The sequence below is a fragment of the Streptomyces sp. AA4 genome, assembly GCF_000158875.1.
Taxonomy (GTDB): Bacteria; Actinomycetota; Actinomycetes; order Mycobacteriales; family Pseudonocardiaceae; genus Amycolatopsis.
The window spans coordinates 434,971-550,313 of record NZ_GG657746.1 but is presented as its reverse complement, the minus strand read 5'-3'; the positions used below and the strand labels follow the sequence as shown (position 1 = coordinate 550,313).

Genomic DNA, 115,343 nt, shown 5'->3' with positions numbered 1-115,343 from the left:
GATCGCCGCCGACGGCGACTTCGTGACGCTCGCCAGGTAAACCGTCGCGACCTGCTGCAAGACCACGAATCCGACCGCGGCGATGAGCGCGCCCTTGACCGCGCTCCGCAGCGCGACGTGCTCCCGCGGCAGCCGGGCGATCACCCACAGGAAGACCAGCGCGTTGGCGATCAGGCTGAGCACGATCGTCGCGACGTGCAGCAGGAACTTCGCCCAGCCCTGGCCTTCCAGCCCGACGAGCTTCAGCAGCAGTTCGCCGAGCCCGCTGCCCGCCGCGGTGATCGCGAACGACACGACCAGCGCCAGCCCGAGCCCGAGCAGCGACAGCAGGTCCTTGATCGTCCTGCTGACGAACGGTTCGGTCTTCTTCTCCTGGCCCCACTGCGCGGTGAGCGCGTCGCGGAGGTTGGCCATCCAGCCGACGCCGGAGTAGGCCGCCAGCAGCAGCCCGAAGATCCCGATGCCGCTGCCGGACTTCAGCGCGGCGTCGGTGATCTGCTTGACCAGGCCGCGCAGCCCCTCCGGCACCGAACTGTCGATCCCGTGCGTGAGCTGATCGATCACCGCGGCGTTGTGCCCGAGCACCATGCCGACGATCGCGAACGCCACCATGAAGATCGGGAACACCGACAGCACGCTGAAGTAGGTGATCGCCGCCGCGTAATGGTTGCCGTAGTTTTCGTTGAAGGAATCGTTGGCGCGGATCAGGTGATCCAGCCACGGGTACTTCCGCCGCAGCCGGGGCAGCAGCTTTTCCTTGTCACCGGTCTCTTTCGCCACCGGAAAACGCTAACCACGCCAACCGGGCCCCGCAACGCGAGCGTGCCCGCGCCGTTACTGCTCGTGGAAGGCGGAGACCATTTTCTGCGCGGCGGGCACCAGCAGCCGGGTCGCGTCCGCGCCGCTGATGCCCTCCGGCGCGGCGTTGTGGTCGGCGAGGTAGAGCTTGAACACGAAGCGGCCCTTGCGGAACAGCACCTCGCCGTGAGTCTGGCCCTTGCTGCGCACCTGTCCCTCGTCCGCGACCTGGGCGGGCGCGGACTGCCCGTCGTTCGGCGCGGATCCGAGATAGCCCTTCGCCGCGTCCTCGCTGAGGAAGCTGATCGCGGCGAGGTGCAGTGCGCGCCGGTCGATGCCGTTGTCGTGGCCGGTGCCGCGCTCGCAGTCGATCTGCACGTAGTTGTGCTTGGTGCTGCTGGTCATGATCATGTCGCCGACCGCGGTGGCAGGGGTTTCGGCGACCATCGGCGAGGCGTCGGTGCCGATCGCCGGGGCCACCGCGTCGGGCGTGAGCATCGGACAGGGCTGCGCGACCGATTTCGGGAAGGCCGCGCTGTCGTACCCGATGACGTTCGCCCCGGCCGGCGCGCTCATCTGCTTCGCGAAGTTCTCCGCGAACTTCTTGCCGAGGTCCTGCAGCTTGCTCGCGTTTTTGTCCGCTTTCAGGTCGAAGTCGAAGTCGACCAGCGCGTCTCCCAGGACCAGCACGGCGTCGCCGGAAGCGTCCGACGGGCTCTCCGTCTTGCGGCGCTTCGAAAAGATCTTCACCGGATGACCGGCTTGCCGCCGATCTGCACCGCTTGCGGGTTCGCCTTTTCCTTGATCGGAGCGGGGTCCGGATACTGCGAGTTCGCATAACCCGGCCGCTGCACGGTCTCGCCGTCGCCGTTCGGGTCTTTCGCCTTCTCGTTGTCCGAGCCGGACATCCCGCCGCACGACGCGACCAGCACCAGCGTCGCGACACCGAGCGGCCACAACCCAGTTTTGAACTTCACGTTATTCCATCCCCCCGGACTGGAATGCCGCTGAAGACACCCGCTCAGCTGGCGGGCAGGAACCCGACCCGCTCGTACACCGACGCGAGCGTCGCCGACGCGACCTCGCGCGCCCGCTGTGCCCCCGCGGCGAGGATCCGGTCCAGCTCGGCCACATCGTCCAAATAGGACTGGACGCTCTCCTGCAGCGGCGTGACCCAGTCGACCAGCACCTCGGCGAGGTCCTTCTTGAGATCGCCGTAACCCTTGCCCTCGTACGCGGTCTCGAGGTCGGCGATCGTGCGGTCGGTCAGCGCGGAGTAGATCGTGAGCAGGTTGGAGACGCCGGCCTTCTCCTCGCGGTCGAACCGGACCTCGCGGCCGGTGTCGGTGACCGCGGAGCGGATCTTCTTCGCCGAGCGCTTCGGGTCTTCCAGCAGTTCGATGAGCCCGTTGCCGGTCGACGCCGACTTGCTCATTTTCGCCGTCGGTTCCTGCAGGTCGTAGATCTTCGCGGTGTCCTTGACGATGAACGGCTCCGGCATGACGAACGTCTTGCCGAACCGGCTGTTGAACCGCTGCGCGAGGTTGCGGGTCAGCTCGAGGTGCTGCCGCTGGTCCTCGCCGACCGGCACCGCGTTCGTCTGGTACAGCAGGATGTCCGCGGCCATCAGCACCGGGTAGGTGAACAGGCCGACGCTCGCGTGGTCGCTGCCCTGTTTGGCGGCCTTGTCCTTGAACTGGGTCATCCGGCCGGCCTCGCCGAAGCCGGTCTGGCATTCGAGCACCCAGCTCAGCTGCGCGTGCTCGGGCACGTGGCTCTGCACGAACAGCGCGCTGCGCGCCGGGTCGACCCCGATGGCGAGCAGCTGCGCGGCCGAACGCCGCGTCCGCTCCAGCAACACCTTGGGGTCCTGCTCGACGGTGATCGCGTGCAGATCGACGACGCAGTAGAAGGTCTCGTGGGTGTCCTGCAGCCGCACCCACTGGCGCAGGGCGCCGAGGTAGTTGCCGAGGTGGAAGGAGTCGGCAGTGGGCTGAATCCCGGAAAGCACCCGCAGGCGACCGTTCTGTTCGTCAGACACGCCCGGGATTCTTTCAGGCTGCGGAGGAGGCGCTGCCGCGGCCCCGGCGGTTCGCGGAACGGAGACGTTTCGGCGGCCTTCGACCGGGTATCTGCTTCCGGAGCGGAGCTGCCGACGAAGCGTTGCCGGAGGTATTCAGGGGTGGAAACGGCCGGTCAGACAGCCGGGGTGCTGCGGGCCTTCGGCACCGAAGCCGGGCTCGCCTGGCGTTCCGGAGCCGCGCAAGTTCCCGGAGAACCGTTGCCGGAGGCATCCGAGGGGTGGAAACGGCCTTTCGGACACCGGGGCCAGGCGTTGCGGACGATTCCCGGTGCCGGATGACTAGGACTGTCGCAGGTTCAGCGCGGCCGGGGCCGGTTCGAGCGGCCGGGTCGGCTCCTCTTCGAGAACCCCGGCGGCCGCCACCGCGTCGAGCGTCTTCGCGCGGGCCTTGCGCCGCTGCCGGACGACGCCCAGCGCCATCCCGATGACGCCGAAGCCCACCGCGACCAGCCCGACCGGTCCGAGCATTCCGAACCCGGTGGACGTCGTTTCCGCCCGGACGACGCTGTCGTCCGCGAACGCCGTCGCACCCGTCCCGACCGCCGTGAGCAGGACCGTCGCCAGCACTGCCAGGATCCGCCCGCCCGCCAGCGCCAGGGAACGGCTTCCATTCCGCGCCGCGTCGCGAACCGGAGCCGGCTCGGCCGCCCTCGTCCCGGACGTCCCCGATGGGGTGACGGACGAGCGAAGCGCTGGACGGCCAAGAGCCAGCGTGGACCGTGTCACGAACCGGCCTGCGTTGCGCACCGGAGTGCCTCCCGCGAGGTGACTGTTCTGCGTGAGCGTCTCACCCGTACGGATGAGTTCTCGACGTGCTACTGGTCAGAAAACTACCGAGCGTGTCAAGTCCTGTCGGATCTGATCAACTCGGCTGCCGAGGCTAGCGCCCACTCGGGGAGTAACCGAGGCCACCCCTGCCGTCTCGGTGTCGTCGGTGGTCAGCGCCGTGCGCCGCTCGCGGAACCACGCACAGTGTCCTCGGCCCACGCCGAACCGGACAGAATCCCCCTGCGGAACAAACCCGAACTACCCTCAGCAGATTTTCATCTGCCAGTCACCAGCGGGACAACCCGGCTCAGCCCGGGAACGGCACGTCGTACGTCGCGGTGACCGGCGCGTGGTCCGACCAGCGCTGGTCGTAGGACTCGGCCCGTTCGACCACCACCGACTTCACCTTCTCCGCCAGGCCGGGCGTCGCCAGCTGGCAGTCGATGCGCCAGCCCGAGTCGTTGTCGAACGCCTTGCCCCGGTACGACCACCACGTGTACGGGCCCGGACCTTCCGGGTCGAGCCGACGCTGGACGTCGGTGTAGCCCGCCTCGTAGACGCGGCCCATCCACTCGCGTTCCTCGGGCAGGAAGCCGGAGTTCTTCTGGTTGCCGCGCCAGTTCTTGAGGTCGACGGTGTCGTAGGCGATGTTCCAGTCGCCCACCACGACGACCTCGCGACCCTCCGCGGCCGACTTCGCGCGCAGCTCGACCAGGTACGGCAGGAACGCGTCCATGAAGCGCTCCTTCTCGTCCTGCCGCTCGGTGCCGACGTCGCCGCTCGGCAGGTACAGGCTCGCCACCACCACACCGGGCAGGTGCATTTCCAGGTACCGCCCGCTGTCCTCGAACTCGGGCTCGCCGAACCCGGTGCGCACCTCGTCCGGCTCGACGCGGCTGTACAGCGAGACGCCGTTGCGCCCCTTCACGACCGAAGGCGCGTGCGCGGCGAACCACCCCTCCGGCGCGACGACGGACGCGGGCAGCTGCGCGGCCTCGGCCCGCACTTCCTGACACGCGACGACATCCGCCTCAGTGGCGGCCAGCCACTCGACGAAGCCCTTCTTGACGGCGGCCCGGAGGCCATTGACGTTGACAGTGGAGACGATTAGCACCCCGCGCACGCTACCCGCCGGGTCCGACAATTTTCCGCGCACCGCAGGTCCGGCGCGGTCCAGAATGACCGCCATGCCTCGCTTGACTGTTCTCGGCAGCTGCGGCGCCTGGCCGGAGGCCGGCCGCGCCTGCGCCGGATTCCTGCTGTCCCACCAGGATTTCCACGTCGTACTCGACCTCGGCTACGGTGCCGCGCCGCAGCTCTTCCGGCACGTCCCCGCCGACCGCCTCGACGCGGTCGTCGTGACCCACGAGCACCCCGACCACCTCGCGGACGTCAGCGCACTCGGCCGCGCCCGCCACTACACGACCGACCGCAAGCTCCCGATGTACTGCACTCCCGGCACCGTGGACCGCCTCGCGGCGATGGAGCCCAGTCCGGCCCCTGAGGAAATTTTCGACCTCCACGACCTCGACCCGGAGACCGACCTCGGCCCGTTCCGCCTCACCACCGCGCTCCTGCCGCACCACGTGCCGAATTACGGAGTCCGGCTCACCACATCCGGTTACACCCTCGCCTACACCGGCGACACCGAACCCGCTCCGCACCTGACGGACCTGGCCCGCGACGCCGACGTCCTTCTCTGCGAAGCGACCTGGCAAGGTGCGCCACCGGACGGTCCGCGCTACCTGATGACCGCCGCGGAAGCAGGTCGACTCGCCGCCGCGGCGAACGTCCGGACGCTGGTGCTCACACATTTCTGGCCGGGTTCCGACCGAGCGGTTTCGGTGGCCGAAGCCCGCGCCGAGTTCGCCGGGGAAGTGCTGGCCGCGGAAGAAGGACTCATGCTGAATCACGCATAATCGCGAGTTCCGCACAGCAAACGCGATCAACGTTCACACTGAACGCATTCACCCCGGCACTATCCGGCACAAAAGAGCAAACCGAACCGGCGCAACTGTCGCAAGGGCATCCGGCAATCGCGAACGCACCGAGCCGAAAAACGTCCGCTTGACGACCGACACCTGCGTAGCGCTCGCGGAGGTGCCCGAGCAGCGTGACGTGCGGCCATTCACAGCCGGACGGACGCATCGACTCAACCAACCGGCGGCATTCCCGGTTGGACAACTGAACTCCGTCCCACCACTCGGGACAACCGCGAACAATCACCGAAGCCGTCCGCCCCCGGCACAGCACGAGCCAGGCAAACCACACGTCGCAGCAAACTCGGCAAGCCAGCGAACCCGAACGCGGCAACAGACTCCGCACGACCGCACCGGCCGCTCAGCACCTCAGCCAAACACCAGCGAACCAGGCTCAGCACGAGCCCAAGCGAACCAGACGTCACAGCAAACCCAGCACCCACGCGAACCCAAGCGCGGCAACAGACTCCGCGCAACCGCACCGCCCGCTCAGCACCTCAACCAAGCACCACCACGAACCAGGCCCAGCACGAGCCCAAGCGAACCAGACGTCACAGCAAACCCAGCACCCACGCGAACCCAAGCGCGGCAACAGACTCCGCTCGACCGCACCGCCCGCTCAGCACCTCAGCCAAGCACCAGCACGAACCAGGCTCAGCACTTCGACCCGGCAACCGGCGTCACGAAGCTGTCCGCGACCCACTTCCCGTCGGCAATCTTCCGGAACCCGTTCTGCACCACGGGTTGCGCGTCGAATTCCGCGCCGCGCAAGTACTTCCCGACGACTTTCCCGTTTCCCGCGGCGGTTTCCCGCGCGTTGAGCACGTCGGCGGTCACCGAGACCTTGCAGCCGGTCGGGGACCCCTGCGCGTCGGCCTGGCCTTTCTGGCCGAACGCGTAGATGACCACGACCGCGGCGACGACTCCGATAATCATCAGTGTCTTCTTGGGCAAACCCAGAATCACGGCCGCTCCTCAGTCGCGAAAAACCCCTCGTCCAGAGTAGGGATTCCGCGCGCGCCCGGACAGGTTCTCGCCGCCATTCCACCCGGAGGTGCCAATCCGGTCACCGGCACAACACGAAGAGTGACAAACAAGAGAAGGGCACCTCGGAAGACTCCTCCGAGGTGCCCTTCTCGATCAGCTAAGAAAAGATCAGCCCTGCGCGATCTTCTTGGCCAGGTTCTCGTCCAGCGTCGCGAGGAACTCCTCGGTCGTCTGCCATTCCTGGTCCTTGCCGACCAGCAGCGCGAGGTCCTTGGTCATCTTGCCGCCCTCGACGGTGTCGACCACGACCTGCTCCAGCTTGTTCGCGAAGCCGATCAGCTCGGAGTTGCCGTCCAGCTTGCCGCGGTGCTCGAGGCCGCGGGTCCACGCGTAGATCGAGGCGATCGGGTTCGTGGAGGTCGGCTTGCCCTGCTGGTGCTGGCGGTAGTGCCGGGTGACCGTGCCGTGCGCGGCCTCGGCCTCGACGGTCTTGCCGTCCGGCGTGCGCAGCACCGAGGTCATCAGGCCGAGCGAACCGAAGCCCTGCGCGACGGTGTCGGACTGGACGTCGCCGTCGTAGTTCTTGCACGCCCAGACGTAGCCGCCCTCCCACTTGAGCGACGCGGCGACCATGTCGTCGATCAGCCGGTGCTCGTAGGTGATGCCCTTGGCGTCGAAGTCGGCCTTGAACTCGGTCTCGAAGATCTCCTGGAACACGTCCTTGAACATGCCGTCGTAGGCCTTGAGGATGGTGTTCTTGGTCGACAGGTAGACCGGGTACTCGCGGTCGAGGCCGTACTGCAGCGACGCGCGCGCGAAGTCCTCGATCGACTTGCGGAAGTTGAACATCCCCATCGCGACGCCGCCGCCCTCGGGGAAGTTCGCGACCTGGAACTCCATCGGCTCGGAGCCGTCTTCGGGGGTGTAGGTCATGGTCAGGGTGCCCGGGCCGGGAACCTTGAAGTTGGTGGCCTTGTACTGGTCGCCGTGCGCGTGCCGGCCGATGATGATCGGCTTGGTCCAGCCGGGTACCAGCCGGGGCACGTTCCGCATGACGATCGGCTCGCGGAAGATCACGCCGCCGAGGATGTTGCGGATGGTGCCGTTCGGGGACACCCACATCTTCTTGAGGCCGAACTCCTCCACGCGCGCCTCGTCGGGCGTGATCGTGGCGCACTTGACGCCGACGCCGTGCTGCTTGATGGCGTTGGCGGCGTCGATCGTGATCTGGTCGTCGGTGCGGTCCCGCTCCTCGATGCCCAGGTCGTAGTAGTCCAGGTTGACGTCCAGGTACGGGTGGATCAGCTTGTCCTTGATGAACTGCCAGATGATGCGGGTCATCTCGTCGCCGTCGAGTTCGACAACGGTGCCCTGGACCTTGATCTTGGCCATGAGCAGCGGTGCTCCTTCCGCGGATCTTCGCGTTCTCTTCTTCGCTCTCCGATAGCGGTACAAGCGTACTGCTTAACAGAGCTGGATGGTTCCAGAAGTGGTCGGAATCAAGTCTCTACCACCCTTGACCGCGCCTTCCGACCGGGCACGATCCGGCCCGCCCCGGTGTGAGGGGAACCGGACGAGTCCGGCGCTCATCCCATCGCGGAACCACAGCCTGGGAGGTCACTGTCATGTCGTACCCCGCGCCCTATTCCGCCCAACCGGCCATGCCCGTTCAGCCGGACAGCCGCGCCGTCGCGCGCGTGCTGGGCGGGCTGTCCGGCCTCGTGCTCACGCCGATCGCGATCGGAGTGCTGGCTTTCGGCGGCTTCCGCCAGCAGTCGAAGGTCGCGGCGACCTTTGCCGAACACGGCGACAGCCTCGGCACGACGCTGCTGGTGATCGGCGCGCTGCTCCTGGTCGGGGTGGCCGCGCTCGGCGCGTGGTCGTCGGCCGGGCCGGTCGTCGGAGGGCTGGTCTGGGGCGTGCTGCCCGGGGTGGTCACGCTCGTGTCGCCGCGGACCGGTTACGACCTGCTGCGCCTGCTGCCGGGCGACGAGGTGGCGGCCGGATTCGGCGGCTGGCTGGTTTCCGGCGCGCTGCTCGGCACCGGATTCCTGCTGGTCGGCACGGGATTGGCGACGACGCTCGCGCGTCGGCGCAGGTAGCGGCGGACCGGCGCGGGCCCGGTGAGAGTATTTGCAGATGGGATTGTTCACCGTAGCCGAGGCCCGAGCCGAACTCGCCCGGTTGCTTCCCGTGCTCGCCGAGCTGATCCGGGTCCGCGCCGACGCCGCCGAACTCGCCGCGTCGCTGCGCCCGGGCGGACGGGACACCAGCCTCGGCGGCCTGCCGGAATGGAAGGCCGCGCAGGCCAGGCTGGACGACCTGATGACCGCGATCCAGGCGACCGGGGCCGAGCTGAAGGGGTTCGCCCCGCTGCTGGTGGACTTCCCGTCCTCGCTCGACGGCGACGACGTGCTGTTGTGCTGGCTCGAAGGCGACCGCGAACTGTCCTGGTACCACCGGGCCGACCTCGGTTTCGCCGGCCGTCGCCGCTTGCCCGGATAATCACTGGTCACCCGCACTACGGTGGCTGGGTGAGCACTCTTTTCGACGCCGACGCGGCGGGATACGACGAGGACACCTTCCACCCGTATGTGGCCGAGCAGCTGATCGGCGGCCTGGCCCCGAAACCCGGCCTGCTGGTCGACGTCGCCGCGGGCACCGGCGCGGCCTCCTTCGCGGCACTGCGCCTGGAACCGGCCGCGGTGTTCGCGATCGACCTCTCCCCCGCGATGATCGAGATCGCCCGCGCGAAAGCCGCCGACCGCGACCCGGACGGCCGGATCACGTGGCAGGTCGGCTCCGCGGTCCCGCTGCCGATCGGCGACGGCGAGGCGGACGCGGTCGTCTGCGCGTCCGCACTGCACTTCCTGGGCCCAGCCGCCTTGGCCGACTGGCGGCGAGTGCTCCGCCCGGGCGGGCAGCTGGCGTTCAGCATCGTGTCGTCGGAACGCTTCAAGCCGACCGGCAAATTCGCCGACGTGATCCCGCGAGACCTGCGCGTCCCGGGCACCCTGGAAGAAGCCGCCGCGCTGGCCACTGACGCGGGCTTCAGCTCAGCGACGGCCCAGCACGTGACCCTCGATCAGGGCGACCGGGTACGGCAGGTGTTCGCGGTTTTCGCGGAGGCTTAAGCCACCCGGTGGTAGTGCGCCTCGCCGCGGGTGGCCGCGGCGGAGGTGCAGTGCAGGACGAAGGTGACGTCGAGGTCGGTCACCGCTCCGTCGGCCGCGCGGACCAGGCGGGAGACGGTGAAGTCGGCGGTCGCTCCCGGGGCCGCGCAGGCGCTCCCGGGCTCTGCGCGGGTCCCGCGGAACGCGATGAAGCTGGGCGTGGCGAGCTGGGGCGAATTCGGCGCTCGGACGGCGGCGTTCGAGTAAGTCCCCGCGTGCAACTGCTGTCCGGCAGGAGCGCTGAGTTCGAGCCGGGCCCAGTCCCAGCCGTCGGGTGTCTCGGCGTTCACCTTCACCGCGTCGCCGTACTCCCAGGCCGTGACCTCGTCGGCAGTCCACGAAGCGCGGCCCTGGAATGGGTACGCGCCTTCGTCCGAGGTGTAGCCGAACCCGACTGTCGGGTCCGCGTGCGCGGTCGAGGCCGTCCCGAACGCCATGCCGGCCGCAGCGACGACCGCCAAGATTCTTCGCATGATTTCCCCTCCCCTGGATTGCTTGCGATCTTGGCAGGGTTCCTTGCGGAGCGGGGAAAATACTCCGTTCAGCCGTGCAGCCGAGCCCCCTTGAGGATCTTGTCCATCGCGTTCTTCGGCCCGTGCACCGCCATCCCCGCCAAGGCCAGTTTCTCCGTCGGCACCGCGCGCACCGCCGCGCGATTGTCGACGTCATTGCCGGTCTGGAACAGGTCGTCGGTGAAGATCGAGAACCGCAGACCCCGCGAGAGAGCGCGGCTGTGCGCCAGCGCGAGCGTCTCCGCGGTGCCCGCGAACACGAGTACCGGCTGGCGGAACATCGGCAGGTACTCGGTGTCGTCGGCGTCGAGGTAGGGCTCGCCGATCAGTTCCGGCGTCGTGTGGGCCACGCCGCTCACCAGGAACGCCGTGACGTTCAGCCGTTGCCACGAGGCCAGGTCGTCCCGCAGCAGCACGGCGATCTTCGTGTCGAATCGGTTCATGCGGGACAGCATCGGCTCGGCGTCGCGAGTGGGTCTTGTACGTTTTGAACATGACGGTGTCGGCCTGGCGCCCTCCGGTGCCTGGGATCGCCGAGGCGTTCCACGCCCGGTTCACCGACCACGCCTACCCCGCGCACACGCACGACACCTGGACGCTGCTGATCGTCGACGACGGTGCGATCAGCTACGACCTCGACCGGCACCACCACGGCGCGCTCGGCACGGCCGTCACGCTGCTGCCGCCGAACGTCGCGCACGACGGGCGCGCCGCGACCAGCCACGGCTTCCGCAAACGCGTGCTGTACCTAGACGCCGACGTCCTCGGCGCCGACCTGATCGGGGCCGCCGTCGATCAGCCGAGCCTGCCGGATCCGTTGCTGCGCACCCGAATCCACCAGCTGCACCAATCGCTCGCCGAACCGCTGGAAGCCGAAAGCCGCCTCGCCCTGGTCGCCCAGCGGCTCCGCCTCCACCTCGGCCGTCCGACCATCACACCACCCGACCGCAACCTGGCCGACGACCTGCGCGACCTCCTGGACGAACGCCTGCCGGATTCCCTGACGCTGGCCGATGCCTCGGAAGTACTCGGCGCGCACCCGGTCCACCTGGTCCGCGCGTTCGGCCGCCGTTTCGGACTGCCGCCGCACCGATACGTCACCGGCCGTCGCGTCGACCACGCCCGCCGCCTCCTGCTCGACGGCACCCCGCCCGCCACCGTCGCCGCGGCCGCCGGGTTCGCCGACCAGGCCCACCTGACCCGGCACTTCCGCCGCTACCTCGGCACCACCCCGGCCCGCTTCGCACGCGGCTGACCGGGCGGTTTGTGCGAAGATGACCCCCATGCTGCGCGAACTGCACCTGACCGGCGACCCGGCGGCCGACAAGCTGCTCAACGACGACCCGTTCGCCCTGCTCACTGGAATGCTCCTGGACCAGCAGTACCCGATGGAGCACGCCTTCGCGGGCCCGCGGAAGATCGCCGACCGGATGGACGGCTTCGACCTGCGCAAGATCGCCGCGACGGACGTCGACAAGTTCGTCGAGATGTGCGTGGTCCCGCCCGCGATCCACCGCTACGGCGGCTCGATGGCGCGCCGGGTGCACGCGCTCGCGCTGCACATCATCGAGAACTACGACGGCCGCACCGAGGGCATCTGGCTCGACGGCCGCCCCAAGCCGGACGGCGAAGAGGTGCTGAAGCGGCTCAAGGCACTGCCCGGTTTCGGCGAGCAGAAGGCGAAGATCTTCCTTGCGCTGCTGGGCAAACAGCGCGGCGTCGCTCCGAAGGGCTGGCGAGAAGCCGCTGGCGCGTACGGCGACCGGGGCTCGCGTCGGTCCATCGCGGACGTGACGGACGCCAAGACACTCGGCGAGGTGCGCGCGTTCAAGAAGGCCGCGAAGGCCGCCGCCAAGGCGAACTGATTCAGCGCGCGAACCAAACCACGTCCGGTTCCCCGCGCGGCACCGGAATCTCCACCGCATCCACCTCGGCGAACCGCTCGCGCAACCGAGCCGTGAACCCCGGTGCCGCGCCCGCACTCCACACCGCCAGCACCCCGCCCGGACGCAGCAGCTGAGACAGCCGCTCCAGGCCAGAAGCCGCGTACAGCGAGGCGTTCCCCTCGGTGACTGTCCACTCTGGACCGTTGTCGATGTCCAGGCACAGCGCGTCGAAAGTCTCGCCAGTCGTCCGCAGCCACTCCAGCAGATCCGCTTCGACCACCGTCACGCGCGGATCGTCCAGCGCCGCACCGTGGACTTCGCGCAGCGGTCCGGTGCGGTTCCAAGCGATCACCGCCGGTTCGCGTTCCACCACGACCACGGAGCCGACCGCCGGGTGATCCAGTGCGGCACGCAGCGAGAAACCGACGCCGAGGCCGCCGATCAGCACTCGCGCGCCGGGGGCGAGCCGGTCGGCCGCTCCGGTCACGAGCAGCCGTTCCGACTCGCCGTTGCGGGTGTCCATCAGGAACACCCCGTTCTCGATCACCTCGAACGCGGCGCCGTCGCGCCGCAGCACCAGTTCGCCGCCGCGCCCGGGCACGGTCTCCAGTACCTCCGCCACGCCCGGCAGCTTCTCAGACCGCGACCTCCTCGCGGGTCTCCACCCGCTTCCGCGCGCCCCAGAAGAACACGACCACGAGCATCGACGCGGCGGCGAGGGCCGCGGCGACCTCCGGCAGCACCGTCGGCCCGGCCGAGGTCAGGACCGCACCGCCGACCACGCCGGACAGCCCGACGCCCAGGTAGATCGCCGACGCGTTGAGCGACAGCGCGAGACCGGCGTGCCCCGGCGACAGCTCGATGAGCCGGTGCTGCAGCGGCGGGCTGAACGACCAGTTCGCCAAGCCCCACACGAACAACGTGATCCCGGCCCCGACGACGGTCGTCGCGGTGAACGGCAGCAGCACCATCACGGCGGTGAACCCGATGAGCACGACCAGCAGCGGTTTCCGCGCGCCCCACCGGTCGGCCGCGCGGCCGCCGGCGAAGTTGCCGACCGCGCCGCCGATGCCGTAGCAGAACAGCAGCACAGTGATCGTCCCGCCGGAAACACCTGCCGTCGCGGACAGGACCGGCGACACCAGCGTGTAGACCATGAAAGCGGCGAGGCACGCGAGCGTGGTGGTGACCAGCAGCGCGACGACCCGCTTGTCCCGCGCGACCGCGAACCGCTCGGCGAGCCCGACCACCGGCGGCGGCGCGACCTTCGGCAATGCGACCCGCACCCCGAGCGCCCCGAGCAGCGACAGCAGGCCGACGAACAGGAATGCGCCCTCGTAGCCGAACTGCTGGGAGATCACGCTGCCCAGCGGAACGCCGAAGATCAACGCGATGGTGAGTCCCCCGAACACCAGCGAAACGGCTCGCCCGCGCCGTTCCGGCGTGGTCAGCTCAGCCGCGACGGCCGTGGCGGCCGGGGTGTAGACGGCAGCCCCGATCGCCGTGACGACCCGCGCGATCAGCAGCGTGGTGTACCCCGGAGCGACAGCCGCGAAGATGTTCCCGACCGCGGCCACCGCGAGCGCGGCGACCAGCAGCGTGCGCCGTTCCCACCGGCCGGTGGCGGCGGCGAACAACGGCGAGCCCACCGCGTACGCGATGGCGAAGGACGTGACGAGCTGCGCCGCCGCGGTCGCGGAGACGTGCAGCTCGGAGGTGAGCGCCGGCAACAGCCCGGCCACGATGTAGCCGCTGGTGCCGACGCCGAAGGCCCCGAACGCGAGCACCGAGTTCCGGGCCGCCGCCGAGGACGAGACGCTGGACATGAATGTTCCCCCAACACAGCCTGAACGGATAGTTCGACGAACGTCGTAGTTCGATGCCGACCGTACACGGACCCCCCGACAATTTCGACCGGCGTCGTACTATGGACGCATGTCCGCTCACGCGTCCTTGCCGCCGCTCGTCTACCCGCACCGCGACGAGATCACGGTCGAAGCAGTGCTGCGCGCACTCGCCGACCCGGTCAGGCTGGCGATGGTCCGACAGCTGGCGAACTCCGAAACGGAGATCTCCTGCAGCGCATTCGAGGTGCCGGTGACCAAGTCCACACTCACCCATCACCTCGCGACCCTGCGCCAGGCCGGGGTGATCGCCGGCCGCCAGGAAGGCACCACCCGGTACAACTCGTTGCGCCGCAACGATCTCGACGTGCTCTTCCCGGGCCTGCTCGACGGCGTGCTGGCCGCGCCGCGCTGAACCGCCGCTTCGCGTGGCGGGCCTCACCCGAATACCGGGATGACAAGGCCGCCCTCCATCGGTTCAACTAGAGCGAGACAGCACGACGACGTCGGGGCTGTCTAGTTTTTTGCCCTCGTTCTAAAGCGCTTCAGATGCCTGTGCCCCAGGCGCTGAGAAAACGATTTCTTCAGGAAGGGAGAGCCGTGCCCGTCGCGTTGCTCGCGCTCGCCGTCGGCGCCTTCGGCATCGGTACCACCGAGTTCGTGATGATGGGTGTGCTGCCTCTGACCGCCGCGGACTTCCACATCGACATCCCGTCCGCGGGCTACTTCATCTCCGCCTACGCGCTCGGTGTGGTGATCGGCGCGCCGCTGCTCACCGCGCTGGCCGTCCGGCTGCCGCGCAAAACCATGCTGCTGGCGATGATGGGCCTGTTCACGGTCGGCAACGGGCTGTTCGCGCTCTCGCCGAACCAGGACTTCGGCATCGCGTTCCGGTTCCTCGCCGGCCTGCCGCACGGTGCGTTCTTCGGCGCGGGCGCGGTGGTCGCGTCCAGCCTCGCGCAGCCGGGCCAGCGCGCGAAGGCCGTGTCGATGATGTTCATGGGCCTGACGCTGGCGAACGTCATCGGCGTCCCGCTCGGCACGCTGCTCGGCCAGCAGGTCGGCTGGCGTGCGACGTTCGGCGTCGTCGCGGTGATCGGCCTGCTCGCCATCGCCGCCATCGCGAAACTGGTGCCGCACCAGGGCCGCCCGGCCGACCCGTCGATCCGCGGCGAACTCGGCGCATTCCGGCGCCCGCAGGTGTGGCTGGCGCTCGCGATCGTGATGTTCGGCCTCGGTGGCGTCTTCGCCTGCATGTCCTACATCGCGCCGATGCTGACCGACGTCGCCGGATACTCGCCCGCCAACGTCACGGTGCTGCTTTCGCTGGCCGGGGTCGGCATGACGATCGGCAACTACCTCGGCGGACGGCTCGCGGACAAGAAGCTGATGCCGAGCCTGTACGTCGCGCTGCTTTCGCTGGCGACCGTGCTCGCGATCTTCACCGTGACGGCGCAGGGCAAGGTCGGCGCGGCGGTCACGATCTTCTTCGTCGGCGTCGCGGGCTTCATGATCGGCCCGATGATGCAGGCGCGGATCATGGAGAAGGCCGGCGGCACGCCGTCGCTGGTCTCGGCCGCGGTGCAGTCCGCGTTCAACATCGCCAACTCGATCGGCGCGTACCTCGGCGGACTGGTCATCGCGGGCGGGCTCGGCCTGCTGGCCCCGAACTGGGTCGGCGCGCTGCTGGCCGTCCTCGGGGTGTCAATCGCCGCGGTGTCCGGACTGCTGGACCGGCGCGAGGCGCGAGTCCAGAAGGAACTCGCGCTCGCGTCCTGACGGTGCTCGCTCAGGAGGGCGCGTCGAACGGGCCGCCGACGATCGTCAGCGAGATGAAGAGCACCGCGGCGCACAACGCGCCGTAGGTGACGATGTCGACGATCTTGCCGCGAATCGCGAGCAGCCCGGCGCGCTCCTCCGGCAGCACCGCGCGCAGCGCACCGGCCACGAACAGGGCCACGCCGACCAGCGCCGCGCCCTCGCGCCAGTGGTACTGCACCGCCCGCACCACGGCCACCGCCAGCAACAGCAGGATCACCGCGAACGGCGCGTGCACCAGCCAGGGACGATCGCCGCGGTGCCGTTGCCCGGTCATCGCCATCAGCGCGCGGCCGCGCGTTCCGCAGCCTCGACGACGTTGGTGACCAGCATCGCCCGGGTCATCGGGCCCACGCCGCCGGGGTTCGGCGACAGCCAGCCGGCCACCTCGGCGACCGCCGGGTCGACGTCGCCGGTGAGCTTGCCCTCGACGTGCGAAACGCCGACGTCCAGCACCGCCGCGCCGGGCTTGACCATGTCCGGCTTGATGATCCCGGGCACGCCCGCCGCGGCGATCACGATGTCCGCGCGGCGCACCTCGGCGGCAAGGTCGCGGGTGCCGGTGTGGCACAGCGTGACGGTCGAGTTTTCGCTGCGCCGGGTGAGCAGCAGGCCGAGCGTGCGGCCGACGGTGATGCCGCGGCCGACCACGGTGACCTGCGCGCCGTTCAGCTCGACGCCGTGCCGCTTGAGCAGCTCGATGATTCCGTAGGGGGTGCACGGCAGCGCGCCCGGTTCGCCGAGCACGAGCCGGCCGAGGCTGATCGGCGCGAGGCCGTCGGCGTCCTTCTCCGGGTCGATGCGCTCCAGGACGCGGTTCGCGTCGAGGTGCTTCGGCAACGGCAGCTGGACGAGGTAGCCGTGGCAGGCCGGGTCGGCGTTCAGCTCGTCGATGACGGCCTCGAGCTTCTCCTGCGAGATGTCCGCGGGCAGGTCGCGGCGGATCGAGTTGACGCCGATCTTCGCGCTGTCCGCGTGCTTCATCTTCACGTAGGAGTGGGAACCGGGGTCGTCGCCGACCAGCACCGTGCCCAGCCCAGGGGTGATCCCCTTCTCCGCGAGCGCGGCCACGCGCGGGCGCAGCTCTGCGAAAATGGCGTTCTTCGTGGCCTTGCCGTCGAGAATCTTCGCCGTCACGGCGGCCATTGTCGCAGAGCCGCCGGAGCTTGCCGGTCAGGAGTGGGTTCTGCACTCTGTGTGTCCGCGACACCACCCGATCGGCCCGCGCGTCTTCCGTCGAATCAGCCGTCCCGGGTCTTAAGCTGGAGAGGCTCCACCGCATCACCCACCCGGGCGTGTGACCCGTGCCATATCGCGTCGACCGAGGTCAGCGGGCACGTCGACCGGCCCGAGGGTGGCAAAAGCCCTATGCGGGGTGCGTTCGTGCGCGCGAACAGTCAAAATGTTCTCTGTGGCACAACCGACGACGCAGCTGAACGCGACGGAGCAGGACACTCTGGTCAAGCAGATCGGACTGGCCCTGCTGCGCGCCGCCCCGCGCGACTGGCGCAAAGTCTCCGCGGAGTACCGAGCCGTCGGCAGGTACCACGAGCTGACCGGCGAGATCGTGCTCGAGGACGGCTCCGCTCAGGAATGGATCGCGACGCACGACATCGCGACGCTGTTCGGGAGACTCCGCGCGGGCATGTACCGCGACGGCCGCGGCACCTGGTTCAACGCGCGCTACCAGCTGGACCACCCCTCCAGCTACAACCTCGAGTACAACCGCGACGAGCCGGCGTGGCACCTCGCCCCGCCGCCCCAGGCGTACTCCGACGAGCTGCGCATGTTCCCGCGCACCGAGGAGAACGTGCCCGAGTGGCTGATCCGCCGGATGTCCGGCCTCGGCCCGGAACAGCCCGGCCCGCACTTCCGCATCGCGCGGATCTTCGACACCATCGGCCCGGCGGGCCGCCCGGTCATCAACCGCCCGGACCTGGACGTCGACGAGCAGGACCGGCTGCTGGACTACCTTGATCACGCCCCGGTCGTGGTCCAGGACCGCGGCTACGACATCGACCGCCTCGCCCAGACCCCCGAAGCGACGGTCCCGGTCGCCTTCCACAGCGACGGCCACTGGATCTGGCCCGCCGCGGTGAACTTCTACCTCCGTACCTACGGCGTCTCGCCGGAAGCGGATCTGATCGAGCACATCCGGGCCAACGGGTTCCAGCTTCCCCAGGTGGACGACCTGACCCTGCAGGGCGCGGCGGCCTATCTGACTCGCGGGAGCCAGACTCCGCAGCAGCGGCCCGCTCCCGGGGCTGGTGGTCCTGGCGCTGGTGGTCCCGGCGCTGGCGGTCCCGGCGCTGGCGGTCCCGGCGCTGGCGGTCCCGGCGCTGGTGGTCCCGGCGCTGGTGGTCCTGGCGCTGGCGGCTCTGGTTCCGGCGGCCCCGGTGCCGGTGGCCCTGGCGGTCCAGGCACGGCTGGCGGACCGGGTGCGGCTGGCGGTCCCGGTGGGCCTGGTGCCGGTAGCCCCGGCGCTGGTGGCCCGAGTTCCGGCGGCCCCGGTGCCGGTGGCCCTGGCGGCGTGGGCGCGGTTGGTGGTCCTGGCGGCGCCGCGGCTCCGAGCGGCCCCGGCGGACCTAACGGACCTGGTGGCGCTGGCGCACCGGGCGGACCTGCCGCTGGCGGCCCCGGTGGACCGAACGGCGTCGGTGCCCCCGGTGACGGATTCGATGCCCACGGACCTGCTTCCACTGGCCCCGGCGCGGACAGCCCCGGTTCCGGCGGCCACGGCGCAGCCGGAGTCGCCGCAGCCGCGGCCGGACTCGGCGCGGCGGGACTCGGAGCAGCCGCCCTCGGCGCGGCAGGCGGATCCGGCCCGGCCGATGGACCGGGCAGCCCCGACAACTTCCACCCGGCAGACAACTTCGCCGGCCCCGATTCCAGCAGGCCCGGCGCAGCCGGTGGACCAGACGGCCCCCGCTCCGAGGGATTCGACTCGGCGGACGAGTTCGGCACCCCCGGTTCCCGCAGGCCTACCAGCCCCGACCGACGCGGCCCGGCCGACGAGTTCGAGAACCGCGACTCCGGCAGGCCCAGCCCGGCTGGCCGTCCGGATGGTCCGGACAGCTTCCACCCCGCCGACGAGTTCGACAGCCGCGACCCCGGCAGGCCCGGTCCGGCTGGCCACCCGGACGGTCCCGACAATTTCCACCCGGCCGACGAATTCGGCGGCCCCGGCGCGACGGATGGCCCCGGTTTCGCCGACCACGGCGGGTCGGACGACCGCTTCGAGCCCACCCGCGGCGGTTCGGACCGGCGGGACAGGCCTGGTCCGCAGGGTGCACAGGGCCCCGCGGGCGGTCCCGGCGCGCAGGGCGGTCCGCAGGGCACGCGGGTGTCCGGTCCGGACGGCCCGGGTGGGTCGCACGGTCTGGGCGTCGCCGCGGCGGCGGCTGGAGCAGCGGGAGTTGCGGGCGCGGCGGGAGCCGCCGCGAGCGGGTCTCACGCCGAATCCGGCCACCCGCACGAAGCTGGCTACGACCAGCATCCCGACGCGTCCGGCTATGACGACCGAACCCACGAAGCCGGTTACGCCGAGTCCGGCCATCAAGCCGACGGCTACGACCAGCACGGTCAGGCAGCCGGTTACGCGGAGGACTACGACCGGCAAGCCCGCGGCGAAGACCAGCGCGACCACGCCGAGCACTACGACCAGCACGACGAGGGTTACGAGCAGCCCGGCCACGACGGCTACCGCGACCCGGCAGCCCACGGCCACTACGACGAATCCGCACCGCACGACGCGCACGGATACGACGCTGAGCCGTACGACGACCAGCACGAGTACCAGGACGCTTCCCACGAGCGCGGCGCTTACACCGAGCAGCACGGATACGACGAAGCCGCCGGTCAGCACGACCACGACGAGGCGGGCTACGACGAACCCGCGCACCACGTCGACGACCGCAACCGCAACGCGGCGGCTGATTACGACGACGCCCACGGGTACGACGACCACCTCGACGCGCGCGGAAGCAAGGTCCCCGGCGCGTTCGAGCAGTCCGCTGTTCCGAGCGCGGAGGACGGACTGGTCGGCGCGGACGGCCTCATCGGTGCCGACGGGCTGATCGGCGCGGACGCCGCCGACGAACCTGCCGCCGGGAACCGGCACAACGCCGAGCCGGAAGCAGGCCGTCGCGCGGCACCGGATGACAGCCGGGACCAGGAGGGCGGCCGTCGGCGAGCCCAGCCGGACGCCGAAGCGGACGACAGCCGGCGCGAAGACGTGCGGCTGAACGCCGACGACAGTGGCCGACGCAGCGCGGAATCCGCGAGCCAGGCCGAACCCGCGGACGAACACGGCAGTCACATCGGCGCAGCTGCGGCCGGGGTCGCCGCGGCAGGGGGGCTGGCCGCGGCCGGGCTCGCCGCCGCGCACGGTCGGGGTCGCGAGAAGGAGGCCGAGGGCCGCCACGGCACAGCGGCACCGGAGCGTCCTGCGGAGCCGCCGTTCGAGCAGGACTTCGACGGCGCGCAGTACGACCACTACGACGACGGCCACTACGACGACGAAGACCACACCGACGTCCACCACGACCTCGTCCCCAGCCGCAACGGCACCGGTCCGGGCCACCCGGGCGACGACGAGGACGACACCGACGTGCACCAGCCGGTCGACGACGGGCGCGAGGAGCCGGTGCTCTTCACCCACGGCAACGAACCGTCCCGCGACGACGACGAGCAGCGTGCCGAACTGTTCACGCACTCCAGCGGCTACGAGGACGACAACCGCCGCGAGGCCGGGTACGACGCGGGCCCGCCCACCGCGATGATCATGCCGGGGTCCGAGATCCCCGGCGGTCTTCCGGTGCCGGAGATGCCGGTGCCCCCGCCGTCCGGCGGGCGGCGCGCGGCACGGGAGCAGGCCGAAGCGGCTCCGGTCGCGCGGCGGGAGCAGCCCGCTCAGCCGGAGCTGGCCGAGTTGCAGGCGAAGCTGGACGAGCTGAACGTGCCCGAGGCCGCGTACCGGCTCGGCGGCCCCACCGAACGCGGGTGGAGCGTCGAGCAGGTGGGCGAAGGCTGGCGCGTCGGCTGGTACGACGGCGAGCTGATCAACCCGGCGGTGTTCGGCGACGCGGAGGACGCCGCGGCGTTCATGCTCGGCAAGGTGCTGCTGCACCCCGACGGATACGTCGCGGCGGAAGCCCCGGCACCGGCTGAGCAGCCAGTCGCGGACGCGCCGAAGCCGCCGGTGGTCGCGACGTTGTCGCCGGAGGTCGCGACGGGCTCGTTCCCCGTCCGGCCGCGCGAGAACGTGCCGCCGCAGGAGCAGACCGCGTTCACTCCTGCCGATCAGCTGCTGGCCGACGACGAACCGCCTGCCCGGCAGACCCCGCCGCCGCCCCCGCCGACACAGGTCGCGGCGCCGGTGAGCCCACCGACCCAGGTGGCTCCCCCGGTCGGTGCCCCGCCGACGCAGATCGCCTCGCCGGTCAGCGCACCGCCCACCCAGGTCGCGCCTCCGGTCGGCCCGCCGCCGCGGCGGGAACCGCCGGTGCGGCGCGAGGAACCGGTGCGCGCCAACGGAACCGGCGGCAGCGGGCAATGGCCGATCGCGCCGCTGTCCGGGGAACCGCCGCTGACCCTGTTCCGCGGCAAGGAATTGCGCGAACTGCCCGCGGGCAGCGAACTGGACCGCTTCGGCGGCCCGAACGGCAACCTGACGTATGCGGCGGGCACCCCGTTCGAGGAGCGTTCGCTGGTGCCGGAGTGGGTGAACCGGCCGTACCACGTGTACCGGGTGCAGCGGCCGCTCGAAACCCTGGCCGGGGTCGCGATCCCGTGGTTCAACCAGCCGGGCGGCGGTTCGGCGTACCTGCTTCCGGCGAGCATCGAAGAGCTGCTCGCCGAGGGCGACCTGATCGAACTCGACCCGGGCGAACCGCCGATCGACTGAGGACACCGAGAACGCGGGAAAGGGGCGGGGCCAGCGGGCTTCGCCCCTTTTCCGTGTCCGGAAGCGCGCTACTTGACGACCAAGCCATTGGCCGCGGCGAACGCCACCGCCAGTTCGACGTCCACGTACGCGCCTCGCAAGTCCGCCTGCACCAGCCCGTTCGCGTCGACCACCGCGCCGCGCAGGTCGGCTCCGGGAAACTTCGTGCCGATCATCCGGGCCCCGGCCAGGTCCGTGCCCCGCAGGTCGGAATCCGTCAGATCCGCCTCGTTGAGGTTCACTTCCCGCATCCGCAGACCCGACAGGTCCAGTTTCCGCAGCCGGCCACGCGCGAACGACGCGAGCGACAGATCGCATTCGGTCAGCGCGATCCCGGTGTATCGACAGTCCACAAAGGACGAACCAAGCAGCGAGCACGACGACCATCGGCTGTCGGCGAGCACCGAGCGGTCGAAGGTGCAGGAGCGGAACGCCGACGCGTCGTGCCGCGAACCGGCGAGGTCGACCTTGGTGAAGTCGCAGTTGTCGAAGGTGCAGCCGCGGGTGCGCAGGTCGCGCAGGTCCGCCTCGGTGAAATCGCAACCCGCGAACTGGCGTTTTTCCCACCACTGGCCGGAAAGTCGTGCTTCGGTGTAGTCCTCGCCGGTCTCCGTCACCCGGACAGGATGACATCCGCCCCGGCGCCGGCTTTGCGACGGGGTGGCTGCGAGCCGCCGGAAGGCGTGTGTCCACGAACTGCCCGCCGGTCATCGGAAGTCCCGCGATTTCGTGGGGATCCGCAGCCTCAGCTGCTCCAGTTTCTGCGCGCGCACGCTCGCGACGCCGTCCGCTTTCTCGACCACTCCGTGCACCAGCAGCGCCGCGCTTCCCCGGGCGATCCGATGGAACCGTTGCCACAGCCCGAGGGTGCAGATCACGTTCACCATGCCGGTCTCGTCCTCGAGGTTCAGGAACGTGACCCCGCCGGCGGTCGCCGGCCGCTGGCGGTGCGTGACCGCGCCCCCGACGAGCACTCGCTCCCCGTCTTCCCGGTCCAGCAGTTTGTCGGCGGTGACGACACCGAGCGCGTCGAGCCGGTCGCGGATGAACTCCGTCGGGTAGCTGTCCGGCGAGATCCCGGTGGCCCAGACATCGGCGGCGGCGAGGTCGAGCCCGTCCATCCCGGGCAGCATCGGCGCGTCCACGCCGACGCCGGTGCCGGGCAGCTTCTCCGGCCGGTCCTGCGCGACCGCGCCCGCGGACCACAACGCCTGCCGCCGATCCGGCCCGAACGCGCTGAACGCGCCCGCGGTGGCCAGTGCTTCCAGTTGCGGCGTGGTGAGCCGGACGCGCCGGCCGAGGTCGGACATGCTCTCGTACCGGCCGTTCGCCTGCCGTTCCGCCACGATCTCCTCGGCCAGCGTTTCGCCGATCATCCGGACGGTGCTGAGCCCGCCGCGTACCGCGTGGAGCTTTCCGTTGTCCGGCAACGCTTCCAGGGTCGCGTGCGGAAGGCTCCGGTTGATGTCCGGGCCGAGCGTGGTGACGCCGTGCCGGCGCGCGTCCGCCACCAGCGACTGCGGCGAGTAGAACCCCATCGGCTGTGCTCGCAGCAGGCCCGCGCAGAACGCGTCCGGGTGGTAGTGCTTGAAGTACGCGCTCGCGAACACCAGATGCGCGAAGCTCAGCGCGTGGCTTTCCGGGAAGCCGAAGTTGGCGAACGCCTTGAGCTTCTGGAAGATTTTCTCCGCCAGCTCCGCGTCCACCCCGTTGGCGACCGCTCCGTCGAGGAACCGCTTGTGCAGCCGCTCCATCTTCCGCTGCGACCGCTTCGACCCCATCGCGTGCCGAAGCTGGTCGGCCTCGGCCGGGGTGAATTTCGCGACGTCCAGGGCGATCTGCATCATCTGCTCCTGGAACAGCGGCACCCCCAGCGTCTTCTTCAGCGCGTTCTTCAGCAGCGGATGGTCGTACTCCCACTTCTCGCGCCCCTGCTTGCGGCGGATGTACGGGTGCACCGAACCGCCCTGGATCGGGCCCGGACGGATCAACGCGACTTCCACGGCCAGGTCGTAGAACTCCTTCGGCCGCAACCGCGGCAACGTCGCCAGCTGCGCCCGGCTTTCCACCTGGAACACGCCGATCGCGTCCGCGTGGCAGAGCATTTCGTAGATGTTCTCGTCGGCGAGGTCCAGTTCGGCGAGGTCGATCTCCTCGTCCTTGTATTCCTTGACCAGGTCGAGCATGTAGTGCAGCGCGGAAAGCATGCCGAGCCCGAGCAAATCGAACTTCACCAGCCCGACCGCGGCGCAATCCTCCTTCTCCCACTGCAGAACGCTGCGATTTTCCATCCGCGCCCATTCGACCGGGCACACCTGGCTCACCGGTTCCCGGCACATCACCATGCCGCCGGAGTGGATGCCCAGGTGCCGGGGGAAGTCTTCGAGGGCGAAGGCGAGCTGCACGACGTCGTTCGGGATGTCGTGGTCGTGGTCTTTCTCCGTGCTGCGCAAGGCGCCCCAGCGGTCGATTTGCTTGCTCCACGCGTCCTGCTGGCCGGGCGAGTAGCCGAGTGCCCGGGCGGCGTCGCGGATCGCGGAACGGGCTCGGTAGGTGATCACGTTCGCGACCTGTGCGGCGTTGAGCCTGCCGTGTTTGCCGTAGACGTACTGGATCGCTTCCTCGCGCCGGTCGGACTCGATGTCGAGGTCGATGTCCGGGTAGCCGTCGCGGTCGGGGGCGAGGAAGCGTTCGAAGAGCAGGTTGTACTTGATGGGATCCACTTTGGTGATGCCCAGCGCGTAGCACACCGCCGAGTTGGCCGCGGAACCTCTTCCCTGGCACAGGATGTCCTGTTCCCGGCAGAACCGTACGATGTCCCAGACGATCAGGAAGTACCCCGGGAATCCCAGGCTTTCGATCACTTCCATCTCGTGCTTGATCTGCTTTTCGGCCTGGGCTTCCTTCGGCTTGCCCCGGTAACGCTCCTTGAAGCCCTCGCGCACCAGGGCGCGCAGGTGCGTGGTCTCGGTCTCGCCCTTCGGCACGTCGAACGGCGGCAGCTTGGGCGCGAGCAGCTTCAGCGGGAAGGCGCATTCCATGCCCAGCAACGCCGACCGCTGCACCGCGCCCGGGTATCGCTGGAAGATTTCCGCCATTTCGTTGCCGGAGCGCAAGAACGCGGCGGCGTCTCCGGGCAGCCAGCCTTCGAGGTCGTCGATGCCGCGCCGGGCGCGGATGGCGGCGAGAGCGTCCGCGAGACGGCCGCGTTCCGGACGGGCGTAGTGCGCGGCGGTGGTGGCGACGGTGGGCAGTTTGAGTTCGTCGGCCATCTCGGCGAGCAGGTCGTTGTGTGTGCTGTCGAGCGGCTGGCCGTGGTCGATCAGTTCGACGTAGACCTGGGTTCGGCCGAAGAGGTCGACCAACCGGCGCAGTTCGGCGAACGCGGCGTCCGGGCCTTCGCGCACTAGCGCCGAACGCACGGATCCCTTGCGGCAGCCGGTAAGCACCGCGCATTTGCCCACGACTTCCTCCGCTACGGCGGACAAGTCGTAGATCGGGCGGCCTTTTTCGGCTCGCTCCGCGTCTTTCTCGTCGTGACCGCGCAACTGTCCGGCGGTGATCGCGCGGCACAGGCTGCGGTAGCCGTCGCTGCCGCGGGCCAGCAGCAGGAGGTGTTCGCCTTCGGGGTCGGCGACGCCGTTTTGCGGCGCGGACAGCCCGAAGCTCAGCTCGGTGCCGAATACCGTGGCGACGCCTAGTTCTTTGGCCGCTTCGGCGAAACGGACCACGCCGTACATGCCGTCGTGATCGGTGAGCGCGATCGCGTCGAGCCGCAATCGCGCGGCTTCCTCCACCAGCTCCTCGGGGTGGCTGGCTCCGTCGAGGAAACTGAAGTTGGAGTGGCAGTGCAGTTCGGCGTACGCCACTCGCGGCCCGGCTTCCAGGTCGCTGCGCGGCGGCGGGATGTCGGCGGGGCGGCGGTAGGCCTCGCGTTTGCGTCCCCACGCGGGACTGTCGCCGTGGTCGCCGGGCGGCATCCCGCCCGACAGCGCCCGCGCGAGGTCCTTCCACGGGACCGGCGGGTTGTTCCAGCCCATCGTCAGTCCATCCGGTTCTCGGGCGATCGGCGGGGTTCCGGGATCAGCAGCGCGACCGGCACCGGGTCGAACGGGCCCGGCGGTTCGACCGGGACGCGGGGCACCGGCAGGTCGTGGTTCGTCATGTGTGCGTTCCTTCCCTTTTCTCCACTAGGTTTTCGGGTTTCTTGGCAGCTCGGTTCAGTCGTAGCTGCCCTCCACTGTCCACATCGGATTTTCCGTTCCGGAGCAGAGGACGAGCACCGCTTCCGGCGCCTCGTTCTCCCCTGCCGCGAGCAGCAGTTGCAGCCGGGCTTGCTGCGGTCCGGTCGAACGACGGCCCGACGTGACCGGCCACGGGCCGGCCCATCCGGTGATCGGCCGGGGCGGCCCGCCCGCGACGCACAGTCCGTGCGGCGGCGCGGTCAGCCGTTTGCGCGCGGTGAGGCCGACTGGCCTCCCTTGCTCGTCGATGACCTGGACTGGCAACGGTTGTTCCAGCACCGTCGCCGGGGACGGGGACGGCAACCGGGCAGGCCACGTGGCGTCCGGCGGTCCGACGGGTTCCCGCGGATCGCCCCACGGAATGAGCCGGACCCGGCTCGCCGGATCGCGTCCGCCGTCGAGCAGCGGCGTGACCACGCCTTCCGGACCGAGCAGACCTTGCACTCGCACGAATGCCCGGCCGGCCCGTTCGGCAGCCAATTCCTCGTCCTCGCCTGGACCGGCGCCGGGATCGCTCCCCCGCCACAGCCCCAGCTGCAGTGACCTCCCTTCGACAGTCTCTTCCGGTTCGAGCCGCAATCGCGCGACCCCGGCCGTGGGCCGTTCGCCGGGCGCGGCCTTGAGCCATCCCTCGAACTGCCACCGGACCCGGTCCGCAACCCCTTGCGGCGTAAGTGGTTCCGCACAACGCCAGACGCGACCGAGCTGCTCGCCGTTCTCAGTGGTCGCGTATATACCCAATCGAGTGCATGCGAGCCCGCGATCAGCGAGCGCGGCATGGAACCGAGCGCCGAGTTTTTTGGCCATGAACGAGGCGACGTCCACCCGAGCGAGCACCGGATCGAACGACTCGGCAAGGGACAGCTCCGGCGGCGGACTGCGGCGCAACGGCGGCCGGTCGGACAGCCCGCGGGCCAGCCGGTGCGCGAGCACGCCGGTGCGCCCGAACCGAGCCGCGACGTCCCGCTCGCCGAGTTCGGCGAAGGCCCCGAGCGTGCGCAATCCGAGCCGGACGAGCAGACCGACCAGATCCGCTCGCTCGGCATCCGGCTGGTCCAGTTCGGTCACCGGCAACGGGGCGAGAAATTCGGCGCTCCGCCCGGGTTCGACCAACGCACCCTGGCGCGCGGCGAGGGTCGCCGCGAAGAGCCCTTCCGCCACGCCGACCTGGCATTCGACTCCGGCCGCCGCGGCCACCTGGTCCACCAGTTTCTCCGCGAGTTGCGGTTCACCGCCGAAGTATCCGGCCGCACCCGCGACGGGAACCGCGAGCAGCCCCGGACGCACCACTTCCAGCCCGACGACCAGTTCTTCCACCGCGGCCGCGACATTCTCGAACAACCGCGCGTCCCGCGCCTCGTCTACGCCGAACACCGCCAGGTCGGGGCATTGGGATTCCGCTTCCCGCCTTCGCATGCCGCGCCGGATGTTCCGCGCTCGCGCGACCGCTGTGCAGGCCACGACCCGGTTCGCGTGGAACACCGCCGCCGGCCGGGTAAGCACGCTCCCCGCCGCGGCGACGGCAGCGACCGCGGGCCAGTCCGGGCACCACAGGACCAGCATCCGCGCGGGGTTGCGACGCGGATCTGGTTGTCCTTTGTGGACGATATGGTTCACCCGACTGCCTCTTCCCGTGCCGCGACCCGCTTCTCGCCGCGGGACACCCGTCCGTCCGGTCCAGGAAGAAGAACCTGCGCCGACCGAGGCCGGGCCGCTGCCCCGCGTCCGCGGGCGTGCACCTCGACCGGGCGGGAACGGAGGTGTCCGGCGCCGTGTTCGAGCACCCCGGTCCAGGTGCCGGGGGTGCAGTGCAACTCGACGTCGGCGGAAGGCCAGTGGCCCAGCGAAAGCAGCACCGCCCCGCGATGCCGAGCCCGCGCCGCGAGCCGCCGCGCGACGTCCGGCCGGACCGACCGAGGTTCGGTGACGACGAGGTCGACGCCGTCGAGCAACGCGGCCATCACCGCCTGGTATTCGGCCCCCGGCTGCGGGACCAACGCGAGCCGCGAAACGGCGACCCCGTGCTCAGCCGCCGCGACGATCCCCAGCGAGGGAGCCCCGACCACTGCGGCCCACGCCCCGGCGGCGGTTGCCTCCGCGAGCAACGCGAACAGCAGCGAGGTGGAGTGGTGGACCGCGACGATGGTCCCGCGCCGCAACCCGGCCCCGGGGAGGAGGTCGGCCAGTGCGGGGGCGACGGGAAGCATCCGCCCCGCGGCCCGGTCCCAGTCGCCGCGAGAAGCCCGCTCGGCAGCGACGGTGCTGGCAGTGCTGACCCCGGGGAGGGCGGTCAGTTTGGCCAGCGGGTGCGCTGGATCCGCCGGATTCGTCGGATCCGTCGGCGAGGTCGCGGGGTGGAGGCGGGTCGGGGGACGGAGGTCCGGAGTTGCCGGGCCGGATGGGGTTGCCGGGCGTAGCGGGGTTGGAGGGGTGAGCGGAGAGTCGGGCGGCTCTTCCGGGTCGGGCTCAGCCCACGAACCGGAAGGAGCTTCCGGACGAAGCGGGACCGGCGGCTCGGAGGGAGTTACCGGAGTCACTGGCTTCGGTTCAGGCTGAGGTGGCGAATCTCGCTCAGCAGAGGAACGGACCCGCGCCGAAGACTGCGGGCGGGCAGCCGAACCACGTTGGCTCGCCGGGTTGAGCGGAGTCGGGGAATCCGAGTGCGAGTCCCCACGACCGGATTGAGCCGAACGGGTCTGCGAACGCAACATAGCTGGCGGGCTGGCTTCTGCCGTCCCACCGGGGTTGGCCGGGATCCAAGGGGCGAATGCCACGTCCAGAGCACTCGGCCGGTTTCGGTGTCCCTTCTCTCCCAACGAAAACCTCGAGGGTCTCGCGGCGACTGGCGTTCGCTCCTTCGCCAATGCTTCGATCGCCGACCACGGGACCAGTACTTCCCACGAGCGTGCCGGCCGCGCCTCCGGCACGCTCGTGGGCGCGGAAGCCTGCGTTTCCGCGTCGAAAAAGGCCTCCCGTGACGACCGGCCAGGTTTCTTCTTCCAGGCCGGAATTCCCGCAATGCCAAGGAGATCGGTCTCGGCGGAGTCCGCAGGCAGGACCGGAGTGCGCAGTTTCCCGGGCGCAGCCGATGAACCGCTCACCGCAGAACTCGCCGACAAAGCCGCCTCGGCAGCTGCCGGAACTCCCCTGGCCCCGGCAGCCCCCGAAGCCGCCCCAGACAAAGCTGCTCCAGACAGAGCCACCCCAGCCAGAACCGGAGCAGCACCATCTCCAGAAAACCCGGCCGAGACCGAACCGTCCGCGGAAGTTCCCCTGGCTTCACAAGCCCCCGAAGCTCCTGAAGTTCCCAGTTCTTCCGCGATCTCCGAAGCGACCCCCGAAGAAGCGACCCCCGAAGAAGCAGCCCCCGAAGCCGCTCCGGTCGTCACCGGTTCCTCCTTCCTCCGTGATCGGCCGGACGGTCCGTCCCGGGCAAGGTCGTCACACCAAGCCCGGGACGGACGCCGGCACACCGCGGGGAAGGCGGTTCCGCATCCTCATCCGTGCGGAAACCGCACGGTCACCCAACAATCACACCCAAAAACACACCACTGCGCCGAACAGGATCGAACATCCGTTCGACACCACCCAGTTTTACCCGCCCCTCCCCACCTGTCAAGCACCCCCGGGGAAAGACATCTCAGGTTGTTAGAAGTCAAGCCGTGTGGGCTGGAGGAGGTGGGAAGGCTTGGTGTTCGTCGTAGAGGCGGTCCGTCTGCAGGCAGTGGTGGAGTTGTCCGAGGAATTTGTTGAACAGGTGGCGTTGGGCTTGGTGGTTCCAGTCTCCGGCGGCGCGGCGGGTGTCGAAGTGGCGTCGTGCGCCGGGGCTGGCTCGCAGCGAGGCGAGCGCCCAGACGGGTCCGACTGCGGCGAGGCGGCGGTTTTTGATGTGGCGGTGCGAGACCACGGTTTTTCGGCCGCTGGCGCGGGTGATCGGTGCGGATCCGGCGTAGGCCTTCAGTCCGCGGGGATCGGTGAAGCGGGTGCGGTCGTCTCCGATTTCGGCGAGCACCCGGGCGCCGGCCAGCAGTCCGAGGCCGGGGAAGCTGGTGATGATCGTGGCGTCCGGGTGCTGTTCAAAATGTGTCCGTGCCGCCTCCGCCAGACTGTCGGAGGCGGCGCAGGCGGCCTCGAATTGGCTCAGCAGAGCCGAAAACTGGATGCCCATCGCGTTCTCCACGATCGGCGGTTGCCGCAGCCGCTCGGACCGGAACACGCCGTGGAGGCGGTCGACGTCGGCATCGACGTTGCGGCGGCGTCCGGCCTTGGTCAGCAGTGTCCGCAGCCGGGCGCGGGTCAGTGTCGCTGCGAGCGCGGGTGTCGGGGCGGCGGCGAGGACGGTGCGGGCGTCGCGGCGGGCCAGGCCGCCCTCGGGCTGTCCGGCGAACGCTTCCAGCGCCGCGGGGTAGAACTCCTTGAGCAGCGACCGGAGCTGGTTGCCCAGCTGCTGGCGGGCCCAGACCGCGTCCTGTTGCGCTCGTGCCAGCACCCGCACCGCTTGGGCCAGTTCGGTGTCGGCCGGCAGCGGTCGGTGCGCGGCCGCGTCGGTGCGCACGATGTTGGCCAGCAGCGCGGCGTCCGCGGCGTCGGACTTCGCGCCCGACACCTGGTGCCGGGCCCGGTAGCGCGATGCCGAGAGGGGGTTGATCGCGTAAATGGTGCGGCCGGTGGAGCGCAGCGCGGCGACGAGCAGCCCGTGGTCGGTTTCGATGCCGACCGGGATCTGCGCGTCGGCGGTGTCTCCGGCCTCGGCGAGCAGGTCGAGCAGCCGGGCGAACCCGGTGGCGTCGTCGCCGATGCGGGCTTTGGCGATCACGGTTGCGGTGTCGTCGATGATGGCGACGTCGTGGTGGGATTCGGCCCAGTCGATGCCGCAGAACAGTGTCAAACCGTCACGTTTCCTTTCCTGTTGCTGCTGCTCACGGGTCCAGGCGGGGTCACGCAGCGCCCTAATCGCGGGACTCGGCGGTCCGTCATCTCAGTAGCCGTTCGTGACTCCAGCACACCGCAGGGTCCTCGTTCTGTCGAAGAGCTCGAAGCTCGGGAACACATCGAGAGGTCACCTCCTGCGGCGGACTCGGGCCACGACATCCCACCACCACGATCACCAGTCCACCGGCGGACGCGCCGTTCTTTCACAAGTCGTCGAACGACGGGAACCCACAGGCGTCGCCCGCCGGCGGACCAGCACCAACCGACCCGGTCACGAGCCGGAAGAACTATCCCTACTACCGATTAGGAACCCGGAAGAGCGGCAGCCCCCAGGAAAACGGCTCTTTACACTGGGAACCCTGATGAAGACAGGACACATCGCCCTGCGGGGTTTCGCCGAAGCTGACCTGCCGGTGCTCGACCGGTTCTCCACGGACCCGGACGGTGCCGGAACCTTTCAGTGGACGAGGTTCACCGGACCGCAGGCCCGGCGCCGGTTCGCCGAGGACGGGTTTCTCAGCCCGGCCTCGAGCGCGGTCGCGGTGACCGTCGACTCGGTCGTCGCCGGGATGGCTACCTGGGAGGCGGCCGACCGGGGCGGGCCCGCCGGCGGGTGTTTCCGGGTCGGCGTCGCGTTGCTGCCCGACTATCGCGGCCACGGCACCGCCGCGAAGGCGTACCAACTGCTCGTCGACCAGCTCTTCCGGCACACCCGCGCGCACCGGCTCGAAGCGTTCGTCGACAGCGAGGACCTCGCCGGGCAGCACACGCTGGAGAAGACCGGCTTCCACCGCGAAGGCCTGCTCTGCCAGGTCACCTGGCGCGACGGCGGCTACCGTGACGAGGCCGTCTACGCGATCCTGCGCGAGAGATGAAAAACCGGCCGGGACCCGAAAAGTCCCGGCCGGTCACCGAAAAATCAGTGCGCGAAGTGGCGCGTTCCGGTCAGGTACAGCGTGATCCCGGCGGCCTCGGCGGCGGCGATCACCTCGGCGTCGCGAATGGACCCGCCGGGCTGCACGACCGCTCGCACGCCCGCTTCGATCAGCACCTCGAGCCCGTCCGGGAACGGGAAGAACGCATCCGACGCGCCGACCGAGCCCTTCGCCCGCTCGCCCGCCCGCGAGACCGCCAGCCGCGACGAGTCGACGCGGTTGACCTGGCCCATGCCGACGCCGACGGTCGCCTGCTCGTGCGCCAGCAGGATCGCGTTGGACTTCACCGCGCGCAGGGCCCGCCACGCGAATTCCAGGTCCGCCAGGGTCTGCTCGTCAGCGGGCGAGCCGGTGGCCAGCTTCCAGTTCGCCGGGTCGTCGCCGGGGGCGTCGATCGCGTCGGCGGTCTGCACGAGCACGCCGCCGGAGATCGGCCGGAACTCCACCGGGGCCGCGTTCTCGATCGCGGGCAGCTTCAGCAGCCGCACGTTCTTCTTGCGCTGCAAGATCTCCAGCGCTTCCGGCTCGAAGTCGGGGGCGAGCACGACCTCAGTGAAGACCTCGGCGATCTGCTCCGCCGCTGCGACGCTCACCGGCCGGTTCGTGGCGATCACGCCGCCGTACGCGGACACCGGGTCGCAGGCGTGCGCCTTGCGGTGCGCTTCGGCGACGTCCGCGCCGACAGCGATCCCACACGGGTTGGCGTGCTTGATGATCGCGACAGCCGGCTCCGAGAAGTCGAAGGCGGCCCGACGCGCGGCGTCAGTGTCGACGTAGTTGTTGTACGACATCGCCTTGCCGTGAAGCTGCTCCGCGTGCGCGAGGCCCGGCTGCGCGCCGCGGTACAGCGCCGCCTTCTGGTGCGGGTTCTCGCCGTAGCGCAGTACGTCCGCACGGTCCCACGTCGCGCCGAGGAAGTCGGGGAAGCCGCTGTCGTCCGCAGGCGCGTACGCGTTGGCGAACCAAGACGCGACAGCCGTGTCGTACGCAGCCGTGTGCGCGTACGCAGCAGCAGCGAGCCGCTTGCGGTCCGAGAGTTCGAAGCCGCCCGCAGAGACCTGCTCGAGCACCCACGCGTACCGTGCCGGGTCCACGACGACAGCCACGCTGCCGTGGTTCTTCGCGGCCGCGCGCACCATCGCGGGACCGCCGATGTCGATGTTCTCGACGCAGTCCTCGGGGCTCGCGCCGGACGCGACAGTCTCCTGGAACGGGTACAGGTTCACCACGAGCAGGTCGAACGCCGCGATGTCGAGCTGCTTGAGCTGGGCGACGTGGTCTTCGTTGCTCTGGTCGGCGAGCAGACCGGCGTGCACGCGCGGGTGCAGCGTCTTGACCCGGCCGTCAAAGGACTCGGGGAACCCGGTGACCTGCTCGACCGGCGTGACCGGAACGCCGGCGTTCGCGATGACCTTCGCCGTGCCGCCGGTCGACACGATCTCCACGCCGGCCGCGTGCAGGCCGGTCGCGAGCTCGAGCAGGCCGGCCTTGTCCGAGACGCCGATCAGCGCGCGCCGGACCGGGCGCCGTCCCTGTGCTGTGCTCACGAAAACCTCACCTTTCGTCCGTCCACGGTGCACCCACCACGGCCGAGTCGCTCGATCGTTTCAACCAGCAGCCTGCGTTCCACGGCTTTGATCCGCTCGTGCAGGACGTCTTCGGTGTCGTCGGTCTCCACCGGCACCGCCTCCTGGGCGATGACCGGGCCAGTGTCCACCCCGGCGTCGACGAAATGCACCGTCGATCCGGTGACGCGCACGCCCGCGGCCAGCGCGTCGGCGACCGCGTGCATCCCGGGGAACGACGGCAGCAGCGCGGGGTGGGTGTTGATCACGCGGCCCGCGAACCGCGCCAGGAACTCCGGTCCGAGGATCTTCATGAAGCCCGCGGACACCACGAGGTCGGGCTGATAGGCCGCGACCGCCTCGGCGAGCGCGCGGTCCCACGCGGCCCGGTCCGGATGGTCGGCGACGCGGACGGTGAACGACGGCACGTCCGCCCGTTCCGCTCGCGCGAGCGCCTCGATGCCGGTGCGGTCCGCGCCGACGGCCACGACGGTCGCCGGGAACCCGGGCTGCCCGGCCGCGTCGAGCACAGCCTGCAGCAGCGTGCCGGAACCGGACGCGAGCACGACGATCTTCACCGGAGTGGGCAGTTCCAAGCGGCTGGCCAGAACGGGCTCCTTGCACGGCGGTGCGCCTCGGGCGCACGGCGCTTCACCAGGTCGCCCCAACCCTAACGGTCGTCCTCGGCGGGCTTCGCGTCGCCGGAGTCCTCGGTGGACTCGGTCACAGCCTCCGGCTGTTCGACGGGGGTTTCCGGCTCGTCCCCGGGTTCGTCGGCCGTCTTGTCCCCGGGTTCGTCGGCCGTCTTGTCCTCGGTCTCGGCGGCCTCGGCTTCCGGCTCGTCCTCCGGCAGGTCGAGGCCCAGTTCGGCGTCGGCCTCGGCGTCGAAGTCCTCGTCGTCCTCAGCCTGGTCCGAGTCTTCCTCCGCAGAGTCTTCCGAGGCTTCTTCGGCCTCGTCGGTATCCGCGACGTCCTCTTCGGACTCGGACTCCTCCGCCTCGGTCTCGGCTTCCGGCTCGACCGCGTCCTCCGCCTCGAGGTCCTCCACCTCGAGCGACCCGACCGGCCGCATCGGAGAGTGTGCCCCCGCGAAGAACGCCACGAACCCGGCCGGGATCACGACCCAGCAGAACGCGACGATCGACGCCACCCCGACCGGGACGCTGACCGGGTCGAACGGACCGTCGCCGAGGCGTCCGCCGGCGAGAGTGCCCAGCAGCACGCAGCCGAACCCGACCACCGCGCCCGCGACGACCACGACCCGCAGCCGCGCCGCCGGATCCTCGTCGACCGCGCGGACCGACCAGCCGACCAGCACCCCGACCGCCAGCGGCAGCACCAGCAGCGCCGGCCACCACGACGCCGCGTGCTCCGGGACGCCCCCGAGCAGCGGCACTCCGGGAACGGAACCGCCGCGGTAGCCGATGAGGTGCACGTTGAGGCTGCCGATGCTGAACCCGGGCCCGCTCACGAACGACATCGCGGCGACCACGGCGTTCGGCAGGTACAGCACGGAAAGCAGGAACAGGCCGAAGCTGCTCCCGAACGACGGCTCGAACAGGCCGGACACCGTGCGCGCGGACAGCGCGGTGGCGGCGGTCAGCGTCAACGCACCGGCGGCCAGCAGCGCGAACAGTCCGAGCAAGCCCGCGCGAAGCCCGCGAAGGGCCAGCGGATCGAGCCGGTCCGCAAGCACCCGCGGCATGCCAAACCAGCGAAGCACCCCGGCGGTGGCCGCGAGTCCGGAGAGCACGGCAGGCACCAGCGCGGCGAGCGCGAAGTTCGCCCGCACCGGCTCGCCGATCGACAGCAGCGAAATCAGCAGACCGAATAGCAGATGCGCGCCGGAAATCGTGGCGAGCAGTGGGACGGCGTGCCGTAGCCGGGCGCAGCGAAGCCGGCGCACCGCCTTGGCCGCTGCCCGCGCGACCAGCAGCACCACGCCGACTGTCGGCAACAGCGGCAGCATGCCGAGCGGATGGCCGCCGATCCCGAGTTCGACCTGGTAAGCCGCCAGCCAGCCAGGTCCCGCCGACAGCAGCACGCCGCCTGCGGAGAAGATCGCGTGCTGGGCGGTCAGCGCGACGAGCGCGAGCAGCGTGGCGACCACCGCGTAGCCGGTGACGAGCGGGCCGAGCGCCGCGGCGAGCAACACCCGCAACCGGGGCGCCTGCGGGACATCCTGGTCAACGGAGTCGCCCACCGGCTCGTCGCCCGCGGGGCGTCCGGGACTGGTGAGCACCTGCATGTCCCCGACCATGACATCCGCACTCGGCCGTCCGGGTGAGGCACGCCGCCGGGCGGACGTGGCGAATCCAACGCCCACCCGGTCGTGGCACCGGGCCCATAAAAACACCCGCTGTGACACGGAGAGTCACAGCGGGTGGGTAATGCGAAGGGGTTTCAGCCTTGCTGTCGGAAACCTCCGGGCGGAGTGCCCGGTTTGTTCTGGTCGGCCGGCGGCTGGAAGAACTGGCCCTGCTGCGGCGCGTACGTCGTGGCCTGCCCGCCCGGCGGCGGCGTGGCGGGCGGCTGCTGGGCCGACGGCGGCTGCTGCCCCGGAGCCTGCTGACCCGGCTGCCCCGGCTGTCCGGGCGCGGCCTGGTACTGCGTCGGCTGGTACTGGCCCTGCTGACCGTACGGCTGCTGATACGCGGGGGCGGACGGCTTCGGCGCCGGCGGCTTGAGCACGCCGTACTCGAACAGCAGCGCGGCGACCGACGCGGCCATCTGCAGGAGACCGAGGATCAGCACCACGATCACGATGGCGGACGAGCGCCCGGAGATGACGGCGTCGAGCGCGCCCAGCCCGCCGAGCACGCTGAACAGCGCGGCGAACGGCAGCGTCTTCGGGCCCTTGGGCAGCAGGTTCAGCGCCGACAGCAGACCGCCGGCGAGCAGGAACAGAATGGGCTGCCCGGCCGTGCCCGCCTCGGAGGCGAAGCCGAGGAAGTACTGCACCAGTCCGAGCCCGGCCACGCCGAGGGACAGCAGCAGCGGAAGGTTCGGCGGCGCTCCGGCACCCGAGGCAGGCGGGCCCTGCTGCGGCTGGGGCTGCTGCGGGAACCCGCCCGACGGGGGCGGTCCCTGGGACGGCTGGCCCTGCTGGGGGTAGCCGGGCCCGCCACTGGGGAAGGTCATCGGAAGCTCTCCTGTCTCATCGACCGGCGGTTCGGGATCCTGAAATGCCCGGGGTGCACCGGCGGCGTCCCCCGCTCACGAGTGACTGCACGCTAGCGCATCCGCACGGGGCGTCCGCGACGTTGGACGCACTGACCGCCGGATCGGTTGCGGGCGGAAACGACGAAGGCCGGGCACCGTGTCGGTGCCCGGCCTCCGCCAGGGGAATCGTTGCTGGTCAGCCGAGGCTGTTGTACAGCTCACGGGCGAGAACAGCGGTCTCGCTCGGGGTCTTGCCGACCTTGACGCCGGCGGCCTCGAGGGCCTCCTTCTTCGCCGCGGCGGTGCCGGACGATCCGGAGACGATCGCGCCCGCGTGGCCCATCGTCTTGCCCTCGGGGGCGGTGAAGCCCGCGACGTAGCCGACGACCGGCTTGGTCACGTTCTCCTTGATGTAGGCCGCGGCGCGCTCCTCGGCGTCGCCGCCGATCTCGCCGATCATCACGATGACCTTGGTGTCGGCGTCCTTCTCGAACGCCTCGAGGGCGTCGATGTGGGTGGTGCCGATGACCGGGTCGCCGCCGATGCCGACCGCGGTGGAGAAGCCGATGTCGCGCAGCTCGTACATCATCTGGTAGGTCAGCGTGCCCGACTTCGACACGAGGCCGATCGGGCCCGCGCCGGTGATGTCGGCCGGGATGATGCCCGCGTTCGACTTGCCGGGGCTGATCACGCCGGGGCAGTTCGGCCCGATGATCCGGGTCTTGTTGCCGGTCGCGACCGCGTGCGCCCAGAAGTAGGCCGAGTCGTGCACCGGGATGCCCTCGGTGATGACGACGGCCAGCGGGATCTCGGCGTCGATCGCCTCGATGACCGCGTCCTTGGCGAACTTCGGCGGCACGAAGATGACCGACACGTCGGCGCCGGTCTCCTTGATGGCCTCCTCGACCGTGCCGAACACGGTGAGGTCCTTGCCCTCGATGGTGACCGTCTGGCCTGCCTTGCGGGCGTTGACGCCGCCCACGATGTTGGTGCCGGACTTCAGCATCTTGGTCGCGTGCTTCATGCCCTCGGAGCCGGTGAGCCCCTGGACGATGACCTTGCTGTTCTCGTTGAGGAAGATCGACATCTCACGCACCTGCCGCGGCGAGCTCGGCAGCCTTGTCGGCCGCGTTGTCCATTGTGTCCACCACGGTGACCAGCGGGTGGTTCGCGTCGGCCAGGATCTGGCGACCCTCGACGACGTTGTTGCCGTCCAGGCGGACGACCAGCGGCTTGGTGGCCTCGTCGCCCAGGATCTTCAGGGCCTCGACGATGCCGTTCGCGACCGCGTCGCAGGCGGTGATGCCGCCGAAGACGTTCACGAACACGCTCTTCACGTCGGTGTCGTTGAGGATGACGTCCAGCCCGGCCGCCATGACCTCGGCCGACGCGCCGCCGCCGATGTCGAGGAAGTTGGCCGGCTTCACGCCGCCGTGCTTCTCGCCCGCGTACGCCACGACGTCCAAAGTGGACATGACCAGGCCCGCGCCGTTGCCGATGATGCCGACCTCGCCGTCGAGCTTGACGTAGTTGAGGTTCTTGGCCTTGGCCTTCGCCTCGAGCGGGTTCTCGGCCTGCTTGTCGACGAGCTCCTCGTGCGCCGGGTGGCGGAACGCGGCGTTCTCGTCGAGCGTGACCTTGCCGTCGAGGGCGATGATCTTGTCCTGCGGGTCGCGGACCAGCGGGTTGACCTCGACCAGGGTGGCGTCCTCGGAGACGAAGGTCTCCCACAGCTTCACCACGACGTCGGCGGCCTCGTCGATGATCTCGGCCGGGAAGTGGCCGGCCTTCAGGATCTCGAGCGCCGTCGCCTTGTCGACGCCCTTAATCGCGTCGACCGGGATCTTGGCGAGCGCGTCCGGGCGCTCGACCGCGAGCTGCTCGATCTCCATGCCGCCCTCGGACGACGCCATCGCGAGGAAGGTGCGGTTGGCGCGGTCGAGCAGGAAGGAGAAGTAGTACTCGGACGCGATGTCCGAGGCTTCCGCCACCAGCACGCGGTGCGTGATGTGGCCCTTGATGTCGAGGCCGAGGATGGCTTCCGCCTTCTCCTTCGCCTCGTCGGGCGTCTGGGCCAGCTTGACGCCGCCCGCCTTGCCCCGGCCGCCGACCTTCACCTGCGCCTTGACGACGACCTGGGTGCCGATCTGCTCCGCGGCGGCCTTGGCTTCTTCCGGGGTGCTTGCCACGGCGCCCGGCAGAACCGGTACTCCGTGGGCGGCGAAGAGATCCCTCGCCTGGTACTCGTAGAGGTCCACTACTCCAGTCTCCTGACGACACGCCACTGTGGTGGTCCGTTTTCCGGACCGCGCTGTCGGACCAGTCGAGGTTAGCGACCAGCGCAGACGCAGGGGACGCCGCACCTGGTGAAGTCGGTCACCGTGCGCGGTCAGAGGGTGTGCCGAGGGTGTGAGACCGCCCACCGACAAGCATTTCGGCGGCCTTTTCGGCGCTTTCCCCGCCCAGTTCGACGACGTTCGTGCCGGAGAGCGCTTCGGCGAGGCCCTCGGGAACCGGGCCGCCAAGCAGGCCCAGAATGTCTGGATCCTCCTGTTCGACGGTGCGCACGATCTTTTCCGCCGTGTCGAGGTGTCCTACGTGGACGACTTCGAAACCGGCGTCGCGCAGCATTCGCGCCAGCGGAATCGCCGCCGTTTCTTCGGCCAGTTCCACGAGGACGACGCGGCGCGGACTCACTTCTTCGCCCCGGCCGCCGCGAGGCCAGCGGTGACCACTGCCGCGACGACCGCCGCGAGCCCGAGCCAGAATCCGATGCCCGGCTTCGCGGCCTGGAAAAGGGAACTGACCAGCGGGATCTCGGTGACGTGCAGGGCGAGGAGCACCGCCGCCCCGGTCAGCCCCGCCGCCGCGGCACCGGGCCGGGAACGAACGCTCAAGCCGAGGGTGCCGAGAACGACGAGCAGCGCGGCGAGCAATCCCCACGACGGGGTGTCGAAATCGGACCAGAGCCCGGGCGGCGCGTAATCCTGCGCGGTGAACACCGGCGTGCCGAACGTCGCGATCGCCAGTACCGCGGTGATTCCGGCCGGAATTACCGCGGTGGATCGCGGCCCTTCGGTACCGGTGTCGTCGCGTTCCACGACTCCGGTGATCACCGCGGCCAATCCGGTAAGCCCGGCGAGCCCGAGCGCGATCGCGGTGAAAACGGCTCCCGCGCCGAGGTGGTAACTGATCGCGCCGCCGAGTCCGCCGAGTCCCGTCGCCTCGGAGGCGGTGATGGCCGTGCTGAGCACTGCGGTTCCCGCGAGCGCGACACCCGCCCACAACACGGCGAGCACCCCGCGCGCGAACGGCGCGGTGCGCTTCGCAAGCAGGAAAGGTGTTGGCAGCACGACAAGAACGGCCGCGACGAGTAGTTGCAGGCGGGCCGGGCTGTCTGTGCTGTTGTTGAGCTGCGGGGCGTACGCGCCGATCGCCGCCGCGATTCCGGTCAGCAACGCGGTGAGCGCAGTGAGCGCGCGCCAGATGGTGAGCCCCGGGACGCGGGCCTCGCCAGCCAGGTCGGTGCGTTCGGTTTGCGTCTGCTGCGGTGTCGCAAGTGGAGTGAGGACGAGGACCAGCACCATCGGCACGACGGCGAGATACGCGCCCGTCGAGACTTCCAGCCCCGACACGGCCAGCCCGGCGACGAACGTCGGCACCGCGACGGCCAGCGTCGCCGCGACGATCCCGCCGAGCGTCCCGCGAGCCACCCCGTCGGATCCGGCGAAAACCCCCAGCACCGCGGCGACCGGCAGCGCACCGGCGAGGAGAAGGTACCCGGCGAGCGCTAGCCCGGGGCCCTCGAATGCTGACCGCGCAAGGAGAAACGGGTCGTCCGAGAGAACCGGGGTCATCAGCAATCCGACCGCGGCGACTACGGCGAGCAGCGGAATGATCAGCCGCCAGCGGCGTTGGTCGTCGCCGCCCGCGATCTCGTTGCGCTCCCGCACGACCCGTGCGGCGACGATCCCGGCGACGAGCGTCAGCAGGTGCCCGGCGATCAGCAGCCAGAACCCGATGCCGACCCCGCTGCGGTCGAGCAGCCGGTCCGGGAGGTACAGCTCGGGGCGGATGGTTTTGGAGCCGTTGACGAGGAACTGAAGATCGAGGACCAGCCGCCCCGGCGCGAGAGCGGCGAGCCCGGTGATGAGACCGGCGGCCAGCCCGTGCCGCCCGCTGCGAGCCGCCGCGACCGCGATCCCGGCCGGGACGACGGCGAGGATCGCGAGGAGCGGCCAGGAGAGGTAGCCAGGCCCGGCGTCGGGCGAGACCGGGGCGATGGCGCCGGCGGCCAGGGCTAGGGAGCCGACGCCGAGGAGCGCGGTGGCGGCTTGGAGTCTTGGGGAGGGGGTTTGATCGGTGAGGTCGAGGAGGAGGTCGCCTTGCCTGCTTTGACGGCTTGGGTCTTGGCGGCTTGGGTCTTGGCGGCTGGGGATGGTCCTGGGTGCGGACCTCGGCTCGGCCGGGATGGCGGCGGGTTTTTGACGGCTGGTTCGAGCTGCTTCGTCAGACTGCCGCTTGGCTGAGGGTGCCGCTTCTCCACGGCTGGCCGGGCTTTCTGCCGCGGCCTCGTCTCGGTTGGACGGATTGGCTGAGCTTTCCGCGGAAGCTGTCCCGGGACGGCTCGACTCGTCAAGGCCGGATGAGCTTGCCCCGGGCGTCGCTTCGCTGCGGCGAGACGAATCGTCGGGGCTTGCCGAATTCGGCTCGCCGCCGGACGAGGATGCCGAACGTCCGGAGGATGCCGTCCCGCGGTGACTGGGCGAGTCGGCGGGGCTGTCGGCTGGATCCGATTTCGCCCGGCTGGCGTCGCGGCGTGCTCGGGCTCGGGCGGCGGCCTTGCGCTCGGCGAGGCTGGGACGCCGTGGTCCGGCGGGACGGCCCGGGGTGTCCGGGGCGTCCGGGGCGGAATCGCCGTCGGAAGGCTCTGGGGTCGGCGGAGTCATCGCTCGCGACGCTAGCAAGTACCGGTGCCGGCGCGGGGACAGCAGGGCCGCCTCGACCAGGCCGGAATGCACTTCCAGGTGAATTCCCCGCCGGATGAACCTCGGGCGGTCCCCACGCGTCTGAGGGGTGCGAAGAAAAAATTCCGCCGATCCGCGTAAGAGGCGCGTGGGCCGGAGGTCTCGACGGCAGAGGGACCGGGGTGCCGGAGGGAGCGTCGCGGAAAACTTCGGGGAAGTCGCGTAAGGGTGTGGCGTTCGGGGCGTCACTCCGGTGCGGGACGAAGCACGGGGACACATCGCGGGGGCGATGGACGAGGTCGGATGCCTGTTCGCAGCAGGCGCCCGGCCAGGCCGCGGAGGGAGCCGCGGCGGGTGCCGGCAGGTCGTGGGGACGACGTGCCGGGACCGAGATGGAGACGGCCGAGACCTGCCGGGGAGGGCAGGTGAACGGCCACCTCGCGGAGGGGAGCCGCGATCTTCGTTCCTGGCAGGCCGGGGAGGACCTGCCAGGAACGAAGAAGGCCAGCGCCTGCCGGGACAGGCGATCGGCCAGGTCGCGGAGGGGAACTGCGACAGGCTTCGGCAGACCGCGGGGACGGTCCGCCGGGGATCGGGGACAGGGACGGCCGGGGCCTGCCGGGGAGGGCAGGTGACCGGCCGCGCCGCCGTGAGCAGCGACGACGAGGACGGACTGCCGGAACGAGCCGCCGGGCATCGCGGGGGACTTGCTGCGAGAGCAGGTGACCGACCGCGCCGCCGTGAGCAGCGACGACCAGGACGGACTGCCGGAACGAGCCCCCGAGCATCGCGGGGGACTTGCTGCGAGAGCAGGTGACCGACCGCGCCGCCGTGAGCAGCGACGACCAGGACGGACTGCCGGAACGAGCCCCCGAGCATCGCGGGGGACTTGCTGCGAGAGCAGGTGACCGGCCGCCCCTCTGCGAGCAGCGACGACAGGCACGACTCCACCGGCAAACGGAGTGCTGGCACCGCTGGGACCCGCCGGAAGAACGAGTGACCGGCCGCACCGCCGTGAGCAGCGACGGCGAGGACGATCTGCCGGAATGAGCCGCCGGGCATCGCGGGTACCTGTCGGGGAGAGCGGGGCAACCGACCGCACCTCTACGAGCAGAGACGGCGGGCACGACCGACCGGCAAACGGAGTGCTGGCAGGACTGGAACCCGCCCGGAAAGCAGGTGATCGGCCACACTGCCGCGAGCAGTGACCGTGATGGGCATCACAAGATTCGGCGTGAAACTGCTTCAACGCACTCGGGTGGCCGGTTATTTCGCCCGCGAGGCCGCCGGGAGGGCACCTGGGAGCACTGGGCCATCCGAACGTATGTGACTCAAGCCACATGCGGCGAAGTAGTTTCCGATTAACTTTGGGTAGTTTCCACAGCTAGACGCTCGATGCGTGCCACTCTTTCGGCCGAAAGCCGGGTCGCGTCTTGCTCATTGAGGCGCCGCTTCGTTACTGTCCTCCGGTCCCCATTACAGTCAGGTCACGAAGCAGAACGCTGAGCGAATCACCCCCGAGGTTCGTTCACGGGATCCCCCGCCCGAGTTCGCTTCGACCCGGCTCCCCGACAATGGAAGGCCCTGTCTTGGCTTCACACCGCTCCCCCGGCGGCCAAGCTCCTTCCCCGGCGCTGAAAGACGCACTGGACGGTGCAGTCATCCGCGTCCGGGGCCAGCACCGCATCTCCCCGCCCTCCTCCGCCCTTCGCGGGCGGGTCGTGGTCGCCGCCGTCGCGGCCGGCGCGTTCGCCGCAGCCGCCGCCGGGCAGACCCTCAAGGCCACCAGCGGTGGAGACTCCGACGCCGCAGTCACCCCGCTCGCCAACGCGCAGAACGCGAGCGCCTCGTTCACCCTCGGCAGCGCGGGCTCCGGGGGAGCTCCCGAACTGCTGCCGACCGGCCACGCCGTCGATGCCTCCGCCGAAGCCGCGAAGATGGCCGACGCCGCCAAGGTCACCAAGGCTCGCGTGCAGGCGGAAACCGAAGCCGCGCGCCAGGCCGCCGAAGAGGCCGCCCGCCCGAAGACCTGCATGCCCGCTCACGGCACGTTCACCTCCGGCTTCGGCGCCCGCTGGGGCACGAGCCACCTCGGCATCGACATCGCCAACTCCATCGGCACCCCGATCTACGCCGCCTCCGACGGCACCGTCATCCAGGCCGGCCCCGCCAGCGGTTTCGGTCTCTGGGTTCGCATCCAGCTCGACGACGGCACCATCCAGGTCTACGGCCACATGAACAGCTTCTCCGTCCGCGAGGGCCAGAAGGTCAAGTGCGGCGAGCAGATCGCCGAGATCGGCAACCGCGGCGAGAGCACCGGCCCGCACCTGCACTTCGAGGTGTGGCAGGACGGGACCAAGAAGATCGACCCGCGTCCGTGGCTCGCTGCCCGCGGCGTGAACGTCGGCTGAGCCGGGTTTCCCGCAGGGCGACTGACACGGGTGGCATTCGCCGCCGCATAGCTCTCGACTGAGCTTGATCCGCATGGATCGCTCTAAGGGCTAGCGGCGGAAACGCCTTCGCACGCAAGGATTCTCGCGGCCATGGACCGCTACTTGCAACAAGAGAGCCAGTCGCTGCTCGACGGAAGCGGCAAGGGCAAGATCCGCATTAGGACGTGCCGCGACGACCAAGGGCTAGCCGCCGGTCAGTCGGTCCAATTCACCGCAGCGCCTTGAGGTCGATTCCCGCCACGCCAGGAGCGAGGGCGTCATGGATCGTTGCCCGGTAGGCGACGGACGAAGTAGGCGACTGCTACCTGCCACACCGTGCACAGGTCAGCGCGTCTTCGCCAGGGCAGCCATCGCGCGACGCCCTCGTCGGCACGCGACGTTCCTCCGCAGACGACACATCTGCCGTCTGGACCCAATGCGTGCTGCCGTAGCAACGCGCACCATGCCGCGGCCAGCCGTGCCACATCCCCTGGCACGTCCCGAGCTGGCCGGGTCGCCGTCCCCACAGCAACCGTCCCCGCGACTCTCCTCAAGTACTCCTGTACCCCGGCGGCAAATACCCCAAACAGCACCGCGTCCATCCCCCTGCGTCCCTTCCGCAGCCTACCGCATTTCATCGAACTTGTGTTCGATGAAGTCAAGTATGCCGGAGGGGACCGACAAGATCGACAGGTTCGCTGGGGAGTTCACTCGGTCCGGCGAAAGATGTCCGGGAGAGGGCGTCGCGGCATCGGGGCGAGAGTTGTTTGGGCAGGCCGCGAGGGTGGCAGAGCCCCGCGCGAGCAGCGTCGTGCGGAGGCCGGAGCTGCGCCATGGCAAACGGCTTCACGCAAAGCCTCGCCGGGGGAAGCGTCACGGCACCGGCACGGGCTCCGCAACGGGCCAGGGGTGCGGATGGCTCGGAGGGGCGGTCGCGCCAAGGCGGAGAGGAGCTGAGAGCGTTGCGGAATCGGCGCAGCCACTCCTCGTCGAGGCGAGTCAGCTTGGGGCGAATCGCCGCTACCGAGCGAAGATATGAAGAATCGGGTCCCAGACAACGGTTCTCGTCGGCACGGCACGGCACGGCACGGCACGGCACGGCACGGCACGGCACGGCACGGCACGGCACGGCACGGCACGGCACGGCACGGCACGGCACGGCACGGCACGGCACGGCACGGCACGGCACGGCACGGCACGGCACGGCACGGCACGGCACGGCACGGCACGGCACGGCACGGCACGGCACGGCACGGCACGGCACGGCACGGCACGGCACGGCACGGCACGGCACGGCACGGAGGATCAAACCCCCAAGGCAGCACCAACCGCAACAGCCGAAGCCGCATCAGCTACAGCCGCAGAAGCAGAAGCAGCCCTAGCCGAAGAAGCAGCAACCCTGACCGAAAAGGCAGCAGCCGTCAGAGTTTCACCATCGGTACGCTGCCGATCAGCATCAGCCGGACCTTTCCCGAAGCTCCGAAGTCGATCGTCGCCGTCGCGCGCGGGCCGATGCCGTCGCAGGAGATGACCGTGCCCAGGCCGTACTTGTCGTGGCTTACCCGGTCTCCGACGTCCAGCTTCAGCGCCACCGTGTCCTTCCACGCCTTGCCGAACGGCGAACTCGAAGACGTCGACGACGAGGACGACCGGCGGCCCCACGTGGTCGCGGCTCGGGGGCCGGACGAGGAACCCGACGAGGAGCCGAAGTTTCCGAAGCCCGGCGAGGACGGTTCCAGGCGACGCCAGTCGACGAGGTCCGGCGGAAGTTCGTCCAGGAAGCGGGAAGCCGGGTTCATCTGCGGCTGTCCCCATGCCGACCGAGTGAGGGCGCGGGACACGTAAAGGCGTTGCCGCGCACGGGTGATCGCCACGTAGGCCAGGCGGCGTTCTTCGGCCAGCTCAGCCGGATCACCCAGGGCGCGCATGTGCGGGAAGACCCCGTCTTCCCAGCCGGTGCAGAAGACGACCGGGTATTCCAGGCCCTTCGCGGTGTGCACGGTCATCAGGGTGACCACGCCCGCGCCGCCGTCGCCTTCCTCGCCGCCGTCTGGGGACGGGATCGAGTCGGCGTCCGCGACCAAGGACACCCGCTCCAGGAAAGCGGGCAGGGAGCCAGGAGCGGGGACGCCGTCGTCCAGGACCAGTTCCGCGTTTTCGTCGTTCGTGACCTCGGCGGTGAACTCGGCGAATTCGCGGGCCACCGTCACCAGTTCAGTGAGATTTTCGACGCGCGACGCGTCCTGTGGGTCGTCGGATTCCTCGAGTTCCGCGCGGTAGCCGGTGCGCTCCAGGACCGCTTCGAGCAGGTCGTGCACCTCGGTGCCGGACGACGCCATTTCCTGCAGTTCGTCCAGCAGCGTCACGAAACCGGTGATCGCCTTGGCCGAGCGCGGGTTCAGCAGCGCCACCTTGTCGTCGACCGCGTCGCGCAAGGCGGCCCAGAACGAGATTCGCTCCCGTTCCGCGTGCGTGGCCACGACTGCCTCGGCTCGATCGCCGATGCCGCGCTTGGGAACGTTGAGAATCCGCCGCAGGCTGACCGTGTCGTCCGGGTTCGCGAGGACGCGCAGGTACGCGATCATGTCCCGCACTTCGCGCCGTTCGTAGAACCGCACGCCGCCGACGACCTTGTACGGCAGGCCGAGCCGGATGAAGATTTCCTCGAACACCCGCGACTGGTTGTTGGTGCGGTAGAACACCGCGACGTCCGAGTAGTCCGCCTCGCCCTTCTCCGCCAGCGAATCGATCTCCCCGGCGACGAACGCGGCCTCGTCGTGGTCGTTGTCCGACACGTAGCCGACGATCTTCTCGCCGTCGCCCGAATCGGTCCACAGCCGCTTCGCGCGCCGGTTGGGGTTGCGGGCGATGACCGCGTTGGCCGCGGACAGGATCGTTTGCGTGGAGCGGTAGTTCTGCTCCAGCAGAATGGTGTGCGCGTTCGGGAAGTCGCGTTCGAATTCCTCGATGTTGCGGATGGTCGCGCCGCGGAAGGCGTAGATGGACTGGTCCGCGTCACCCACCACGCACAGCTCGGCGGGCTCGATCCCGGTGTCCGTGGCCTCGGTACCGGCGAGCGCGCGCACCAGGGTGTACTGCGCGTGGTTGGTGTCCTGGTACTCGTCGACCAGGACGTGCCGGAAGCGCCGCCGGTAGTACTCCGCGACGTCCGGGAACGCTTGCAGCAGCGACACTGTCCGCATGATCAGGTCGTCGAAGTCGAACGCGTTCGCGCTCGACAGCCGGCGCTGGTACTCGGCGTAGACCTCGGCGACCCGGCGCTCCAGGTCGTTGGCCGCCTTCGACGCCGCCTGTTCCGGATCGACCAGCTCGTTCTTCAGGTTCGAGATGTGCACCGCGAGCGTGCGCGCGGCGTACTTCTTCGGGTCGATGTCGAGATCGCGCGCCACGAGCGTGATGAGCCGCTTCGTGTCGTCCGAGTCGTAGATGGAGAAACTCGACGACATGTCGAGCGTTTTCGCCTCGCGGCGGAGGATCCGCACGCACATCGAGTGGAACGTGGACACCCACATCGCGTTCGCGCGCTTGCCGACGAGCGCCGCGACGCGTTCGCGCATTTCGGCGGCGGCCTTGTTGGTGAACGTGATCGCCATGATCTCGCCCGGGTGCACGCCGCGCTCGGCGAGCAGGTAGGCGATCCGGCGCGTGAGCACGCGCGTCTTGCCCGATCCGGCTCCCGCGACGACCAGCAGCGGACCTCCGGCGTGCGTCACCGCCTCGCGCTGGGCGGGGTTGAGGTCCTCGAGCAGGTCTGCGGTTCCCGGCCGGGCAGCGCGGGCGGGCGGGTCTGCGGGGAGATCGAAGAGGGTGTCCATCGTCTGTCAACGCTACCCCGGGGGTACGACAGTCCCGGAACAGCCACGGGGTCGGCCTGCGCTTGTCGACGTACGCCGCAGTGTCGCCTCGCGTCCGACGCGCAGCGAGGCCGCGGCGCGGAGCATCGAACGGTATGGACGACAAGATTCCCGCCCGGCTGAGGGCTTCCGACGGCGACCGCGAGCGCGTCGCCGAGACCATCCAGGCCGCCGGTTCCGACGGACGGCTCACTCTCGAAGAGGTGGAAGAGCGGCTGCGCACGGTCTACGCCACCCGCTACACCGACGAACTCGGCGAACTCACCGCGGACCTCCCCCGCCCGGCCCCGATCCGGCCGAGCGGCGGCGGCTGGCCGCTGACCCGGGCCGCGCTGCGCGAGCATCCGGCCTTGCGCGTGCACCTCGGCATCGTCGCCGTGCTCGCGACCTTGCTGATCGTCCGCTGGGCGATCAGCGGCGCGTTCTTCTTCTGGCCGGCGATGCCGTTGTTCTGGCTGTTCATCAGCCTGGTGCTGCACGCGCGGGTGCGGACGTTCCGGCGGCGGCCGGGCGCGCCTGTGCCATACTGAATCCGTGCGGCACAGCAACGAGCGATTTTTTTACGGGACCCGGACTCCGGCTCCCGTGATCGCGTAGTGCCCCACCCGCCATCACCCGCAGCCCCGGAGTCCACTGGACCCGGGGCTTTCGCCGTCCCTGGGCAACCGGGAGTCCGGACTTCAGAGAGGTCCCGATGAACGCGCAGACGCAGAACGCCGACGGACAGCCCGCCGAACACACCCCGGCGGGCGAGGACATCTCGTCGCTTCGCGAGGAGATCGACTGGCTCGACTCCGAAATCCTCCGGCTCGTGAAGCGCCGGGTCGAGGTGTCGAAGACCATCGGCGCGGCCCGGATGGCCGCGGGCGGCACGAAAATCGTCTACAACCGCGAGATGGACGTGCTGGCGCGCTACCGCGAACTGGGTCCGGAGGGCCGTCAGCTGGCCATGCTGCTGCTGAACCTCGGCCGCGGCAGGCTCGGCCGCTGACGCGGTATCCGGGGCATCCCCGATTCGCGCGGCGGGGAAACCGGGCAGACTGGACACATGATTAACCTCATCGCCGTCATCATCGCGATCGCGAGCGTGCTGGCGGCCCTCGGCCACGTCGGCTACCTGGCGCTGCTGAACAACGCGGCGGGCAAGCGGGCGGGCGGGGCTCCGGTGGCGCAGTACGTGCGCAGCCGCTGGGCGCTGGCCGGCGGCGCCACGGCGGCCTCGTTGTTCGCCTGGCTGCTCACTTCCGGCAACGTCGTGCTGGACATTCTCTCCATCGTCATCGCGGTCGGTAGCGGCGCGACGTCGGTGAAGGCCCTTCAGTCGACGCAGGCGAAGTACCGCAGCGGCGGCTGACGAGGCCCCGAACTGGGCAAACGCCCGGCGGCACGCTGCGCTGCGTGACGTGCCGCCCGTTCGGGCGCGCCCGGTCGAGTGAAACCGGTGCAAGTTGCAGGATGGGTGAAGACATTCGCCTGCCGGTTTCCTACTGTGAAACCCGTGAGGACCCTGGCGGCCGCGCCGGGCTATGCCCGGAGGACGCGCGGGAGCTGCGGCTCCGCGCGCCGTTCTCCGCGTGCGCGTGCATTTGCTCGGGAGTTCGCAAGTGTGGACGCAAGCGTAGTTCTCCTCGTCCCTGCTCCGTTCGGGTTGACGAGCCCCCCGGCGCCGTCACGCCTCTCTCGCGGAGGGGTCGGACCGGCATGACGGGAAACACGATGGGCGGTCCGCGGCACGCCGGCCGTCCTGGCGCGGTGCCGGACGCCGAGGTCACCGTTCCCGGACGGCACCGGGTCCGCGCCGACGGCACCTGGACCCCGGTGGTGCCGCCCCGCGCCGCCGGACATCACCGGCACCGCACCGGTTCCGCGCCCGCCGTCGCCGGCGCTCCCGCGCAGCGGGGCAGCGAGAATCCGCAGCAGCGCGGCGCACCGGCTCCGCGCGCGAACCGCGTGCCCGACGACGGGAACCGCCCGGCCCCCAACCAGCCGGTCTTCCCCAGCGCGAGCGGCACGCTGCCGATCGGCGAACCCCCGTTGCCGCAGCCGCAGCGCCGCCGGGCCGCGCCCGAGCCGCGCGGCCGCCGAACCCCCGCCGAACCCCCGCGCCGCCCAGCCGCCGCCCTGGATCGGCTGGCCGAACCGGACCAGACCGTCGTTTCTCCCCGCCGGGCCCCCGCGCCCCAGACCGCCCCGCCGGCCCGGCGGCCCGAATCCCGCGCCGCCTTCGCTCCCCCGCAGGACCGGATCCCCGAGGAGCACCTCGCTTTCGCCCCGCCGGAAAGCGCACTCCCCCAGCCGACCCGCCGCACCCGGCAGGAACGCGTCGCCACCACCTCCGCCGCGCTGGCCAACCGCACGGAAAGCCCGCGCGAACGCGTCGAGCTGAACCCGGTCGCGGAAGAACCGCCTCGGCGCCAGCGCGTCATCCTCGGCGAACCGTCCGTTTCGGCGCAGGAGAAAGAAGAACAGCAGGACGACGAGGTGCGCGTGTACTCCGCGCCGCTGGTGGACGGCCTCGGCACGTTCGACCTCGGCTCGGTGCCCGCGTCGGTCACCCCGCCGAAGACCTGGCGCAAGGCGGCGTGGTTCGCGACCGGCGCGTCCGGCGCGGTGGTCGTCGGGCTGTTGTTCGCCGGGACGTTCCTGGTCGGCGGCCCCGCCACCACGACGACCGACGCGGTCGGGGGCGGCGGCTGGCCGGGCAGGCAGAACGGCGGCAACCCGAACCTCAGCGCGCTGATCCCGAACGGGCAGCACGGCGGGGTCGGCGGCAACGTCCCGCACAACGGCTCCAGCACCAGCCCCGACGGCGTCACCTCGGACAACGGCGACGGCACGCACCCGCAGCAAGGCACCGGTCCGAGCAGTTCGGCGGGCAGCAGTTCGGCGCAGGTGACCACGTCGGCCGGCCCCGGCACCGGCAGCAGGACCTCCGCGCCGACAACGACCGGCTCCCCCTCGTCCAGCGAGCCGCCGGAGAAGCCGCCGGTCACTCCCGCTCAGCGGGAAACGAAAGAGCCGCCGTTCTACACCACCAACGACGCGAACACGATGGGGAACAACTCGGAGAAGTTCTTCAACACCGTCACCACCGACCCGTCGGAGGCCTCGTCGGTCACGTCCGGCGACCTCAAGCAGCAGGGTCCGCAGGGGCTGCGCAAGCGTTACGCCGACGTCGCGTACTTCGAGGTCAAGAAGGTCACCATCGACCCGCAGCACGGCACCACGGTCAACACGGTCGAGGTCACGCACAAGGACGGGCACAAGAGCACCGAGCAGCAGACGCTCACCTTCGACGACAACGGCAAGATCACCGACGACGGGCGCTGACCTGCAACTGTCTGCAAATGCCGATGCACGTGCGGTGCGGTGAGCGGTTGTTCCCTCGTCCGGTTGGGTGACATAAGCTGCCGTTCGTCGTACGACGGCGGCATTCCGGCGACGGAGGCTGGCGGCCGCCTGTCGGCACAGGGTTACCTGGCGACTACGAGGTCTGGGCCGACCACGAATCGCCCCGGACCGCCCGGGGGCCCCGCCACCGCGCCGGGTCCCGCCCCGAACCCCCAGAGCGAGGACTTTCGTGCTTGAACGGCAGCGAACCCGGCGAGAACCCGACGCCGTGCGCGTCGAGGACGTGATCCCGCCGGAACTGCTCGAGAACGTCGCCGAGGCCGACCGCGAATATCTCGAGCAGGTGGTCCGCGAACCGCAGAAGTACCTGCCGCCGCGCGCCCGCCGGCCGATCGTCCGCGACGAAACGCCCGTCGAGGAGCCCGAAAGCAAGCTCGCCCGCCGCGCGAAGCTGGCCGGGCTCGTCGGGGCGGGCGCGCTCGTCGCCGGCGCCGTCGTCACCGCCTCGCTGCTCACCGGCGGTCCGCGGCCCACCGTGCCGGTCGCCGGCGGAGCCGCGTTGCCCGCGGGGTTCAGCGGCGCGGCCGCGCTCGGCGGCCAGGCCGTGCCGCAGCAGCGCAAGGTCCACTCGTCCGGCGGCACGACGTCGGGGCAGAGCGAAAGCACGACGCAGTCCAAGCACACCGACTCCGCGACCACGACGCCGTTGAATTCGGGCACCACCACGCCGGAAACCACCTCCGGCACCTCGGCTTCCTCGCCGAGCGCCCCGTCGTTGGCGGAATCGCACAAGAAGTCCGCCACCTCGTCGGCGGCCGCGCCGAACCCGGTCAAGCTCGAAGCGGTACGCAAGTTCTACGCCTCGATCGACCACCAGCCGGAGAACGCGCTTTCGCTGCTCACCCCGAACGTCGCGCGCGGCGAAATGGGCGACCTGGTCCGCGCGTGGAGCGGGGCCGACTCGATCGACGTCCAGGAACTGCACGTCCAGGACGACGGTTCGGTCTTCGCCGTGGCGCTCGTCCACCAGGCCGACGGCACGCTGGTGCGCGTGACCCAATTGTTCGACGTCGTCGAGCAGGATGTGATCTCCCAGGCTCGCGTCCTGTCCGCGGTCTACTCCTGACCTGCGCGAACGTGGTGATGCCGGGTCGGGGCACGTGTACCGCGTGCATGTGCGCAGAGTGAGCGCCTAGCCTTGTCACGGGTCGGTCTCGGCAAAACCGGCACACGGTCCACAGCAGGTGCCTACGCTCCGGTGCTGCGGCGGGTTCGAACTCACCCCTTCGGGGTAGACAAGTCCCGCTCTGGGAAGTCGGAGCCCCAAAGGGAGGTCGCGTGAGCGACGAGGGTCGTCTGGTCGCCGGCCGGTACCGGATCGTCGGGAAAATCGGTTCCGGCGCGATGGGGGCTGTCTGGCGCGCCCACGACGAGGTGCTGGGCCGTACGGTCGCCATCAAGCAGCTGCTTCTCCAGCCCGGGCTCGAGAACCACGAGGCGGAGGACGCCCGGCAGCGCACCATGCGCGAGGGCCGGATCGCCGCCCGGCTGCACCATCCGAACGCGATCACCGTGTTCGACGTCGTCACCGACGACAACGGCCAGCCCTGCCTGATCATGGAATACCTGGCTTCCACCAGCCTGGCGCAGGTGCTGCAGGAGAAAGGCACCCTGCCGCCGCTGGAGGTCGCCCGGATCGGCGCGCAGATCGCCGCCGCCCTGCGCGAGGCGCACGCGGTCGGCATCGTGCACCGCGACATCAAGCCGGGCAACATCCTGCTCGCCGGCAACGGCACGGTGAAGATCACCGACTTCGGCATCTCCCGGGCCAAGGACGACGTCACGGTCACCAAGACCGGGATGATCGCCGGCACCCCCGCTTACCTGGCTCCCGAGGTCGCGATCGGCGGCGACCCCGGTCCCGAATCGGACGTCTTTTCGCTCGGCTCCACGCTGTACGCCGCGTGCGAGGGCCAGCCGCCGTTCGGCCTGTCCGAGAACACGCTGAGCCTGCTGCACGCGGTCGCCGCGGGGCAGATCAACCCGCCGCGGCAGTCCGGTCCGCTGGCGAGCGTGCTCGCGGTGCTGCTGCACCCGGAGACCCAGCACCGGCCCACCGCCGAGGAATGCGAGGAGCTGCTGTCCGCGGTCGCGCGCGGCGAGACCCCGCTCGGCGGCCCGGCCGACGAGACGATGATGGCCTCGTCCTCGGGCACTCTCGGCGCGGCCGCGCTCGGTGCGGCGGGCGGCGCGGCTGCCGCAGGTCTGCTGCATCCCGACGACGAGCAGGCCGGCCACTCCGGCACGCTGCTCGACGACCCGGGCGTCACCCAGCAGTACGACCCGAGCGCGCAGCAGTACTACGACGAGGACCCGTACCCGCCGGGCTCCGGCTACCCGGAGAACGACTACGACGACCACGGCTACCAGCAGGACGGCTACCACCAGGAGCCGCCGCTCTACGGCGACCCGAGCCGCAACGGCCTCGCCGCCACGCGCGCGGTCCCCGTCCCGGACCGCTACGAGGACGACCCGTACGAGGAGCCCGCGCCGCGGACCCGCGTGCAGACCGCGCCCGAGGACGAAGAGGACGAGAAACCCGGCGCGTGGAAGAAGCCCGCGATCATCGGTGCCATCGTGGTCATCGGCCTGGTCGCGCTGGGCGTGTGGCTGCTGACCCCGGGCAACCCGCCCGACGCTTCGCAGCCGGCGCCGCCTGCTTCGTCGTCCGCGGTCGCGCCGACGTCCGTCACACAGCCGCCTTCGGAAGCAACCACCACGTCCCCGCCTACGTCTTTCCGGGAAAGCGCGACCCGCGAGACCCAGTCGACGCGACACTCGCGGCGGCCTACTACTGCGGAGGACACTCCGACGCAGGAACAGCCCACGAAGACACGGGACAGCACTGCCGACAAGCCGACCAGCTCGAAGCAAACGGCATCGTCGGCGCCAACGACGGCCAGTTCGGCCAGCGGCGGATGATTCAGGGACAGCATTGAGTTCAGAAGGCAGCATCGTCGGCGAGCGGTACCGGCTCGACCAGCCGATCGGGCGCGGCCGCGCGGGCATCGTGTGGCTCGCGTTCGACACGCGGCTGTTCCGGACCGTCGCCGTCAAACGCATGTACCTGCCCGTCGGCCTGCCGCCGGACCGTGCCGAACAGGCGCGCGCGATGGCGATGGAAGAGGGCAAGGCCGCGGCCCGGATCGACCATCCGTGCGCGATCACGGTGTACGACGTGCTGCCCGACGGCCCGGACGTGTGGCTGGTGATGGAGTACATCCCGTCGCGCGGGATGTCGGTGTTCCTCGCCGAACACGGCCGCCTCACTCCGGAACAGGCCGCGTTCCTCGGCATCCAGCTCGGCGACGCGATGGCGTCGATTCACTCGGCGGGCATCGTCCACCGGACGCTCGAACCGAACACTGTGCTGCTCGCCGACGACGGCAGCGTCAAGCTGACCGACATCGGCATCACCGGCGGCGGTCCGCACGCCGCTTACCGGGCGCCTGAGGTCACCCGCGGCGCGCCTCCGTCTGCAGCTGCAGACGTGTTCTCCCTTGGCGCGACGCTGTACACGGCGGTCGAGGGTGTGCCGCCGTTCGGCGACGACGGCAAGTCCCCCGAGCGGCCGCCCGAGAACGCGGGCCCGCTCGCCGGCGCGTTGCAGAAGATGCTGCGCGCCGACCCGGCTGCCCGGCCGACCATGGACGACACCGTGCACGCGCTGAAGGCGATCACTGTCGGACGCGAGCAGACCGCGTTCATCCCGCCGACCGCGCCCGCGCTGCCGACCCTTCCGGCGTCGCGGCCGATGGCGGCGCAGCAGCCGAACGTTCCGGAGCCAACCCAGCAGATCCAGCCGAACGCCACGCAGCACATCCTCCCGCCGCAGCCGCCGCAGCAACCGGCTCCGTTGATGCAGCTTCCGGTCCAGCAGGTGCCGCAGGCTCCCGCACCGGCGCAGCCGATGCAGCCGATGCAGCAGCCGACCGCCCGGTACACGCCCACTCCGGCGCAGCAGGCCGCGTCCGCGCAGGCGGTCCGGGAGAAGGCGGCGGCGCGACGGCGGATCATCCTCACCGTCGCGGCGATCCTGTGCGCGATCCTGATCGGGATCGGCGTCTCGCAGCTGCTGTTCGTCTGAGCCAGCGTCAGGCGACGTTCTCGATCGCCTCTTGCATGGCTTCGAGGAACGTCTGCACGGCCGGACTGCCCGCCACGCGCGCGGCCACCGCGGCGTGAATGTGCCTGCTCGGCTGCGGATTGCGGATACGCCGCACCACCACGCCCGGATGCGGCGTGCCGAGCCCCAGCTCCGGCACCAGCCCGACGCCGAGCCCGGCGGCGATGAACCCTTGCGCCGACGGATAGTCCTCGGACTCGACCACGACGTTCGGATGGAACCCGGCCGACGCGCAGGCGCCCTCCAGGATCGCGCGGCAGGCGCCGGGGATCGGGTCGACGCCGACCCACGGTTCCTCGGCGAGGTCGGCCAGGTCGAGGACGCGTTTGCGGGCCAGCCGGTGCGCCCGCGGCAGCACCGCGCGGTACGGATCGTCGAGCAGCGGCACCAGCTCGATGCCCCGGCTCGGCTCGGACGGCCGCGGGTAGACGATGATCGCCAGGTCGGCGCGGCCTTCCTCGACCTCGGTGAGCGGGTCGCCCGGGTCGATGAGCTTGAGGTCGAGCCACACGCCGGGATGTTCGCGGCGCAGCGCGGCCACCGCGTACGGCACCATCGTCGCGCCCGCGGTGGCGAAGTAGCGGATGGCGAGCTTGCCGGTGCGGCCTTCCTTCAGCTCGGTGAGCGCGGCCTCGGCTCGGGCCAGCTCCGCGCTGAGCGTCTCGGCGTGTTCGGACAGCAGAGTCCCGGCCGGGGTCGGCTGGACGCCGCGGCCGACGCGTTCGAGCAATGGCGTGCCCGCTTCGCGTTCGAGCACCGCCAGCTGCTGGCTGATCGCCGACGGCGTGTAGCCGAGATTCCTCGCCGCGGCAGTGATCGAACCGCTCGTGATCACCGCGCGCAGCACCTGCATGCGCCGTACATCGAGCATGGCCGCAATCCTACAGCTTTGCTTAAGCGTCCCTGCAGTTATTTTCGCTTGTCCTTACACCTCGGCGCGGCAAAGCTGGCTAGCGAGGCGAAGGAGGAACCTGGGGTGGGCGAGACGAAGACGCTGCTGAGGATCGCGGCGCTCGCGTTGATGTGGGGTTCGAGCTTTTTCTGGATCAAGCTCGGGCTCGAAGCGTTTTCTCCCGTGCAGCTGGTGCTCGCGCGGCTTGTGCTGGGCGCGGCGGTGCTGCTCGCGCTGTGCCTGATCGGCCGCCGGAGCCTGCCCGCGCAACGGAGTACCTGGGGGCATCTGCTCGTCGCGGCGTTCTTTCACAATGCCTTGCCCTTCCTGCTTTTCGCGGTCGGCGAGACCACTGTGGACTCCGGCATCACCGGGGTGCTGAACTCGACCACCCCGTTGTGGGTGCTCGTGGCGGCCCCGTTCCTGGGGGCGGCGAACCGGATGACCGCGACGCGGATCGCCGGTCTGGTGATCGGCCTCGCCGGGATTCTGCTGATTTTCGCGCCGTGGCAGGCGTCCGGGCTGCTCAGCTGGGGCGCGCTGGCCTGCCTCGCCGCCGCGGCGAGCTACGGGTTCGCGTTCGTCTACGAAGGCCGGTACCTGTCGAACACCGGCTCCTCGCCGTACGCGATCGCGGCCGGGCAAATGCTGCTGGCCACCGGATTTCTGGTGCTGGCCATGCCGTTCGGCGGGCTGACGCCGGTGCACCTGAGCCCGGTGGCGATGATCGCGGTGGTCATCCTCGGCCTCGGTTCGACCGGGATCGCGTTCGCGCTCAACTATCAGCTGCTGGCGAGCGAAGGCGCGGTGGCCGCGTCGGTGGTCGGCTATCTGCTGCCGGTCGTGTCCGTGCTGCTGGGCGCGGTGTTCTTGCACGAGCAGCTGAACCTGCGCGTGATCGCGGGCATGGTCGTGGTGCTGCTCGGCGTCGCGTTGACGCGGCTGCAGCGCAAACCGGCGGTGGCCCCGGAAGAGGAACTGACTCCGGCCTAGACGAGACGGCGGTCCGAGGCCCAGCGGGACAGCTCGTAGCGGTTCGACAGCTGGGTCTTGCGCAGGACGCTCGACACGTGCGTCTCCACCGTCTTCACCGAGATGAACAGCTCGGACGCGATTTCCTTGTACGCGTAACCACGGGCGAGCAGGCGCAGGACGTCGCGCTCGCGCGGGGTGAGCAGGTCCAGTTCGGGGTCGTTGATCGGCGCGGAGCCGGGACGGTCGGCGAAGGCGTCGAGGACGAATCCGGCCAGGCGCGGGGAAAACACCGCGTCGCCGTCAGCGACCCGGACGACCGCACGGACGAGTTCCTTCGACGAGATCGTCTTGGTGACGTAGCCGCGCGCGCCGGCGCGGATCACCGCGATGACGTCCTCGGCGGCGTCGGACACCGACAGCGCGAGGAACACGACATCCGGCAGCTCCGGGCGCACGCGGCGCAGCACCTCGGCACCGCCGCCGTCGGGCATGTGGACGTCGAGCAGCACGACCTGCGGGCGGGTGCGCGCGATGCCGGCGACCGCTTCCGCGACTGACCCGGCCTCGCCGACGACCTGCACCTCGTCGGTGATCGAATCGAGTTCCGTGCGCACTCCCGCACGGAACAACGCGTGGTCGTCCACGAGGAAGACCTTGACCGGTTCCCGCTGGCTCTCCGTCACGACTGCCCACTCCCTCGCTTCGCCTGTCCCCGAGCATAGCGAGGTCATGCCACCCCTTTGCCCGCCTTCACCGGCATGGCGAGCTGGACTTCGGTGCCTTCGCCGGGCGCGGTGCGCAGCTTGCAGGTGCCGCCGTGGCGTTCCATCCGGCCGCGGATCGAGTCGGCGAGGCCGTGCCGGTCGGCGGGCACGACGTCCGGGTCGAAGCCCTTGCCCCGGTCGCGCACGAACACGGTGACCTCGGTGGGCTCGACCTCGGCGAACACGCTGACCTCGGCGACCCCGGCGTGCTTGGCCGCGTTGACGATCGCCTCGCGCGCGGCCTGCACCAGGGCGGTGAGCGGCGGGTTCAGCTCGGCGTCGCCGACCACGACCTGGCCGACCGAGATCGCGAACTGGTCCTCGACCTCGCCGCACGCCGCGGCGAGCGCCTCGGACAGCTGCTGGCGGGTGCCCTCTTCCTCTTCTTTGGTGCGCTTGTCGCTGGGCTTGCCGTAGCCGCCGGGGCCGTACAGCCAGCCGCGCAGCTCGCGTTCCTGGCCGCGGGCGAGGCGCGCGACCTCGGCGGGCTGGTCGGCCTGGCGCTGGATCAGCGCGAGGGTCTGCAGCACGGAGTCGTGCAGGTGCGCGGCGATCTCGGCGCGTTCGTCGGTGCGGATGCGGGCCTGGCGTTCCTCGCCGAGGTCGCGTACCAGCCGCAGCCAGAACGGGACGGTGAGGACGGCGACGCCGATCAGCGTCGCGAGCACCGCGATCAGGGCGAACTTGACCTGGTCGAAGTCGCCGCTGGCGAACACGACGAAACCGATGCCGGTGGCCACCAGCGCGACCCCGGCGAGGATCCGGACGAACGCCGCGAGCCTGCCGCCCTCGCCGACCAGCCCGTCGCGGGCCCCGACGCGCCAGCGCCGCCGCTGCGATTCGTCCGCCTCCCGCCAGACGACGGCCGCACCGAGCGCGGCGAGCGCGATCGGCACCGCGACCCAGCCGCGGATGGCGCCGGTGAGCGTGCTGCTGGCGATCGCGAGCCCGATGCCGAGCGCGATCAGCCCGTACGCCTGCTGCCGGTCGCGGGCCTTGGGCGCGGTTTCGCTTTCCTCGGAACTCTGCGGCACGAAAACCCAGAGCAGGCCGTAGGCGAGCAGGCCCGCCCCGTTGAGCGCGGCCAGCAACGCGAACACGACGCGGACCCAGACGACCGGAACCCGGAGGTGGTCGGCGAGCCCGCTCGCGACGCCCGCGACGGCCCGCCCGGAGCGCCGCCGGTACATCTTGGGCCGCGCTTCGGGTTCGGCGACCTCCATCGCCGGGGCGGACATGAGTGCCGAGGGCTCCTCCGCGGTCGAGGAAACCCGCCCTGGGGCACTGATGTCGAGAAAGTCCTGCACGAGTCCCATCGTCACACGCGGGAGCGGCGCGGACATCGGGGAAGGCCCTGATCCATTCCCCCAGATGGCCGCGCGGGCGAAATTCCGCGAACCCTCCTGCCGCCCGCCGGGACTCGGTACGATGCAGGGGGCGAGCGATCACAGTGCGTAAACGGGGCGGGGAGGCCGGATGACCGAGCAGCATCGCGCGGAGCACGTCGAGTCCGCGGGCGATTACTACGCCCGGACGCAGAACGTGCACCAGATTTTCGCGGTCGGCGAGGACTCGCCGGAGACGCGCAGCGCGACTGAGCGGGATGCCTCGCAGTACTCGGTCCAGCAGGGGCAGCAGCTGCTCCAGGGTCAGCAGACCAGGGGCGACGCGCCGGCACCGGACGCGAACTACGCGTCGTACAGCCACGAAGACCTGCACAAAATGGTCAACGAGGGCTTGGACTTCAAGGGCATCAACGAACGCAGCCGCGTGACGAACTTCTACGGCAACTGGCTCGCCGACGTGTCCAACCAGTTCCGCGCCGCGGCCAGTACCGCGGGTGCGGAGTGGCAGGGCACGGCCGCGACGCAAGCGCATTCGTTCTTCCAGAGCACGGCCGATCACACGGAGAAAACCGGCAGCGCGATGCAGCTGGTGTCGAACCGGTACTCCCAGCAATCCGCGGCGGCCGATTACGCGCACAAGAACATGCCGGAGCCGACCGGGTTCGACCAGAAGGCCGAGATGGCCAAGGCGACGGAGCAGTTCCAGAACGGCAACCCGCTGCAGGGCGTGATCGCGATGGGCGACGTGGCGGCCACGCAGCAACAGGCCGACGCGGCGCATCAGCAGGCGGTCCAGGTGATGCATGGGTTGGACACGACGTATCACGAGACGTCGGCTACGCAGCCGGTTTACTCGCCGCCGCCGCAGATGAACAACGACAGCACTCATGCGAGCAGTGCTTCGCCGGTGACTGTGCCCGGCGGGACGTCGAGCGGGCCTTATGCCGGGCCTGGCGGTCCGGTTACCGGCGGGCCAGCGACTGGCTTCAACGGCACGAATCCGCCGTTGGGCGGTCCAGCTATGAACACTTTCGGCCCGCCGGCCGGAGGAACCCCCGGCGTGCCTCCGGCCGGAGTGCCCTACGGCCCCGGGCCGGGCGTAACCAGCGGCACCGGGCCGCTCGGCAACACCGGCCTCACCGGGGGCGGCAACAACCTGCGCACGCCGCCGAACATCGGCGGCCGGCTCTCTCCGGAGGGACTCGCTTTAGGCGGAGGCGGCGGTGGGAACTCCGGCTCCGGTGAGGACACTCCGCGCAGCCGGTCGGGAGGCGGTGCTGGCCGGGGCGGTGCCGGTGGCCGGGTGACTGGCGGGGCTGGTTCGGGTGGTTCCGGAAAGCCCGGCGAGTCCAGTGGCAAGGGTGCCGCCGAACGGCTTGAGCGCGGCGCTACTGCCGCCGCGAACGCTGGAAAGGGCGGGAAACCGGGTGCCGCTGGTGCTGGTGCGGCGGGTGCCGGGAAGAAGAAGGAAGAGGACAAGGAACACAAGAACAAGATCCCGACGCAGATCGATCCGGACGAGGTCTTCGAGGTCAAGCCGGAGCGGGGACCGGACGGGGAGAAGATCACGCCCCCGGTTCTCGGCGGCTGACCCCTTCCTTCGAGCAGACCTAGGAGCAACCGATGGCAGACATCGTTTGGGACCAGAAGCCGGTGGCCGGAAGCTCTCCCGCCGCGGGCACGGCGGGCAACGACTTCCTGGCCGGGCTGACCGAAGGCCCGGGTAGCCATGAGGCCGCGCAGAAGATGAAGACGGCCGGGAACACACTGAAGACGTTGGCGCAGAACGGGTCGTTCGCGGTGAATGAGGAGGGGTTCCGCGCGTACATGGCGGCGTGCGACTTCTTCCTGAGCGGGCACAACCGGATGCTCGACGAGATGTATACACTCACCAAAGCCGCAGAAATGGGCAATTTCGACTACGGGAGATCCGTCGCGAAATTCAATGTCCAAGTAGCAAACGGCGACCACGAGGCAATGATCCCCAACCTCATCCTCATGAGAGAGGCCGTCTACGCCGCCCAAGAAGCTCTCTCCATCGCGCGGAAAAACTATCGCGAAACCGAAAGCGCACATTCGGTGTCCTTTGCTGAACTCAACAAGAAAATTGACAGCCAGTGAAATTTCGGACCCCGAAAGCCGCTCTTCTGCTCGGCTCAGCAGCGTTGGCTCTGACCGCATGCGGCAGCACCGTCGACGGCACCGCCCAGCCCAGCGGGACCGCCCCGGCTACTCCCCATCCCTCCGCCTCGTCCGGAAATCCCTTTTCCGACAGAAATCAATGCGCGCTCCTGGACCAGATCCTCAGCGGTGCAGGATTCCCTAAAGCAGCCCCGTCGATAGCACAAGGCCAAAAAGCCTGCGTAACCCAAAAAGCCAGCGGCGGAATAAATGCCACTTCTATCGGACTCCTCTTGCAAGAAGGACAACGCTACACGGATAACATCAACAATCCCGGAAAGGCGCGCAGCGGAACGCTTAACGGGCGCTCGTTCATCGAAGAACGCGAACCGCTGGGGTCGAGCGGCCAATGCTCGATTTCCATGTCAGTCGAGTCCAGTTCGCGCGCGATCATCATCGTGACCGGCGGCAACGACACCGCCGCGTCCTGCGGTACGGCCGAAGACCTGACCAAGAAATTGGACCCCCTCCTGCCCAAGGGGTGACCCTTCCCTCCCCGCGACCTGGGCGCCAATCCCACGCGGTCTTTGCCTGAGAGCTGACATCGCCGACCCCCGTCCCTCAGCAAGGGACCCATCTCGGGGATAACCTCAGGGACCTTCCCCGATGTGCCGCCCCCGCCAGTCGACCATGCTGTACGGCATGAGTGGTGCGAACGACGTGCGGCCTCCGCGCACGAACCCCCTGAACGGGTTCGAGGAGACCGTCAAGGACTTCTGGGCCAGCAGGCCTCGGCGGCCGCACTCGGGTCGGAAGGTTGCTGGGGTCGCGGCTGGGCTGGGGGATCGCTACGGGATCGATCCGGTGGTGATCCGGGTCGCGTTGGCGGCGGCGACCGTGTTCGGGGGGTTCGGGCTGGTGCTTTACCTGCTCGGGTGGTTGTTCTTCCCCTCCGAGGGCGACGAGGTTTCCGGCTTCGAGGCGTTGCTCGGGCGCGGGCAGTCGAGCATGACGAAGGCCTTCGCGGCCGTGTTGACCGTCGCGTTGATTCCGGTCGTCGGGTGGACCTTCGGCGGCGGCTGGTTCGACGGCGGCGGCCTGATCGGGTTCGCGTTGCTCGCCACGTGCCTTTATCTCCTGCATCGCACCCGCGGGCAGGACAACCGACCGGCGCCGGTCGTCGCGTTCGCGGCGGACGGAACCGCTTCCGGAACCGGAGCTTTCACGATGAACAGCGACACCCCGACTCCCGCGGCGGCGGCACCGGGCTGGGATCCGCTGGCCGCCGACCCGGCGGGCTGGGATCTGCCCGACCCGGCCGCACCGCCGCCTCCGCCGCCGCCGAGCGGGGACTACAACAACTCCGTGCCGAGGACGCCGCGGCGGCGGTCCAAGATCGGCGCCGCCACGCTCGGGGTCGCGGTGATCGTGGCGGGCATCGGCGTCGCGCTCTCGCTGAACGGGTTCGACTGGTTCTCGCTGCGGCACATCATCGGCATGACGCTCGCCGTGCTGGGCGTCGGGCTCGTGGCCGGGGCGTTCGCTCGCGGCGCGCGCGGCCTGATCGGGCTCGCGATCCCGCTGTCGATCGCCGGGATGGTGCTCACGACCAGCACGTTCGACAACCTCGACGTGCGCGGCGGGGTCGGCGACCTGTACGCCACCCCGCGGACGGCGGCCGAACTGCAGCCGGTGTACCGGCACACCGCGGGCAACATGAAGATCGACCTGACCCAGCTGGTCGCGAGCGAACCGGTCACCACGACGGTCTCCAACGGGGCCGGGAACACCGAGGTCATCGTGCCGCGCACCGCGGACGTCACCTTCACCTGCGAGAACAGCGCCGGCGAGGTCGACTGCCTGAACCGCACGTCCAACGGGGTCGGCCAGCCGGCCATCACGGGGACTGACAACGGCGACGACAACGTCGGCGGACAGAAGATCACGCTCCACGTCACCAACGGCGTGGGCCAGGTGGAGGTGCGCCGTGGCTGAGAACCCGTACTCCTACGACGAGCCCGAAGCCCCGGCCTGCCGCCGCCGCGGGGTCGACTGGATCACGCTGATCGTCGGGGTCGCGACGCTGCTGGTGTCCGGCTACGTCCTCACCGACGGCTCCAGCTGGCTGCCGACCTTCGACTTCCGCTGGATCATCGCGGGCGGCGCGGTGTTCTGCGGGATCCTGATGCTCGGCGCGTCGTTCCGCAACCGACGGCCGTAACGAAGCGACAAAAAAGCGGGGCCCGGCAAGTCCGGGCCCCGCTTTTTCATGTCATTCCCATTCGATGGTGCCCGGCGGCTTGCTCGTCACGTCCAGCACCACGCGGTTGACCTCGGACACCTCGTTCGTGATCCGGGTCGAGATCCGCTCCAGCACCTCGTACGGCAGCCGCGTCCAGTCGGCGGTCATCGCGTCCTCCGACGACACCGGGCGCAGCACGATCGGGTGGCCGTAGGTCCGGCCGTCGCCCTGGACGCCGACGCTGCGGACGTCCGCGAGCAGCACCACCGGGCACTGCCAGATCTCCTGGTCCAGCCCGGCCGCCGTCAGCTCCTCGCGGGCGATCGCGTCGGCCTCGCGCAGGGTCTCCAGCCGGTCCGCGGTCACCTCGCCGATGATCCGGATGCCGAGGCCCGGCCCGGGGAACGGCTGGCGCTGCACGATCGTCTCCGGCAGGCCCAGTTCGAGCCCGACCCGGCGGACCTCGTCCTTGAACAGCAGCCGCAGCGGTTCGACCAGCTCGAACTGCAGGTCGTCGGGCAGGCCTCCGACGTTGTGGTGGCTCTTGATGTTCGCGGTGCCCTCGCCGCCGCCGGATTCGACGACGTCCGGGTACAGCGTGCCCTGCACGAGGAAGCGGTAGTCGCCCTGTGCCTTGAGGTCGCGTTCGGCCTGCTCGAACACGCGGATGAACTCGCGGCCGATGATCTTGCGCTTCTGCTCCGGGTCGGTGACGCCGGCCAGCGCGTTCAGGAACCGCTCGCGCGCGTCGACGGTGACCAGGTTGACGCCCGTCGCGGCCACGAAATCGCGCTCCACCTGGGTGCGCTCGCCCGCGCGCAGCAGGCCGTGGTCGACGAACACGCAGGTCAGCCGGTCGCCGATGGCGCGCTGCACGAGCGCGGCCGCGACCGCGGAGTCGACGCCGCCGGACAGGCCGCAGATCGCGCGTCCGTCGCCGATCTGCGCGGCGACCGCGGCGACCTGTTCGTCCACAATGGACGAAGTGGTCCAGCCGGGCCGGACGCCGGCGATCTCGTACAGGAACCGGCGCAGCACCTCCTGGCCGTGCGGCGAATGCGCCACCTCCGGGTGGTACTGCACGCCCGCGAAGCGCCGCTCGACGTCCTCGAACCCGGCGACCTCGGCGCCGTCGGAGCTGGCCGTGACGACCGAGCCCTCGGGAGCCTTGGTGACGCTGTCGTTGTGGCTCATCCACGCCGTCTGGTGGCCGGGCAGCCCGGTGTGCAGGACGCCGCCCTCGCCGACGATCCGCACGTCGGTGCGGCCGAACTCGCGCACGCCGGTCGGCTCGACGACACCGCCGAGCGCGCGGGCGAGCAGCTGGTGGCCGTAGCAGATGCCGAGGATCGGCACGCCGGCTTCGACCAGCTTCGGGTCCATCGCGGGGGCGCCCTCGGCGTACACGCTCGACGGGCCGCCGGACAGGATGATCGCGGACGGGTTCTTGGCCAGCAGTTCCTCGGCGGTCGAGCTCGACGGCACGACCTCGGAGAAAATCTGCGCCTCGCGCACGCGACGGGCGATCAGCTGCGCGTACTGCGCCCCGAAGTCCATGACGAGTACCGGACCGGTGGGAGTGGCCACCCAAGACCTCCAGGTATCAGCGCTTTTGCCACCATCGTCCCAGGTGGGCCCCGTCACGTCGGCAATGCCCCCGGAATGAGGACAGCAGCTGTCCGCGAACCTGCTTACGGTTCCCGCATGACCAATGACTGGACCAACGAACTGACCGAGCAGCTCGACTGGCACTGGCAGCACCACGTGCGCCCGAAGCTGGAGGGGCTCACCGACGACGAGTACCTGTGGCAGCCGGTCGCGGACTGCTGGACGGTGCGTCCCCGCACGAGCGAAAACGATCCCGGCACCGGCGACTTCACGGTCGATTTCTCGTTCCCGGAGCCGACCCCGCCGCCGGTGACCACCATCGCGTGGCGGCTGGCCCACGTCATCGTGGGCGTGCTGGGCATGCGCTCCGCGTCGCACTTCGGCGGGCCGCCGATGACCTATCAGGACTTCCCGTACGCGGGCTCAGCCGACGAAGCGCTGAAGCAGCTCGACGACGGGTACGCGACCTGGATCGCCGGCGTACGCAGCCTCGACGCCGAAGCGTTGGCTCGGCCGTGCGGTCCGGCTGAAGGGCCGTACGCGGAGCTGACGATGGCCGCGCTCGTCCTGCACATCAACCGAGAGATGATCCATCACTGCGCGGAGGTCCTGCTGCTGCGCGACCTTTACCGGAACCGGTGACCAACAGCCCCAGCGCGATGCCGAGCAGCGCGGGCATGCCGTGGTTGTCGTGCAGCACCGTGTCGAGCACAGCCAGCGGCACGATCAGCAGCGCGGCGAGGTACAACCCCTGAGGCGGCTCGGCGGCGCGCGCCCGCCACACCACGACCGCGAGCGCGCCGAGCAGCCCGGCGACGCACATCGAGTTGCCGGCCCCCACCGGGTTCAGCCAGACGTAGCTGAGGAACTGGCCGAACAGTCCGCAACCGAAGTACAGGACGAACCAGGAGACGCGGCCGAGGCACCATTCCGCGAACGTGCCAACCACGGCCAGAGCGACCAGGTTGAAGAGGCCGCCGAGCAGCTTGCCGTCCTGGAAGAACATGCCGGTCAGCAGCCGCCACCACTCCCCTGCGTCGATCGTGGTGGCGTCGCGCTTGAAGCGGTCGAAGAGCGACGGGTCCGCGAGCTGGGCGACGAGCGCGACCGCGGTCACGAGGAACACCGCGCCGGTCAGCACCGGACGGCGCGGTGTTCCGACGCGCGCGAAGAAGATCCGCAGCGGGCTTTCGGACCAGCGAGAGGCCACCGAATTGGTCATGCGCTGAAGATATGCCGGACGAATGCCGGAGACCCCCGACAAATGTCATCCCGGCACCGGGACAGACGCCACAATCGAAGGACCGAGTCCGGCGTGCCGGGCCTGGCGCTCCCTAATACCTTGAGCCCATGGACACGATCACCCCACAGCCGCGGGCCGCGTGGATCGCCGGGCAGGCTGAGCAGGGCGCGAGCACCCTCGTGGTGCACCACCCGTTCGACGGCAGCGAAGTGGCGACGGTCGCGGTGCCCGGCGCTGACCAGGTGGAACGGGCGGTGGCCGCGGCGGCCGCGGTCGCGAAGGAGTTCCGGCGCACCCCCGCGCATCAGCGCGCGGCCGCGCTGGAGCACGTTTCGCGCGGGATCGCGCTGCGGGCCGAGGAACTCGCCGAGGTGATCACGGCCGAGAACGGCAAACCGCTGAAGTGGGCCGAGGCCGAGGTGAAGCGCGCGGTGTCGGTGTTCCGGATCGCGGCCGAGGAGGCGCGCCGGTTCAGCGGCGACGTGCAGCGCCTCGACGCCGACCCGTCCGGCGACGCCCGGCTCGCGCTGACCCGCCGGGTGCCGCGCGGACCGGTGCTCGGGATCGCGCCGTTCAACTTCCCGCTGAACCTGGTGGCGCACAAGGTCGCGCCCGCGCTGGCGGTCGGGGCACCGATCATCGTCAAGCCCGCGCCGCGCACCCCGTTGTCTTCGCTGGTGCTCGGCGAACTGCTCGCCGAGACCGACCTGCCGGAGGGCGCGTTTTCCGTGCTGCCGCTGGGAAACGAAGAGACTCAGGCACTCGTTGCCGACCCGCGGCTGCCGGTCGTGTCGTTCACCGGTTCAGGCCCGGTCGGCTGGTCGATCGCGGACGCGGCGGCGCGCAAGCACGTCGTGCTCGAACTGGGCGGCAACGCCGCGGCGGTCGTGCTGCGGGACTGGCCGGACGTCGAGGGCGCCGCGCAGCGGATCGCGACGTTCGGGAACTACCAGGCGGGCCAGTCGTGCATCGCGGTGCAGCGGGTGATCGTGGACGCGGCGATCGCGGAGGAGTTCGTGCCCGCGCTGACCGAGGCCGTAGAGGCGCAGCAGACCGGCGACCCGTATGACCGCAACACCGACGTAGGCCCGGTCGTCGACGAGGCAGCCGCGGAACGGATCATCGCGTGGGTCGACGAAGCGGTGGCCGGTGGCGCGCGGGTGCTGACCGGCGGAACCCGTTCGGGCGCCACGGTTGCGCCGACCCTGCTGACCGACGTGCCCGCGGAGGCCAAGGCCTGGTCGGAGGAAATCTTCGGACCGGTGCTGGCAGTGTCCATTGTGGACGGCGTGGACGAGGCTTTCGCTTCGGTGAACGCGTCCGCTTATGGGCTGCAGGCCGGGGTGTTCACCAGTGACGTGCAGCTGGCGTTCCACGCGTCGGCGGAATTGGAAGTCGGCGGCGTGATCATCGGCGACGTGCCGTCGTACCGCGCGGACCAAATGCCCTATGGCGGCGTGAAGGGTTCCGGCGTCGGCCGGGAAGGCGTGCTGTCGGCGATGAACGACCTGACCGAGGAACGGGTCACGGTCTTCACCGGAGTCGACCTCTGACCACAGTGGACCTGCGCCGGGCAACGGCCGCTGACGCACGCGACCTCGCCGACGTGTGGCTCCGGTCGTTCTCCGCCGCGCTGCCGACAGTCCGCCGCGCCCATGACGACGAGGCGGTGCGCTGGTGGTTCGCGAATATCGTCGTGCCGCAACAGGAAACCTGGGTCGCGGTCGTCGAGTCCACCGTGGTCGGTCTGCTCGTGCTCGAGGGTGCGGAGCTGTCGCAGCTTTATCTCGACCCTCCGCGGCGCGGGCACGGAATCGGCGACCGACTGGTCGACTTGGCCAAACAGTTGCGCCCCGACGGGTTGACTCTCTGGACGTTCCAGATCAACGAGCCAGCGCAACGGTTTTACCGCCGCCACGGTTTCGCCGCGGTCGAATACACCGACGGGCAGCGAAATGAAGAGGGCGAGCCAGACGTGCGTTACGTCTGGCCCCCACCTCAGGCCGATTGAGCGAACTTGAAAACCCCATTGGGGTCGTATTTCTTCGCCACCTGGTCCAGTCGAGCGGCATTATCGCCGTAGTAGGCCGACTTCCAATCCGGCAGGTCCGGGTCGATGTAGTTCACGTAGCCGCCGCGTGCGCCCGCGTCCGCCAGCCCGGCGACCACAGTGGACACTGACTTGCGCGCACTGTCCTGGCTGCTCGCCGTGGCCGGGGCGTAAACCTGAATGCTCGCCAGTGCTTTCCGGTGCGGGAATGCCGTCGCAGTAGGCGCGATTTGGCCCACCGCGCCGCCGAGGCCGTCGATCAGCAGGTCCATTCCCTTGTGCCCGGAAGCGAGATCGGCGATCTTCCCGCCGTCGACCGGGTCGGTGATGATGCGCGACGACGCCACGAATGTCTGCCGCTCGGAACTGCCGGAGAAGTAGTTCATCGCCGCGCCGTAGCCGAGGGTTTTCATCGTGCGGCTGGACGGCGTCACCGAAAATCCGCTGAGCGCCGACGTCAAACCCGCTGAATTGCCTACGTACGCGCCGCCGACCCGGCAGGACCCGTTCGGACCGCCGGAAACCACGCAGTTCGACCACAATTCGGGTGGAGCGCTCGGCAGCCAGCGCTGCCACGCGTCGACCACGTCGCCCGCCGAACCGGACGGGAATTTCAGCGAGAACACCGTGACGGTCGGCGCTTCCACCGTCGTGAAGGTAAACGATGTGACCACGCCGAAGTTTCCGCCCCCGCCGCCGCGCAGCGCCCAGAACAGGTCGTCGTCCGCTTGCGCGCTCACCGTGCGCAGTTTGCCGTCCGGCGTGACGATCTGCGCGGACTGCAGCCGATCGCAGGTCAGGCCGTATTTGCGGGTCAGTACGCCGATTCCGCCGCCGAGCGCGAGCCCGGCGATGCCGACAGTCGGGCACGAACCCGCGGGCAGGCAGCGACCCGCTTTCGCCAGTTCCGCATAGACGTCGCCGAGTTTCGCACCCGCGCCGATCACCACCTGGTCGCCCTGGACGTCCACGCCGGCCATGCCGCCGACGTCGATGACCAGCCCGCCGTCCGGCGCGGAATACCCGGCATAGCTGTGCCCGCCGCTGCGCGCGGCGAGCGGGACCCGGCCGCCGGCCGCTTCGACGCAGGCCTGCACGTCCTCCGGCTTCACGCATTTCGCTACCGCCGCGGGGTTACGTCCGTCGAAAAGCGGATTGAAAGCCCGCTTCGCGGTGGCGAAACCGCCGTCCCCGGGCAGCACGAGGTCGCCGGAGAGCTTGCCGCGCAACGCGTTCCAGTCCGGCGGCCCGGACGGCTTCGCGCTGGTGCTCGGCGGTACGGACGCTCTCGTCGTCGGGCTGGTCTGCGGCACCGTCGGTCCCGGTTTCGCCGTGCAGGCCGCGGCCACCGCGCCGACCGCCGTCAACCCGGCGGCGCGCAAGAACGTCCTTCTCCCGACTGTCATGTTCATTCAGACGCCTCAGACCACGGGTCGGTTGCGAAAAGCACGGTCGGCAATGCCCCGAAAGGGGGGTGCGCGCCTGGTCTGCGCGCACGGAAAGCCAGCTGAATCAGAGCAGCGGGGCCATGTCCGGCACCGGCCCGGAAAGCGCCGACGCGTCGCCGCGGCCGGTCAGCCAGGCCAGGACCGTGCCCGGCGTACCGGTGACGAGGTCGCCGCCCTCGCCGAGTTTCCAGGTGCGGACGCCATCGGTGAGAAGGAACGAGGGCAGCGGACGCGGGCACATCCGGATCAGCGTCGCGACCACCGCGTCGAGATGGTCTCCGAGCAACGCGGTGGCGCTGTCGAAATCGTGGCCGGCGTCGAGGTCGACGAGGTGGATCGTGGTCTCGGACAGCCGCAGCGTGAGCACGTCCGCGCCGGTCAGCTCACCGCCGTGCCGGTGCCGGATGGGTGCTGCCCAGGCCTCGTCCGACAGCCGTGCGGCGTGGTCGGTCAGCCGCTTCCCGGACGCCGCCAGGTCGGCCACGATCTCCGCCGGAGCACGGCCGGCACCGGCCTCGATCTCGTCGTCGCGGGCGTTGCCGGGGCCGTACATCGGCCGTTCGACCCCAGTTTCGGCCCAGGTCAGCAGGTTGCCGAGGGCGTCGGCGTTGCGCGCGAGATGGGTGAGCAGATGCGCGCGCGTCCAGCCGGGCAGCGCGCTCGGCTCCCCGAACGCCGAGGCCGGCATGGCCTCGGCGATTCGCACCCACTCGTCGTGCAGTTCCCGGATCCGGTCCAGCGCCGCGGTAGTCACCGGACGATCTTAGGTCAGCGACGCAGTGCGGCGGGCGCGTTCGCCGGAACCGCCGGGTTTTTCGGCGCGACCGGCTCCATCCGGGCATATCCGGCGCTCTGGTCCGGCCGCTGGTCGGTCTCGCCCTTGTTGGGCCAGAACGAGAACGCGCGCTCGGCCTGCGCGGCGATGGTGAGCGACGGGTTCACCCCGAGGTTCGCGGTGATCGCCGAACCGTCCACAACGGACAGTCCGGGATAGCCGTAAACCCGGTGGTAGGGGTCGATCACGCCGGTGTCGGCGCTGTCGCCGATCGGCACGCCGCCGATGAAGTGCGCGGTGAGCGGGATGTCGAAGACCTCGCCCCAGGTGCCGCCCGGCATGCCGCCGATCCGTTCCGCGGTAAGGACGTTCGCCTCGTGCCCGGCCGGGATGAAGCTCGGGTTCGGCTCGCCGTGGCCCTGTTTCGACGTGTACTTCCGCCGTCCGAACAGGCCGCGCCGCGTGTAGGTGGTGATGGAATTGTCGAGGCTCTGCATCACCAGCAGAATGACCGTGCGCTCGCTCCACCGGTACGCGTTCAGCAGTTTCGCCGACTGCACCGGGTGTTTGACCAGGAAAGCGAGCGCCTGCCGCCAGCGCGGAACTTTCGAAGACCCGTCGGTGGCCACGGTTTGCAGCAGGCTCATCGCATTGCTGCCCTTGCCGTAACGCACCGGTTCGATGTGCGTGTTCTCGTCCGGATGAATCGACGAGGTGATCGCGACCCCGCGGCTGAAGTCCTGCTGGGGGTCCACCGCGGTCCGGGCCGCGCCGATAATGGCTTCGGAATTCGTCCGCGTCAATTCCCCGAGCCGCTGCGACAACTTCGGCAGCGCGGCCGTGTCCTTCATGCGGTGCAACAGGTTCTGCGTTCCCCAGGTGCCCGCGGCGAACACCACCTGCGACGCGGTGACCGTCGTCCGGAACTGCCGTGAACGGGTGCCGGTCTTTTGCAGAGTGATCTCGTAACCGCCGCCGTGCGGGCGCACCGACGTGACCGTGGTCAGCGGAATGACCTGCGCGCCGTCCTTTTCCGCGAGGTACAGGTAGTTCTTCACCAGCGTGTTCTTCGCGCCGACGCGGCAACCGGTCATGCACGAACCGCATTCGGTGCATCCGACCCGATCCGGTCCGGCCCCGCCGAAATACGGGTCCTTCACCGTCTCGCCCGGTTTGCCGAAATACACCCCGACCGGCGTCGGATGGAACGAATCCTCGACGCCCATCTTCTTCGCGACGTCCCGCATCACCACGTCGGACGGCGTGATCGTCGGGTTCGTGACGACGCCGAGCATGCGGCTGGCCTGGTCGTAATGCGGCGCGAGTTCGCTTTCCCAGTCGGTGATGTGCGCCCACTGCCGGTCCTGGTAGAACGGCTTGAGCGGCCGGTACAGCGTGTTCGCGTAGACCAGCGAACCGCCGCCGACGCCCGCGCCGGCCAGCACCATCACGTCGTTGAGCATGTGGATGCGCTGGATGCCGTAACAGCCGAGCTGCGGCGCCCACAGGTAGCGCTTGAGATCCCAGGACGTCTTGGCGAACTCGTCGTCGGCGAACCTCCGGCCCGCCTCGACCACCGCGACGCGGTAGCCCTTCTCGGTCAGCCGCAACGCCGCGACGCTGCCGCCGAACCCGGAACCGACCACGAGGACGTCGTAGTCGGGTTCTTGCCGCGCGGTGGTGGTGTTACTGGCAGTCACAGATAAGAGGGTAACCCTCCGGCGCCCGCCAGACCAGAGGTAAGTTACTGACGAGTTACACCACCTGGGCAAAGTCCGTGAAGGGCTCCTTGAGGGAATCAAATTCCCTCAAGGAGTCCTTCACGGACAACTGGGGCTTCAGCCGCGCACGGTCAGCCCGACGCGCTGGAACTCCTTCAGGTCCGAGTACCCGGTCTTCGCCATCGCGCGGCGCAGCGCGCCGAACAGGTTCACCACGCCCTCCGCGTCCGAGGACGGGCCGAACAGCAGCGTCTTCAGGTCCACCGCGTAGTCCGAGTCCGGGCCGGCCACCACGCGGGAGCGCGGCAGCGACGGGTGGGCCGCCGCGGCGGTCCAGTACAGGCCCTGGCCCGGGGCGTCCGACGCGGTCGCCAGCGGGGCGCCGAGCATGACCGCGTCCGCGCCGCAGGCGATCGCCTTCGCGATGTCGCCCGAGGTCGTGATGCCGCCGTCGGCGAGGACGTGCACGTAGCGGCCGCCGGTCTCGTCGAGGTAGTCGCGGCGGGCGGCGGCCGCGTCCACGATCGCCGTCGCCATCGGGGTGCCGATGCCGAGCACGCGGTCGGTGCTGGTGACGCCCTCGGTGTAGCCGTGGCCGACGATGACGCCCGCCGCGCCGGTGCGCATCAGGTGCATGGCCGTGCGGTAGTCGCTCACACCGCCCGCGATCACCGGCACGTCGAGGCGGCCGATGAACTCCTTGAGGTTGAGCGGTTCCGCGTCGCGCTGCACGTGCTCGGCGGAGATGATCGTGCCCTGCACGACCAGGATCTCGACGCCCGCGGCGATCAGGTCCGGCGTCAGCTCGGCGGCGTGCTGCGGGCTCACCCGCGCGGCCACCGTCACGCCGGATTCGCGGACCGTCTTGATCGCCTCGGTCAGCAGGTCGAGCCGGACCGGCGCGGAGTGCAGTTCCTGCAGCTCGCGCACGACCGCGGTCGGGTCGTCGCTGTCCTCGGCCGCGCGGACGAGGCGGAAGATCGCCTCCTCGACGTTCGAGTGCCGGGCCCACAGCCCTTCGGCGTTGAGCACGCCGAGGCCGCCCAGCTCGCCGATCGCCACCGCGGTGCCCGGCGACACGATCGCGTCCGTCGGGTGGGTGACCAGCGGCAAGTCGAACCGGTACGCGTCGATCTGCCAGGCAGTGGACACCACCGACGACGACCGCGTCCGCCGCGACGGCACGATCTCCACGTCATCGAGGTCATACGCCCGCCGCGCGGTGCGGCCCATGCCGATCTCGACCAGATCCCGCACGTGATGTCCCTTCTCGCGCCTGCCGCCTTCGCGGTCCATTGTCGCGAGTCGGCGCGGGTGACCTGCGCGCGGGGGACCGTTGCGGTGGCGACAACCACCGGTTGTGCGCGCGGTTGTTTGCCACCGGCGCGGGCGGATGGTTGGCTGCCCGGCTGAACGAGGGGGACGGATTTGGCGCTGGGCAAGGACTTTCACCGGCTGTGGCTGGCCTATGCGGTCAGCATCGCGGGCACTTACTTCGCCCTCGATGCCTTCTCGATCGTCGCGGTGCGAGTGCTGCGCAGCAGTGCCGCGCAGGTGTCGTTGCTGGGTGGAGCCGGGCTGGCGGCGGGCTCGCTGGCCGCCCTCCCGCTCGGCCCGTGGGTCGAATTCCGGCGAAAACGACCGGTGCTGGTCGCCATGGACCTCATCCGCTTCGCCGCGCTGCTCACGCTGCTGCCCGCGTACCTGCTCGACCTGCTGACGTTTGCCCAGCTCGTGGCGGTGTCGGTGGTCGTGGCCGCGGCGAACATCGCGTTCACCTCGGCGAGCGGCGCGTATCTGAAATCACTCGCGACTGGTCCAGACCTGCTCATCGCCAACGGCCGGTTCGAGACCACGCTCTGGACCGCGACCGCGCTCGGCCCGCCAGCGGGTGGCGCGGCGATCGGGTTCTTCGGCCCGCTGGCCACGGTGCTCCTGGACGCCGTCAGCTACCTGCTGTCGGCCCTCTCCCTCTCGACGATCCGCACCCGCGAGCCGCAACCAGCCCGCCCCGCCGCCTTCCGCGCCGCCGACCTGGTCGAAGGCTGGCGCTACCTCTTCCGGCACGCCCGGCTGCGGATGCTGTTCCTCAACTCCTGCCTGGTCAACGGCCTGATCATGGCCACCGCACCGGTGCTCGCGGTGCTGCTGCTCGGCGAACTCGGTCTGCCGACCTGGCAGTACGGGCTCGCGTTCGGCGTCCCGTGTCTCGGCGGCCTGGTCGGTTCCCGGCTCGCGCGCCGGCTGGTGCCGCGTTACGGCCGGGTGCGGTTGCTGCCGATCCTCGCCACGATCCGGACCTGCTGGGTCGTGCTCCTGGCGTTCGTGCCGCCCGGCATCGGCGGGCTGTTCTGGGTGATGGCGGTGGAGTTCGGCCTGATCGTCTGCGCGGCGGCGTACAACACAGTCCTCGCGACGTACCGGCTCGAGGAAACCGAAGACGGCTACGTGAGCCGGATGCTGTCCGCATGGCGGATCAGCGGCAGCGCCAGCACCGCCGGGCTGACGCTGTTGTGGGGCTTGGTGGCGGCGTGGCTGGGCACGCGCGGCGCGCTCGGGCTGGCGGGCGCGTTGATGCTGGCGACGCCGTTGCTGCTGCTCGGGTGGAACCGCGCTCAGAACGAGACGCGCGCGGTGGAATCGGTCCGCAGCACGGATTCCTGAGCGAAGCTGTCCGGGAAGCGCATTCGCCCGCTCCCCTCGCCGTCGATTGGAGATCCAGGGTGGCGGCAAGACGGAGCGGGCGAACCGGGTCGATCAGCGGGTCGTGTAGTTCGGTGCCTCGACCGTCATGGTGATGTCGTGCGGGTGGCTTTCCTTCAGCCCGGCCGCGGTGATCCGGACCAGCTGCCGCTCCTGCAGTTCCGCGATCGTGCGCGCCCCGGTGAAGCCCATGCCCGAACGCAGCCCGCCGATCAACTGGTGGACCACGTTCGACAGCGGCCCGCGGAACGGGATGCGGCCTTCGATGCCCTCCGGCACCAGCTTGTCGTCGGAGAGCACGTCGTCTTGCGCGTAGCGGTCCTTGGAGTACGACTTCGCCTCGCCGCGCGACTGCATCGCGCCCAGCGAGCCCATGCCGCGGTAGACCTTGAACTGCTTGCCGTTGACCAGGATCAGGTCGCCCGGCGACTCCGCGGTGCCCGCGAGCAGGCTGCCCAGCATGACGGTGGACGCACCCGCCGCGATGGCCTTCGCGATGTCGCCGGAGTACTGGATGCCGCCGTCGCCGATCACCGGGATGCCCGCCGGACGACAGGCCAGGTCCGCCTCGTAGATCGCGGAGATCTGCGGCACCCCGACCCCCGCAACGACGCGCGTGGTGCAGATCGAGCCCGGTCCGACGCCGACCTTCACCCCGTCCGCACCGGCGTCGACCAGCGCCTGGGCTCCGGCCCGGGTGGCGACGTTCCCGCCGACGATGTCCACGGTCTCGCCGAGTTCCTTCTTCAGCAGCCGCACCGCGTCGATGACCGCCCGCGAGTGGCCGTGCGCGGTGTCCACCATCAACACGTCCACGCCCGCCTCGGCCAGCGCCATCGCGCGCTTATGGCCATCGGCACCCACGCCGACCGCGGCGCCGACGATGAGGCGGCCGTCCGGGTCCTTCGAGGCCTTCGGGTACTGGTCGGTCTTCACGAAGTCCTTGACCGTGATCAGTCCGCGCAGCTTGCCCGCCCCGTCGACGATCGGCAGCTTCTCGATCTTGTGCCTGCGCAACAGCCCCAGCGCGGCCTCCGCGGTGACGCCGACCTGCGCGGTCACCAGCGGCGTCCGGGTCATGACCTCGCTCACCAGGCGCGTGTGGTCGACCTCGAACCGCATGTCGCGGTTGGTGATGATGCCCACGAGCGCGCCCGAGGCGTCGGTGACCGGGACGCCGGAGATCCGGAACCGCGCGCACAGCGCGTCGACTTCGGCGAGCGTGTCGTCCGGGGAGCAGGTGACCGGGTCGGTGACCATGCCCGCCTCGGACCGCTTCACGACCTCGACCGCCGCCGCCTGTTCCTCGATCGGCAGGTTGCGCTGCAGCACGCCGATGCCGCCCTGGCGGGCCATGGCGATCGCCATCCGCGCCTCGGTGACCGTGTCCATCGCGGCGGAGACCAGCGGAACGTTGAGCTTGATATTGCGGGTGAGCTGTGTGCTCGTGTCCACCGCGCTGGGCACCACGTCCGATTCCGCGGGCAGCAGCAGCACGTCGTCGAAGGTCAAGCCGAGCATCGCGAACTTGCTGGGCACTGCGGGGGTGATGCTTTCGCTGGTCATGAGGGGCGAAGGGCCTTCCTGGCGGGAGTGGGCTGGAGTCGCGGGCAGCGGTGCCTGGCGTGGGCCGAGGGTGGTCGGGCCTTCCCCTCATGATATCCGGGCCGGGGCCCTGGCCCGGGCGGGTGGCCCGGCGGGTAGCGTGCAGGCCGTGCCGCACGATGTGTTGCCCCCCGATCCGTTCGCGGACGACCCGGACGATCCGGCCCGGGCCATCCCCGACCCCGACGACCACCTCGAAGAGCCGATCAGCGCGGACGAGCGCACCGAGCTGCTGGCCGACCTGTCCGACCTCGCCGTGTACCAGGCCCTGCTGGAGCCTCGCGGGGTTCGCGGCATCGTGGTCGACTGCGGTGAGTGCGACGAACCCCACTACCACGACTGGACGCTGCTGCGCGCGAGTCTGGAGCAGCTCCTGTCCGACGGCCGGATGCGCCCGCACGAGCCGGCCTTCGACCCGAACCCGACCGACTACGTGAGCTGGGACTACTGCCGCGGTTTCGCGGACGGGGTCACCGCGAACGAAAGCGCGTACTGAGCGTTCCCCAGCAGTGAAAAGAAGGTCCTGGTGAGGTTGGCCACCAGGGCCTTCTTGGCGTGCGCGGAGTTGTCCACAAGGGTTGTCCACAGGGATGTCGACTTGTGGACAGCCTGGGTCAGGGCCGGGGTTTCCCGTTCCTGGCCTGGGCGATCATCGCTCGCTCGGTCAGGTCCGGCCACGGTGGACGGCGCACCACGGCCAGCGTCGACAACGCCGCCGCCACGAAGCCGGTGCACACGGCGATCAACGAAATCCGGCCCTGATCGACCGCCGGCGTCCACGTCACGCCGTCCTTGTTGATCGCGTACAGCCCGACCGCGCGCCCCGGCCCGCCTCGGCGGCCTTGCCGGGCGACCGTGATCAGCACCGTCCCCTGAGACGTCTCGTAGGGCTCTCCGAAAACCAGCACCGTGCCTCCCCCGTCGAGTACGAAAAAGGTCCCGGCACTGTTCGTGCCGGGACCTTCGGGAAACCTAGGAGCCGCTGGTGCCGTTCGGGGCCTGCACCCCTTGCGACGACTCGTTGCGCGGGCTGCTGCCCGTGCCCGGATCGTTCGGGGTGGCGCTCGGCGACGGCGGCGGCGAACTCGGCGTGGACGTGACCGGCGGCAGCGGCGTCACCGAGGAGACCGGCGGCGGGTTGTTCGTGTGGCCGGTGCCGGGCAGCGACGTCGACTGGCCGGGCGGCTGCGCCGCGCTGCTGACCGGGTCGTGCACCGGCGGGACGGCGGGCGACGACGACGTCTGCCCGGTGGGCGGAGCCGTCGGCTGGCCGAGCTGGGCGGCCAGTTCGCGGTGCTGCTGCAGCAGCTGGTTGCGGTTGTCCGCGTCGGTGACCTGGGTGAGCGCGGCCTGCGCGTCGGCGAGCGCGCGCCGGGCGTCCGCGAGCCGGTTGTCGGCCAGCGCCAGGTTCGCCTTCTCCAGGTCGAGCTTCGCCGCGGCGGCGGCCTCGACGGAGCGGGCGTGGTCGGCGTAGAGCACCTTCGTGAGGCCCCACAGCGTGTCGCCGGGCTGGGCGTCCCGGGCGGCGAGCCCGGTGCCGGTGAAGGCGATCGCGGCGGCGGCGCACGCGGCGGCCACCGGCACGAGATAGCGGCGGCGCCGGCCGCGGCTTTGGTATTTGCGCGCCAGCGTGGCGGTCTTCACCGTGGTGACCGCGGTGTCGACGTCGACCAGCTCGGCGAGCGGCTCGCTGTCGATGTCGCGGCGCCACGCGAGCAGCAGCGCGTTCAGTTCCTGGTCTCCGAGCCCGTCGGCGACAGCCGGATCGGTCCCGCCGAGCGCGTCGAGGAGCGCGTCGTCGGCCTGGATGGCCGTGAGGTCGCCGTCGGCTTCCGCTTCGTACCCGGTCAGGCCGCTGGCCTGCGCGGAAGGTGACAGGTCTCTGTCCCGGTCTTCGCGATCGGTCACTCAGATCACCTCCTCGGCGGCAAGCACCTTGCGCAGCCGGGCGAGCGCCCGGTGCTGGGCGACGCGGACGGCGCCCGGCGTGGAACCGACGGCTTCCGCCGTCTCCTCCGCCGACAGTCCGACCACGACCCGCAGAACGACGATTTCCCGCTGTTTGTCCGGCAGCACCTGCAGCAACTGCGCCATCCGCTCGTTCAGCTCACCCTGCAGGGCACGTTGCTCCGGGCCGACGCCGCCCTCGATCTCGTCGGGGATCTCGGCGACCGGCTCCGCCCGGTTGCGCGCCGCGGCGCGGTGCGCGTCGGCGACCTTGTGCTGGGCGATGCCGTAGACGAACGCCAGGAAGGGGCGGCCCTGGTCACGGTACGAAGGCAAGGCCGTAAGCACCGCGAGACACACCTCCTGCGCAACGTCGTCTGCCGAAGCGAACGAACGCTCCTGCCTGCCAACCCTGGCACGGCAATACCGCACCACAAGGGGACGAATGGCGGCCAGCAATCGCTCGACTGCCTGAGGGTCTCCCTCGACAGCGGCGGCGACCGGCTCGTCCAGTCCATCCCCCACAGTGGCCATCGCAGACAACAGTCCCAGCGTTACGTGTAGGCGTGCAAAGAATCCGGCGCGTGGTCGTCCCCGTCCAGCGCCGGTCACAGCTACCGTACCGTCGGAGTCCTACCAGACAACCGCCAGAGGTGGTGACCGGCGCGCCGGAGGCGGCCGGGCGGCGATTGTCGCAGGCAGACGGGCTGGGGCAGTGCCGTCACGCGGTGGGGACGCGGGCGAGGCACGAGAGCAGGGGCCAGGACAACAGGTACGGGCCAGGGCTTGCTGCCCTGGCCCGTTCGTCACCGCGGGAACCGGATCGGAAGTCCCGTTTTGGCTTGCTCGTCCTCGATCAGGACACGAGGCCGCGGCGGAAGCCGTGCGCCACGGCCTGCGCGCGGTCGCGGACGCCGAGCTTGCGGAACAGCCGCCGCGCGTGCGTCTTGACCGTGTCCTCGGAGAGATACAGCTCACGGCCGATCTGGCCGTTGCTCTTGCCCTGGCTCATGCCGCGCAGCACCTGCAGCTCGCGCTCGGTGAGCTGCACGCCCGGGTCGGACGGCTGCCGCGGCGCGGGCACCGAGGTGCTGGCCAGGGTGTGCGCCAGCGCGGCGACCAGTTCGGGCCGCGAGGCGTCCCAGCGCAGGTAGCCGCGCGCTCCGCCGGCGATGGCGGCCGCGATGCTGCCCGCGTCGTCCGGGGCTCCGAAGACGATGACATTCGCCTGGGGGTTCGCGGAGACGAGCCGGCGGGTGGCCTCGACGCCCGTCGGGACCGCGCGTTGCGTTCCCACCAGCACGACGTCGACCGGCTGACGGGTGTACCGGGCCAGCAGCTCGTCACCGTGCGCTACGCAGTCGATGCGACTGACCCCAGGCACCGCGGACATCACACGGGTGAGCCCTTCGCGGACACTGCGTCGGTCGTCGCAGATCAAGACCGTCGTCACGGGGTTTCCTTCCTGCAGCCGGGTGACATTCCACTTCCCCTATCGGACGCTTTAGCCCGAACCTTGACACGATCCGGTGGCTTTTTTTGAAGTTTCTTAGCCCGGATGCCGGAACGCGCGTTCCCGCAGGCCTACCCGGGTCTGACGGGCACCCACGGCGATTCGTGTGCGATGCGCATCACGCAAGGATCCGCGTGCCGTAACACTGCGTGCAACACCTGATGGCTCCTGAATCGATACTCCTCTGCCCCGCCGGGGTCCAGATCGGCGGCAACGCGGGTGGCCACCCAACTAAGTGAATCCAGCTCATATTTTTCGGCGTCCGCGGCGGCCGCGAGGACGAGTTCGCGCGCACCGTCCTGTCCGGCGGCGAGCAGGGCGACACCGAGGACGATGCCGGACTTCACGATGTGTCGCCGAGCGTGACGGGCGACGGCGGTCTCGTACGCCAGCCGGGCCGGAGCGACGGCCGCTTCCGGGTGTCCGTCGGCGAGTTCGATCTCGGCGCCCACCCAGCCGCCTCGAATATTCGCGCGCCAGCGGCGGTCGGCCTGGGCGGCCCGGATGGCCAGGCGGCGGGCGGCGGAGATGCGGCCGAGGGCGAGGTTGTCGGCGGCCAGGCCGAGGAGGGCGTCGGCTCGGGCGCCTTGGCGGTCCAGTCCGTGCGGGTCTTCCTGTGCCGCTCCCCCGCTGGCGGCCCGCGCTGGGGTCGGTGCGGGCGCACCGGCGTCGCGCAGCCCGATCTTCAGCAGAGCTTCCCCGTCCAGCTTCCGCGCCGCGACGTGTGCGCCCAGCTGCCGCCGATGCGACGCGAGCGTGCTCGCCGCCAGCGAGGCCGTCAGCGGATCCCGGCCGCGCCGAAGCGGGTCGAGCAAGTCCGCGGCCGCCGCGTACCGGCCGCGCGCGCCCAGCACGATCGCCGCCAGGAGGCGCTCTCTTGGCGAGCCGTCGCGAGGTATCGGATCCGACGACCCGGCGTCCGAGCCGAACGCGAGGGCAGTCAGAGCTTCTTCGTCCACCCGACCTTTCTAGCGTGGAGCACCGACAAGAACGTGCTCCACGCGGTCGGCCGCCGCGGAAAGATCCGCCAGCAGCTCGACCTTCGGCGGCAACAACGCCGGCTCCCATCCAGGCCCGCAAGCGAACAGCCGAGTCCGCTGCCGTCCGCGAGACACGCGCGCGAAGAGCCGCGGGTCCGCGTCCGCCCGATTCGCCCACAGCACCACCGCGGCAGGCGCGCTTCGCCGCACCGCTACCGCCAGCACTTCTTGCGGCAGCGCAAGGCCGAAGAGTTGCGCGCCGATCCGTCGACCCGCGAGAGCCGCAGCGAGCGCGTACACCGGCATGTTGTCCCGCTCATCGGGCACGCACGCGATCAGGACCGGCCGTTGGTTGCGAGGCTGGTCGAGGACTGGCGTCGCGCGCACTAAGGCCGCGTACACGCACTCAGCGAGCAGGTACTCCACTTCCGCACCCGCGTGCACGCCTCGCCATCGCGCGCCGAGCGCGGTGAGGACCGGGTCGATCACGCCCGACCACGCCTGAAGCACGCCTAGCTCGCTGATGGCGTCGACAAGCATTCGCTGTACCGCGCCGACGTCCATGGCCAACGCAGCGGTACTCAGGCGACGCGCGAGCCGCGAAGGGACTTCGACGTCGTCAGCCGCCTTCGTCTCCGTCGCCTCGGCAGGTTCGGCCGGTGCTGGCACGAAGTCCGCGCGCGGCATCTGCTCCAACGCGTACCGCGCGGCCTCCGCCGTAGAAGCGCCGCGAAGGAGCGCGCGCTGCATAAGTTCGAGACGGCCGATGTCGGAGCTGCCGTAGCGGCGATGTCTGCCGTCGGTGTGGCGACTGGGACCCAGGCCGTAACGGCGGTCCCAAGTACGCAGGGTGGACGGCGCGACACCGAGCCGACGGGCGACCGAGGCCACCGGCAGGGTGGGTTCTCCATCGCCTGATCCGGATCCCACCCGGTCAATATCCAGCCCGCTCGCGGTAACGGCAACCCGAGCCAAAAGCCCTGCTCACACATCTGGGGGATGCCTAACGGCTGAATCGCCGCCGATCTATTGAACAACTATTGGCGCGCTTCTAACGTTACCGCCGTTGCACCGAATGGAGTATCGGCACCACAGCAGAGCAGCTAATGGCATCGACCGGATGACGGAGGCGGTCAGGATGGCAGACACGCGCAGGCTCCCCGGCCCCAACGCAGACATGTGGGACTGGCAGCTGGAGGGGTCGTGCCGGGGGATGGACAGCGGATCCTTCTTCCACCCGGACGGAGAGCGGGGACCGGCGAGGGCGCGGCGCGAGGCCAGGGCCAAGGCGATCTGCCTGTCGTGCCCGGTGCTGGAGATGTGCCGCAAGCACGCGCTCGCCGTGCACGAGCCCTACGGCATCTGGGGCGGGCTGTCCGAATCGGAACGAGACCACATCATCAAGCAGGACAAACGCGCGCTGACCATGGCGCACGTCTGACTTTCATCGCGGCGCGGAAGGGGCGGTGTCCACAGTGGACGCCGTCCCTCCGCCGTTTTCGGGCCACAGCGAGAGCGCGAGGTCGATGACGGCCATCAGCGAGTCGAGGCTGACGCCGTCGCGCGCTTGCAGGGTCAGTCCATAAAAGACAGTCGTGTACAGCGCGCTGAGCGCGTCAATGTCCACAGTGGCCGCGAGGTCGCCTTCTTCCACTCCACGACGAAGGCGCTCGCGCAGCCTGCTCCGCACTTCGTCGCGCGAAGCAGCGAGAAACTTCCACACGGACGCATTCGCTGGCGTGCAGTTGGTAGCCGCCAGAACGACCATGCACCCCTTGGGATGCCCTGGTTCCACGTACGCGCAAGCATTGTCGCGAAGCAGCGCTTCAACCGCCGCGCGCGCTGTCGGCTCTTCGGTCAGCGCGCGCATCGTGTGGCGTCCGTACACCGATTGGTAGTGCTCGATCGCTTCGCGGAACAGTGCTTCCTTGTCTCCGAAGGCCGCGTACAGGCTCGGCGGCTTGATCCCCATCGCCTCGGTCAGCTCCGCCAGCGACGCACCGTCGTAGCCGCGCTCCCAGAAGACCAACATGGCCTGCGTGAGCGCGTGCTCGCGGTCGAACGCGCGCGGGCGGCCGCGGGGTGACATGGACCACCTTCTTTAGTGAGCGATACAGAAATCTTGACCCCGCCCATCGTACGCGGCTATTTATGTAGCTATCACTACAGAAAGAGGTGGGACATGGGAACCCTGGACGGCAAGGTCGCGCTGGTCACCGGCGGAAGCCGCGGGATCGGCGCCGCGATCGCACTCCGGCTGGCCGAGGACGGCGCGGACGTCGCGATCACCTACGAACGCGCCGCGGACCGGGCGGCGGACGTGGTCGGGGCCATCGAAAAACAGGGCCGGCGAGGCCTGGCCCTGCAGGCGGACGCCGCCGACGCGGACGCCGTGACCAGCGCGGTCGACCGGACGGCCGCCGAACTGGGCGCTTTGGACGTGCTGGTGAACAACGCCGGGGTCTTCCCGGCGGCACCGGTCGAGGACCTGACCACGGAAACGATCGACCGCACCCTGGCGATCCACGTGAAGGCCCCGCTGGTGGCGGCCCGGGCCGCGGTCAAACACATGCAGCGGGGCGGCCGGATCGTGTCGATCGGCAGCGATTTGGCGGAGCGCTCGCCGTTCGTCGGATTGAGCCTGTACTCAGCGAGCAAGTCGGCCCTGGCCGGGATGACGAAGGGCCTGGCCCGCGACCTGGGACCGCGCGGCATCACGGCGATGGTGGTCCACCCAGGCTCGACGGACACCGAAATGAACCCGGCGGACGGTCCGCATTCCGGGGACCAGTTGGCGCATATCGCGTTGGGGCACTACGGAAATCCGACCGACATCGCGGCGGCAGTGGCTTATCTGGCCGGGCCGGACGGCCGGTACCTGACGGGGACGTCCATTACGGTGGACGGCGGCTTCACGGCCTGACCGGCCCCCACCCTCCACGGGGGACGCGCACCTCATCTTGGACGGCACCTGGTCGCCTGCGACCGCGTCGCCGCGACCACGATCAAAACCACAGGGAAGAACCGCGGCCCGGACCCCGTCCTCGACCGCAGCTGTCCACAGCGCCGCGGAGCGGAGGCCAACGCGCAACGGGGCGGCACTCCCCAGGGAAGTGCCGCCCCGCCGAAAAGCGAACCGCGTCAGTGCGAGTGCCCGTGGCCAGCGGCCTCCGGCTCTTCCTCGGCCGGCTTCTCGACCACGGAGCTTTCCGTGGTCAGCACCAGCCGGGCGATGGACGCCGCGTTCGCGACGGCCGAGCGGGTGACCTTGACCGGGTCGACGATGCCGCCCGCGATCAGGTCGGTCAGTTCGCCGGTGGCGGCGTTGAAGCCCTGGCCCCAGCCCTGCTCCTGGACCTTGTTCACGATGACCGCGCCCTCGTAGCCCGCGTTCGTCGCGATCCAGAAGAGCGGGGCGGTGAGCGCGTCGCGGACGATGCGCACGCCGGTCGCCTCGTCGCCGGTCAGGCCGAGGTCGCCCTCGAGTTCCTTGACCGCGTGCACCAGCGCCGAACCACCGCCGGGCAGGATGCCCTCCTCGACGGCCGCCTTCGTCGAAGCCACGGCGTCCTCGATGCGGTGCTTGCGCTCGTTCAGCTCGGTCTCGGTGGCCGCGCCGACCTTGATCACGGCCACGCCGCCGCCGAGCTTCGCGAGCCGCTCCTGCAGCTTTTCGCGGTCCCAGTCGGAGTCGGTGGTCTCGATCTCCTTGCGGATCTGCGCGGTCCGCGCGGCGATGGCGTCCTTGGTGCCCGCGCCGTCGACGATCGTCGTGTCGTCCTTGGTGACGACGACCCGGCGGGCCTTGCCCAGCGAGCCGAGGTCGACCTCGGACAGCTTGCGGCCGATCTCCGCGGAGATGACCTCGCCGCCGGTGACGACAGCCAGGTCGTCCAGGAACGCCTTGCGGCGGTCGCCGAAGAACGGGGCCTTGACCGCGACCGCGGTGATCGTCTTGCGCAGCGAGTTCACCACGAGGGTGGACAGCGCCTCGCCGTCGACGTCCTCGGCGATGATCAGCAGCGGCTTCTTCGCCTCGACGACCTTCTCCAGCACCGGGAGCAGGTCGGCCAGCGCCGAGATCTTCTCGCGGTGCAGCAGGATGTAGGCGTCCTCGAGGATCGCCTTCTGGTCCTCCGGGTTGGTCGCGAAGTGCGCCGACAGGAAGCCCTTGTCGAACTGGACGCCCTCGGTGATCACGAGGTCGGTCGCCAGCGTGGACGACTCCTCGATGGTGATCACGCCGTCCTCGCCCACGCGCTCGACGGCCTCGCCGAGCAGCGCGCCGATCGCCGCGTCGCGCGAGGTGACGGTGCCGACCTGGGCGATGTTGTCACGGCCCTTGACCGGGGTGGCCTTGGCCTTGAGGACCTCGACGACCTTCTCCGCGGCCGCCTCGATGCCCTTGCCGACCGCGGTCGGGTTGGCGCCGGCGGCGACGTTGCGCAGGCCGTGCTTGACCAGCGACTGGGCCAGCACCGTGGCGGTGGTGGTTCCGTCGCCGGCGACGTCGTTGGTCTTGGTGGCGACGCTCTTGGCGAGCTGCGCGCCGAGGTTCTCGAACGGGTCGTCGAGCTCGACCTCGCGCGCGACGGTGACGCCGTCGAGGGTGATCGTCGGGCCGCCGAACTTCTTGTCGAGGACGACGTGGCGACCGCGCGGGCCGAGGGTGACCTTGACCGCGTCGGCGAGCTTGTTCACCCCGCGCTCGAGCGCGCGACGAGCGTCCTCGTCGAAACTGATCTGCTTGGGCATAACGCTTTCCGCTTACCTTTCGGTTGTCGTGCGACGCAAAACGCCCCGCACCCCGGCATGAGCGGGGCCCGGGGCGTCCTTGCGCTGCGAGTGACGCGTCAGTTGATGACGGCCAGCACGTCGCGGGCGGAGAGGATCAGGTAGTCCTCGCCGTTGTACTTGACCTCGGTGCCGCCGTACTTGGAGTAGATGACGACGTCGCCGACAGCCACGTCCAGCGGAACGCGGTTGCCCTTGTCGTCGATGCGGCCCGGGCCCACGGCCAGAACCTTGCCCTCCTGGGGCTTCTCCTTGGCGGTGTCGGGGATGACGAGGCCGGAAGCGGTCGTCTCCTCGGCCTCGCTCGTCTGGACAACGATCTTGTCCTCGAGCGGCTTGATGTTCACGCTCACCGGGTTGACCTCCACGGTCGTCGAAAGCGTCGGCATGATGACTGGTTACGGCTCATACCACCCCCGCCGTCGCGGGTGCCGGGGCGTGTCCGGGCCGTTCGATTAGCACTCTAGCCATGTGAGTGCCAGCTTCGCAAGGAGGGTCCGCCGGACCTGGTGAATCCTGGGACGGAAGCCGCTGACCGGCCACTTTGTTCCAGGGCGCGGGCGACCCCCTCGACCAGGCGCCACGCAGCCTGGGCGCCGCCGCGTGCCCGTTCGGACCCAACCGGCGGAAAACCACTCCCGACTCCTCTCGGCACCTGGTTGGATCCGCACAGACAGGCATCTCACTCCTGGAGTCCTCCTATGCCCCGCTCCCTCCCGTGGCGCCTGGCCGCTGCCACCACCGGGCTGTTGGCCTTGGTCGCGGTCGCCGTGCCCGCCTCCGCGCAGCCCGCCAATGAAGCCCGCCAGCGCGCCTTCGCTGACGCGTCCTCCGAATTCGGCGTCCCGGTGGACGTCCTGCTGGCCGTTTCGTACCTGGAATCCCGCTGGGACACCCACTCCGGCGCGCCCAGCGCCGCCGCCGGGTACGGGCCGATGCATCTCACCGACGTCCGGACCACCGGGCTGCGCACCAGCGAATTCGACAATCCCGACGAAGACCCGCGCGGCGACGACTCTCGCCCGGCCTTGCGGCTGCGCGCCCTCGAAGCCCCGACTCCCCGGCCCGGCAGCCAGACCATCGACAAGGCCGCCCAGCTGCTGCACACCGACGCGGCGAAGCTGCATACGGACGCCGAAGCGAACATCCGCGGCGGAGCGGCACTGTTGGCCGAGTACCAGCGAGAGCTGGGCGTCAAAAGCGACAACGCGAAGGACTGGTACGGAGCCGTCGCGCGTTACAGCGGCTCCGAGGACGTCACTGGCGCGCGTACCTTCGCCGACGAGGTCTTCGCCACTATCACCAGCGGCATCGCGCGTACGACCGACGACGGCCAGGCCGTTAAGCTCGCCGCGACGCCCGGCGTCACCCCGGATCGCGCCCAGGCGGACCGTCTCGGGCTGCGCGCCGGACAGCCGCCGGCCACCGAGTGCCCGAGGTCGATGGCCTGCGAATCGGCGCCCGCGCCGTTCCAGAAGATCGGCGACAGCTACGGCAACTACGACCAGGCCGACCGGCCGCACGACCAGAAGATCGACTACATCGTCATCCACGACACCGAGGGCACCTGGGACTCGGTGCTGAAGCAGGCCCAGACCCCGGGCCAGACCGCGTGGCACTACACGGTCCGCTCCTCGGACGGCCAGGTCGCCCAGCACGTGCCGACCAAGGACGTCGGCTGGCACGCCGGGAACTGGTATCTCAACGAGAAATCCCTGGGCATCGAGCACGAGGGCTTCGCCGCGCAGGGCACCTGGTTCACCGAGGCGATGTACCGCCAGTCCGCCAAGCTCGTGCGCTACCTCGCGCACCGCTTCGGCGTTCCGCTGGACCGGGCGCACATCCTCGGCCACGACAACGTGCCCGGCCCGAACGCGGACAAGATCAAGAGCATGCACTGGGACCCGGGTCCGTACTGGGACTGGGCGCACTACTTCGACCTGCTCGGCGCCCCGCTGGAGCACGACGGCGCGCCGGATTCCGCGCTGGTCATGATCGACCCGGAGTTCTCCGCGAACCGCCCGGTGTTCACCGGCTGCGACAAGATCGGGTCCGGAAACCCTTGCCCGGAACGGAGTTCGGGGTCGGTCGTGCTGCACACCGAGCCGAGCGAATCCGCGCCGCTGCTGTCCGACGCGGGCATGCACGGACCTGACCCGTCCACAATGGACGTCTCGGACATCGGCAGCCGCGTCGCCACCGGCCAGAAGTACGCCGTCGCGGACGCCAAGGACGGCTGGACCGCGATCTGGTACCTCGGACAGAAGGGCTGGTTCCGCAATCCGGCCGACGCGCCCACCGCGTATCCGGCGGACGGATTCGTCGCGACTCCCAAGGAGGGCAAGGCGACCGTGCCGGTCTACGGGAGCGCGTACCCGGAGGCCAGCGCGTACCCGAAGGACATTCCGGTGCAGGAGCTCAAGCCGCTGCCGTATCAGCTCGGCGCGGGCCAGAAGTACTCGGTCGGCGGCCTGACCGGCTCGGAGTACTACTCGGCGTCCTTCGACGTCGCGACCAACAAGGTCGTGAAGGGCAAGGCGAAGTACGTGGAAATCCAGCTCGGCCACCGCGTGGCGTTCGTCAGCCGCGACGACGTGGATCTCGAACCGGCGTCCTGACCATCGCGCACTGAATGCCCGGGCCGCGTGCGTGCGGCCCGGGCATTCACGCGTCCAGGGCCACTTTCACGCCCGCGCTGGCCTCGGTGTTGCGCCGGGTCTTGGCCCAGCCGTTGCGCCCGCGCACCAGCCGGAACAGCGCGCGCCAGGACGTGATGTAGAAGGTGTAGATGTAGGCCGCGTACAGCAGGCCCATGCCAATGCCGCGGAAGATGTTCTTGCTGCGCAAGCATTTCATCTGGTAGATCGGGCCCCAGACGACGAACGGCAGCAGCCCGAACGAACCGTAGATCGCGAACAGGATCCAGGCGCCGTTCGTGAACCACGTCCACACCTGGCCGGGATCGCCCGCGGTGCTCACGAGAAGCAGGATGAACGGAACCGGGTACAGCAGCGACCCGAGCAGCTGCATCCACGGCTGCGCCAGGTAGTACATCATCTCCGCGGCGCCCAAAGTGGACACGTGCGGCGAGTCCCAGATCCGGCGCAGGTACCGCATGCACTGCATGGTCCCCTGGCCCCACCGCGTGCGTTGCACCAGGAACCGGCGAAGGCTGTACAGACCTTCTTGCGCCACATGGGAATCCGGCGTGAACCCGGTCCGCCAGCCCGCGGTGAGCAGGTGCACGCCGAGTTCGAAGTCCTCCAGGAGCGAACCGCGCCACGGGGCCAGCTCGTCGCCCGCGATCGAGTCCAATGCGGACAGCCGGGTGAACTGCCCGTTGCCGCCCATGGAGATCGTGCCGGTGAAGCCGCGGGACGTCTGGATCGCCGCGATCGCGGTGCGGAACTCCAAGTCCTGCAGCTGGGCGAGCTTGAGGCCGAAGGCACGGGAGAACCACGTGCGGCCGGGCGGACGGCTCCGGAAGTTGCTCATCCGGACGTCGAGCTGAACGGCGCCGACGGTTTCGTCGCCGAACAGGTGGTCCGCCGCGCACACTTCGAGACAGTTGGGCGCGGGACGGCCGTCCGCGTCGACCACCACGACCACCACCCGTTCCCGGTCCGCGTCGGGACCGAGCCAGTCGTCCAGTTCGCGGTAGGCGGCGTTGAGCGCGTCTCCCTTGCCCGTGCGCGCTTCCGGACGCTGACGGGCGACGAGGTGCAGGTTCGCGTCGTAACCGCCGTTGCGCCGCCAGACCGAGCGCACGACGCGGGCGGTGCGGTCGTCGGAGTCGTCGTCCACGACCCACAAGTGCGCGCGGCGGAAGGTGCCGCGCAGGTACTTCACCGTCTCGCGGATCACGACTTCCTCGTCGCGGCAGGGGACGAAGAAGTGCCAGGAGAAGTCGTCCGGATCGCCGACCGGAGCGGGCTTGCGGCGCAGGTACGGCACGACGATCACCACGACGTACACGAGGAACGCGACGCTCATGGTGAGCGCGAACGCCTGCGTGATCGACAGCAGGATCTTCAGGCCGGAGTCGCTCACGCCGCGGCCCGCTTCTCGGCCTTCGTCTTCCGCGTCGCCAGCCACACGAACAGCACCAGCGAGATCGCGCCGCCGATGACGCTGACCAGCGAGCCGAGCAGGGTGTGGCCCCAGTAGTAGCCCTCGTCGGTGCCGAGGCCGTTGACCAGCCCGACGATGGTGAGAATCCGTAACTGATTAACCAAAACCACCGCGATCGCGGCGATTCCCAGCGAGAAAAAGAGCCGACGGGCATTTTGTGGCCGGAACCACAGAAGTGCGGCCGTCACTAATAGCAACGGTAGAAGAAGAAAGACCGACGAGCATTCCGGAGTCATCCGCAACCCGAATGGAGTATCGCCAGACAACCCGAAGTAGACCGATTCCCGGTTTCCGGCCACGTAGACCCCCGAAGAGGTGACAACCCGGAGGATGGCCCCGGCCAGTCGCACCTCCAGCTCGCGGTACCCGCGTTCCACGAGCACCAGCGCCACCCCCGCGGCGAGCACCCCGAACACCGCGATACGCAGCGAAAACCGGGATGCGCCCGACACCGGCGCGTTGACTGCTGTCACGACGACCCTCTCGAGAAGAAACCCAGCGGAACCGGGGCGGACCCCGGCCACGGTCGTGGCCGCGACGGTTTCCGCCCTTCGCCGGGCAGCCCCGTTCCGGGGACACCCGAGCAGCTTTCGGCATATTCTTACCTAAGCTTGCTACTCCGTTCGAGTGATGCTTCACGCTACCTGGGGAAAAGCGAATCAATATCACCCGATGTGGTGATTGAGGACAAAAAACTGTGCCATTTCGCAAACCTCCGCCGATAACCGATCCGCGTGCCGACTCTTGCTCAGCGGGATTCGTCCGTGCAGCGGCTCGCCCTGAGAAAAATCGGAGGACCAGTGAAGAGACACCTCGTGCGACGAGGCGGAATGCTCGCCGTTGTCGTGGCGAGCATCGCCTTGGCCGGAGCCGCTCCGGCCAGCGCCGCTCCCGGTGACGGGTCGGCCTACGGCGTCAACGTCAACGTGACGCTGCTCGGCCAGCCCGCGGTGCATCTCGGCCCGCTCGCGGCCGCGAACACCAACGGCCCGACGGAAAACACCGCGGTCTCCGCGAACGTGCCAGGCGTGCTCACCACCGGCGTGATCAACACGTCCGCGGTGCGCGACGACAACTCCGGCGCGGTCACGTCGAAGGCGTCCGTCGCCGACGTCGGGCTGCCGCTGCTCAAGGCCGCTGTCGGCAACGTCGGCGCCAAGGCGGTCGAAGCCGTCTGCACCGCGACGCAGGAAGGCGTCAAGGGCAGCACCACGCTGGTCGGCGCGAACCTCGGCAGCCTGGGCAATGTCGACGCCACCCCGGCGGCGAACACCCAGCTGAAGGTCCAGGTCGGCCCGCTGCACGTGGCGACGCTGATCCTGAACGAGCAGATCAAGAACAGCGACGGCAGCCTCACCGTCAACGCCCTGCACCTGAAGCTGCTCGGCGGCGACGCGCTGGGCGCGCTCGGTTCGGGCGACGTGATCCTGTCCTCGGCGACCTGCGGCCCGGCCGCTCCGCCGATGCCGCTCGCCTCGGGCGCCGGCATGTGGATCGGCTTCGGCGTGGTGGCCGCGATCGCGGTGCCGGTCGGCCTTCGCTTCTCCCGGCGTCGTTCGGCTGCCTGACCCCGGTGAGGTGAGGGATCGATGTACAAGATGCCTGGCGCCGGGGTCGGCGTCGCCGGTGGCGGGGTGGGCACCCTCGCCGCCACCGGTGCCGATGTCGGCTGGTGGCTCGCGGTCGGCGTGGCGCTGGTGATCCTCGGGATCGTCGCGCTGGTCGCCGTCCGCCGCCGGAATCGGCGATTCGCCCGCCTGGACGGCTGAAGAATCCGGGCTGCCGGCGCTGACCCCGCCGGCAGCCCGGATTTCCGGGACACTCGAAAGGGTGAAAACGTTGGACGTGATGCTGCTGGCCGGGACGCGCCCGGAGGCGGTCAAGCTCGCGCCGCTCGCGCTGGCACTGGACGCCCGGCCCGGGTTGCGGCCGCTCGTCGTGCACAGCGGTCAGCACCAGGGCATGGTCGAACAGGCGCTGGCCCCCTTCGAGGTCGGGATCGACGCGTGGCTCGACGTGCCGCCGCGGGTGTCCGGCACGCAGGCGGAACTCGTGTCCGGCCTGCTGCCCGCGCTCGACGCCGCGCTGCGCCGATACCAGCCGTCGGCAGTCGTCGTGCAAGGCGACACCACGACCGGACTGGCCGGCGCGCTCGCCGCGTTCTGGCTCGGCATTCCGGTGGTCCACCTCGAAGCCGGACTGCGCACGCACGACCTGGCGTCGCCGTTCCCCGAGGAGGGAACGCGGCAGATGATCTCGCGCATCGCCGCGCTCCACCTGGTTCCGACGGCGGCCGCGGGCGCGGCGTTGTTGGCCGAAGGCGTGCCTGCGGAACGGATCACGCGTACTGGCAACACCGTTGTGGACGCCGTGCTAGCGGTTGCCGCGCGCGACTTGCCCGCCCGCGATCCGGCGCTTGCCTTGCTGGAGATGGGAATCGCCGAAGCTGGCGAACAGCTGGTGCTGGTGACGTCGCATCGCCGCGAGTCGTGGGGCGAGCCGTTGACGCGCACGCTGACCGCGGTGCGGCAGATCGTGGATGCCCACCCGCGGGTGCAGGTGCTTTTCCCGGCGCATCCGAATCCGGCGGTGCGGGAGCAGGTTGAGCAAGTACTGGGCGGGGTCGCGCGGGTGACCGTCACGGAGCCGCTGGAATACCCGGATCTCGTGCGCGCGCTGCGGTTGGCGTCGCTTGTGCTGACGGATTCCGGTGGCATCCAAGAAGAAGCGCCCACGTTCGGTACGCCGGTGCTGGTGCTGCGCGATACCACGGAACGCCCGGAGGCTGTCGAAGCTGGTTGCGCTTGGCTGGTCGGCACCGATCCGGACCTGATCACCGATACCGCCGCGCGGATTCTTCGGGGCGAGCTCAGTGCTGCTGCGTCAGCGAATCCGTACGGAGACGGCTCCGCGGCCGCGCTGTCCGCCGCGGCGATCGAGGCGTTGCTGGGGGTGTCCGAGAACTCCGCCGCCCTGGTGAGTCCTAAAGGGACACAACATTGACCGGAAGGCCCGGGTTCGCCGAGAAGTCCAGCGGTGCCACGGGACGGCCTGCCGCCACCACGTGTGCCCCCAACGCCGCGATCATCGCGCCGTTGTCCGTGCACAGGCGAGGTCGCGGTACGCGCAGCTCGATGCCAGCCTCCGCGCAGCGCTCCGCCGCCAGCTCGGAAAGCCGCGAATTCGCTGCCACGCCACCGGAAATCACCAATGTGCCGATGTTCTGTTCGCGCGCGGCACGGATCGCCTTCGCGGTGAGAACGTCCGCGACCGCTTCCTGAAAGGACGCCGCGACGTCGTTCACCGGCACCTCGTCGCCAGCTCGCTCGGCGTTCTCCACCCAGCGTGCCACCGCGGTTTTCAAGCCGGAGAAGGAAAAGTCGAACTTCGCGTCGCGCGGACCGGTCATCCCGCGTGGGAACGCGATCGCCTTCGGGTTGCCCTGCTTGGCCGCCTTGTCGATCGGCGGCCCGCCCGGATACGGAAGCTCCAGCACGCGCGCGACCTTGTCGTACGCCTCGCCCGCCGCGTCGTCCACAGTGGACCCGAGCTCGGTGATGCTCGACGCGATGTCGTCCACTCGCAACAGTTGCGTGTGGCCGCCGGAAACCAGCAAAGCCAACACCGGCGCCGGCAACGGGCCGTGCTGCAATGTGTCCACCGCGATGTGGCCAGCGAGGTGATTCACGCCGTACAGCGGCACATCCAACGCCGTCGCATACGCTTTCGCCGCCGAAACCCCCACCAGCAACGCGCCCGCGAGACCTGGCCCGGCCGTCACCGCGATCGCGTCCACATCGGACAGTTTCAGCCCGGCGGTCGCGAACGCGCGCTCCGCGGTCGGCACCATCGCTTCGAGATGCGCCCGGCTGGCGACCTCCGGCACGACCCCGCCGAAGCGCGCGTGCTGGTCCACACTGGACGCGACCTCGTCGGCGAGCAGTTCCACCGTGCCGTCGTCGTGCAGGCGGACAAGGCCGACTCCGGTCTCGTCGCAGGAGCTTTCGATGCCCATGATGACGCGTGCCATCAGCCGGCCACCTCGTCTCGTGCCGGGGCCTGCGCGGGGCGGGCCATGGTGAACGCGTCAGCGCCGGAGGGCTGGTAGTAGCGCTTCCGGATGCCGAGTTTCTGGAAACCGTGCGCCTCGTACAGCTTCACGGCAGGGTCGTTGTCCGTGCGCACTTCGAGGAACACGGCCGCGTGCAGCTCGTCCGCGCGTGCCAGCAACGCACGAAGCAGCGCCTTGCCGATGCCCTGCCCCTGCGCCTCCGGCACCACGCCGATCGTGTGGACGTTCGCCTCGTAGTCCCCGCGTCGCCCGACCACCGCGAGCCCCGCGTACCCGAGCAGCGTTTCCCCGTCGTCCGACCGCGCCGCCAGGTAGTAGTGCCCCTGGTCGAGTTCGGAATGGAACGCGCGCGCACTCCACGGGTCGTCGCCGGGAAAGAGGATCTTCTCGATCTCCGCGCACCTCGCGACGTCAGCGCGGCGCAACTGGTCGAGCTTCACAGTGCGGTCACCCTCTTGCGCGCAGTGGGCTCAACAGCGTCCGGACGGCGCAGGTACAGCGGCGTCAACGGCTCCGGCTCCGCGTGCTCGAGAAGCGCCGTACGCGCGACGCGCACCAACCCAGCCGGCGACGGAAACCGCGGCTCTATCGGCACCACGCCCACCGCTGCCGCGTACTGCAACGCGCCGTCGCCCGCCGCTACGCGAATGTCAGTCTCGATGTCCGCGGGCCGCTGTACGTGCGGACCGTCCGTGCGCGCACCCGAAGCGTCGTACGCAGCCCAGTAGACCTCGCGCCGCCGCGCGTCTGTGAAGACGAGAAACGGCTTCTCCGTGCGTACGACGTCCGCCGCGATCGCGTCGAGGCTGCACACCGGGTACGCCGGAATGCCGAGCGCGTGCGCGTACGCAGCCGCCGTGGCCATGCCAGCGCGCAGTCCGGTGAACGGCCCCGGCCCCACGCCGCACACGATCGCGTCGAGCTCGCGCAGCGTGACCCCAGCCGCCTCCGCGGCCGCCAGCGCGTGCGGGGCGATCAACTCGCCGTGCGCCCGAGCATCCACCGTGACGCGGTCCGCCCGGGTGACAAGCTCAGCCTCGTCGACGGCAACGATGCCCGCCGTTACCGCCGGAGTAGCCGTGTCGATCGCCAATACCAGCACGATTTCCCAGGATAGCTCGGGTCTGATGGGAGCCGAGGAGCGGGCAGGCCGGTTCCACGTGGATACGCTGCGTGACCAAGGCGGTCGTTACCACCGCCTCCCTGGCACCTGCCCGGCTTGGGGGATTTTGTCCGCACGCGGAACCTCGACCGATTAAGCTGAGTCACAGCATCGGCAGCCGCAGACAGCGCCGCCGGGAGCGAGGGGGAGCGTCATCGTGGGCAATGGGCAGCCGTCCAGCAACAGCGAGCCGACGGACGGGCGCGCTGGGTACGTCGACCCGGAAGAGCAGGCCAAACGCGACCGCCAGGACAAGCAGTTCGGCGAAGCGATGAACTCCAACGGCGTGCGCGTCTACCAGCAGCGCGCGGCCGAAGACGCCAAGGTCAACGCTGCGGCGGCCGGTGGCGGGTTCAACATGGACATCGACGCGATGAAGAGGCTGCAGCCTAAGTGGCAGGAAATCGCGGACAAGCTCAACGACATGGTGCGGGTCGGCGACCAGCTGAAGGTCGTTCCCCCACCCGCCGACGATCCGGCCAGCACGATGCAGAAGAAGGCCGCTGACGGCCACGCCGACGCTTATGTGACCAGCCTTCAGCAGCAACAGGCTTACGCACAGGGATACGCGGACAAGTTGAGAGACGCCATCGCCAAATACGAGAGCCAGGACCACGCCAACACCAACAGCCTGCGCAAGCAAGGATGAACCGGTGAAGCCCTTCGCTCTGGCCGCGGCCGGCGGCCTCGTTCTGCTCGCCGTCACTGCCTGCTCCTCGACCCCAGGCACCCCGGTTCCAGCGACAACTGTGTCGTCGTCAGCACCGACCAGCACCACGCACAACGTGCCCAAGGTGAGCAACCCGCTCGACGCCGCCAAGTACGAGCAGAACCCCTGCGCCCTGCTCACTCAAACTCAGGCGACCGAGGTCATCAACTCGGTCCGCAATCGCCAGGGCAAGGGTCTCGTCGCACCCATCTGCACCTGGTATGACGCCGACAACAACAGTGTCGGCCTCGGGCTGCTTCCCGGTCAGGGCGGCCTCGCTGGCGCCTACACCAACAGCGGCAGCGAATCCGGCTACTTCGAGGCCGCACCGGATGTCAATGGCTACCCCGCTGTCTTCGCTGGCACGACCGACGACCGGAAACGCGGCGGCTGCCAAATCGCCGTCGGAATCAAAGACGACGAGGTCTTCACCGCCTCCGTGCGGCTCCGGACGACTTCCCCCTTGTATAACGACCCGTGCTCGCTCGCGGTGAAAACAGCTACGGCCGCTCTCACCACGATCAAGGCGGGTGCCTGATGGCAAACCGCATTGTGCTGGACGTCATCAGGCCGCCCAGCACATCAGCGTCCGTGAGGCCGGTCGTGCGCACTGCCACCGGCAGCCTGCTGCTCCTCGCTGTTACGGCCTGCTCCTCGACTCCAGGGACGCCGGTTCCTGCGACGCCCGAGTCGACATCGGCGACGAGCACCGCGCGCAGCGTGCCCAAGGTGAACAACCCTCTCGACGCCACTAAATACGAGCAGAACCCCTGCGCCCTGCTCAGCCAAGCCCAGGCAACCGAAGTCATCAACGCCGTCCGCCACCGGCAAGGGCAGGGCCTCGTCGCACCTCTGTGCACCTGGTACGACGACAGGGACAACAGCGTCGGTCTCGGGTTGCTCCCCGGGCAGGGCGGTCTGGCCGGCGCCTACACCAACAGCGAAAGCGAATCCGGGTACTTCGAGGTCGCCCCAGACGTCAACGGCTACCCCGCCGTCTTCGCGGGCACCACCGACGACCGCAAGCGCGGCGGCTGCCAAATCGCGGTCGGGATCAAAGACGACGAAACCTTCACCGCCTCCGTGATGCTCGACAAATCGTTCCCCGGCTACGCCGATCCGTGCGCGCTGGCAGCAAAAACCGCCGCCGCTGCTGTCACCACTATCAAGGCAGGTGCTTGATGGCCAACCTCACCCCGCAGGAAATCGTTCGCCTGGTCAAATCGGGCAAGGGGTCCGGCGGAATGTTCCACGGTTCCGACCAGTCCGCGGCGCTTTCCGCGCAGCACGAGGACATCGCCAACGAGATGCGGCAGCTCCAGAGCGCCATGGACGCGTACTGGAAGGGCGACGCCGCCGGGCGGGCGTACGTCGGGGCCGGGCCGCTGGTCCAAGCGTCTCAGACCAGTGGCCAGCACCTCGCGCAAGCTCAGGCGCTCTACTCCGGCCAAGGCGGTTCCTTCGACGGACTCCGCGACAAAATCGCTGCCGTCGGCGATCTCGGGGACAAGCCGGCGGACGACTGGGTCAGCGACACTCCCTTGTCGTTCATGTCCAACCGGGCCAGCGAAATCGAGGAGTGGGAAAAGAAGGCGCAAGAAGTCGTCAACAGCTACCAGTCGTATCACGGGGAGTCGACGGAGAACTCCGCTCGCTGGGCAGACCCGTCCCAATACGGGCAGCTCGCTCTCCCCTCCGCGGGCGGTGACTTCACCATCACCCAGCCCGGCGGCACCGGGACCGCGCATCTGCCCACGCACTACACCCCGGGCGGTACTGGCGGCACCGCTGGCACTTACTCCGAGGGCGGCTACGTCGGCGGCAACACGGGCAACACCAGCAACACCGCCAGCACCGGCGACACCAGCGGCAGCTCCGGCCACCGCGATCACACCAACGATCGCACCGGTCCGCCGGGAACCTTGCCGCCTTCGGAGACTCATCGGTGGGATCCGGAGCGCTACACCCCGCCGCCCGGGAATCCGCCGGAGTCGGGGCGGCATGTGCCTCCGCCTGCGAACCTGCCGGACGACACTCGGACGTCCGGGTATGTTCCGCCGGATCTGACGAGCACCGGCAGCCCCAACAGCACCTCCTGGTCGGTCAACAGCAGCAATCCCAGCACCGGAAACAGCAACGGCGGCAGCAGCTTCTACCCAACGGGCCTACCGGGTACCGGCGGAGGCAGCGCGGGCAGCATCGGCGGGCCAGGCAGCGGCAACGGCGGCAACGCGGGCAGCAACGTCGGCCGGGGAGCGGGAATCGGCTCCGGACCCAACGCCGAGGTCACCGCGCGAGGCGGGGCGGCGGCGGGGGCCAACGGGCGCGCCGGAGCGCCGGGAGGCATGGGTGCGGGCGCGATGGGCCGCGGGCAGAAGGGCGAAGGCGAGGACGACCTCGTCCACGAGACCGCCGACTACCTGGTCGAGCAGGACCCCGACGCGGCGCTCATCGGGGACCTGCCCAAGGCGGTTCCGCCGGTGATCGGGCTCTGACGATGCTCGTGCTCACCCGCGAGGTGGTGCTCCCTGCCGACTGCTTGCCGCTCGCGGCGGAGCTGGCGGGGGTTTCGCTCCCGACGGCGCTCGCGCCCGACCCGTTGTGGCGTGATCCCGAGGAGGCACGCGCGTACCGCGAAGCTGCGGTGAGCGCGATGGCCGACCAAGGCGTCTGGGGCCGCGGCGGGTTGGACGAGACGTTCGCCCGGACCATGACCGTCTTGTGCCGCGGGGCCAGCGAACTGTCGGCGACCGTCGAGAGCGGGCGGGATCGGCGGTATCGGCTGGTCGTCGCGGCCTTGGGCAAGGACGCGGTGCTCGCCTGTCACATGCCCTCGACCAGCACGGTCGTGTTGCGGCCCGCTCGGCCGGACGCGCTGGCGGAGGACTTGATCCGCGAGTTGCCGCGCGTCCAGCCGGCACAGGGGCAGGCCGTGTCGGTGCCGGAGTCGGCGTTGAATCTGGCGCTCGACGGCGGCCCGGCCCGGCAGGACGTCCGGCATCTGCTCGATGTCGCCGCGTTGCCGCGCGTCGGCGGCGGCCAGATCACCGCGGGGGTGCGCGACGGGCTGGGCGGGCGGCGGATCAGCGGGCGCGACATCTGCACGTATTACGACACCGAGCACGGCCGCTACCTGTTCTCGTTCTCCGAAACCGACGGCGGCGAGCGGTACGTGAACGTCGCCCCGGCCCGTTACGAAACGATGGTCGAGCGGGTGCGCGCGCTGCTCGATAATCTCGCCTGAGCCTGGGTACCCCTGACAATCAGGAGCTGTGAATCGCGTCGCAGGTGGCGACCGCCACAAGGCGGTACGGTGCGGTTCCAGCCGCCGGTGACGCAGGAGGTCCGCGAAAGTGCCCGATCCGCTGTTTCCCGCAGTCGCCGCCGGATCCGGCAAGGAAGCGCTGCGCTTCGGCGACCGAAAACTCACCTACGCCGAACTCGGCGCGGTCGCCGGCGCACTGGCCGCTGACCTGCCCGCGGACCGCCGGGTCGCGGTGTGGGCGACGCCGACGCTGCACACCAGCGTCGCGGTGGTCGCCGCGTTGCTCGCTGGGGTTCCGGTGGTGCCGCTCAACCCCAAGATCGGCGAACGCGAACTCGGCCACATCCTCGCCGACAGCGAACCCGCGCTGGTGCTCGCCGAACCCGGCGTCGCACTGCCTGCCGCGCTCGACCTGCCGCGGCGCGACATTCCGCTGGCGGGCGACGGGACGCCGCCGGCAAGCGAGCCGGACTCCGAAGCACCGGCGTTCATCGTCTACACGTCCGGCACGACCGGCCCGCCCAAGGGCGTGGTGCTCCCCCGCCGCGCGATCGCGACCACGCTCGACGCGCTGGAGGACGCCTGGCAGTGGACCGCCGACGACGTGCTCGTCCACGGCCTGCCGCTCTTCCACGTCCACGGCCTGATCCTCGGCATCCTCGGTCCGCTGCGCCGCGGCGGGACGGTCCGCCACCTCGGCCGGTTCTCGCTCGAAGGCGTCACCGAGGAACTCGCGAACGGCGCGACGATGCTGTTCGGCGTCCCGACGATGTACCACCGGATCGCCGAGGCGGTCGCGACCGACGAAGCCCTCGCCGGCGCGCTCAAGTCCGCGCGGCTGCTGGTCTCCGGCTCGGCCGCGCTGCCGGTGCACGACCACCAGCGGATCACCGCCGCGACCGGACAGCAGGTCGTCGAGCGCTACGGCATGACCGAAACCCTGATGAACACCAGCGTCCGCGCCGATGGCGAGCGCAAGCCGGGTTCGGTCGGCGTCCCGCTCGCCGGGGTCGACCTCCGGCTGGTCGACGAGACCGGGGCCGAAATCAGCGATCCCGACGCGGTCGGCGAGATCCAGGTCCGCGGGCCGAATCTGTTCACCGAATACCTCAACCGCCCGGACGCGACCGCCGCCGCGCTCGACGGCGGCTGGTTCCGCACCGGCGACATGGCCACCCGCGACCCCGACGGCTACGTCCGGATCGTCGGCCGCAAGGCCACCGACCTGATCAAGAGCGGCGGCTACAAAATCGGCGCGGGCGAGATCGAGAACGCGCTGCTGGAACACCCGAACGTCGCCGAGGTCGCGGTGACCGGCGAACCCGACGACGACCTCGGCGAGCGGATCGTCGCCTGGGTCGTGCCGGACGGCGCGCGCCCGACGGTCGAGGAACTCGCCGACCACGTGTCGAAGCTGCTCGCCCCGCACAAGCGGCCGCGCGTCGTGCGCTACCTGGATGCCTTGCCGCGCAACGACATGGGCAAAGTCATGAAGCGAGCGCTGGGATGAGGACCACCGCGCGCGAGCTGCTGGCCGGCCTCTCCACCGGCTTCACCGACCTGTCCCTTCCGGACGCTCCCGCGGACGATCCGCTCGGCTGGCCGGGGTATCCGGAGGCCCGGGCGGCCGCCGCCGCGCGCACCGGCGAGACCGAATCGGTCGTCGTCGGGGAAGCCCGGATCGGCGACGTGCCGACGGTGCTGATCGCCTGGGAGTTCGGTTTCCTCGGCGGTTCGATCGGACAGCAGACCGGCGACCGCGTCGAGGCCGCTTTCGCCCACGCGAAAGAACGTGGCCTGCCAGTGGTTTCGCTGGTCGCGACTGGCGGCAGCCGGATGCAGCACGGCATGCGCGCGCTCTCCCAGCTCCAACGCATCGCGCGCGCCGCCGCGGAAGCGCGCGCGGCAGGGGTCCCGCAGATTTCCGTGCTGCGCGACCCGTCGACCGGCGGCGGCTGGGCGACGCTCGGTGCCGGTTCCGATGTCGTGTTGGGGCTCCCAGACGCGCAGGTGGGCTTCGCAGGCTCCCGCGTACGGCCTGCGACGTCTCCCGCAGAGGCGTACACCGTTGAAGCGAAGCTGGAGTGGGGTCAGGTCGACCGTCTCGTTGAAACAGCCGAGCTAGGCGACGTACTCGCGCGATGGCTACAGCTGTTGGCTTCGCCGTCGACAGAGCCCGCGCCCCCGCCCAACGCCCGTCGCGGTGCCACGCTGCCCGAAACCGGCTGGGACGCCGTACGTGCAGCGCGCGCTTCTTCGCGAGCGCGCGCACCCGAGTACCTCGACGCGTACTTCGACTGGCGAGAGAACGTACAAGGCGACCGTGCCGGTCACGTGGACGAAGGCGTCCAATGTGGCTTCGGCTGGCGAGACGGCCGCGCGATCGCGTACGCAGCACAGTGCGGCACCGCGACCCGGCCGGCAGGTTTCCGCACTGCAGCACGACTCGTGCAGCTGGCGTCCCGGCTAGGGATTCCAGTGCTGACCTTGGTGGACACTCCCGGCGCGGCAAACGACGCGGAAGCGGAAGAAGGCGGGATCGGACCCGCTATCGCGGAACTGTTCGAAGCGATCGCCACCGCCGCGGCGCCGGTCACCACGCTGGTGATCGGCGAAGGCGGTTCCGGCGGCGCGCTGGCTTTCGCCGCTCCGGGCGCGACCTGGATCGCCCCGGACGCCTACTTCTCGGTCACTTCCCCGGAAGCGGCGGCGGCGATCCTCAAACGCCCGATGACCGACGTGCCCGCCGTGGCCGACCAGCTGCGGTTGCGTCCGCAGGACCTGGTCGACCTCGGCCTGGCCGTCGGGATCGTCAAGCCTTAGGACAGGTCACGCCTCGACGGCGCGAACCCGCCACTTGCGCTGCGCGTAGGACGCGAGGGTGGCCGCTACAGCGACTCCCGCGGTTGCACAGCTTGCGATGGCCACGAATACTGCCGTCATTGCGGCTCCTCCTCACGGGTTGCGCACGTCACTGCCGTCGGCGAATCCGGGTGATCCGCTGGCAGACGCGAGCGAGTTGATGGGGTTTTACAGGTATCTACCTGCTACAACGCATGCTCCCCGGTCTGCGTTACCTCCGCTACCCCCGAGCGGGAGTGAGACGCATCACGTTAGGCTTTGGACCGCTCGCGGTAGGTGATGGCGGGGGCTCTGCGCAGTGAGTCCTGAAAACGCGAAGGGAGCGATGTGACAGAGGCAGCAGACGGGAGGGGGCCGTCGGGCGGCGCCACCGTCACGGACGACGCGACAATGCGCCGGGCGGTCGGCGCGGCCGCGGTCGGCAACATCACCGAGTGGTTCGATTTCGGGGTCTACGGCTACCTCTCCACCACCATCGAGGCGCAGTTCTTCCCGCCCGGCAATCCCGCGCTGGCCCAGCTCGCGACGTTCGCGACCTTCGCGGTGGCGTTCCTGGTGCGCCCGCTCGGCGGCCTGTTCTTCGGTCCGCTCGGCGACAAGATCGGCCGGACCAAGGTGCTCGCGGTGACGGTCATCCTGATGGCGACCGGCACGTTCCTCATCGGACTGATCCCGTCGTACTCCTCGATCGGCCTGGCCGCGCCGATCCTGCTGGTCTGCGCGCGGGTCCTGCAGGGCTTCTCCACCGGCGGCGAGTACGCCGGCGCGATGACGTTCATCGCCGAGTACAGCCCGGACCGCCGCCGCGGCTACTTCGGCAGCTTCCTGGAGTTCGGCACCTTCATCGGGTACGCGCTGGGCGCGACCGTCTCGTCGGTGCTCCCGCTGGTTTCCACGCCGGCCTTCATGGACACCTGGGGCTGGCGGATCCCGTTCATGGTCGCGCTTCCGCTCGGCATCGTCGGGGTCTACCTCCGGACGAAGCTCGAGGAGACCCCGGCCTTCCAGCAGCTGCTCGACGAATCCGGCAAGCGCGAGGACGCCCAGTCCCAGCACGTCGTGCGCACGATCTTCACGAAGTACTGGCCGACGATGCTGCTGGCCGGCGGCCTCGTGGTGACCTGGAACGTCACCAACTACATGCTGACCAGCTACATGCCGACCTACCTCAAGGACGACCGCACGATGTCCGCGAACGGCGGGCAGGCGATCTCGGCGACCGCGGCGGAGTGGCTGCAGATCGGCGTGCTGTGGCTGGGCGTGCTGCTGATCCCGCTGCTGGGCAGGCTCAGCGACAAGGTCGGCCGCAAGCCGATCCTGTGGGTCGGCGCGGGCGGGCTGATCGTGCTCGGCCTTCCGATGGTGCTGCTGCTCAAGAGCGGCTCGCTGATCTCGGTGCTGCTCGGCCTGGTCCTCATGGGACTGCTGCTGATCTGCTTCTCGTCGACCTGCCCGTCGACGCTGCCCGCGCTGTTCCCGACCGAGATCCGCTACGGCGGGCTGTCGATCTCGTTCAACATCTTCGTGTCCGCGTTCGCCGGGACGGTGTCGCTGGTGATGAGCGCACTGGTGCTGGCGACCGGGGATCTCAAGTGGCCCGGCTACTACCTGATGATAGCGGGCGTGGTCGGCGTGCTCACGCTGCTGAAGCTGAAGGAAACCGCGAAGAAGCCGCTGCTGGGGTCTGCTCCGGCGCTGTCCGCTTCGGAGGACGCTGCGGCCAGGGCCAGCCAGTAACCGCCTGACGATCCGTGAAGGACTCCTTGAGGGAATCTGATTCCCTCAAGGAGTCCTTCACGGCGTTCAGGCCACGTCGGAGGAGTTCGCCGCCCAGGTGTTGCACTGCTGGGTGCGGTTCTTCGTCGCGCCCTGGCGCCACCAGGCGGCGGAGTGCTCGTCGGTGCCGTGGTCGCGAGGACCGTCGCCGTGGTCTCCGCGGTCCTCGGAGTTCCAGGCCTCGTTGTAGATGTTGCGGTCGATCGACCCGCCCGCGTTCGACGACGCACCGAGGAACATGCCGGAGAAGCACTGCGCCTGCAGTTCCAGACGGCGGGACAGCTCCAGCCCGGCGGCGGAGTCGGCGCCCGCGTCGTACCGCTGTTCGCTCATCGCGTCCTCGACGCCGGACAGGTTCTGCACGTGGTGCCCGTATTCGTGGGCCAGCACCGCGAGGTAGATGCCGGGATGCGCGCCGTAGTCCTCGATCTGGAGCTTGTCCATCGGCATGTAGATGGTCTCGTTCGTCGGGCAGTAGTAGGCGGCGAAATTGTCACCGGACGAAGTGCACGGGCTTTGCATCTGGCCGGACTGCGCGACCACCAGGTTCGGGCTCTCGAACGGAAGGCCGGCGTCACCGAGCACCGGCGCCCACACCGTGTCCAGGCAGCGGATGCCGGACTGGAAGAACCGTTCCGCGCCGGCCCGGTCCGAACTCCAGCGGCTGAGCGTGCACGCCACGTTCCGCAATCCGGCGTCGGCGCTGGCGAACAGCGGGTTCCGCGCGGTCTCCTTCACCGGTCGCGGACCGCGAGGCGCCGGCGGGGCCTCGGACGCCGGTTCCGAGCCGCTGGTGGTTTCGCGGGTTTCCCTGGTTGTCGAGGCGGTCGTGGTCGAAGTGCTTCTTTCGGTGGGGTACCGAGTGGACGGCATTTCCCTGGAGATCGAGGAATACGTCGGCGGCGGGGTGCTCGCCGCGTCGACGCGCTTGTCTTTGTGCACGGCCGAACCGAGCGCTGCCAGTCCCCCGAGGACCAGCACGATCGCCCCCAGCACGGACACCAGCACGATCACCCCGGCGTGCGATTTCTTCGGCGGGCGCGCGGTGCGATAGCCGTCGAGCCGGGCGTCCGGACCGAACGCCGGCGCGGGCGCCCCAGGGGACGCGGCGAATGGTCCCGGCACCGGAGCGACCTGCGGTGGCGGCAGCGGCACGGCGGGCGGCGGCAACGGAACTACCGGGCCGGCAGCGGGAAACGGCGGCCCGGGAGGGAACTGCGGCGCCGGCGGAAGCGGCGGCCCGCCCGGAAACTGCTGTCCCGGCGGCATCCCCGGCCCCGCCGTTCCACCGCCGGGCATCCCGGCACCCGGCGGCAGCGGCCGCGGCGGCGGGAGCGGGGCAGTTCCCGGCGGAACCGGATAAGGACCGCCTTGCGGTGGCCAGGTCATCGTTCCCCCTGCGATTGCGTGATTCGCGTAATCCGGCTTTTTTCGCTGCCGGGGCGCCCAGCCTAGCCGGTGTGCTCTAGGCTCTGCTGCCGTGGCGAGGAAATGGGTTTCCGCGGCGGCGATCGCGGCATTGGCGGTGCTATCCGGCCCGAGTCCGGCGGCAGCCTTCTCCGGAACCGGGCGGCATTCCGAGAATGCGCAAGCGTCCCCCGAAGCGACTGCGGAAATCGCACTGAAACTGTTGCGCGACGGCGGCTTCCAAGTCACCGAGAAGGTGACTGTCCCAGGTGGACAGCGACTGGTGTCCACGTTGCCGCTGCGGCTGCCCGCTGACGACGGGCAGGACCTCCGCTACACGGTGCGGGACGCGAAGGCCATCGGCGGCAGCGCCGTCGCGCAGGCCGACGACCAGTTCACGCTCACCTTCGGCGCGGGCGAATCCACCGTCGTCTACACACTCGCCGGCGCCCTCGCCGACCAGGGCGGCGGCCAGCAGGTGCGCGCCCTCGTCGCGGGCGGCTTCGACCGGCCGGTGAAGGAAATCAAGGCGTCCTTCCTCGCCCCGGCCCGGCAGATGGCGCCGGTGACCTGTTCGATCGGCGCGAACCAGCCGTGCACGCTGTCCGAGGTCGACCACACCGGCGTGCTGCGGCTGCAGCAGAACGATTTGCCGCCGGGCGCGCGAATGGAACTGTCTGTCGGACTGCCGCCGGGCACCGCGCCGGCGAATGCCGATTTCGTGCCGGCCAGCGCATTGGCGGCGGCGTTCTCGCTCACCTTGCCGTCCGTCATCGGATTCGCCGCGGTTGCCGTTTTGCTGATTGCCCTCGCGCTATTCGTATGGCGGCTCCGAAAGAAAGACGAACTCGCGACCAGCGCCGGCGATACCACAATCGAAGTCCTGTTGCAGGAAAACGGCCGAACTTGGTTCGCTTCTCCGGACGGGGTGCTTCCCGGGCAGATCGGCACCGTGATGGACGAGTCGGTGGACCCGGTGGACATCGCGGCCACCGTCGTCGATCTGGCGGTGCGGAATTACCTGTGGCTGGCCGAGCTTCCCGGGCCGGACTGGCAGATCTCCCGGCGGAACCCGCCGGACGAGCACCTGCGCGATTTCGAGCGGGTGGTCTACGAAACGCTGCTGCCGGAAGGCGCCGACACCGTCCTGTTGTCCCGGCTGAACGATCTCGACGCGGCACCGATCCAGGACGCGATGTACCGGGACGCCGTTGCCAGCCAATGGTTCTCGCGTCGTCCGGACACCGCGCGCGGGGTGCTGGCGCTGCCCGGCATCCTGCTGTTCGTGCTCGGCTTGGTCGCGACGGCGGTGCTTTCGTTCACCGTCGGGCACGCGCTGCTGGGCGTCGCGGTCGCGCTCGCCGGCCTGGGTCTCGCCGCGGCTCGCGCGCTGCTGCCGTCCCGCACCGCCCGCGGCCGCGCGGTCGCCGGCCAGATCCGCGGGCTGTTGCGCTACCTGCACCGGGTGCGCGCGGAAGACATCGAACGCCCGGCGGACCGCGAGATGGTGTTCTCCCGTTCTCTGCCGTACGCGGTGGTGCTCGGCGACACCGAACGCTGGCTCGGCGCGTTCGCCGACTTGGACCCGGACGCCGACGGCCAGGCCGGCCTCTCCTGGTACGGCGGCGTCGAACAGGACAATGACCTGCGTCGCTTCGGCCCTCGGCTGCTGGCCTTCCTGACCGCGCTCAACCACGCGCTGACGAAGGAACCGTCGAAAACCGGGTCGTAGAGGATTGCCGGACGGCGAGCGCTACGCCGCTTGCAGTTCGGCGACCCGGGTGGTCCACGAGCCGTGCGGTTCCAGGACAACGGTCCGGGTGTCGTCGTCGTGCCGGGTCAGGCGAACGACCAGGTGGTCCTCCGACAGCCGCTCCGCGCTGCCCTCGCCCCATTCGACGACCACCGCGGACGACTCCAGGTCAGTGTCCAGATCGAGGTCGTCCAACTGGGACAGATCGCCGCCGAGCCGGTACGCGTCCACGTGGATCAGCGGCACTCCGGCCGCACCGGCTTCGTGCACCCGCGCCAGCACGAAGGTCGGCGAGCTGACCCGCCCGCCGACGCCGAGACCGTCCGCGATCCCGCGGGTCAGCGTCGTCTTCCCGGCCCCGAGCGGACCGTCCAACAGCACCACATCGCCCGCGCGCAGGGCCGCGCCCAGTGTCCGCCCGAAGGCCATCGTGTCCTCGGGGGTTTCCAGAATCACCTTGTCCACCACCAGTTTCGCCGGTTCGGCGCGGCGCTGCCCGCACAGCGCTGCAGCAGGTCGATGAGATGGCTGTTCACCAGCTCAGGCTGTTCGAGCTGCACCATGTGCCCGGCCCCGCGCACGCGCACCAGCTCGGCGTCCGGCAGCTCCTCGGCGATGCGCTCGGCGTGCGCGAACGGCGTGAAGCGGTCCGAGTCGCCGCCGATGACCAGCACGTGCGCGTGTTTCAGCCCGGCCAGCACAGCGTAGCGATTGTGGCTGCCGAGGGTGTCCACGAAGTTGATCAGCCCGCGCACCGGCGTGACGGCCAGCATTTCCAGCATGAAGTCGACCAGCCGAGGCGAGACATCACGGCTGCCGAACGCGAGCCGCCGCACTGCCTGCCGAGTCAGCTGGCCCCCGGCCGCGCGGACGAACTCCACCAACCCGGGTTGCCATCCGGCCAGCTCTCCGACACCACGCGTGAGCGGGTTGTACTTGGACAGCAACGGCCGCGGCAACCCGCGCGCGCCGACTTCGCCCGCTGCGGTCGCGATGAAGGCAACGCCGCACACGCGGTCCTCGAAGAGGTCTGGCCGTTGCGCGGCCAGTTCCATGATCACCATGCCGCCCATGGAATGTCCCATGAGGACGATCGGCCCCTCGGGCACTAACGCGCGCAGCACGCTGTCGAGGTCGTGCGCGAGCTGTTCGATCGTCGACGTCTCCGTAGACGCTTCGCCGGACAGACCGTGACCGCGATGGTCGAAGTAGACCTGGCGTACGCGCGGCAGTCGCAGCGAAGCGAAGTCTCGACGCTGGAAGTGCCACGAGCGCCGCGAAAGCGCGAAGCCGTGTACGCCGACGAGAGTCAGCTCCGGCTCTTCGTCGTCCCCGGGGTCGATCTCCTCGACCGACAGCGGCGTACCGTCTTCAGCCGCGACAGTGGACGTGCGGTCCGGCTTCAGCTCGCCCAACGGCTCGTCTACGAACGGGTCTTCAGTCGGTTTGCGTTGCTGCGACGCGACAACTGCCGCTGCCGCACCCGTGACTACCGCTCCGACTCCGCCGACGATCGCCCACAGCCGCGTCGAAGGAGTCACGCCCGCTCCCCCACGTACCGGCGGCGTACGCGCGGCCGGTACATCGAGGTGACGATCTCGTAGTCGATCGTGCCGAGCTTGTCCGCCCATTCGCGCGCGGTCGGCTCGCCGGAGCGGCCCGCGCCGAACAGCACGACCTCGTCGCCGACGGTGGGCACGTCCTCGTTGCCGACGTTGACCACGAGCTGGTCCATGCAGATCCGCCCGACGACCGGCCGCCGTTTCCCGCCCAGCCAGACGTCCATCCGGCCGGACAGCGTGCGCGGCACCCCGTCGGCGTATCCGACGGGCACGAGCGCGAGCGTGGTGTCCTCCCGCGCGGTCCAGGTGTGGCCGTAGGAGACGGATTCCCCGGCCGCCAGCGGTTTGGTGAGCACCACGGTCGACCGGAACGTCATGACCGGGCGCAGGTCGTCGTCGGTGGGCACCGGGTTGAGGCCGTACATCGCGATGCCCGGGCGGACGAGTTCGAAGTGCAGGTCGGGCCGGGTCAGCGTGGCCGCGGAGTTGGCCAGGTGCCGGATCGGGTCGAGACCGGCCGCGCGGGCCGCGTCGTACGCCTCGGCGAACAGCTTCGCCTGCGCGTCGATCGACGCGTGCCCCAGTTCGTCGGCGCAGGCCAGGTGCGACCAGATGGCCACGACCTCGACGCCACGCGCTTTGGCCGCCGCTTCGACCAGCTCAGGCCAGGCAGCGGGAGGGCAGCCATTGCGAGACAGCCCGGTGTCGATTTTGAGGTGCACGCGGGCGCGTTTTCCGGCCCGCTCCGCCGCGGCTTCGACGCGGGCCAGCTCACCGAGGGAGCTTACGCCGAGGTCGATGTCCGCCTCGATGCCGGGCGTGAAGTCCAGCTCGGGCACGTCCAGCCAGCTGAACAGCCGCCCGGACAGGCCCGCGGCCCGCAGGTCGAGGGCTTCCTGCAGCGAGCAGGTGCCGAGCCAGCTCGCGCCGGCTTCGACCGCGGCGCGGCCGACGGGTACCGCGCCGTGGCCGTATCCGTCGGCCTTGACCACACACATCACGGCCGCGCCGGGAGCCCGGGCGGCCAGCAAGGAAACGTTGTGCCGCAGTGCGCCGAGATCGATCACCGTCTCGGCGTGCGGAGAACTGGCAGTCATAACGACTGCCAGTTTCCCACGCTATCGGCTCAGGAGAGACGCTGCCCGGACGTGCCGGAGAACACGTGCAGCTCGTCCGGACGGATCCGCAGGTGCAGGGTGTCGCCCATGCCGGGCGGCGTACGCGGGTCGACGCGGGCGACCACGTTGCGTGACGAACCCTCGGCGCTCTCCGCGACGCCCGCGCCGAGCTTGCCGTACATGTACGCGTCCGAGCCCAGTTCCTCGACCAGCTCCACCTTGATCGGCAGCGCGCCCTCGCTGTCGGTGGTGACCTCCAGCGCCTCCGGGCGGAAACCGATGGTGACCGTGTCGCCGTCGGCCGCGGACCGGACCTCGGGCTTGAGCGGCACCCGCATGCCGCCGACCTCGGCGCCGTCCGCGGTGAGCTTCGCGGTGACCAGGTTCATCGCGGGCGAGCCCATGAAGCCCGCGACGAAAACGTTTGCGGGCCGGTCGTACAGCGCGCGCGGGGTGTCGCACTGCTGCAGCAGCCCGTCCGACAGCACCGCGACGCGGTCACCCATCGTCATGGCCTCGACCTGGTCGTGGGTCACGTAGACAGTGGTGACACCGAGCCGGCGCTGCAGCGCGGCGATCTGCGTACGGGTCGAAACGCGCAGCTTCGCGTCGAGGTTCGACAGCGGCTCGTCCATCAGGAAGACCTGCGGCTCGCGCACGATCGCGCGGCCCATCGCGACGCGCTGGCGCTGACCGCCGGACAACGCCTTCGGCTTGCGGTCCAGGTACTGCTCGATGTCCAGCAGCTTCGCCGCGTCGAGCACCTTCTGCTTGATCTCCGACGCCGGCCGCCCGGCGATCTTCAGCGCGAAGCCCATGTTCTGCGCGACCGTCATGTGCGGGTACAGCGCGTAGTTCTGGAACACCATCGCGATGTCGCGCGAACGCGGCGGCAGCTGGGTGACGTCGCGGTCGCCGATCCAGACCGTGCCCTCGTCGATGTCCTCCAGTCCGGCGAGCATCCGCAGCGCGGTGGACTTGCCCGAGCCCGACGGCCCGACCAGCACGAGGAACTCGCCGTCGGCGATCTCCAGGTCCAGCGCGTCGACGGCGGGACGCTCGGTCCCGGAGTAGCGCCGGGTCGCCTTGTCGTAGGTGATGCTGGCCATCGGTCAGTCCTCTCCCAATTTCGCGGAAACCCCGTGCGCGGCCTCGCGCGCCTCGAGGTGGCGTTGCTGGATCTCGATGCCCGCGGCGCGCAGCGCCCCGGTCGGCCCGTCCAACACGAGCTGGTTCTTGGTTCCGGTCCACGCGGGCGGTTCGGCGGAGCCCGCGAGCGCCCAAGCCGCCTGTCGAGCGGCCCCGAGCGCGACGTACTCGCCGACCTCGGGGAGCACGACGGGCAGGCCGAGCACGATCGGCGCGATCGCCCGCACCGCGGCGGACTGCGCGCCGCCGCCGATGAGCAGCACGCGCTTCACGTCCATGCCCTGCGCGCGCACCGCGTCGAGCCCGGCGGCCAACCCGCAGACCATGCCCTCGACAGTCGCCCGCGCGACGTTCTCCGGCGTCATGTTCGCCCTGGTCAGCCCGTGCAGCGAGCCGGTCGCGCCAGGCAGGTTCGGGGTGCGCTCGCCGTCGAGGTACGGCAGCAGCGTGAGCCCGCCCGCGCCCGGTTCGGCGGCCAGCGCGAGCCGGTCGAATTCGGCCAGGTCCACCCCGAGCATCGCCGCGCCCGCGGTGAGCACGCGGGCGGCGTTGAGGGCGGCGGTCAGCGGGAGGAACCGGCCGGTGGCGTCGGCGAATCCGGCGACCAGGCCGCTCGCGTCCGCCGCGCCGGTCTCGGTGACGCCGAAAACCGTGCCGCTGGTGCCGATCGAGATCACCGCGTCGCCCGGGGCCAGTTCGAGCGCGAGGGCGGCGGCCATGTTGTCGCCGGTGCCCGCGGAGACGAGCATGCCGTCGCTGGTGTGTCCGGCGACGTCGGACGGACCGAGGACCGTCGGCAGCTCCGGAGTGCGGCCGCCGAACGCGTGCGCGAGGACGTCCTGGCGATACGTGTTGTCCGTCGGCGAGAAATAGCCGGTGCCCGAGGCGTCGCCACGGTCGGTCACGGCCGTTTCCGGGCGGCCCAGCAATCGCCAGGTCAGCCAGTCGTGCGGCAGCAGAACGCGGGCGACCCGGTCGGCGTTCTCCGGTTCGTGCTCGGCGAGCCAGCGGAGCTTGGTGACGGTGAAGCTGGCGACCGGCACCAGCCCGACCGACTTCGCCCACACGCCGGGTCCGCCCAGTTCTTCGGTGAGGTCTTTGGCCGCCTGCGCGGAGCGGGTGTCGTTCCACAGCAACGCCGGCCGGACCACCTCGCCTGCCTCGTCGAGCGTGACCATGCCGTGCTGCTGACCGCCGACCCCGATGGCCCGCACGCCGTCGAGGACGTCGCGAGTGGCGTCCGCAAACGCTTGCGCCCACGCTGCGGGGTCGACCTCGGTCCCGTCCGGATGCGGTGCCCGGCCAGTGCGCACGACCTCGCCGGTGCGGGCGTCGCAGACCACGACCTTCGTCGACTGGGTCGACGAATCGACCCCGGCCACCAGCTCAGCTGTCATAAAGCTGCCCCTCCTCGACGTACTCCGCGGCCTCGACCGCCGTTCCCGCGTTCAGCGCCGCCTCGATCTCCTCGGTCGGAGTGGCTTCGCTGGTGATCAGGAGGTCGTAATCGCCGACGTCGCCGTGCGCGTACGTCGCGGTGCGGCCGAACTTCGAGTGGTCGAGCACCAGCACGTTGCGGTTCGCGGCGCGCAGCACGGCCTTCTTCAGCTCGGCGTAGTCGCGGACCGGGTGGAACAGCCGGCCCACCGCGACCGCGCTCACCGAGACAAACGCGATGTCCACACGAATGCGCTCGAGCAGCGCGAGCACGTCGGGGCCGGAGCAGGAGTCGTACTCGGGGTCGTAACGCCCGCCGGCGAGGAGCACGTCGACGCCGGTGCCCAGCAGCCGCGCGGCCTGCAGCGAGTTGGTGATGACGGTGAGCCGCTCGACCCGGGCCAGCCGCTCGACCAGCGGGAACAGCGTGGTGGAGTCGTCCACGAACACCGCCTGGCCGGGCTCGACGTGCTGGATCGCGAGGTCGGCGAGGGCTTCCTTCTCGGCCGAGTGCAGCGTGAACCGGCTCGCGGTCTCCATGGTGAGCGCCGGATACGCCTCGACCTTGCCGCGCAGCTTCCGCAGCAGCCGCTTGTCGGCGAGGTCGTCCAGGTCGCGGTGCATCGTCATGAGGCTGACGCCGAACCGGGCGGTGAGGTCGTCGATCCGGACTTCGCCCTGGTCGATGACGTAGTCGAGGATCTCCTGCCGCCGCTGCTCCACCGCGGCGTCGGACGGGCGCGTCTTCGGCCGTCCTGGCGTGTCTCGACTCACATCTTGTTCTTACCAGATATCGAGAGCCGAGTTAACACGTAACTCGATAACTATGCGGTCGCGCGGACCAGCCGGAGCGCGGCGGGGATGGCATCGACCAGACCGGACGCCGACGTCGGCACGTCCTCGGCAGCGAGCGCGCCCGCCAGCGAATGCACCTGCGCGGCGGCCGCGGCGGCCAGCCACGGGTCCAGCCCGGCGGCGAGCAGCGAGCCGACCAGACCGGTCAGCACGTCGCCGGAGCCGGCGGTGGCCAGCCACGATCCGTGCGGGGTGTTCACCGCGACGCGACCGTCCGGGGCGGCGATCACCGTGCAGTGGCCTTTCAACAGCACGACAGCGTCGTACTTCTTCGCCGCTTCCCGCGCCGCCGCGACGCGATCCGCGCCCGGGCGGCGGCCCATCAGGCGTTCGTACTCGCCCGCGTGCGGAGTGAGCACGAGCGGCGTGTCCGGGTCGCGGGCATCGAGGACCTCGGGGGTGTTCGCGATGATCGTGGTGGCGTCGGCGTCCGCGCACACCGGGACGCCCTGGCCGAGGATGTGCCGCAGGATTTCCCGGCCTTCCCCGCCAGTGCCGATGCCAGGGCCGACTACCCACGCCTGCACCCGGCCCGCGTCGGTGACCGAGCCGGTCGCCACGATCTCCGGCCAGCGCGAGCGCACGACGTCCGCGGCGTGCCCGGCGTAACGAACCATGCCCGCCGTCGCGCGGACCGCCGAACCGGACGCGAGCACCGCGGCACCGGGGTAGGTCGCCGAGCCGGCCGCGATGCCGACCACGCCCTGGGTGTATTTGTCGTCCTCCGGACCGGGGATCGGCCACGCCTCCGCGACGTCCGACAGGTCGAGGCGCTGCAGATCCGGGTCGTCGAGCCAGGGCCGCAGGCCGATGTCCACCAGCACGACCTCGCCGCATTCCTCGGGAGCCAGCACGTGCACCGGCTTCAACGCACCGAAGGTGACCGTGCGCGCGGCGGTGACGTGCGGGCCGTCGACCGCTCCGGTGTCCGGGTCGACGCCGCTCGGCAGATCCACCGCCACCACCGGTGCTTCGATCCGCGCGACCAGCTCGGCCGCTTCCGGACGCAACGGGCCGCGAGCGGAAATGCCGACGATGCCGTCCACGACGACGTCCGCCTTCTCGATCCACTGTGGACTGTCCGCAATGGACACCACGCGACCACCGGAGCGCCGCAGCGCGGCCAATCCGGCCGGGTGCGCCTTCTCCGGCTTCAGCAATACCGCCGCCACCGCGACGCCGCGCCGACGCAGGAAAGCGCCCGCCCACAACGCATCGCCGCCGTTGTTGCCCGAGCCGACCAGCAGCACGACCCGGCGACCGGAGACGCCGCCGGTGTCCTCGGCCGCCAGCCCGGCCACCTCGGCGGCGAGGCCGAAGGAGGCGCGGCGCATCAGCTCGCCGTCCGGGGTGCGGGCGAGCAGGAGATCTTCCGCCGCGCGAATCCGTTCTGTCGTCCAGATTCCTTGCACGGCGGCGGCTCCCTACTCCACGGTGACGGACTTCGCCAGGTTACGCGGCTTGTCGATGTCGTACCCGCGCGAACTCGCGATCTCCGCGGCCAGCACCTGCAGCGGCACGGTGGACACCAGCGGCTGCAACAGCGTGGGGACCGCGGGCACCTCGATCAGCTCGTCGGCGAACGGGCGCACGGTCTCGTCGCCCTCCTCGGCGATCACGATCGTGCGCGCGCCCCGCGCCTGGATCTCGCTGATGTTCGACACCAGCTTCGAGTGCAGCACCGCGCGGCCCTTCGGCGACGGCATCACGACGACGACCGGCAGGCCCTCTTCGATCAGCGCGATCGGACCGTGCTTCAGCTCGCCCGCCGCGAAGCCTTCCGCGTGCATGTACGCGAGTTCCTTCAGCTTCAGCGCGCCTTCCAGCGCCACCGGGAACCCGACGTGGCGGCCGAGGAACAGCACCGCGCGCGAATCGGAGATCCGCCGCGCGATCTCGCGGGTCGGCTCCACAGTG

General features: G+C 70.0%; 106 protein-coding genes (2 of these 106 only partly in view). 44 read left to right on the top strand and 62 right to left on the bottom strand.

Annotated features, from left to right (window positions below; all coding sequences use genetic code 11):
• The 6 genes from yhjD to SSMG_RS02680 form a co-directional block, all read right to left on the bottom strand.
• Positions 1-780 carry the 5' portion of an inner membrane protein YhjD gene (gene yhjD, locus SSMG_RS02710; RefSeq protein WP_009072536.1) on the bottom strand. Its footprint begins 234 nt before the window's first position, so only the first 780 of its 1,014 coding nucleotides appear in the window; the start codon lies at positions 778-780; the stop codon falls past the left edge of the window.
• Between the two features lie 54 nt (positions 781-834).
• Positions 835-1,548 (bottom strand): hypothetical protein, encoded by a 714-nt coding sequence (locus SSMG_RS02705; RefSeq protein ID WP_037712340.1) that lies wholly within the window; start codon positions 1,546-1,548, stop codon positions 835-837.
• Positions 1,545-1,775 carry a hypothetical protein gene (locus SSMG_RS02700; protein WP_037712337.1) on the bottom strand — a complete coding sequence of 77 codons (231 nt, stop codon included), beginning with the start codon at positions 1,773-1,775 and terminating at the stop codon, positions 1,545-1,547. The genes SSMG_RS02705 and SSMG_RS02700 overlap by 4 nt, the downstream gene beginning before the upstream one ends.
• Positions 1,776-1,819: 44 nt before the next feature.
• Entirely contained in the window at positions 1,820-2,839 is a 1,020-nt protein-coding gene (trpS, locus tag SSMG_RS02695) for a tryptophan--tRNA ligase (protein ID WP_009072532.1), read from the bottom strand.
• A 321-nt stretch (positions 2,840-3,160) separates the two neighbouring features.
• Entirely contained in the window at positions 3,161-3,448 is a 288-nt protein-coding gene (locus tag SSMG_RS45920; protein WP_199785771.1) for a hypothetical protein, read from the bottom strand.
• 508 nt (positions 3,449-3,956) lie between these two features.
• Entirely contained in the window at positions 3,957-4,763 is an 807-nt protein-coding gene (locus SSMG_RS02680; RefSeq protein WP_199785770.1) for an exodeoxyribonuclease III, read from the bottom strand.
• 73 nt (positions 4,764-4,836) lie between these two features.
• On the opposite strand from SSMG_RS02680, the gene SSMG_RS02675 reads away from it, so the two are divergent.
• Positions 4,837-5,568, top strand: a complete 732-nt coding sequence (locus tag SSMG_RS02675; RefSeq protein ID WP_037712332.1) for an MBL fold metallo-hydrolase — start codon at positions 4,837-4,839, stop codon at positions 5,566-5,568.
• 714 nt (positions 5,569-6,282) lie between these two features.
• On the opposite strand, the gene SSMG_RS02670 is transcribed toward SSMG_RS02675, so the two are convergent.
• Together SSMG_RS02670 and SSMG_RS02665 are read right to left on the bottom strand one after the other, a co-directional pair.
• Complete coding sequence (locus tag SSMG_RS02670; protein WP_199785769.1) at positions 6,283-6,564, bottom strand: SH3 domain-containing protein; 282 nt, start codon at positions 6,562-6,564, stop codon at positions 6,283-6,285.
• A gap of 219 nt (positions 6,565-6,783) precedes the next feature.
• Entirely contained in the window at positions 6,784-8,007 is a 1,224-nt protein-coding gene (locus SSMG_RS02665) for an NADP-dependent isocitrate dehydrogenase (protein ID WP_009072524.1), read from the bottom strand.
• 233 nt (positions 8,008-8,240) lie between these two features.
• Here SSMG_RS02665 and SSMG_RS02660 point away from each other — a divergent pair, with 233 nt between their 5' ends.
• Genes SSMG_RS02660 through SSMG_RS02650 form a run of 3 tightly spaced genes read left to right on the top strand, consistent with a single transcriptional unit; the run spans position 8,241 to position 9,749 of the window.
• On the top strand, positions 8,241-8,717 hold the full coding sequence (locus tag SSMG_RS02660) for a hypothetical protein (RefSeq protein WP_199785768.1): 477 nt from the start codon (positions 8,241-8,243) through the stop codon (positions 8,715-8,717).
• Positions 8,718-8,754: 37 nt separating this feature from the next.
• Positions 8,755-9,120, top strand: coding sequence for a DUF2203 domain-containing protein (locus SSMG_RS02655; protein WP_037712331.1), 366 nt, complete (start codon positions 8,755-8,757; stop codon positions 9,118-9,120).
• A 29-nt stretch (positions 9,121-9,149) separates the two neighbouring features.
• Complete coding sequence (locus SSMG_RS02650) at positions 9,150-9,749, top strand: class I SAM-dependent methyltransferase (protein ID WP_009072517.1); 600 nt, start codon at positions 9,150-9,152, stop codon at positions 9,747-9,749.
• Here the strand turns inward: SSMG_RS02650 and SSMG_RS02645 are convergent.
• On the bottom strand, positions 9,746-10,261 hold the full coding sequence (locus tag SSMG_RS02645) for a hypothetical protein (RefSeq protein ID WP_009072515.1): 516 nt from the start codon (positions 10,259-10,261) through the stop codon (positions 9,746-9,748). The two genes, SSMG_RS02650 and SSMG_RS02645, sit on opposite strands and share 4 nt — an antisense overlap.
• A 68-nt stretch (positions 10,262-10,329) precedes the next feature.
• On the bottom strand, positions 10,330-10,743 hold the full coding sequence (locus tag SSMG_RS02640; RefSeq protein WP_037716484.1) for a DUF2000 domain-containing protein: 414 nt from the start codon (positions 10,741-10,743) through the stop codon (positions 10,330-10,332).
• Positions 10,744-10,793: 50 nt separating this feature from the next.
• Here SSMG_RS02640 and SSMG_RS02635 point away from each other — a divergent pair, with 50 nt between their 5' ends.
• Both SSMG_RS02635 and SSMG_RS02630 read left to right on the top strand, forming a co-directional pair.
• On the top strand, positions 10,794-11,555 hold the full coding sequence (locus SSMG_RS02635) for an AraC family transcriptional regulator (RefSeq protein ID WP_009072511.1): 762 nt from the start codon (positions 10,794-10,796) through the stop codon (positions 11,553-11,555).
• Between the two features lie 28 nt (positions 11,556-11,583).
• Complete coding sequence (locus tag SSMG_RS02630) at positions 11,584-12,165, top strand: HhH-GPD-type base excision DNA repair protein (protein WP_009072508.1); 582 nt, start codon at positions 11,584-11,586, stop codon at positions 12,163-12,165.
• A gap of 1 nt (position 12,166) precedes the next feature.
• On the opposite strand, the gene SSMG_RS02625 is transcribed toward SSMG_RS02630, so the two are convergent.
• Together SSMG_RS02625 and SSMG_RS02620 are read right to left on the bottom strand one after the other, a co-directional pair.
• Entirely contained in the window at positions 12,167-12,808 is a 642-nt protein-coding gene (locus SSMG_RS02625; protein ID WP_037712327.1) for a spermidine synthase, read from the bottom strand.
• A gap of 13 nt (positions 12,809-12,821) precedes the next feature.
• On the bottom strand, positions 12,822-14,012 hold the full coding sequence (locus SSMG_RS02620; RefSeq protein ID WP_009072504.1) for an MFS transporter: 1,191 nt from the start codon (positions 14,010-14,012) through the stop codon (positions 12,822-12,824).
• A gap of 109 nt (positions 14,013-14,121) precedes the next feature.
• On the opposite strand from SSMG_RS02620, the gene SSMG_RS02615 reads away from it, so the two are divergent.
• Both SSMG_RS02615 and SSMG_RS02610 read left to right on the top strand, forming a co-directional pair.
• A complete protein-coding gene (locus SSMG_RS02615; protein ID WP_009072501.1) occupies positions 14,122-14,445 on the top strand; it encodes a helix-turn-helix transcriptional regulator in 324 nt (107 codons plus the stop codon).
• Between the two features lie 185 nt (positions 14,446-14,630).
• Positions 14,631-15,809 (top strand): MFS transporter, encoded by a 1,179-nt coding sequence (locus tag SSMG_RS02610; RefSeq protein ID WP_037712326.1) that lies wholly within the window; start codon positions 14,631-14,633, stop codon positions 15,807-15,809.
• A 10-nt stretch (positions 15,810-15,819) separates the two neighbouring features.
• Here SSMG_RS02610 and SSMG_RS02605 read toward each other — a convergent pair whose 3' ends face one another.
• Together SSMG_RS02605 and SSMG_RS02600 are read right to left on the bottom strand one after the other, a co-directional pair.
• Positions 15,820-16,125 (bottom strand): DUF3017 domain-containing protein, encoded by a 306-nt coding sequence (locus tag SSMG_RS02605; RefSeq protein WP_199785767.1) that lies wholly within the window; start codon positions 16,123-16,125, stop codon positions 15,820-15,822.
• A 5-nt stretch (positions 16,126-16,130) separates the two neighbouring features.
• Positions 16,131-16,985, bottom strand: a complete 855-nt coding sequence (locus tag SSMG_RS02600) for a bifunctional methylenetetrahydrofolate dehydrogenase/methenyltetrahydrofolate cyclohydrolase (protein ID WP_037716482.1) — start codon at positions 16,983-16,985, stop codon at positions 16,131-16,133.
• 274 nt (positions 16,986-17,259) lie between these two features.
• Between SSMG_RS02600 and SSMG_RS45915 the strand changes: the two genes are divergently transcribed.
• Positions 17,260-21,753, top strand: a complete 4,494-nt coding sequence (locus SSMG_RS45915) for a TNT domain-containing protein (RefSeq protein WP_199785766.1) — start codon at positions 17,260-17,262, stop codon at positions 21,751-21,753.
• Between the two features lie 68 nt (positions 21,754-21,821).
• Here SSMG_RS45915 and SSMG_RS02580 read toward each other — a convergent pair whose 3' ends face one another.
• From SSMG_RS02580 to SSMG_RS02560, 6 genes are all read right to left on the bottom strand, one after another.
• Positions 21,822-22,409 (bottom strand): pentapeptide repeat-containing protein, encoded by a 588-nt coding sequence (locus SSMG_RS02580; RefSeq protein WP_009072493.1) that lies wholly within the window; start codon positions 22,407-22,409, stop codon positions 21,822-21,824.
• 90 nt (positions 22,410-22,499) lie between these two features.
• Positions 22,500-25,832: an error-prone DNA polymerase gene (locus SSMG_RS02575; RefSeq protein WP_037712323.1), complete on the bottom strand. Its 3,333-nt coding sequence runs from the start codon at positions 25,830-25,832 to the stop codon at positions 22,500-22,502.
• A gap of 2 nt (positions 25,833-25,834) precedes the next feature.
• Positions 25,835-25,957, bottom strand: coding sequence for a hypothetical protein (locus tag SSMG_RS46600; RefSeq protein WP_255409801.1), 123 nt, complete (start codon positions 25,955-25,957; stop codon positions 25,835-25,837).
• 55 nt (positions 25,958-26,012) lie between these two features.
• The gene (locus SSMG_RS02570) at positions 26,013-27,599 is read right to left on the bottom strand and encodes a DNA polymerase (protein WP_037712322.1); all 1,587 of its coding nucleotides are present in this window, start codon (positions 27,597-27,599) and stop codon (positions 26,013-26,015) included.
• Between the two features lie 50 nt (positions 27,600-27,649).
• Entirely contained in the window at positions 27,650-28,243 is a 594-nt protein-coding gene (locus tag SSMG_RS02565; RefSeq protein ID WP_009072488.1) for a hypothetical protein, read from the bottom strand.
• Positions 28,244-29,691: 1,448 nt separating this feature from the next.
• Positions 29,692-30,924, bottom strand: a complete 1,233-nt coding sequence (locus SSMG_RS02560; RefSeq protein ID WP_009072274.1) for an IS110 family transposase — start codon at positions 30,922-30,924, stop codon at positions 29,692-29,694.
• A 406-nt stretch (positions 30,925-31,330) separates the two neighbouring features.
• On the opposite strand from SSMG_RS02560, the gene SSMG_RS02555 reads away from it, so the two are divergent.
• Positions 31,331-31,843: a GNAT family N-acetyltransferase gene (locus SSMG_RS02555; protein ID WP_037712318.1), complete on the top strand. Its 513-nt coding sequence runs from the start codon at positions 31,331-31,333 to the stop codon at positions 31,841-31,843.
• 44 nt (positions 31,844-31,887) lie between these two features.
• Here the strand turns inward: SSMG_RS02555 and purH are convergent, their stop codons facing one another.
• The 8 genes from purH to SSMG_RS02515 all read right to left on the bottom strand — a co-directional run bounded on the left by purH (position 31,888) and on the right by SSMG_RS02515 (position 41,579).
• Complete coding sequence (gene purH / locus SSMG_RS02550) at positions 31,888-33,450, bottom strand: bifunctional phosphoribosylaminoimidazolecarboxamide formyltransferase/IMP cyclohydrolase (RefSeq protein ID WP_037712315.1); 1,563 nt, start codon at positions 33,448-33,450, stop codon at positions 31,888-31,890.
• Positions 33,447-34,064, bottom strand: a complete 618-nt coding sequence (gene purN / locus SSMG_RS02545; protein WP_009072481.1) for a phosphoribosylglycinamide formyltransferase — start codon at positions 34,062-34,064, stop codon at positions 33,447-33,449. The genes purH and purN overlap by 4 nt, the downstream gene beginning before the upstream one ends.
• Before the next feature lie 74 nt (positions 34,065-34,138).
• Positions 34,139-35,716 carry a DUF6350 family protein gene (locus SSMG_RS02540; RefSeq protein WP_199785764.1) on the bottom strand — a complete coding sequence of 526 codons (1,578 nt, stop codon included), beginning with the start codon at positions 35,714-35,716 and terminating at the stop codon, positions 34,139-34,141.
• Positions 35,717-35,871: 155 nt separating this feature from the next.
• Positions 35,872-36,609, bottom strand: a complete 738-nt coding sequence (locus SSMG_RS02535; protein WP_009072478.1) for a DUF5336 domain-containing protein — start codon at positions 36,607-36,609, stop codon at positions 35,872-35,874.
• A gap of 217 nt (positions 36,610-36,826) precedes the next feature.
• Positions 36,827-37,717: a succinate--CoA ligase subunit alpha gene (gene sucD / locus SSMG_RS02530; protein ID WP_009072477.1), complete on the bottom strand. Its 891-nt coding sequence runs from the start codon at positions 37,715-37,717 to the stop codon at positions 36,827-36,829.
• A 1-nt stretch (position 37,718) separates the two neighbouring features.
• Positions 37,719-38,888 carry an ADP-forming succinate--CoA ligase subunit beta gene (gene sucC, locus SSMG_RS02525; RefSeq protein ID WP_037712311.1) on the bottom strand — a complete coding sequence of 390 codons (1,170 nt, stop codon included), beginning with the start codon at positions 38,886-38,888 and terminating at the stop codon, positions 37,719-37,721.
• 118 nt (positions 38,889-39,006) lie between these two features.
• Positions 39,007-39,303, bottom strand: coding sequence for a hypothetical protein (locus SSMG_RS02520; RefSeq protein WP_199785763.1), 297 nt, complete (start codon positions 39,301-39,303; stop codon positions 39,007-39,009).
• Between the two features lie 20 nt (positions 39,304-39,323).
• Entirely contained in the window at positions 39,324-41,579 is a 2,256-nt protein-coding gene (locus SSMG_RS02515; RefSeq protein ID WP_199785762.1) for a hypothetical protein, read from the bottom strand.
• Between the two features lie 1,607 nt (positions 41,580-43,186).
• Between SSMG_RS02515 and SSMG_RS02510 the strand changes: the two genes are divergently transcribed.
• Entirely contained in the window at positions 43,187-44,008 is an 822-nt protein-coding gene (locus SSMG_RS02510; RefSeq protein ID WP_199785761.1) for a M23 family metallopeptidase, read from the top strand.
• Positions 44,009-45,450: 1,442 nt separating this feature from the next.
• Here SSMG_RS02510 and pcrA read toward each other — a convergent pair.
• Positions 45,451-47,865, bottom strand: a complete 2,415-nt coding sequence (gene pcrA / locus SSMG_RS02505; protein WP_009072472.1) for a DNA helicase PcrA — start codon at positions 47,863-47,865, stop codon at positions 45,451-45,453.
• 134 nt (positions 47,866-47,999) lie between these two features.
• Between pcrA and SSMG_RS02500 the strand changes: the two genes are divergently transcribed.
• The 7 genes from SSMG_RS02500 (at position 48,000) to SSMG_RS02470 (ending at position 55,402) form a co-directional block, all read left to right on the top strand.
• On the top strand, positions 48,000-48,434 hold the full coding sequence (locus tag SSMG_RS02500) for a DUF1707 domain-containing protein (RefSeq protein WP_009072471.1): 435 nt from the start codon (positions 48,000-48,002) through the stop codon (positions 48,432-48,434).
• 164 nt (positions 48,435-48,598) lie between these two features.
• On the top strand, positions 48,599-48,895 hold the full coding sequence (locus SSMG_RS02495; RefSeq protein WP_009072470.1) for a chorismate mutase: 297 nt from the start codon (positions 48,599-48,601) through the stop codon (positions 48,893-48,895).
• A 57-nt stretch (positions 48,896-48,952) separates the two neighbouring features.
• Positions 48,953-49,258 carry a hypothetical protein gene (locus tag SSMG_RS02490; protein WP_009072469.1) on the top strand — a complete coding sequence of 102 codons (306 nt, stop codon included), beginning with the start codon at positions 48,953-48,955 and terminating at the stop codon, positions 49,256-49,258.
• A gap of 347 nt (positions 49,259-49,605) precedes the next feature.
• A complete protein-coding gene (locus tag SSMG_RS02485) occupies positions 49,606-51,234 on the top strand; it encodes a hypothetical protein (RefSeq protein WP_199785760.1) in 1,629 nt (542 codons plus the stop codon).
• Positions 51,235-51,484: 250 nt separating this feature from the next.
• The gene (locus SSMG_RS02480) at positions 51,485-52,381 is read left to right on the top strand and encodes a hypothetical protein (RefSeq protein WP_009072465.1); all 897 of its coding nucleotides are present in this window, start codon (positions 51,485-51,487) and stop codon (positions 52,379-52,381) included.
• Positions 52,382-52,593: 212 nt separating this feature from the next.
• The gene (locus SSMG_RS02475) at positions 52,594-54,237 is read left to right on the top strand and encodes a serine/threonine-protein kinase (protein ID WP_009072463.1); all 1,644 of its coding nucleotides are present in this window, start codon (positions 52,594-52,596) and stop codon (positions 54,235-54,237) included.
• 13 nt (positions 54,238-54,250) lie between these two features.
• Entirely contained in the window at positions 54,251-55,402 is a 1,152-nt protein-coding gene (locus tag SSMG_RS02470) for a protein kinase (RefSeq protein ID WP_009072462.1), read from the top strand.
• Positions 55,403-55,409: 7 nt separating this feature from the next.
• On the opposite strand, the gene SSMG_RS02465 is transcribed toward SSMG_RS02470, so the two are convergent.
• Positions 55,410-56,312 (bottom strand): LysR family transcriptional regulator, encoded by a 903-nt coding sequence (locus SSMG_RS02465; protein WP_009072460.1) that lies wholly within the window; start codon positions 56,310-56,312, stop codon positions 55,410-55,412.
• A 105-nt stretch (positions 56,313-56,417) separates the two neighbouring features.
• Here SSMG_RS02465 and SSMG_RS02460 point away from each other — a divergent pair, with 105 nt between their 5' ends.
• Positions 56,418-57,326: a DMT family transporter gene (locus tag SSMG_RS02460; RefSeq protein ID WP_037712308.1), complete on the top strand. Its 909-nt coding sequence runs from the start codon at positions 56,418-56,420 to the stop codon at positions 57,324-57,326.
• Here the strand turns inward: SSMG_RS02460 and SSMG_RS02455 are convergent.
• Together SSMG_RS02455 and SSMG_RS02450 are read right to left on the bottom strand one after the other, a co-directional pair.
• On the bottom strand, positions 57,323-57,991 hold the full coding sequence (locus tag SSMG_RS02455) for a response regulator transcription factor (protein ID WP_009072456.1): 669 nt from the start codon (positions 57,989-57,991) through the stop codon (positions 57,323-57,325). The genes SSMG_RS02460 and SSMG_RS02455 overlap by 4 nt on opposite strands.
• 44 nt (positions 57,992-58,035) lie before the next feature.
• A complete protein-coding gene (locus tag SSMG_RS02450; protein WP_009072455.1) occupies positions 58,036-59,310 on the bottom strand; it encodes an ATP-binding protein in 1,275 nt (424 codons plus the stop codon).
• A gap of 238 nt (positions 59,311-59,548) precedes the next feature.
• Here SSMG_RS02450 and SSMG_RS02445 point away from each other — a divergent pair, with 238 nt between their 5' ends.
• The 5 genes from SSMG_RS02445 (at position 59,549) to SSMG_RS02425 (ending at position 63,760) form a co-directional block, all read left to right on the top strand.
• A complete protein-coding gene (locus SSMG_RS02445; protein WP_009072453.1) occupies positions 59,549-61,009 on the top strand; it encodes a hypothetical protein in 1,461 nt (486 codons plus the stop codon).
• A gap of 32 nt (positions 61,010-61,041) precedes the next feature.
• Complete coding sequence (locus tag SSMG_RS02440) at positions 61,042-61,539, top strand: hypothetical protein (RefSeq protein ID WP_009072452.1); 498 nt, start codon at positions 61,042-61,044, stop codon at positions 61,537-61,539.
• The gene (locus SSMG_RS43125; protein ID WP_078560684.1) at positions 61,536-62,084 is read left to right on the top strand and encodes a DUF3558 family protein; all 549 of its coding nucleotides are present in this window, start codon (positions 61,536-61,538) and stop codon (positions 62,082-62,084) included. The genes SSMG_RS02440 and SSMG_RS43125 overlap by 4 nt, the downstream gene beginning before the upstream one ends.
• Before the next feature lie 157 nt (positions 62,085-62,241).
• The gene (locus SSMG_RS02430) at positions 62,242-63,534 is read left to right on the top strand and encodes a PspC domain-containing protein (RefSeq protein ID WP_037716467.1); all 1,293 of its coding nucleotides are present in this window, start codon (positions 62,242-62,244) and stop codon (positions 63,532-63,534) included.
• The gene (locus SSMG_RS02425; protein ID WP_009072450.1) at positions 63,527-63,760 is read left to right on the top strand and encodes a hypothetical protein; all 234 of its coding nucleotides are present in this window, start codon (positions 63,527-63,529) and stop codon (positions 63,758-63,760) included. The genes SSMG_RS02430 and SSMG_RS02425 overlap by 8 nt, the downstream gene beginning before the upstream one ends.
• Positions 63,761-63,811: 51 nt before the next feature.
• Here the strand turns inward: SSMG_RS02425 and guaA are convergent, their stop codons facing one another.
• On the bottom strand, positions 63,812-65,338 hold the full coding sequence (guaA, locus tag SSMG_RS02420) for a glutamine-hydrolyzing GMP synthase (RefSeq protein WP_037712303.1): 1,527 nt from the start codon (positions 65,336-65,338) through the stop codon (positions 63,812-63,814).
• 147 nt (positions 65,339-65,485) lie between these two features.
• Here guaA and SSMG_RS02415 point away from each other — a divergent pair, with 147 nt between their 5' ends.
• Complete coding sequence (locus tag SSMG_RS02415) at positions 65,486-66,031, top strand: DinB family protein (RefSeq protein WP_009072448.1); 546 nt, start codon at positions 65,486-65,488, stop codon at positions 66,029-66,031.
• Here SSMG_RS02415 and SSMG_RS02410 read toward each other — a convergent pair.
• Entirely contained in the window at positions 65,964-66,611 is a 648-nt protein-coding gene (locus SSMG_RS02410; protein WP_009072447.1) for a rhomboid family intramembrane serine protease, read from the bottom strand. The two genes, SSMG_RS02415 and SSMG_RS02410, sit on opposite strands and share 68 nt — an antisense overlap.
• 128 nt (positions 66,612-66,739) lie before the next feature.
• Between SSMG_RS02410 and SSMG_RS02405 the strand changes: the two genes are divergently transcribed.
• Positions 66,740-68,185 carry an aldehyde dehydrogenase family protein gene (locus SSMG_RS02405; RefSeq protein ID WP_009072445.1) on the top strand — a complete coding sequence of 482 codons (1,446 nt, stop codon included), beginning with the start codon at positions 66,740-66,742 and terminating at the stop codon, positions 68,183-68,185.
• 5 nt (positions 68,186-68,190) lie between these two features.
• Positions 68,191-68,643, top strand: a complete 453-nt coding sequence (locus SSMG_RS02400; protein ID WP_234392797.1) for a GNAT family N-acetyltransferase — start codon at positions 68,191-68,193, stop codon at positions 68,641-68,643.
• Here the strand turns inward: SSMG_RS02400 and SSMG_RS02395 are convergent.
• From SSMG_RS02395 to SSMG_RS02380, 4 genes are all read right to left on the bottom strand, one after another.
• The gene (locus SSMG_RS02395; protein ID WP_009072441.1) at positions 68,631-70,094 is read right to left on the bottom strand and encodes an FAD-binding oxidoreductase; all 1,464 of its coding nucleotides are present in this window, start codon (positions 70,092-70,094) and stop codon (positions 68,631-68,633) included. The genes SSMG_RS02400 and SSMG_RS02395 overlap by 13 nt on opposite strands.
• A 100-nt stretch (positions 70,095-70,194) precedes the next feature.
• Positions 70,195-70,884: a maleylpyruvate isomerase family mycothiol-dependent enzyme gene (locus tag SSMG_RS02390; protein ID WP_009072440.1), complete on the bottom strand. Its 690-nt coding sequence runs from the start codon at positions 70,882-70,884 to the stop codon at positions 70,195-70,197.
• Positions 70,885-70,898: 14 nt separating this feature from the next.
• Positions 70,899-72,605 carry a GMC oxidoreductase gene (locus SSMG_RS02385; protein ID WP_009072439.1) on the bottom strand — a complete coding sequence of 569 codons (1,707 nt, stop codon included), beginning with the start codon at positions 72,603-72,605 and terminating at the stop codon, positions 70,899-70,901.
• 138 nt (positions 72,606-72,743) lie between these two features.
• The gene (locus tag SSMG_RS02380) at positions 72,744-73,922 is read right to left on the bottom strand and encodes a GuaB3 family IMP dehydrogenase-related protein (protein WP_009072438.1); all 1,179 of its coding nucleotides are present in this window, start codon (positions 73,920-73,922) and stop codon (positions 72,744-72,746) included.
• Between the two features lie 132 nt (positions 73,923-74,054).
• Here SSMG_RS02380 and SSMG_RS02375 point away from each other — a divergent pair, with 132 nt between their 5' ends.
• The gene (locus SSMG_RS02375; protein WP_009072436.1) at positions 74,055-75,290 is read left to right on the top strand and encodes an MFS transporter; all 1,236 of its coding nucleotides are present in this window, start codon (positions 74,055-74,057) and stop codon (positions 75,288-75,290) included.
• Between the two features lie 93 nt (positions 75,291-75,383).
• Here the strand turns inward: SSMG_RS02375 and guaB are convergent, their stop codons facing one another.
• Positions 75,384-76,895, bottom strand: a complete 1,512-nt coding sequence (guaB, locus tag SSMG_RS02370; RefSeq protein ID WP_009072432.1) for an IMP dehydrogenase — start codon at positions 76,893-76,895, stop codon at positions 75,384-75,386.
• A 148-nt stretch (positions 76,896-77,043) separates the two neighbouring features.
• On the opposite strand from guaB, the gene SSMG_RS02365 reads away from it, so the two are divergent.
• The gene (locus tag SSMG_RS02365) at positions 77,044-77,430 is read left to right on the top strand and encodes a DUF5319 domain-containing protein (RefSeq protein WP_199785759.1); all 387 of its coding nucleotides are present in this window, start codon (positions 77,044-77,046) and stop codon (positions 77,428-77,430) included.
• A 118-nt stretch (positions 77,431-77,548) separates the two neighbouring features.
• Here the strand turns inward: SSMG_RS02365 and SSMG_RS02360 are convergent, their stop codons facing one another.
• The 6 genes from SSMG_RS02360 to SSMG_RS02335 form a co-directional block, all read right to left on the bottom strand.
• Positions 77,549-77,842, bottom strand: coding sequence for a hypothetical protein (locus SSMG_RS02360; protein ID WP_009072426.1), 294 nt, complete (start codon positions 77,840-77,842; stop codon positions 77,549-77,551).
• Positions 77,843-77,906: 64 nt separating this feature from the next.
• Positions 77,907-78,842 carry an anti-sigma-D factor RsdA gene (locus tag SSMG_RS02355; protein ID WP_009072425.1) on the bottom strand — a complete coding sequence of 312 codons (936 nt, stop codon included), beginning with the start codon at positions 78,840-78,842 and terminating at the stop codon, positions 77,907-77,909.
• Complete coding sequence (locus SSMG_RS02350; protein ID WP_009072423.1) at positions 78,843-79,415, bottom strand: sigma-70 family RNA polymerase sigma factor; 573 nt, start codon at positions 79,413-79,415, stop codon at positions 78,843-78,845.
• Between the two features lie 322 nt (positions 79,416-79,737).
• Positions 79,738-80,334 carry a response regulator transcription factor gene (locus tag SSMG_RS02345; RefSeq protein WP_020662719.1) on the bottom strand — a complete coding sequence of 199 codons (597 nt, stop codon included), beginning with the start codon at positions 80,332-80,334 and terminating at the stop codon, positions 79,738-79,740.
• 131 nt (positions 80,335-80,465) lie between these two features.
• Positions 80,466-81,353 (bottom strand): hypothetical protein, encoded by an 888-nt coding sequence (locus tag SSMG_RS02340; RefSeq protein ID WP_009072420.1) that lies wholly within the window; start codon positions 81,351-81,353, stop codon positions 80,466-80,468.
• Between the two features lie 9 nt (positions 81,354-81,362).
• The gene (locus SSMG_RS02335; protein WP_009072418.1) at positions 81,363-82,265 is read right to left on the bottom strand and encodes a MerR family transcriptional regulator; all 903 of its coding nucleotides are present in this window, start codon (positions 82,263-82,265) and stop codon (positions 81,363-81,365) included.
• 247 nt (positions 82,266-82,512) lie between these two features.
• Between SSMG_RS02335 and SSMG_RS02330 the strand changes: the two genes are divergently transcribed.
• Positions 82,513-82,815: a WhiB family transcriptional regulator gene (locus SSMG_RS02330; RefSeq protein ID WP_037716465.1), complete on the top strand. Its 303-nt coding sequence runs from the start codon at positions 82,513-82,515 to the stop codon at positions 82,813-82,815.
• Positions 82,816-82,818: 3 nt separating this feature from the next.
• Here the strand turns inward: SSMG_RS02330 and SSMG_RS02325 are convergent, their stop codons facing one another.
• Positions 82,819-83,463, bottom strand: a complete 645-nt coding sequence (locus SSMG_RS02325) for a TetR/AcrR family transcriptional regulator (RefSeq protein WP_009072415.1) — start codon at positions 83,461-83,463, stop codon at positions 82,819-82,821.
• 93 nt (positions 83,464-83,556) lie between these two features.
• On the opposite strand from SSMG_RS02325, the gene SSMG_RS02320 reads away from it, so the two are divergent.
• A complete protein-coding gene (locus SSMG_RS02320; RefSeq protein WP_009072413.1) occupies positions 83,557-84,297 on the top strand; it encodes an SDR family NAD(P)-dependent oxidoreductase in 741 nt (246 codons plus the stop codon).
• Between the two features lie 218 nt (positions 84,298-84,515).
• Here SSMG_RS02320 and groL read toward each other — a convergent pair whose 3' ends face one another.
• Both groL and groES read right to left on the bottom strand, forming a co-directional pair.
• Complete coding sequence (gene groL / locus SSMG_RS02315) at positions 84,516-86,129, bottom strand: chaperonin GroEL (protein WP_009072409.1); 1,614 nt, start codon at positions 86,127-86,129, stop codon at positions 84,516-84,518.
• 98 nt (positions 86,130-86,227) lie between these two features.
• Positions 86,228-86,557, bottom strand: coding sequence for a co-chaperone GroES (gene groES / locus SSMG_RS02310; protein WP_020662728.1), 330 nt, complete (start codon positions 86,555-86,557; stop codon positions 86,228-86,230).
• Between the two features lie 312 nt (positions 86,558-86,869).
• On the opposite strand from groES, the gene SSMG_RS02305 reads away from it, so the two are divergent.
• Positions 86,870-88,786, top strand: coding sequence for an N-acetylmuramoyl-L-alanine amidase (locus SSMG_RS02305; RefSeq protein WP_009072406.1), 1,917 nt, complete (start codon positions 86,870-86,872; stop codon positions 88,784-88,786).
• Between the two features lie 46 nt (positions 88,787-88,832).
• On the opposite strand, the gene SSMG_RS02300 is transcribed toward SSMG_RS02305, so the two are convergent.
• Both SSMG_RS02300 and xrtP read right to left on the bottom strand, forming a co-directional pair.
• A complete protein-coding gene (locus tag SSMG_RS02300; RefSeq protein WP_037716460.1) occupies positions 88,833-90,218 on the bottom strand; it encodes a glycosyltransferase in 1,386 nt (461 codons plus the stop codon).
• Complete coding sequence (gene xrtP / locus SSMG_RS02295) at positions 90,215-90,772, bottom strand: exosortase P (RefSeq protein WP_199785758.1); 558 nt, start codon at positions 90,770-90,772, stop codon at positions 90,215-90,217. The genes SSMG_RS02300 and xrtP overlap by 4 nt, the downstream gene beginning before the upstream one ends.
• Positions 90,773-91,114: 342 nt before the next feature.
• Between xrtP and SSMG_RS02290 the strand changes: the two genes are divergently transcribed.
• The 3 genes from SSMG_RS02290 to wecB all read left to right on the top strand — a co-directional run bounded on the left by SSMG_RS02290 (position 91,115) and on the right by wecB (position 93,302).
• Positions 91,115-91,867, top strand: a complete 753-nt coding sequence (locus SSMG_RS02290) for a choice-of-anchor P family protein (protein ID WP_199785757.1) — start codon at positions 91,115-91,117, stop codon at positions 91,865-91,867.
• 21 nt (positions 91,868-91,888) lie between these two features.
• Positions 91,889-92,068 (top strand): LPXTG cell wall anchor domain-containing protein, encoded by a 180-nt coding sequence (locus tag SSMG_RS02285; protein WP_009072402.1) that lies wholly within the window; start codon positions 91,889-91,891, stop codon positions 92,066-92,068.
• 61 nt (positions 92,069-92,129) lie between these two features.
• Positions 92,130-93,302 (top strand): non-hydrolyzing UDP-N-acetylglucosamine 2-epimerase, encoded by a 1,173-nt coding sequence (gene wecB / locus SSMG_RS02280; RefSeq protein WP_286156927.1) that lies wholly within the window; start codon positions 92,130-92,132, stop codon positions 93,300-93,302.
• Here the strand turns inward: wecB and tsaD are convergent.
• From tsaD to tsaB, 3 genes are read right to left on the bottom strand one after another with little or no spacing between them, the layout of a single operon-like run.
• Positions 93,283-94,329 (bottom strand): tRNA (adenosine(37)-N6)-threonylcarbamoyltransferase complex transferase subunit TsaD, encoded by a 1,047-nt coding sequence (gene tsaD, locus SSMG_RS02275; protein ID WP_009072398.1) that lies wholly within the window; start codon positions 94,327-94,329, stop codon positions 93,283-93,285. The genes wecB and tsaD overlap by 20 nt on opposite strands.
• Positions 94,329-94,811, bottom strand: a complete 483-nt coding sequence (rimI, locus tag SSMG_RS02270; RefSeq protein WP_009072396.1) for a ribosomal protein S18-alanine N-acetyltransferase — start codon at positions 94,809-94,811, stop codon at positions 94,329-94,331. Before rimI ends, tsaD begins: the two co-directional genes overlap by 1 nt.
• A complete protein-coding gene (gene tsaB, locus SSMG_RS02265) occupies positions 94,808-95,473 on the bottom strand; it encodes a tRNA (adenosine(37)-N6)-threonylcarbamoyltransferase complex dimerization subunit type 1 TsaB (RefSeq protein WP_009072395.1) in 666 nt (221 codons plus the stop codon). The genes rimI and tsaB overlap by 4 nt, the downstream gene beginning before the upstream one ends.
• Positions 95,474-95,690: 217 nt before the next feature.
• On the opposite strand from tsaB, the gene SSMG_RS02260 reads away from it, so the two are divergent.
• The 8 genes from SSMG_RS02260 (at position 95,691) to SSMG_RS02225 (ending at position 104,106) form a co-directional block, all read left to right on the top strand.
• Positions 95,691-96,182: a type VII secretion target gene (locus SSMG_RS02260; protein ID WP_009072392.1), complete on the top strand. Its 492-nt coding sequence runs from the start codon at positions 95,691-95,693 to the stop codon at positions 96,180-96,182.
• A 4-nt stretch (positions 96,183-96,186) separates the two neighbouring features.
• The gene (locus SSMG_RS02255) at positions 96,187-96,780 is read left to right on the top strand and encodes a DUF3558 domain-containing protein (protein ID WP_009072389.1); all 594 of its coding nucleotides are present in this window, start codon (positions 96,187-96,189) and stop codon (positions 96,778-96,780) included.
• Complete coding sequence (locus SSMG_RS02250; protein WP_100266690.1) at positions 96,780-97,424, top strand: DUF3558 domain-containing protein; 645 nt, start codon at positions 96,780-96,782, stop codon at positions 97,422-97,424. Before SSMG_RS02255 ends, SSMG_RS02250 begins: the two co-directional genes overlap by 1 nt.
• Entirely contained in the window at positions 97,424-98,737 is a 1,314-nt protein-coding gene (locus tag SSMG_RS02245; protein ID WP_050788106.1) for a hypothetical protein, read from the top strand. Before SSMG_RS02250 ends, SSMG_RS02245 begins: the two co-directional genes overlap by 1 nt.
• Positions 98,738-98,739: 2 nt before the next feature.
• Entirely contained in the window at positions 98,740-99,486 is a 747-nt protein-coding gene (locus SSMG_RS02240; RefSeq protein ID WP_009072385.1) for an ESX secretion-associated protein EspG, read from the top strand.
• A 109-nt stretch (positions 99,487-99,595) separates the two neighbouring features.
• Entirely contained in the window at positions 99,596-101,017 is a 1,422-nt protein-coding gene (locus SSMG_RS02235; protein ID WP_009072382.1) for an acyl-CoA synthetase, read from the top strand.
• On the top strand, positions 101,014-102,330 hold the full coding sequence (locus SSMG_RS02230) for a carboxyl transferase domain-containing protein (protein ID WP_009072381.1): 1,317 nt from the start codon (positions 101,014-101,016) through the stop codon (positions 102,328-102,330). Before SSMG_RS02235 ends, SSMG_RS02230 begins: the two co-directional genes overlap by 4 nt.
• A gap of 366 nt (positions 102,331-102,696) precedes the next feature.
• Positions 102,697-104,106, top strand: a complete 1,410-nt coding sequence (locus tag SSMG_RS02225) for an MFS transporter (RefSeq protein WP_009072379.1) — start codon at positions 102,697-102,699, stop codon at positions 104,104-104,106.
• Between the two features lie 66 nt (positions 104,107-104,172).
• On the opposite strand, the gene SSMG_RS02220 is transcribed toward SSMG_RS02225, so the two are convergent.
• Positions 104,173-105,270, bottom strand: coding sequence for a neutral zinc metallopeptidase (locus tag SSMG_RS02220; RefSeq protein ID WP_199785756.1), 1,098 nt, complete (start codon positions 105,268-105,270; stop codon positions 104,173-104,175).
• A 565-nt stretch (positions 105,271-105,835) separates the two neighbouring features.
• Here SSMG_RS02220 and SSMG_RS02215 point away from each other — a divergent pair.
• On the top strand, positions 105,836-107,284 hold the full coding sequence (locus tag SSMG_RS02215; RefSeq protein ID WP_353611743.1) for a hypothetical protein: 1,449 nt from the start codon (positions 105,836-105,838) through the stop codon (positions 107,282-107,284).
• A gap of 21 nt (positions 107,285-107,305) precedes the next feature.
• On the opposite strand, the gene tsaE is transcribed toward SSMG_RS02215, so the two are convergent.
• The 8 genes in view from tsaE to glmS are tightly spaced (at most 50 nt apart) and all read right to left on the bottom strand, a layout consistent with a single transcriptional unit that may run on beyond the window.
• Entirely contained in the window at positions 107,306-107,755 is a 450-nt protein-coding gene (gene tsaE, locus SSMG_RS02210) for a tRNA (adenosine(37)-N6)-threonylcarbamoyltransferase complex ATPase subunit type 1 TsaE (protein WP_286157017.1), read from the bottom strand.
• A 2-nt stretch (positions 107,756-107,757) separates the two neighbouring features.
• The gene (locus tag SSMG_RS02205; RefSeq protein WP_009072374.1) at positions 107,758-108,846 is read right to left on the bottom strand and encodes an alpha/beta fold hydrolase; all 1,089 of its coding nucleotides are present in this window, start codon (positions 108,844-108,846) and stop codon (positions 107,758-107,760) included.
• Positions 108,843-109,964 (bottom strand): alanine racemase, encoded by a 1,122-nt coding sequence (gene alr / locus SSMG_RS02200; RefSeq protein ID WP_009072373.1) that lies wholly within the window; start codon positions 109,962-109,964, stop codon positions 108,843-108,845. The genes SSMG_RS02205 and alr overlap by 4 nt, the downstream gene beginning before the upstream one ends.
• Positions 109,965-109,993: 29 nt before the next feature.
• Positions 109,994-111,094, bottom strand: a complete 1,101-nt coding sequence (locus tag SSMG_RS02195; protein WP_009072372.1) for an ABC transporter ATP-binding protein — start codon at positions 111,092-111,094, stop codon at positions 109,994-109,996.
• 3 nt (positions 111,095-111,097) lie between these two features.
• Positions 111,098-112,531 carry a xylulokinase gene (gene xylB / locus SSMG_RS02190; protein WP_009072371.1) on the bottom strand — a complete coding sequence of 478 codons (1,434 nt, stop codon included), beginning with the start codon at positions 112,529-112,531 and terminating at the stop codon, positions 111,098-111,100.
• The gene (locus SSMG_RS02185; protein ID WP_009072370.1) at positions 112,521-113,345 is read right to left on the bottom strand and encodes a DeoR/GlpR family DNA-binding transcription regulator; all 825 of its coding nucleotides are present in this window, start codon (positions 113,343-113,345) and stop codon (positions 112,521-112,523) included. The genes xylB and SSMG_RS02185 overlap by 11 nt, the downstream gene beginning before the upstream one ends.
• Positions 113,346-113,395: 50 nt before the next feature.
• Positions 113,396-114,838 (bottom strand): bifunctional ADP-dependent NAD(P)H-hydrate dehydratase/NAD(P)H-hydrate epimerase, encoded by a 1,443-nt coding sequence (locus tag SSMG_RS02180; RefSeq protein WP_009072369.1) that lies wholly within the window; start codon positions 114,836-114,838, stop codon positions 113,396-113,398.
• Between the two features lie 12 nt (positions 114,839-114,850).
• A protein-coding gene (gene glmS / locus SSMG_RS02175) for a glutamine--fructose-6-phosphate transaminase (isomerizing) (protein WP_009072368.1) crosses the window boundary here: on the bottom strand, positions 114,851-115,343 show its 3' end. The gene runs 1,370 nt beyond the window's last position; the window shows 493 of its 1,863 coding nt (coding positions 1,371-1,863); its start codon lies off the right edge, out of view; its stop codon occupies positions 114,851-114,853.

Coding starts and splice junctions, on each gene's coding strand:
- SSMG_RS02670 (WP_199785769.1), bottom strand. CDS start 6,564: ATGATTATCGGAGTCGTCGCCGCGGTCGTGGTCATCTACGCGTTCGGC.
- pcrA (WP_009072472.1), bottom strand. CDS start 47,865: ATGGACACCCTCTTCGATCTCCCCGCAGACCCGCCCGCCCGCGCTGCC.
- groL (WP_009072409.1), bottom strand. CDS start 86,129: ATGCCCAAGCAGATCAGTTTCGACGAGGACGCTCGTCGCGCGCTCGAG.
- SSMG_RS02485 (WP_199785760.1), top strand. CDS start 49,606: ATGACGGGAAACACGATGGGCGGTCCGCGGCACGCCGGCCGTCCTGGC.
- SSMG_RS02635 (WP_009072511.1), top strand. CDS start 10,794: ATGACGGTGTCGGCCTGGCGCCCTCCGGTGCCTGGGATCGCCGAGGCG.
- groES (WP_020662728.1), bottom strand. CDS start 86,557: ATGCCGACGCTTTCGACGACCGTGGAGGTCAACCCGGTGAGCGTGAAC.
- SSMG_RS02555 (WP_037712318.1), top strand. CDS start 31,331: ATGAAGACAGGACACATCGCCCTGCGGGGTTTCGCCGAAGCTGACCTG.
- SSMG_RS02640 (WP_037716484.1), bottom strand. CDS start 10,743: ATGAACCGATTCGACACGAAGATCGCCGTGCTGCTGCGGGACGACCTG.
- SSMG_RS02465 (WP_009072460.1), bottom strand. CDS start 56,312: ATGCTCGATGTACGGCGCATGCAGGTGCTGCGCGCGGTGATCACGAGC.
- SSMG_RS02240 (WP_009072385.1), top strand. CDS start 98,740: ATGCTCGTGCTCACCCGCGAGGTGGTGCTCCCTGCCGACTGCTTGCCG.
- SSMG_RS02325 (WP_009072415.1), bottom strand. CDS start 83,463: ATGTCACCCCGCGGCCGCCCGCGCGCGTTCGACCGCGAGCACGCGCTC.
- SSMG_RS02415 (WP_009072448.1), top strand. CDS start 65,486: ATGACCAATGACTGGACCAACGAACTGACCGAGCAGCTCGACTGGCAC.
- SSMG_RS02445 (WP_009072453.1), top strand. CDS start 59,549: ATGACCGAGCAGCATCGCGCGGAGCACGTCGAGTCCGCGGGCGATTAC.
- SSMG_RS02330 (WP_037716465.1), top strand. CDS start 82,513: ATGGCAGACACGCGCAGGCTCCCCGGCCCCAACGCAGACATGTGGGAC.
- SSMG_RS02450 (WP_009072455.1), bottom strand. CDS start 59,310: ATGTCCGCCCCGGCGATGGAGGTCGCCGAACCCGAAGCGCGGCCCAAG.
- SSMG_RS02515 (WP_199785762.1), bottom strand. CDS start 41,579: ATGACTCCGCCGACCCCAGAGCCTTCCGACGGCGATTCCGCCCCGGAC.
- SSMG_RS02195 (WP_009072372.1), bottom strand. CDS start 111,094: ATGGCCAGCATCACCTACGACAAGGCGACCCGGCGCTACTCCGGGACC.
- SSMG_RS02655 (WP_037712331.1), top strand. CDS start 8,755: ATGGGATTGTTCACCGTAGCCGAGGCCCGAGCCGAACTCGCCCGGTTG.
- sucD (WP_009072477.1), bottom strand. CDS start 37,717: ATGTCGATCTTCCTCAACGAGAACAGCAAGGTCATCGTCCAGGGGCTC.
- SSMG_RS02620 (WP_009072504.1), bottom strand. CDS start 14,012: ATGTCCAGCGTCTCGTCCTCGGCGGCGGCCCGGAACTCGGTGCTCGCG.
- SSMG_RS02430 (WP_037716467.1), top strand. CDS start 62,242: ATGAGTGGTGCGAACGACGTGCGGCCTCCGCGCACGAACCCCCTGAAC.
- SSMG_RS02395 (WP_009072441.1), bottom strand. CDS start 70,094: ATGAACATGACAGTCGGGAGAAGGACGTTCTTGCGCGCCGCCGGGTTG.
- SSMG_RS02230 (WP_009072381.1), top strand. CDS start 101,014: ATGAGGACCACCGCGCGCGAGCTGCTGGCCGGCCTCTCCACCGGCTTC.
- guaB (WP_009072432.1), bottom strand. CDS start 76,895: ATGACCAGCGAAAGCATCACCCCCGCAGTGCCCAGCAAGTTCGCGATG.
- tsaD (WP_009072398.1), bottom strand. CDS start 94,329: ATGGCACGCGTCATCATGGGCATCGAAAGCTCCTGCGACGAGACCGGA.
- SSMG_RS46600 (WP_255409801.1), bottom strand. CDS start 25,957: ATGACGAACCACGACCTGCCGGTGCCCCGCGTCCCGGTCGAACCGCCG.
- SSMG_RS02500 (WP_009072471.1), top strand. CDS start 48,000: ATGGACGACAAGATTCCCGCCCGGCTGAGGGCTTCCGACGGCGACCGC.
- SSMG_RS02645 (WP_009072515.1), bottom strand. CDS start 10,261: ATGCGAAGAATCTTGGCGGTCGTCGCTGCGGCCGGCATGGCGTTCGGG.
- xylB (WP_009072371.1), bottom strand. CDS start 112,531: ATGACAGCTGAGCTGGTGGCCGGGGTCGATTCGTCGACCCAGTCGACG.
- SSMG_RS02285 (WP_009072402.1), top strand. CDS start 91,889: ATGTACAAGATGCCTGGCGCCGGGGTCGGCGTCGCCGGTGGCGGGGTG.
- SSMG_RS02405 (WP_009072445.1), top strand. CDS start 66,740: ATGGACACGATCACCCCACAGCCGCGGGCCGCGTGGATCGCCGGGCAG.
- SSMG_RS02605 (WP_199785767.1), bottom strand. CDS start 16,125: ATGACCGGGCAACGGCACCGCGGCGATCGTCCCTGGCTGGTGCACGCG.
- SSMG_RS02665 (WP_009072524.1), bottom strand. CDS start 8,007: ATGGCCAAGATCAAGGTCCAGGGCACCGTTGTCGAACTCGACGGCGAC.
- SSMG_RS02440 (WP_009072452.1), top strand. CDS start 61,042: ATGGCAGACATCGTTTGGGACCAGAAGCCGGTGGCCGGAAGCTCTCCC.
- SSMG_RS02245 (WP_050788106.1), top strand. CDS start 97,424: ATGGCCAACCTCACCCCGCAGGAAATCGTTCGCCTGGTCAAATCGGGC.
- SSMG_RS02495 (WP_009072470.1), top strand. CDS start 48,599: ATGAACGCGCAGACGCAGAACGCCGACGGACAGCCCGCCGAACACACC.
- SSMG_RS02410 (WP_009072447.1), bottom strand. CDS start 66,611: ATGACCAATTCGGTGGCCTCTCGCTGGTCCGAAAGCCCGCTGCGGATC.
- alr (WP_009072373.1), bottom strand. CDS start 109,964: ATGACTGCCAGTTCTCCGCACGCCGAGACGGTGATCGATCTCGGCGCA.
- SSMG_RS02615 (WP_009072501.1), top strand. CDS start 14,122: ATGTCCGCTCACGCGTCCTTGCCGCCGCTCGTCTACCCGCACCGCGAC.
- SSMG_RS02660 (WP_199785768.1), top strand. CDS start 8,241: ATGTCGTACCCCGCGCCCTATTCCGCCCAACCGGCCATGCCCGTTCAG.
- SSMG_RS02630 (WP_009072508.1), top strand. CDS start 11,584: ATGCTGCGCGAACTGCACCTGACCGGCGACCCGGCGGCCGACAAGCTG.
- SSMG_RS02575 (WP_037712323.1), bottom strand. CDS start 25,832: ATGGGCTGGAACAACCCGCCGGTCCCGTGGAAGGACCTCGCGCGGGCG.
- SSMG_RS02250 (WP_100266690.1), top strand. CDS start 96,780: ATGGCAAACCGCATTGTGCTGGACGTCATCAGGCCGCCCAGCACATCA.
- SSMG_RS02540 (WP_199785764.1), bottom strand. CDS start 35,716: ATGCAGGTGCTCACCAGTCCCGGACGCCCCGCGGGCGACGAGCCGGTG.
- SSMG_RS02570 (WP_037712322.1), bottom strand. CDS start 27,599: ATGCTGGTCCTGTGGTGCCCGGACTGGCCCGCGGTCGCTGCCGTCGCC.
- SSMG_RS02350 (WP_009072423.1), bottom strand. CDS start 79,415: ATGGCCACTGTGGGGGATGGACTGGACGAGCCGGTCGCCGCCGCTGTC.
- SSMG_RS02675 (WP_037712332.1), top strand. CDS start 4,837: ATGCCTCGCTTGACTGTTCTCGGCAGCTGCGGCGCCTGGCCGGAGGCC.
- SSMG_RS02535 (WP_009072478.1), bottom strand. CDS start 36,609: ATGACCTTCCCCAGTGGCGGGCCCGGCTACCCCCAGCAGGGCCAGCCG.
- SSMG_RS02380 (WP_009072438.1), bottom strand. CDS start 73,922: ATGGACCGCGAAGGCGGCAGGCGCGAGAAGGGACATCACGTGCGGGAT.
- SSMG_RS02565 (WP_009072488.1), bottom strand. CDS start 28,243: ATGCTTCCCGTCGCCCCCGCACTGGCCGACCTCCTCCCCGGGGCCGGG.
- SSMG_RS02305 (WP_009072406.1), top strand. CDS start 86,870: ATGCCCCGCTCCCTCCCGTGGCGCCTGGCCGCTGCCACCACCGGGCTG.
- SSMG_RS02320 (WP_009072413.1), top strand. CDS start 83,557: ATGGGAACCCTGGACGGCAAGGTCGCGCTGGTCACCGGCGGAAGCCGC.
- SSMG_RS02490 (WP_009072469.1), top strand. CDS start 48,953: ATGATTAACCTCATCGCCGTCATCATCGCGATCGCGAGCGTGCTGGCG.
- guaA (WP_037712303.1), bottom strand. CDS start 65,338: ATGGACTTCGGGGCGCAGTACGCGCAGCTGATCGCCCGTCGCGTGCGC.